At 35.8% G+C, this 87,734-nt stretch carries 76 protein-coding genes, 3 tRNA genes and 1 rRNA gene (1 of these 80 running past the window's edge); 30 read left to right on the forward strand and 50 right to left on the reverse strand.

The window, feature by feature from the left end; all coding sequences use genetic code 11:
- The 7 genes in view from C1T31_RS07740 to C1T31_RS07770 are tightly spaced (at most 40 nt apart) and all read right to left on the reverse strand, a layout consistent with a single transcriptional unit that may run on beyond the window.
- Window positions 1–18, reverse strand: partial view of an ATP-dependent Clp protease adaptor ClpS gene (locus C1T31_RS07740; RefSeq protein ID WP_103051919.1) — the beginning only. 258 nt of this gene lie to the left of the window's left edge; the window shows 18 of its 276 coding nt (coding positions 1–18); it begins with the start codon at window positions 16–18; the stop codon falls past the left edge of the window.
- 13 nt (window positions 19–31) lie between these two features.
- Window positions 32–868, reverse strand: a complete 837-nt coding sequence (gene prmA / locus C1T31_RS07745) for a 50S ribosomal protein L11 methyltransferase (protein WP_103051920.1) — start codon at window positions 866–868, stop codon at window positions 32–34.
- An 11-nt stretch (window positions 869–879) separates the two neighbouring features.
- Window positions 880–1,629, reverse strand: a complete 750-nt coding sequence (gene tpiA, locus C1T31_RS07750; RefSeq protein ID WP_103051921.1) for a triose-phosphate isomerase — start codon at window positions 1,627–1,629, stop codon at window positions 880–882.
- 40 nt (window positions 1,630–1,669) lie between these two features.
- Entirely contained in the window at window positions 1,670–1,984 is a 315-nt protein-coding gene (locus C1T31_RS07755) for a hypothetical protein (RefSeq protein WP_103051922.1), read from the reverse strand.
- Entirely contained in the window at window positions 1,981–3,057 is a 1,077-nt protein-coding gene (locus C1T31_RS07760) for an ABC transporter permease (protein WP_103051923.1), read from the reverse strand. Before C1T31_RS07760 ends, C1T31_RS07755 begins: the two co-directional genes overlap by 4 nt.
- 4 nt (window positions 3,058–3,061) lie before the next feature.
- Complete coding sequence (locus C1T31_RS07765) at window positions 3,062–4,156, reverse strand: BT_3928 family protein (RefSeq protein WP_103051999.1); 1,095 nt, start codon at window positions 4,154–4,156, stop codon at window positions 3,062–3,064.
- A 4-nt stretch (window positions 4,157–4,160) separates the two neighbouring features.
- Entirely contained in the window at window positions 4,161–4,700 is a 540-nt protein-coding gene (locus tag C1T31_RS07770) for a DUF1599 domain-containing protein (RefSeq protein ID WP_103051924.1), read from the reverse strand.
- 106 nt (window positions 4,701–4,806) lie between these two features.
- Here C1T31_RS07770 and folP point away from each other — a divergent pair, with 106 nt between their 5' ends.
- The 4 genes from folP to C1T31_RS07790 are packed head-to-tail and all read left to right on the forward strand — an operon-like array spanning window position 4,807 to window position 7,903.
- Window positions 4,807–5,631: a dihydropteroate synthase gene (gene folP / locus C1T31_RS07775; protein WP_103051925.1), complete on the forward strand. Its 825-nt coding sequence runs from the start codon at window positions 4,807–4,809 to the stop codon at window positions 5,629–5,631.
- A gap of 4 nt (window positions 5,632–5,635) precedes the next feature.
- Window positions 5,636–6,286, forward strand: coding sequence for a hypothetical protein (locus C1T31_RS07780; protein ID WP_103051926.1), 651 nt, complete (start codon window positions 5,636–5,638; stop codon window positions 6,284–6,286).
- 35 nt (window positions 6,287–6,321) lie between these two features.
- On the forward strand, window positions 6,322–7,107 hold the full coding sequence (locus C1T31_RS07785) for a diadenylate cyclase (protein ID WP_103051927.1): 786 nt from the start codon (window positions 6,322–6,324) through the stop codon (window positions 7,105–7,107).
- A gap of 1 nt (window position 7,108) precedes the next feature.
- Window positions 7,109–7,903 carry a DUF3667 domain-containing protein gene (locus C1T31_RS07790; RefSeq protein WP_103051928.1) on the forward strand — a complete coding sequence of 265 codons (795 nt, stop codon included), beginning with the start codon at window positions 7,109–7,111 and terminating at the stop codon, window positions 7,901–7,903.
- On the opposite strand, the gene C1T31_RS07795 is transcribed toward C1T31_RS07790, so the two are convergent.
- Both C1T31_RS07795 and truA read right to left on the reverse strand, forming a co-directional pair.
- Window positions 7,900–9,669 (reverse strand): ABC transporter ATP-binding protein, encoded by a 1,770-nt coding sequence (locus C1T31_RS07795; RefSeq protein ID WP_103051929.1) that lies wholly within the window; start codon window positions 9,667–9,669, stop codon window positions 7,900–7,902. The genes C1T31_RS07790 and C1T31_RS07795 overlap by 4 nt on opposite strands.
- Window positions 9,659–10,408 carry a tRNA pseudouridine(38-40) synthase TruA gene (gene truA / locus C1T31_RS07800; RefSeq protein ID WP_103051930.1) on the reverse strand — a complete coding sequence of 250 codons (750 nt, stop codon included), beginning with the start codon at window positions 10,406–10,408 and terminating at the stop codon, window positions 9,659–9,661. The genes C1T31_RS07795 and truA overlap by 11 nt, the downstream gene beginning before the upstream one ends.
- A gap of 74 nt (window positions 10,409–10,482) precedes the next feature.
- On the opposite strand from truA, the gene C1T31_RS07805 reads away from it, so the two are divergent.
- Window positions 10,483–10,974, forward strand: coding sequence for a metallophosphoesterase family protein (locus tag C1T31_RS07805; protein ID WP_103051931.1), 492 nt, complete (start codon window positions 10,483–10,485; stop codon window positions 10,972–10,974).
- Window positions 10,975–11,030: 56 nt separating this feature from the next.
- Here the strand turns inward: C1T31_RS07805 and C1T31_RS07810 are convergent, their stop codons facing one another.
- Window positions 11,031–11,441, reverse strand: a complete 411-nt coding sequence (locus C1T31_RS07810) for a DUF4293 domain-containing protein (RefSeq protein WP_103051932.1) — start codon at window positions 11,439–11,441, stop codon at window positions 11,031–11,033.
- Between the two features lie 199 nt (window positions 11,442–11,640).
- Between C1T31_RS07810 and rho the strand changes: the two genes are divergently transcribed.
- Window positions 11,641–13,251, forward strand: coding sequence for a transcription termination factor Rho (rho, locus tag C1T31_RS07815; protein ID WP_103051933.1), 1,611 nt, complete (start codon window positions 11,641–11,643; stop codon window positions 13,249–13,251).
- A gap of 132 nt (window positions 13,252–13,383) precedes the next feature.
- Here the strand turns inward: rho and rpsT are convergent, their stop codons facing one another.
- The 3 genes from rpsT to proS all read right to left on the reverse strand — a co-directional run bounded on the left by rpsT (window position 13,384) and on the right by proS (window position 15,358).
- Window positions 13,384–13,635, reverse strand: a complete 252-nt coding sequence (rpsT, locus tag C1T31_RS07820; protein ID WP_103051934.1) for a 30S ribosomal protein S20 — start codon at window positions 13,633–13,635, stop codon at window positions 13,384–13,386.
- Window positions 13,636–13,658: 23 nt separating this feature from the next.
- Window positions 13,659–13,730 (reverse strand) — tRNA-Glu (locus C1T31_RS07825).
- Window positions 13,731–13,879: 149 nt separating this feature from the next.
- Window positions 13,880–15,358 carry a proline--tRNA ligase gene (gene proS, locus C1T31_RS07830; RefSeq protein ID WP_103051935.1) on the reverse strand — a complete coding sequence of 493 codons (1,479 nt, stop codon included), beginning with the start codon at window positions 15,356–15,358 and terminating at the stop codon, window positions 13,880–13,882.
- A gap of 100 nt (window positions 15,359–15,458) precedes the next feature.
- Between proS and C1T31_RS14055 the strand changes: the two genes are divergently transcribed.
- Both C1T31_RS14055 and C1T31_RS07840 read left to right on the forward strand, forming a co-directional pair.
- On the forward strand, window positions 15,459–16,490 hold the full coding sequence (locus C1T31_RS14055; RefSeq protein WP_165780089.1) for a hypothetical protein: 1,032 nt from the start codon (window positions 15,459–15,461) through the stop codon (window positions 16,488–16,490).
- 18 nt (window positions 16,491–16,508) lie between these two features.
- Entirely contained in the window at window positions 16,509–18,032 is a 1,524-nt protein-coding gene (locus C1T31_RS07840; protein ID WP_103051936.1) for an OmpP1/FadL family transporter, read from the forward strand.
- 77 nt (window positions 18,033–18,109) lie between these two features.
- On the opposite strand, the gene C1T31_RS07845 is transcribed toward C1T31_RS07840, so the two are convergent.
- On the reverse strand, window positions 18,110–24,103 hold the full coding sequence (locus C1T31_RS07845) for a T9SS type B sorting domain-containing protein (RefSeq protein WP_103051937.1): 5,994 nt from the start codon (window positions 24,101–24,103) through the stop codon (window positions 18,110–18,112).
- A 205-nt stretch (window positions 24,104–24,308) separates the two neighbouring features.
- On the opposite strand from C1T31_RS07845, the gene folE reads away from it, so the two are divergent.
- The 5 genes from folE (at window position 24,309) to C1T31_RS07870 (ending at window position 28,215) form a co-directional block, all read left to right on the forward strand.
- A complete protein-coding gene (folE, locus tag C1T31_RS07850; RefSeq protein ID WP_103051938.1) occupies window positions 24,309–24,986 on the forward strand; it encodes a GTP cyclohydrolase I FolE in 678 nt (225 codons plus the stop codon).
- Window positions 24,987–25,005: 19 nt separating this feature from the next.
- Window positions 25,006–26,487 carry a cysteine--tRNA ligase gene (gene cysS / locus C1T31_RS07855; RefSeq protein ID WP_103051939.1) on the forward strand — a complete coding sequence of 494 codons (1,482 nt, stop codon included), beginning with the start codon at window positions 25,006–25,008 and terminating at the stop codon, window positions 26,485–26,487.
- Between the two features lie 2 nt (window positions 26,488–26,489).
- Window positions 26,490–26,711, forward strand: coding sequence for a membrane protein insertion efficiency factor YidD (gene yidD / locus C1T31_RS07860; protein ID WP_103051940.1), 222 nt, complete (start codon window positions 26,490–26,492; stop codon window positions 26,709–26,711).
- Window positions 26,712–26,786: 75 nt separating this feature from the next.
- The gene (lgt, locus tag C1T31_RS07865) at window positions 26,787–27,713 is read left to right on the forward strand and encodes a prolipoprotein diacylglyceryl transferase (RefSeq protein ID WP_103051941.1); all 927 of its coding nucleotides are present in this window, start codon (window positions 26,787–26,789) and stop codon (window positions 27,711–27,713) included.
- Between the two features lie 7 nt (window positions 27,714–27,720).
- Window positions 27,721–28,215, forward strand: coding sequence for a DUF192 domain-containing protein (locus C1T31_RS07870; RefSeq protein WP_103051942.1), 495 nt, complete (start codon window positions 27,721–27,723; stop codon window positions 28,213–28,215).
- Between the two features lie 75 nt (window positions 28,216–28,290).
- Here the strand turns inward: C1T31_RS07870 and secDF are convergent, their stop codons facing one another.
- From secDF to C1T31_RS07925, 11 genes are all read right to left on the reverse strand, one after another.
- The gene (gene secDF / locus C1T31_RS07875; protein WP_103051943.1) at window positions 28,291–31,272 is read right to left on the reverse strand and encodes a protein translocase subunit SecDF; all 2,982 of its coding nucleotides are present in this window, start codon (window positions 31,270–31,272) and stop codon (window positions 28,291–28,293) included.
- A gap of 187 nt (window positions 31,273–31,459) precedes the next feature.
- On the reverse strand, window positions 31,460–32,086 hold the full coding sequence (locus tag C1T31_RS07880; protein ID WP_103051944.1) for a hypothetical protein: 627 nt from the start codon (window positions 32,084–32,086) through the stop codon (window positions 31,460–31,462).
- 95 nt (window positions 32,087–32,181) lie between these two features.
- On the reverse strand, window positions 32,182–32,844 hold the full coding sequence (locus tag C1T31_RS07885; protein ID WP_103051945.1) for a hypothetical protein: 663 nt from the start codon (window positions 32,842–32,844) through the stop codon (window positions 32,182–32,184).
- A gap of 78 nt (window positions 32,845–32,922) precedes the next feature.
- Window positions 32,923–33,849, reverse strand: coding sequence for a malate dehydrogenase (gene mdh / locus C1T31_RS07890; protein ID WP_103051946.1), 927 nt, complete (start codon window positions 33,847–33,849; stop codon window positions 32,923–32,925).
- Window positions 33,850–33,925: 76 nt separating this feature from the next.
- Window positions 33,926–34,912, reverse strand: coding sequence for a DUF6588 family protein (locus tag C1T31_RS07895; protein WP_103051947.1), 987 nt, complete (start codon window positions 34,910–34,912; stop codon window positions 33,926–33,928).
- Window positions 34,905–36,842, reverse strand: a complete 1,938-nt coding sequence (gene gyrB / locus C1T31_RS07900) for a DNA topoisomerase (ATP-hydrolyzing) subunit B (RefSeq protein WP_103051948.1) — start codon at window positions 36,840–36,842, stop codon at window positions 34,905–34,907. Before gyrB ends, C1T31_RS07895 begins: the two co-directional genes overlap by 8 nt.
- A 341-nt stretch (window positions 36,843–37,183) precedes the next feature.
- Complete coding sequence (locus C1T31_RS07905) at window positions 37,184–37,897, reverse strand: CPBP family intramembrane glutamic endopeptidase (protein ID WP_103051949.1); 714 nt, start codon at window positions 37,895–37,897, stop codon at window positions 37,184–37,186.
- Window positions 37,898–37,920: 23 nt separating this feature from the next.
- Complete coding sequence (locus C1T31_RS07910) at window positions 37,921–38,490, reverse strand: helix-turn-helix domain-containing protein (RefSeq protein ID WP_103051950.1); 570 nt, start codon at window positions 38,488–38,490, stop codon at window positions 37,921–37,923.
- Between the two features lie 253 nt (window positions 38,491–38,743).
- Window positions 38,744–39,499 carry a DUF6090 family protein gene (locus C1T31_RS07915; RefSeq protein ID WP_103051951.1) on the reverse strand — a complete coding sequence of 252 codons (756 nt, stop codon included), beginning with the start codon at window positions 39,497–39,499 and terminating at the stop codon, window positions 38,744–38,746.
- A gap of 94 nt (window positions 39,500–39,593) precedes the next feature.
- A complete protein-coding gene (gene asnB / locus C1T31_RS07920) occupies window positions 39,594–41,255 on the reverse strand; it encodes an asparagine synthase B (RefSeq protein WP_103051952.1) in 1,662 nt (553 codons plus the stop codon).
- 202 nt (window positions 41,256–41,457) lie between these two features.
- Window positions 41,458–42,090, reverse strand: a complete 633-nt coding sequence (locus tag C1T31_RS07925) for a 7-carboxy-7-deazaguanine synthase QueE (protein WP_103052000.1) — start codon at window positions 42,088–42,090, stop codon at window positions 41,458–41,460.
- A 103-nt stretch (window positions 42,091–42,193) separates the two neighbouring features.
- On the opposite strand from C1T31_RS07925, the gene C1T31_RS07930 reads away from it, so the two are divergent.
- The 7 genes from C1T31_RS07930 to C1T31_RS07960 all read left to right on the forward strand — a co-directional run bounded on the left by C1T31_RS07930 (window position 42,194) and on the right by C1T31_RS07960 (window position 47,891).
- Window positions 42,194–43,726 (forward strand): helicase HerA-like domain-containing protein, encoded by a 1,533-nt coding sequence (locus tag C1T31_RS07930; RefSeq protein WP_103051953.1) that lies wholly within the window; start codon window positions 42,194–42,196, stop codon window positions 43,724–43,726.
- Window positions 43,727–43,747: 21 nt separating this feature from the next.
- Window positions 43,748–44,296: a hypothetical protein gene (locus C1T31_RS07935; RefSeq protein WP_103051954.1), complete on the forward strand. Its 549-nt coding sequence runs from the start codon at window positions 43,748–43,750 to the stop codon at window positions 44,294–44,296.
- 13 nt (window positions 44,297–44,309) lie between these two features.
- Complete coding sequence (locus C1T31_RS07940; RefSeq protein ID WP_103051955.1) at window positions 44,310–45,284, forward strand: YitT family protein; 975 nt, start codon at window positions 44,310–44,312, stop codon at window positions 45,282–45,284.
- Window positions 45,285–45,288: 4 nt separating this feature from the next.
- Entirely contained in the window at window positions 45,289–45,654 is a 366-nt protein-coding gene (locus tag C1T31_RS07945; RefSeq protein WP_103051956.1) for a cupin domain-containing protein, read from the forward strand.
- The gene (locus tag C1T31_RS07950; RefSeq protein WP_103051957.1) at window positions 45,651–46,475 is read left to right on the forward strand and encodes an alpha/beta fold hydrolase; all 825 of its coding nucleotides are present in this window, start codon (window positions 45,651–45,653) and stop codon (window positions 46,473–46,475) included. The genes C1T31_RS07945 and C1T31_RS07950 overlap by 4 nt, the downstream gene beginning before the upstream one ends.
- A gap of 14 nt (window positions 46,476–46,489) precedes the next feature.
- Window positions 46,490–47,251: a 23S rRNA pseudouridine(2604) synthase RluF gene (rluF, locus tag C1T31_RS07955; protein WP_103051958.1), complete on the forward strand. Its 762-nt coding sequence runs from the start codon at window positions 46,490–46,492 to the stop codon at window positions 47,249–47,251.
- A 73-nt stretch (window positions 47,252–47,324) separates the two neighbouring features.
- Window positions 47,325–47,891 (forward strand): hypothetical protein, encoded by a 567-nt coding sequence (locus C1T31_RS07960; RefSeq protein WP_103051959.1) that lies wholly within the window; start codon window positions 47,325–47,327, stop codon window positions 47,889–47,891.
- Window positions 47,892–47,902: 11 nt separating this feature from the next.
- On the opposite strand, the gene C1T31_RS07965 is transcribed toward C1T31_RS07960, so the two are convergent.
- The 4 genes from C1T31_RS07965 to C1T31_RS07980 all read right to left on the reverse strand — a co-directional run bounded on the left by C1T31_RS07965 (window position 47,903) and on the right by C1T31_RS07980 (window position 53,502).
- A complete protein-coding gene (locus C1T31_RS07965; RefSeq protein ID WP_103051960.1) occupies window positions 47,903–48,781 on the reverse strand; it encodes a bifunctional 5,10-methylenetetrahydrofolate dehydrogenase/5,10-methenyltetrahydrofolate cyclohydrolase in 879 nt (292 codons plus the stop codon).
- Window positions 48,782–48,826: 45 nt separating this feature from the next.
- Entirely contained in the window at window positions 48,827–50,155 is a 1,329-nt protein-coding gene (gene ffh, locus C1T31_RS07970; RefSeq protein ID WP_103051961.1) for a signal recognition particle protein, read from the reverse strand.
- A 118-nt stretch (window positions 50,156–50,273) separates the two neighbouring features.
- Entirely contained in the window at window positions 50,274–51,047 is a 774-nt protein-coding gene (locus C1T31_RS07975; RefSeq protein ID WP_243398908.1) for a zinc metalloprotease, read from the reverse strand.
- A 115-nt stretch (window positions 51,048–51,162) separates the two neighbouring features.
- On the reverse strand, window positions 51,163–53,502 hold the full coding sequence (locus C1T31_RS07980; protein WP_103051962.1) for a LamG domain-containing protein: 2,340 nt from the start codon (window positions 53,500–53,502) through the stop codon (window positions 51,163–51,165).
- Window positions 53,503–53,602: 100 nt separating this feature from the next.
- Between C1T31_RS07980 and C1T31_RS07985 the strand changes: the two genes are divergently transcribed.
- From C1T31_RS07985 to C1T31_RS07995, 3 genes are read left to right on the forward strand one after another with little or no spacing between them, the layout of a single operon-like run.
- Window positions 53,603–54,118, forward strand: coding sequence for an RNA polymerase sigma factor (locus C1T31_RS07985; protein WP_103051963.1), 516 nt, complete (start codon window positions 53,603–53,605; stop codon window positions 54,116–54,118).
- A 56-nt stretch (window positions 54,119–54,174) separates the two neighbouring features.
- Window positions 54,175–55,068, forward strand: coding sequence for a FecR family protein (locus C1T31_RS07990; protein ID WP_103051964.1), 894 nt, complete (start codon window positions 54,175–54,177; stop codon window positions 55,066–55,068).
- Window positions 55,061–57,352: a TonB-dependent receptor plug domain-containing protein gene (locus tag C1T31_RS07995; RefSeq protein WP_243398909.1), complete on the forward strand. Its 2,292-nt coding sequence runs from the start codon at window positions 55,061–55,063 to the stop codon at window positions 57,350–57,352. The genes C1T31_RS07990 and C1T31_RS07995 overlap by 8 nt, the downstream gene beginning before the upstream one ends.
- A 4-nt stretch (window positions 57,353–57,356) precedes the next feature.
- Here the strand turns inward: C1T31_RS07995 and C1T31_RS08000 are convergent, their stop codons facing one another.
- On the reverse strand, window positions 57,357–57,854 hold the full coding sequence (locus tag C1T31_RS08000) for a hypothetical protein (RefSeq protein ID WP_103051965.1): 498 nt from the start codon (window positions 57,852–57,854) through the stop codon (window positions 57,357–57,359).
- A 196-nt stretch (window positions 57,855–58,050) separates the two neighbouring features.
- Between C1T31_RS08000 and C1T31_RS08005 the strand changes: the two genes are divergently transcribed.
- On the forward strand, window positions 58,051–58,437 hold the full coding sequence (locus C1T31_RS08005; RefSeq protein WP_103051966.1) for a hypothetical protein: 387 nt from the start codon (window positions 58,051–58,053) through the stop codon (window positions 58,435–58,437).
- Window positions 58,438–58,586: 149 nt separating this feature from the next.
- Here the strand turns inward: C1T31_RS08005 and argS are convergent, their stop codons facing one another.
- On the reverse strand, window positions 58,587–60,365 hold the full coding sequence (gene argS / locus C1T31_RS08010) for an arginine--tRNA ligase (RefSeq protein ID WP_103051967.1): 1,779 nt from the start codon (window positions 60,363–60,365) through the stop codon (window positions 58,587–58,589).
- A gap of 120 nt (window positions 60,366–60,485) precedes the next feature.
- Complete coding sequence (locus tag C1T31_RS08015; RefSeq protein WP_103051968.1) at window positions 60,486–60,686, reverse strand: hypothetical protein; 201 nt, start codon at window positions 60,684–60,686, stop codon at window positions 60,486–60,488.
- Between the two features lie 383 nt (window positions 60,687–61,069).
- Between C1T31_RS08015 and C1T31_RS08020 the strand changes: the two genes are divergently transcribed.
- Window positions 61,070–63,139, forward strand: coding sequence for an ATP-binding protein (locus C1T31_RS08020; RefSeq protein WP_103051969.1), 2,070 nt, complete (start codon window positions 61,070–61,072; stop codon window positions 63,137–63,139).
- On the opposite strand, the gene ctlX is transcribed toward C1T31_RS08020, so the two are convergent.
- The gene (gene ctlX, locus C1T31_RS08025) at window positions 63,140–64,072 is read right to left on the reverse strand and encodes a citrulline utilization hydrolase CtlX (protein WP_103051970.1); all 933 of its coding nucleotides are present in this window, start codon (window positions 64,070–64,072) and stop codon (window positions 63,140–63,142) included. It abuts the gene before it with no gap.
- 93 nt (window positions 64,073–64,165) lie between these two features.
- Between ctlX and C1T31_RS08030 the strand changes: the two genes are divergently transcribed.
- Window positions 64,166–64,675: a DUF3124 domain-containing protein gene (locus C1T31_RS08030; RefSeq protein ID WP_103051971.1), complete on the forward strand. Its 510-nt coding sequence runs from the start codon at window positions 64,166–64,168 to the stop codon at window positions 64,673–64,675.
- Window positions 64,676–64,689: 14 nt separating this feature from the next.
- Window positions 64,690–65,388, forward strand: coding sequence for a class I SAM-dependent methyltransferase (locus C1T31_RS08035; protein ID WP_103051972.1), 699 nt, complete (start codon window positions 64,690–64,692; stop codon window positions 65,386–65,388).
- Window position 65,389: 1 nt separating this feature from the next.
- Here the strand turns inward: C1T31_RS08035 and C1T31_RS08040 are convergent, their stop codons facing one another.
- The 7 genes from C1T31_RS08040 to porU form a co-directional block, all read right to left on the reverse strand.
- Window positions 65,390–66,073, reverse strand: a complete 684-nt coding sequence (locus C1T31_RS08040; RefSeq protein WP_103051973.1) for an SDR family NAD(P)-dependent oxidoreductase — start codon at window positions 66,071–66,073, stop codon at window positions 65,390–65,392.
- The gene (locus tag C1T31_RS08045; RefSeq protein ID WP_103051974.1) at window positions 66,066–67,070 is read right to left on the reverse strand and encodes a M28 family metallopeptidase; all 1,005 of its coding nucleotides are present in this window, start codon (window positions 67,068–67,070) and stop codon (window positions 66,066–66,068) included. Before C1T31_RS08045 ends, C1T31_RS08040 begins: the two co-directional genes overlap by 8 nt.
- A gap of 83 nt (window positions 67,071–67,153) precedes the next feature.
- Window positions 67,154–68,800, reverse strand: coding sequence for a pyruvate dehydrogenase complex dihydrolipoamide acetyltransferase (locus C1T31_RS08050; protein WP_103051975.1), 1,647 nt, complete (start codon window positions 68,798–68,800; stop codon window positions 67,154–67,156).
- A gap of 3 nt (window positions 68,801–68,803) precedes the next feature.
- The gene (pdhA, locus tag C1T31_RS08055; protein ID WP_103051976.1) at window positions 68,804–69,802 is read right to left on the reverse strand and encodes a pyruvate dehydrogenase (acetyl-transferring) E1 component subunit alpha; all 999 of its coding nucleotides are present in this window, start codon (window positions 69,800–69,802) and stop codon (window positions 68,804–68,806) included.
- Window positions 69,803–69,892: 90 nt separating this feature from the next.
- Window positions 69,893–70,375, reverse strand: a complete 483-nt coding sequence (cdd, locus tag C1T31_RS08060) for a cytidine deaminase (RefSeq protein ID WP_103051977.1) — start codon at window positions 70,373–70,375, stop codon at window positions 69,893–69,895.
- A gap of 91 nt (window positions 70,376–70,466) precedes the next feature.
- On the reverse strand, window positions 70,467–71,705 hold the full coding sequence (porV, locus tag C1T31_RS08065; protein WP_103051978.1) for a type IX secretion system outer membrane channel protein PorV: 1,239 nt from the start codon (window positions 71,703–71,705) through the stop codon (window positions 70,467–70,469).
- Between the two features lie 33 nt (window positions 71,706–71,738).
- Window positions 71,739–75,614, reverse strand: coding sequence for a type IX secretion system sortase PorU (gene porU, locus C1T31_RS08070; RefSeq protein WP_103051979.1), 3,876 nt, complete (start codon window positions 75,612–75,614; stop codon window positions 71,739–71,741).
- A gap of 263 nt (window positions 75,615–75,877) precedes the next feature.
- Here porU and gldJ point away from each other — a divergent pair, with 263 nt between their 5' ends.
- Together gldJ and C1T31_RS08080 are read left to right on the forward strand one after the other, a co-directional pair.
- The gene (gene gldJ / locus C1T31_RS08075) at window positions 75,878–77,569 is read left to right on the forward strand and encodes a gliding motility lipoprotein GldJ (RefSeq protein WP_207764268.1); all 1,692 of its coding nucleotides are present in this window, start codon (window positions 75,878–75,880) and stop codon (window positions 77,567–77,569) included.
- 62 nt (window positions 77,570–77,631) lie between these two features.
- A complete protein-coding gene (locus tag C1T31_RS08080; protein WP_103051980.1) occupies window positions 77,632–78,918 on the forward strand; it encodes a UDP-N-acetylmuramoyl-tripeptide--D-alanyl-D-alanine ligase in 1,287 nt (428 codons plus the stop codon).
- A gap of 54 nt (window positions 78,919–78,972) precedes the next feature.
- On the opposite strand, the gene C1T31_RS08085 is transcribed toward C1T31_RS08080, so the two are convergent.
- The 9 genes from C1T31_RS08085 to C1T31_RS08125 form a co-directional block, all read right to left on the reverse strand.
- Window positions 78,973–79,047, reverse strand: a tRNA-Val gene (locus C1T31_RS08085).
- A gap of 36 nt (window positions 79,048–79,083) precedes the next feature.
- A tRNA-Val gene (locus C1T31_RS08090) sits at window positions 79,084–79,158 on the reverse strand.
- A 64-nt stretch (window positions 79,159–79,222) separates the two neighbouring features.
- Entirely contained in the window at window positions 79,223–80,440 is a 1,218-nt protein-coding gene (locus C1T31_RS08095; protein WP_103051981.1) for a bifunctional folylpolyglutamate synthase/dihydrofolate synthase, read from the reverse strand.
- 6 nt (window positions 80,441–80,446) lie between these two features.
- Window positions 80,447–81,328 carry a cell envelope integrity protein TolA gene (locus C1T31_RS08100; RefSeq protein ID WP_103051982.1) on the reverse strand — a complete coding sequence of 294 codons (882 nt, stop codon included), beginning with the start codon at window positions 81,326–81,328 and terminating at the stop codon, window positions 80,447–80,449.
- A gap of 1 nt (window position 81,329) precedes the next feature.
- Window positions 81,330–81,722 carry an ExbD/TolR family protein gene (locus tag C1T31_RS08105; RefSeq protein ID WP_103051983.1) on the reverse strand — a complete coding sequence of 131 codons (393 nt, stop codon included), beginning with the start codon at window positions 81,720–81,722 and terminating at the stop codon, window positions 81,330–81,332.
- Window position 81,723: 1 nt separating this feature from the next.
- Window positions 81,724–82,425 (reverse strand): MotA/TolQ/ExbB proton channel family protein, encoded by a 702-nt coding sequence (locus C1T31_RS08110; RefSeq protein WP_103051984.1) that lies wholly within the window; start codon window positions 82,423–82,425, stop codon window positions 81,724–81,726.
- Window positions 82,426–82,478: 53 nt separating this feature from the next.
- Window positions 82,479–83,870 carry a sodium:proton antiporter NhaD gene (gene nhaD / locus C1T31_RS08115; protein ID WP_103051985.1) on the reverse strand — a complete coding sequence of 464 codons (1,392 nt, stop codon included), beginning with the start codon at window positions 83,868–83,870 and terminating at the stop codon, window positions 82,479–82,481.
- Between the two features lie 17 nt (window positions 83,871–83,887).
- On the reverse strand, window positions 83,888–85,114 hold the full coding sequence (locus C1T31_RS08120; protein WP_103051986.1) for a Glu/Leu/Phe/Val dehydrogenase dimerization domain-containing protein: 1,227 nt from the start codon (window positions 85,112–85,114) through the stop codon (window positions 83,888–83,890).
- A 65-nt stretch (window positions 85,115–85,179) separates the two neighbouring features.
- Entirely contained in the window at window positions 85,180–86,244 is a 1,065-nt protein-coding gene (locus tag C1T31_RS08125) for an anhydro-N-acetylmuramic acid kinase (RefSeq protein WP_103051987.1), read from the reverse strand.
- A gap of 89 nt (window positions 86,245–86,333) precedes the next feature.
- Between C1T31_RS08125 and C1T31_RS08130 the strand changes: the two genes are divergently transcribed.
- A complete protein-coding gene (locus C1T31_RS08130) occupies window positions 86,334–87,473 on the forward strand; it encodes an acyl-CoA dehydrogenase (protein ID WP_103051988.1) in 1,140 nt (379 codons plus the stop codon).
- Between the two features lie 138 nt (window positions 87,474–87,611).
- Here the strand turns inward: C1T31_RS08130 and rrf are convergent.
- Window positions 87,612–87,719 (reverse strand): 5S ribosomal RNA (gene rrf / locus C1T31_RS08135).
- Between the last annotated feature and the right edge of the window lie 15 nt (window positions 87,720–87,734).

An 87,734-nucleotide genomic window follows, 5' to 3' on the forward strand; every position in this document is an offset into this window, starting at 1 on the left:
TTTTTCTTGCGTACTCATGGTAATTTTTAAACTAATTTATGAATTTTAGGGCAACCCAATGATTTTTCTCAATAGTTTCAACGTGAGTTAGACCTAAATTATTACATGTATCTACAATTATTGGAATATCATCTTTGTAAAACCCACTCAAAAACAACATGCCCGACGTATTAAGACAAGGAACATAAACACTCAAATCGTTCAATAAAATATTGCGGTTAATATTTGCAATAATGACATCATAATGTTTACCATCCAAAATATTAGCATCGCCTTCAAATACTGAAATATGTTTGCAATTATTCCGCTCAACATTTTCTAGACTGTTGAGATAACACCAATTATCAATGTCAATGGCATCAATCTTTGCAGCACCTTTCATTTCAGCCAAAATAGCCAACACACCTGTGCCACAACCCATGTCCAATACAGACTTATTTTCAAAATCATTTTTTAAAATATGCTGAATCATCATATGAGTTGTTTCGTGATGACCCGTACCGAAACTCATTTTGGGCTCAATGACGATGTCATACTGGGTCTCCGGTTTTACATGAAATGGTGCACGAACGGTTACTTGATTATCAACTTGAATAGGCGTAAAATTCCGTTCCCACTCCTCATTCCAATTGACCTGTTCTATCTCTTGGAACTCATAGGTGATTTCAAATTCACCTGAATGCAGTATCTGAATCGAATCCAAAATATGTTCATGCCATTCTGGTTTCTGAATATATGCTGTAACGCCTGTTTCTGTTTCCACGAAACTTTCAAAACCAGCAAAACCCAATTCTGCAATAAGTATCTCGACTCCTGGTTGTGAAGGAACTACTTGAAAATCGTACCCGATGTAAATTGTATTAGACATTCAATAACGAACTAAAAAGCGTTTACAATGGCAAAAAAATCTTCGGCGTTCAGAGATGCACCACCAATTAAGCCTCCATCAACATCTGGTTTTGAAAAAATTTCTTTTGCATTATTTGGTTTCACACTACCTCCATAAAGTATGGAGACAGATTCTGCCACATCTTGACCATATTTATTAGCTAATGTCTTTCTGATAAACGCATGCATACTCTGTGCTTGTTCCGGTGTTGCCGTCTCGCCTGTTCCAATAGCCCAAACAGGCTCATATGCCAAAATAATATTATCAAAATCAGCAGCCTCTAAATGAAATAATGCATTGTTAATTTGGCTTGCTACAACATTTTCATGTTTGTCCGATTTTCTATCGGAAAGTTCCTCACCAAAACAAAAAATAACCTGCATTTTATGCTGCAATGCCGTGTCCACTTTTTTCGCAAGGGCTTCGTCGGTTTCATTAAAATAAGCACGACGCTCACTATGTCCTAAAATAACCGTTTTTATACCAATACTGTTCAACATACCAGCGCTTACCTCTCCGGTATAAGCACCATTTTCAGAAAAATGCATATTTTGGGCAGCAACCTCTATTGGGAATTGTCTGGTCGCCTCAAAAGCATGCCATAAATTTGTAAATGCAGGTGCAATCATAACCTCGGCATGTGATGTTTTTTTCTGCTGTTTTAATTCTGAAATTAGTGTCTCCGTTTGAATTAATCCATAATTCATTTTCCAATTACCAGCTACTATTTGTCTTCTCATGATAATAGTTTTGTTTTAGTTCAACGATCTGTTGATTATCTTAAAAAATTTTATACACCTTATAAATTAAATAAACAGCTATTAAAAATAAAACTATATAAGCTAAAACTTTTTCAATAGGTTTTATATGCTGCAATTCTGATTTAGCATTTTCTTTATCAATTAAATCCTTAAGCTGTATTGCCTTAACTTTATCTTTTTCATGAATGTAAAATAATGTTGAACCTATATGACCTTCATAAGAATCTCGTTCAATTTGTTTGAATTCTATATTATTATTCAGAAATTCTCTTTCCAAAAATTTAGCAGGAAACGGATACTCCATTTCAGCAACTAAATAAGTCAATTCACTCATATTAAATTCACTTTAGGATCCAGCCAAGTATAAATGATATCAACAAAAATATTGATAATTATAAATATAATGGCAATGATGAGAACTGCACCCATTATAACGGGTAAATCTAGCATATTGAGCGCATTAACAATTTCTTTACCAAGGCCATTCCACCCAAAAATATATTCAACAAATACAGCGCCTGCCAACATGGAAGCAAACCAACCGGAAATGGCGGTAACCACAGGATTCATAGCATTTTTTATAGCATGCGATTTAATAATTTGGAATTCACTTAAGCCCTTGGCTCTAGCCGTTCGGATATAATCTTGATTCATAACTTCCAACAAGGAATTTCGCATTAATTGTATCACAACTGCTAATGGTCTTATTCCCAAAACTATGGCTGGCAAAATCAAATTCTTCCATTTAATGTGCATCGATTCCCCATAATCGTCTAATTCATAGAGACTTCCAGTCATTTCTAGATTGGTGAATTCATGCAGTAAAAACCCAAACACCCAAGCAAATAATATGGCACTGAAAAAAGACGGTACACTCATACCAACTGTACTGACTATTTGAATGCATTTATCTAACCAGGTATTCTTATAAATGGCTGATATTATCCCGAAAATAATTCCAAGCGTAATCGCAATGAGGATCGCAGATACAGCAAGCACAAACGTATTAGGAAGTGTTTCACCAATGACTTCAGATACTTTTTTTCCTTGCTTGGTAAACGACTCGCGCAAATAAGGAAATTTTAATGCAATGTCCGTTTGACCAATCGTCACTAATTTTGAAGCCGAGTACTTACCTTTTCTCAAATAGGTATAAGATTCCGAATCTGTATTATGAAATGATACAGGTGATAGGTCATTCAAATAATAAAAATATTGCGTGATTTTTGGCTTATCAAAACCGTATTTTTTACGCACAGCTTCAACCTGCTCTGCAGACTGGTTTTGACCCAACATCATTTTTGCTGGATCTCCTGGCAATACATTAAACAACAAAAAAATAACGGTGATTACTCCAAATAATGTGAGTAAAGCATAAAACAGTTTATTTAGGAAATAGCTTATCAAATAACTACAAATCTATATCATCAATATCATTCCAATGGGCTTTTTGCATAACCGTCCCTTTATTGAGTTTCACAATTCCAGGACTGGCTCGAACGACTGTTTTCAAAGCTTTTTCATCGCATAAATAAAAATCGAATGCTAATTTATGATCGGCTTTAAATTGTAATTTCTCATCTGTTCCTGATGCACTCAAACCAATAACTGTATAACCTTTTTTCATTGCTTTTTCAGAAAAAGACTTTAGCTTGGCAACACCATCGGGTTCAGCTGTTGCCAAATTATACATGATAATCATAATCAATTTGTCTTCATTCAAAAACTTATCCGTTAAATCTTCAGTATCCGTTTCTATCGAAAAGTCCTTAACGGGTGGATCATAACCTTCATCAATTATTTTAGTATCCACGCCAATAAATTCACCATCAACTGTTGGATAGGTCCCATCGGTTGTAATCACTTTCTCTTCACCATTTACATTGAATTTCCAATAATACTCAATAACTGGTTTAGGAGCATCTTCGGGAATAATCATACCTTCCTGAATGTTTGCGCCTACTTTATAGGCTCTAAAATCCTTGGCTGGCAAATGCATCAAAACATGATACCCAAACCATAAACTACCAATAAAACTTATCAATGCAATAACCGTGACACCTAACGAGCTAAAAATTGGTTTGATATATTTAATTCCAAAGAATATGATTAAAATTAGTACGAGCAGAATAACGTCTTTGGTGAAACTTTCCCAAGGCGTCAATTTAAGCGCATCGCCAAAGCAACCGCAATCTTTAACTTTATCAAAATATGCCGAATAGAATGTTAAGAATGTAAAAAACACAATCATCCCCAACAAACTCCAAATAGTAAATTTTGGTTTATATCCTATTAACAGAAAAACGCCCAAAACCACTTCAAAAACCACCACAAAAATGGAAATCATTAGTGCATAGGGTTCTAAAAATGGCATATTTAAAACATCGGCACTAAAGTATTCCTGAAGTTTATAAGAAAACCCAAGCGGATCATTTAGTTTGATAAGCCCAGAAATAATGAATAAAACACCAACAAGAATTCTACATATTTGTACGATATACTTCATAATATTATTTTTCATTTAAATGAATCATAGCAAAAACTGCGTAATTTATCATATCCTGATAATTGGCATCAATGCCTTCACTTACTAAAGTTTTGCCTTTATTGTTTTCAATTTGCTTCACACGCAATAACTTTTGCAAGATCAAATCAGTCAGCGAACTCACGCGCATATCACGCCAAGCTTCACCATAATCATGGTTCTTGTCCATCATTAATTGTTTGGTAAGTGATATTTTTTCATCGTAATACTTGATAGCTTCATCTGTAGATAAATCAGGTTGCTCGACGACGCCTAACTCCAACTGAACCAATGCCATGATACAATAGTTAATAATACCAATGAATTCACTCACTTCATCTTCGTCAACTTTTCTCACATCATTTTGTTGTAAGCCTCTAATACGTTGTGCTTTAATAAAGATTTGATCGGTTAAAGATGGTAATCGTAAAATGCGCCATGCACTTCCGTAATCTGACATTTTCTTGATAAATAAATTTCTACAGGTTTCAATTACGGCATCGTATTGTTTTGAGGTTTCTTGCATGAATTACGTTGAATTTTGTGTAAATTTCGCATAAATAAATTTAAAGTTCAAAGTTTCAGGTTTAAAGTTTTCAATAGATAAACAAACAACCATAAATAAGGTATTAATGACCATAAATTGCAAAGGCAAACTAATAGACCTATCAGCGCCCAAAGTCATGGGTATACTCAATATCACACCTGATTCATTTTATGATGGTGGCAAATACAAAAATGATAGCGAATTTTTATCTCAAGTCTATGTGATGTTAAAAGAAGGTGCCACGTTTATTGACATTGGTGCATACAGTTCCAGACCCAATGCTGCTGAAGTGACGGAATCAGAAGAATTAAAAAGAGCGTTACCCATAGTTGAACTTTTGATTAAGGAATTTCCTGAAATCATCATATCCATAGACACATTCAGAAGTGCCGTTGCTAAAGAAGCCATAGAATCTGGCGCTGCCATAGTTAATGATATTTCATCTGGAATATTGGATGATAAAATGATTCCGACAGTTGCACAACTACAAGTGCCTTATATCATGATGCACATGCGCGGAAACCCTCAAACCATGATGCAGCAAACCCAATACAATAATTTAATAGAGGATATCACTTTTTACTTTTCAGAAAGACTGTCTGAAACGAGAAAAGCTGGAATTGTTGATACTATCATTGATCCAGGTTTTGGTTTTGCGAAAACAATGGAGCAAAATTATGAACTACTCAATCATCTCGAACTCTTCACCCATCTTGATAGGCCCATTCTGGTTGGCCTTTCCAGAAAATCTATGATTTATAAGCTTTTAGAATCATCTGCCGATCAAGCGCTAAATGGCACGAGCATTCTAAATACGATTGCTTTACAAAAACAGGCTAATATCCTTCGTGTTCATGATGTTAAGGAAGCTTTTGAATGTATCACTTTACTTCATCAATTAAGTCGTTAAAACTATGAAGCACCTATTCTATGGATTGTTATTGTTAACCATACTCTCATGTGGATCAGACAAAATCGTACAGTTGCCAGAGATTGAGAATGCCACAATTACGGAAATCCATGATGTTTCACCCATTTATATGTTTTACGATAAGGAAACAGACAGCATTGAGTTTAACAGAAAAAATATGATAGGAACAACCAACTGGTTGGTAAATATAGACAAACGTTTAACTTTAAAACAAATTCTCCCCCATTTGCAGTATTTGCAAGAAAAACGTCATGGCGATGGTATGCATAAAAATGAAAATGCAAAAAACTATTTTACTTGCCACGATTTGAGTATTAACAATCTAGGTTTTATTGAGTTTACTGATGTTTATTATATCATGGATGAAAGCGCCGAAGATTTTATTGAAAAATCTGGTAAAGATTATGTCCTAATTGATATTGCCAGAAATGTAAATTCAAATGTTGTAAATGATTTAATCAAAGATTTATTTAATTTAAAAAACACCAATCTAGAATTAAATTCTAAAAAAGTTAATGTCCTGTTGAAGTTTGATAATGGTATTACTTTTCAACAGTATATACTAGTAAAATCAAAATTAGAAGAATTAGACAACTCTAAAATTCTTATTGAAAACAACGAATTCATTTATTAAGCTTATTTTGTTAAATTTACCAAAACCGATAGCCTTTGGAAATTTTTGATGACCTTTTAAAATTTACCGTTGTAGATATCATTGATGTCATTTTGGTGGCACTTCTTCTATACTATGTTTACAAGTTGGTAAAAGGCACGGTAGCAATCAACATATTTATTGGAATAGTTATTATCTATTTTATCTATCTCATTACGGAAACTCTCCAAATGAAAATGTTAAGTAAAATTTTGGGAGGTTTTATGAGTGTTGGCCTGATTGCGTTAATTGTGGTCTTTCAGCAAGAAATCAGAAAGTTTTTATTGATGGTTGGTTCTACTAATTTTAGCAAACGCGGAAAGCTCTTCAAGCAATTGAAGTTTTTAAAAACAGAGGCAGAAACCGAAACCGACATTGCTGCCATTGTAAACGCCTGTACCAAAATGGGAACCTCTAAAACTGGGGCATTGATTGTATTTGAACACAATAATAACCTTGATTTTTTGACAACAACCGGTGACGAAATGAATATAAAAGTCACGCAGCCTATCATCGAAAGTATTTTTTTTAAGAATAGTCCCTTACATGATGGAGCCATTATTATTGAAAATAATATTGTCAAGGCAACCCGTGTTATTTTACCAGTAAATAATGAAAAAACACTTCCGCAACGGTTTGGATTACGGCATCGTGCAGCGGTTGGTATTACTGAAAAAACAGATGCTTTGGCTTTAGTGGTCAGTGAAGAAACAGGACAGATTTCCTATTTTAAGGATGGAGAATTTATCATGTTTAAGGATACTGCTGATCTCATTAATATGATTCAAAAAGACTTGACCTAGTATGCAATGCAAGAATTGTCAAACTGAAATTCAAGAATCAGATGATTTTTGTAGTGCCTGTGGAGGCCGAATAATCCGTAATAGATTAACCTTAAGAAATCTGTTTGAACACTTCAGCGAGCAGTTTTTGAATTACGATAATAAATTTATTCAAACATTTATTGGGCTTTTTACCAAACCAGACGATGTAATTGGTGGCTATATTTCTGGAGTAAGAAAACGCTACGTCAATGTTATCAGTTATTTTGCCATTTCGGTAACATTGGCCGGACTACAGGTGTTTATTTTTAAAAAGTTTTATCCGGAACTGTTCAACTTTGGATCGTATGGTACTCCAGGTGGAGAAGAAATGATGCAATACATCTTAGATTTAACTCAGGAATATCAGGCCATTGCTATGATGGTCAACATACCTATATATGCCATTCTATGTAAACTAACATTCTTCAGAAATAAAACCTATAATTATACCGAGCTGCTAACGATTTTTATGTATATCTATTCACAGACAACCATTGTTAGTGTGATTATTTCTATTACAGGTGCCATTTTGGGTTTAACCTTTGGCTCCATTTCTATGCTCTTATTGCCTTTTATGTTTATCTACACTGCTTACTGTTTAAAAAAACTTTACAAGCTGTCTATGAAAGGAATTTTAATCAAAACACTCATATTTTTGATTATTGTTTCAATACTTTACGTTTTAAGCATTATAGCGGCCGTAGCCATATTATATCTTACAGGAAACATGGATATTTTAAAGCGAATGGCAGAGTCTCAAAATATGGTAAATTAAGCAACCTCTTCTTTTAGAAACTGAACTTCGTATAAATTTTTGTAATACCCCTCCTGTTTTTTGAGTAGCTCATCATGGGAGCCTTCTTCAACAATTTGTCCCGCATCCATGACGACAATTTTATCCGCTTTTTTGATGGTTGCCAATCGATGAGCAATAATGATGGATGTTCTATCTTTGGTTATTTTATCAGTAGCATTTTGAATAAGTTGTTCAGAATGGGAATCAACCGATGACGTTGCTTCATCCAATACCAATATACTTGGATTGGTTACATAAGCTCTTAAAAATGAAATCAACTGTCTTTGACCAGAAGATAGCATCACACCGCGTTCTTTAACATTATAATGATAGCCGTTTGGCAAACTCATGATGAAGTCATGGATGCCAATGGCTTTCGCAGCCTGAATAACTTCAGATTCGCTGATTGATTTATCATTAAGCGTAATATTGTTTAAAATGGTATCGGCAAATAAAAACACATCCTGCAATACAACCGCTATCTGACTGCGTAATGATTTTAAAGTCATGTCCTTGATATTGGTATTATCAATCAAAATAGATCCACTTTGAATATCATAAAATCGATTCAACAAATTGATTATCGTCGATTTACCAGCTCCCGTTGCTCCAACAATGGCTATCGTTTTACCTGGTTCTATTTCCAAATTGATTCCCTTAAGAACCTCCTCATCTGGAACATAGCTAAAATGAACATCCTGAAAGGCAATATGACCCTTAAAATGTGATGCTACCATCGTTCCTGTATCATCAATTTGAGAAGTAGTTTCCAATACTTTAAATACCCTATTGGCAGCCACCATACCCATCTGGAGTGTATTAAACTTATCTGCTATTTGTCTCAATGGTCGAAACAACATCGGAATCATCATGATAAAAGCAGTCAAATCACCTAATGAGGCCGTTTGACCGATAACGGTATTCAACCCACCATACCAAGCAACAAGACCTATAGTTATTGACGATGATAATTCTGCTATAGGAAAGAAAATAGAGTTGTACCACACTGTTTTGAGCCAGCCTTGTTTATGACGCTCATTAATTTCTTTAAACTTTCTGTATTCCGTATTTTCTCTTGTAAAAAGCTGAAGGATTTTCATTCCAGTCACACGCTCTTGTACAAACGAGTTCAAATTGGAAACTTCGGTTCTTACTTCCTCAAAAGCCTTTTTCATATACTTTTGAAACAATCTTGTGGCATATAAAACAAGCGGCAACATGAGAAAAACGATTATACTCAATTCCCAATTCATCCACACCATCACACTTGATACTACCAACATAGTCAACAAATCTCGGAATATCATAAACAGACCCTCTCCAAAAATATCAGCAATACGCTCCATATCGGTTACTGCTCTTGTTATCAATACACCTACCGATGAATTATTAAAATATTTCATTTTAAAACTGAGCATGTGGTCAAAGAGTTTTATACGAATATCCTTAACAACTGTTTGCCCCAACCATCCGGCATAATAAATAAAAAGTAACTGAAAGATTACTTCAGCGAATAACATAGCACCCATTAGTAAAATATAGGGTAAGAAGCCATCTAGTTCTTTTTTAGCTATATTATTATCTATAGCTTGTTGTAAAATATAAGGCCTTGCGGCCCCCAAAAGAGCTAGCAAAATAACGGCTACTAAAACCCACACAAAAACCAATTTATACGGTTTGACGAACTGTATTAACTTTTTAAACAGTTTAGTGTCCAATAATTGATTTTGTTTTTTATCTGTCATGCTTAATACTTTCTGGGTAATCAATATATATCAAATATAAGCCATGTGCTGGAACTGAATAACCTGCTTCACTTCTATCTCTAGATTGAATGATAGCTTGTAAATCATCAATAGTTATTTTTCCAAGGCCGACATTAATTAAAGTTCCAACAATAGCACGAACCATATTCCTTAAAAACCGGTCAGCCTTAATGGTGAAATGCAACTCGTCATCAATTTGTTTCCATTCTGCTTGCATAATGTCACAATAATAAGTTTTGACGTCCGTATTTGTTTTAGAAAAGCATTGAAAATCTTGATGACCCAATAAAACTTTAGCAGCTTCATTCATTAAATGCAATCGCAGTGGTTTTTTCATTAAGTAGGCATAATCAAAATTAAAAGCATTTTTCTTTAAACCCAATCGGTACAAATAGGTTCTACTAGTAGCATCAAATCGTGCATGAGCCTCTGGTTTAACTTCAAAAATATCATGAACGGCAATATCTTGCGGTAAAAATGCATTTAGTTTATAGGTTAAGACTTCAGCATTCAAACTTAAATCTATATCAAAATGAACAAACATCTGTAACGCATGAACACCTGCGTCCGTCCTACCTGCTGCTACAATATCTATTTTTTCACCAAGTAACGTACTCAAAGCTTTTTCTACTACTTCTTGCACAGAAATAGCATTAGGCTGATTTTGCCAGCCATGATATGCTTTACCATGATATGAAAGTTCAATAAAATATCTCAAGAATGTAGTACTTTTGTTTTTGAAACTACAAAGATAATTAGAAATACCAGCTTTTAAATCACAATGTTTTCTTAATGAAAAAAATCCTGCTACTTTCAGACACACATAGTTATATTGATGATAGCATATTGAAGTATGTCAAGCAAGCTGATGAAGTCTGGCATGCTGGCGATATTGGCGACTTAAAAGTAACCGATTCTATTAAAGCTCTCAAACCCTTACGTGCTGTTTATGGAAACATCGATGACAAAAAAGCGCGATTGGAATTTCCATTAAATAATCGGTTTTTTTGTGAGGAAGTTGATGTTTGGATCACTCATATTGGCGGATATCCAAGCAGGTATAACCCTAGAATTAGAGAACAAATTAAAGAGAATCCGCCACAATTGTTCATAACAGGTCATTCACACATTTTAAAGGTCATGCCCGATAAAAAACTAAATTTACTGCATATGAATCCTGGAGCAATTGGCAAACACGGTTTTCATAAAGCCAGAACCATGCTGCGCTTTACCATTGACGGTAGAAAAATTGAAAACCTTGAAGTTATTGAATTCAAGAGATAAAAAAAGCCCAAGATCTTCACCTTGGGCTCACGCACTAATATACTAAGATGATAGGTTTATCGTAATCTATCTACAGATTTTACGAGATCTTCGTCCTTTTTAATGGCTTTATTGGCTAATGCCAAAAACACGATAGAAACAATAGGAAGAAAAATCCCAATACCTTTCTCAGAAACAACCGTTTCTCCAGATAAATTTAGAGATTGATACACAAAAAATCCTAGTAAAATAAAGTTTAATATGATATTCAGTCGTCCCAACATAAATTGTGACTTTCTGTTTTTAAATCTAAAAATGGTTATTAACGATAATACTGCTGACAATAAGAATCCCGCAAAAACATAACTAACATCTTGCGCAAAGACTTTAACACCATCCTGATTCGTCCATAATTCAAAAACAAAAATCAGTCCAGCTGAAACAACTGTAGCCAATAGTAAATAAAGCGTTTGAATTCTTTGAATCATTAAATTTCGTTTTTAACGGGCACAAAAATAATGGTTTCTTTTTTAAAATTAACTTAAAAAATTAAAATAAAGTTGTATAATTGCAGTAATAATTTGCAACTCTCACAGTTGTAAGTTATTAATTCTTCAAAAACATAAGATCAATTTTTCTTCGGAATTATTCAACTTAAATTATTTAACAAAACATTTTATTGTATCAATGTTTGAAATAGCTCAATTAAAAGAAATGAAACTTCCTGAACTACAGGAAATAGCTCAAAAATTAAAGGTATCCAAATACCGTTCATTAAAAAAATTAGATTTAGTTTATCAAATCCTAGACCATCAAGCTGCTAATCCAAAAGCCGTTAAAGAGGTTGTTAGCACTGATGATTCTTCTGATAAGACTAATGAAAAAACAAATACCAAACCTGCTCAAAAACGCCCTAGACAACGCATTCAAAACCAGCAAAATAATCCCAATAAAAAAACTGATTCCAATGAGAAGTCTTCTGATAACACAAATAATCAGAAGCCCAACTCTAATCAGAAAAGAGAATCAGAAAAAAGCAACACTCAAGACGATAAGAAAAAAGATAATAATCGTCAAAAGCGAGACAATAATAAAGGGAATTCGAACAATAATAATAATAATAATAATAATAATAATGGCAACAAGGATAACAGAAACCGCTATCGCGAACCCGATTTTGAGTTTGATGCCATAATAGAAAGTGAAGGCGTCTTGGATATCATGCAAGATGGCTATGGTTTTTTAAGATCATCCGATTACAATTACTTGTCTTCACCTGATGATATTTATGTATCACAATCTCAAATTCGTTTGTTCGGACTGAAAAAAGGTGATACTGTTTTAGGAAATGTAAGACCTCCCAAAGAAGGCGAAAAGTATTTCCCGCTTATAAAGGTTAACAAAATAAATGGCCAAAAGCCTGAAGTCGTTAGAGACCGTGTGGCTTTTGAACACCTAACACCTCTTTTCCCAAAAGAGAAATTTAATATCGCTGAAAAGCAAAGTACCATATCTACTCGGATTATGGATTTGTTTTCGCCGATAGGAAAAGGTCAACGTGGTATGATTGTGTCGCAACCAAAAACTGGTAAAACCATGTTACTTAAGGACGTAGCTAACGCTATTGCCGCCAATCATCCAGAAGTCTATTTAATGATTTTACTCATTGATGAAAGACCTGAAGAGGTTACCGACATGCAACGTAACGTAAGAGGGGAAGTTATTTCTTCAACCTTTGATAAAGAAGCACATGAGCATGTTAAAATTGCAGATATTGTTTTAGAAAAAGCAAAACGACTGGTAGAGTGTGGTCATGATGTGGTTATTCTTTTGGATTCCATAACACGTTTGGCCAGAGCCTATAACACAGTTCAACCCGCTTCCGGTAAAATATTAAGTGGTGGTGTTGACGCTAATGCCCTACACAAACCAAAACGTTTCTTTGGTGCTGCACGTAATATAGAAAATGGTGGTTCTTTAACCATAATTGCTACAGCACTTACTGAAACTGGCTCAAAAATGGATGAAGTTATTTTTGAAGAATTTAAAGGAACTGGTAATATGGAACTTCAATTGGACAGAAAGATATCCAATCGTCGTATTTTCCCTGCTATCGATTTAACATCTTCAAGTACGCGTCGTGATGATTTACTATTGGATGAGAATACGATTCAACGTATGTGGGTTATGAGAAAATATCTGGCCGACATGAATCCTGTGGAAGCCATGGAATTTATAAATGATCGTGTGAAACAAACAAGAAATAACGAAGAGTTCTTGATTTCCATGAATGGTTAAATAAATTTCATTTATCATATAAATATAAATGCCTTGAAAATTTTCAAGGCATTTTTTTTAACCATTTAAATTAATTCCATAAAAAAAGCCCTTCGTCATAGAAGAGCTTTAAACTTTATCTAATTTCACTTTTTACAAAGACGCTACGTGCTTGGCTAAACCAGACTTCAGGTTAGCAGCTTTGTTATTGTGAATAATGTTCTTTTTTGCTAATTTATCAATCATAGAAGATACAGAAACCAATAATTCTTCAGCCTCTTTCTTATCACTCATGTCACGCAATTTTTTGATTGCATTACGAGTTGTTTTGTGCTTATATCTGTTTCTTAAGCGTTTCGCTTCGTTACTTCTAATTCTCTTTAACGCTGACTTATGATTTGCCATTTGTTCTTTTATTATTAAAATTGTAGCCCGTAGGGGAATCGAACCCCTCTTACCAGGATGAAAACCTGGCGTCCTAGCCGATAGACGAACGGGCCATTTGGTTTCAAGTGCGCAAATATAAATTTAAAAACTTACACTTGCAATACTTTTCAAATAACTCTCAATGTTTCCATTGCGGATGCAAAAATACAACTATTTTTAAATGTTGCAATAACTTAATAATCTTTTTTTGAAAAAAAACAATTTAGTACGCTTTTGCAAATAAAACACGCTGTTTTGAAGGGTTACCCGAATAAACGCAAGTACCTTTTTCTTCTTTTGAATCTATTGGAATACATCGAATAGTCGCTTTAGTCAACTCTTTTATCTTCAATTCTGTCTCTTCAGTACCATCCCAATGAGCTGAAATAAAACCACCTTTTGATTCCAAAACTTGCTTAAAAGTATCAAAATCATCAACTTCAGTGATATGATTATCTCTAAATTGAAGTGCTTTTGAGTATAACGAATTTTGAATTTCCTCCATCAACGCAACTACCTTTGATGTTAAATTATCAACAGATATTACCTCTTTGGTCAATGTATCTCTCCTGGCCAATTCAACTGTGCCATTCTCCAAATCTTTTGGCCCAATAGATATCCTTAATGGAACTCCTTGTAATTCATGCTGTGCAAATTTAGCACCAGGACGTAACGTATTACGATCATCATACTTGACAGAAATGCCTTTAGAGCGTAATTCATCCATGATGATATTTACCAATTTAGAAATAGCTTCTAACTGCTCTTCAGATTTATAAATAGGCACAATAACAACTTGGTTAGGTGCTAAACTTGGAGGTAAAACCAACCCGTTATCATCACTATGAGTCATAATCAAAGCACCCATTAATCTCGTAGATACACCCCAAGAAGTTGCCCAAACATAATCCTGCTTACCGTCTTTATTGGCAAACTTGACATCAAAAGCTTTTGCAAAATTCTGTCCTAAAAAATGTGAGGTACCAGCTTGAAGGGCCTTGCCATCTTGCATTAAAGCCTCTATACAATAGGTTTCTACAGCTCCCGCAAAACGTTCACTTTCGGTTTTAATTCCTTTTATAACAGGTATTGCCATAAAGTTCTCTACAAAAGTGGCGTAGACATTATTCATCAGTTCAGCCTCTTTGATCGCTTCAGTTTCTGTAGCATGAGCCGTATGTCCTTCTTGCCATAAAAATTCTGCCGTTCTCAAAAACAACCTTGTTCGCATTTCCCATCGCACCACATTTGCCCATTGGTTTACCAATATTGGTAAGTCGCGGTACGATTGAATCCACCCTTTATAAGTATTCCAAATTATAGCTTCACTGGTTGGCCTCACCACAAGTTCCTCTTCTAATTTCGCTTCAGGATCAACTCGCAATTTCCCCTTATTATCAGGGTCATTTTGAAGTCGATAATGGGTGACAATAGCACATTCTTTAGCAAAACCTTCAGCATTTTTTTCTTCAGCCTCAAACAAACTTTTAGGAACAAAAAGCGGAAAATAAGCATTTTGATGACCAGTTTCTTTAAACATCCTATCTAATTCTGCTTGAATTTTCTCCCAAATCGCAAATCCATAAGGCTTTATAACCATACAACCACGTACAGCCGAATTCTCTGCCATATCAGCCTTAACAACTAATTCGTTGTACCATTTTGAATAATCATCTGCTCTACTAGTAAGTTTTTTGCTCATATACAAGGTTTTGGCATAAATATTGTGACTATGTTAAATATAAAAATAGTTCAGCAAAACTAACTATTTTTGAAATGTCCAACAATTAAAATTGCTAGTTATGCCTATTAAAAATTACTTTTTTTCGAAAACTTCAATACTGATAATAAGTGCGCTACTTGCATTAACATCTTGTGGTACTTATCAGAATGTACCTGACAATGATGGAATATATGGATCAACCCAAGTCCCTGTTGATAATCAAGACGCTGTGGTTGTTTATGACAACCAAAATGCGAGCAATACCTATTACAAGAATTATTTCAAAGAAAAAGCAGACGAATATGATATTTACACGCAAGATGAGGTGTTTACAGATGTAGATGACTATTCAAGTGACTATAGAGAAGAGTCGGATTCTACTCAAGTAGAATACAATCAATATGCTGGCTGGGGGCAAGAAAACACTGATGTTTCCATTAATGTCTATTCAGGAGGTTTTAATTACGGCTGGGGTTGGAACACTGGCTGGGGTTGGAACGCTGGCTGGGGATGGGGATATCCATATTATGGCTGGGGTTGGAACGCTGGCTGGGGCTGGAACGCTGGCTGGGGCTGGAATGCCGGCTGGGGCTGGAATGCTGGCTGGGGTTGGGGTTATCCTGGTTATGGATGGGCCTATTACCCACCTTATTATGGTGCTGGTTTTTATAACCCATATTATTACAGGAATAGTATTTCATATACCAACGGCAGAAGAGGTACTGCATATATGGGTAGATCAAACAGATATGGTTTGAATAGCAATTCATATTTAAGTCGCTACAATACTGGCAGACGAATTAATACTGATTATAGCTCTGGTAGACCAAGATCTAATTACAATTCTGAAGGCAAACCAAGAGTTCGCAATACAACAAGACCACGAACAAATTACAATTCTGAAGGTAAAACAAGAACAAGAACCACTACACAACCTAGAACAAGAAACCGTTCCAATACGACACCTAGAGTTAGAACAAACAGACCAACAACACGAAGTTATAATAACAGTTCTACACCTAGCAGAAGTTATTCCTCACCTTCAAGAGGTAGTTCATCTATGGGCGGCGGAAGAAGTTCAGGTGGCGGCGGAAGAAGAGGTGGTTTTTAAAAAAAAATAAAATTGTATATGAAAAATAAAATTTTGTTGGCCGTATTTACTCTAATGGTAAGTATAGTCAATGCTCAAGACTTGACTGATGCGTTAAGGTATTCAGAAGACAATATTCAAGGAACAGCCAGATTTAGAGGTTTAAGTGGTGCCTTTGGTGCTTTAGGAGGTGATATGAGTGCCGTTGGAATAAATCCAGCAGGATCTGCAGTTTTTAATTCCAGTCACATCTCGTTATCATTATCAAATTTACAAACCAAAAATGAGACACAGTTCTACAATGGATTTGAAAAATCTAAAAACCGTAATATTGATTTAAATCAAACGGGAGCTGCATTTGTATTCAATAATAGAAATACCAATTCTTCCTGGAAAAAATTTGCTTTAAGCGTTGCTTATGACAAAATTCAGGATTACGACAATGACTGGTATGCTATTGGAACCAATACCAATAATTCCATTGACACTTACTTTTTGCATTACGCCAATGGCAGGCGTCTTGATGAAATATCAGCATTACCAGGAGAAACCTACACTCAAGCCTATTCTGAAATTGGTAGTATTTATGGTTATGGTAACCAACAAGCTTTTTTAGGTTATGAATCTTACATCCTTGAACCTGTTGACAATACGGACAACAATACATCCTACACATCAAATATAGCCTCAGGAGACTACTATCAAGATTATAGTTACGCATCAACAGGTTATAATGGTAAATTTACTGTCAATGCAGCTACTCAATTTGGAGATAGAGTTTATTTAGGTTTAAATTTAAATTCTCATTTTATCAATTTTGAAAGATCAACTTTTCTTTATGAAAGCAATAATAATCAAGGTTCACTTGTTAACGAGGTTAGGTTTGAAAACAATTTATTTACTGTAGGTTCTGGCTTTTCTTTTCAGTTAGGCACCATAGTCAAAATTACAGAACAACTACGGGCAGGTTTTACTTTCAATTCGCCAACTTGGTTTAACATTTCTGAAGAATCTTCTCAATACTTAAGAACTATTGTTGATGATAATGGTACCAATGCTTCAGTTACTATAGATCCTCGGGTCATAAATATATATCCAACTTACAGATTGCAAACTCCCGGAAGAGTTACTGGAAGTTTAGCTTATGTGTTTGGAAAATATGGGTTGATTAGTTTCGACTATTCCTTGAAAGATTATAGTAATTCTAAATTTAGACCAACTTCAGATAATTACTTTAGACAACAGAACAACATTATTAGTAATAATCTAACTACTGCCTCTACTTACCGTATAGGTGGTGAAGCCAAAATTAACCAATTTAGCTTAAGAGGTGGTTATCGTTTTGAAGAGAGTCCTTATGAGAATGGCACTACAGTTGGAGACTTATCAGGATATTCTTTTGGTGTTGGTTATAATTTTGGTAATGTCATTAAATTAGATGTTACTTTTGACCAAACCAATCAATCAAACCTAACATCATTATATAATGTTGGTTTAACCGATGTAGCCAACATTGATGCTAAAAATTCTACTTTAACGTTTACGTTAAGCTTTAATATGTAATACTTATATATTTATTTTAGATAAAAAAGGGGAGCAAACGTAAAGTTTGCTCCCCTTTTTTATACTTACCTTTATCTCTATCTCTTCAATGTAAAATGTGCTTGGAATTGTTTAGCAGCATCATTCGATGGCTCTCTATAATCCACTGTAAACCAATAATCACTAGAAGGTAATGGGTAACCATTTAATGTTCCATCCCAACCTGGGCTGGAAGGACTCAACTGTTTTAACAGTTTGCCATATCTGTCAAAGATGTAGATCTTGGCATCCATCTGTGAACTGATTCCTGATATCTGCCAAGTGTCATTATCGCCATCGTTGTTTGGTGTAAAGAACAGTGGGTAGTCCATAACCAAAACCGTATCGCTTCCAATACCACAACCGTAAATATCTCTAACCTGTATGAAGTGTTCCCCTGGAGTAACGTTGGTAAAGGTATAGGTATTGTCGTTTGGCTCGTTGCTCACCCATGGCCCATTATCAATACTAAACTCATAAGATGCCGCTCCATCACCCGAGGCAATCACTTGAATAACATTGTCATCGGCAAAGGCTTCAGTTACAACCGTTGCATCTACAATTGGCGGTGAACTTTCTTCAACGTTAACTGATATAACATTGAAACATTGGGTATCTATATTCGTTATGGTAACAATATGTGCCCCAGCCTGAACAGCTGTATAGCTCGAATCAATACTGACGATAACACCATTCGGGTCTTCCCATTCAAAAGTATAGTCCGTGGCACTCAATCCCGTGTCAATGGTTGGTGATCCAACAACTTCGGTGCCATTGGTATTGACACAAATTGTATATAAATCATCTGGCGTAAACATCGGAATTGGATTAACTATTAAATCAAAAGTTATGATTGTATAACATCCAGTGCCATCATCAGATGCATTGTTTGGATCTCCTGTATTGGTTACACGCACATAAATGGTTTGAGGTGTTGCAATATTGGTGTAAGCTGTTTCGTTTGAAATAGGGTTCTCCCCTGATTCTGCATCGGCCATCGATTCATGGTATGTTACCGTTTCATCAAAATCGTTCAACATTAATCCTTCGTTGAGGGTCAAATCAAACTCTTCCTGTAAATCACCTGGATTGTTGTCATCACAAGTAATCATATCAGGCAATACATCATTGGGCGTCGGCAACGTATTGACCACTAATGTCAAAGTGGTCATGGATGAACAATTTCCGCCACTGGTTGTTTCGGTAACCGTCACAAAGATGGTCTGTGGGTTGTGTGGCAATCCGCCTATCGATGTATTTTGATAGGATTCATAATTGGCTATTGGATTGCTTGGAATATCGGCCATTGTTTCAAAATAATCAACACTCAATGTCACATCACCACCTGTATAAGCATCATTTTGAGATGTTAGATCAAAAATGGCATAACCATCATTATCGTTCGTGTCATCACATACTTCAAAGATGCCATCTTGTGCTTCAGCCGGTATAACTGGCAATGGGTTAACCATTAAATCAAATTGCCCAACTTTTATACATCCGTTTAATCCTTCCAACCTGACATAAATAGTTGTATTTCCAGATACGTAGTCAGATAGTTGCGGTTCCATTATAGGATTCAATCCTGGAGATGCTTCAGCATCTGCTAATGTCTCATGGTAGGTCAATATAAAGTCTGCCGGGTTTTGTGTACCGTAAATGGTAGCGTCCATGATTGTTAAATCAAATGAGGCTGTTCCATCAAAATCATCATCACATATCACATACGGATCAATGGATGTCGGTATTTCTGGTGTCGGCTCTACTATCAACTGCAACTGCACAATGGTCGGGCAATCATCATTATCTCCATAATCAACTCGTACATAGATTATTTGTCCTGCCACATTCGATAAGGTATCTCCCTGTGGATTCACATCATCTTGTGCATTTTGAAGGGTTAAATGGAAAGATACATCTAGTGTCGCATCACTAGCCAGAATTTCATCTCTGGTAGTTGATAGGTCAAAGTCACCCAAATTATCATTGTCGGGATCACAATATGTCAATGGTGTCAATGGATTGACATCGGGTCCATTGGTTACATTTAAAACCAATGTCGTGGTTGTGAAACACCCTGTATTGGAATCTTCAACTCTAATGTATACTACTTCACCATCGGTTCCTATATAGGCATCATCTGAAGGTGAAACTTCTGGAGAACCAGATTCGGCTGCAACCAAGCTGTTGTAGTAGGTAACAACATAATCTGAATTACCAGCAGCTATTTCATCGTTTTTAATGGTTAAATCCAGTTCGGTCATGCCATCACTGACATCATCATCGCAAACTACCAATGGCGTTGGGTCCACTATTGAAGGTATCGGTAACACAGTAACGTCTTGCGTCGAACTACCACTACAAGCTCCTGTAATTTCATATTGAACGGTATAGGTAACACCTGGTGTTCCACCAGTTACTAAACCCGTAGCTGAATCTATCGATACTGGTGCACCTGGATCCGGATTTAAGGTGAATGTTCCACCAACATCACCTGTTATGGTAGCTGTTCCACCATCGCAAGTTGCCGTTATTGTGAAGTCAGTATTCGCTTCAGTAAGAACAGTCACATCTTGAGTAGTACTCGCAGGACAACTACCAGATGTTGTATATTCTATCGTATAAGTGACTCCGCCTGTACCACCAGTCACCTCCCCTGTAGTCGAGTTTATCGATACTGGTGCCCCTGGATCTGGATTCAATGTAAAGGTTCCTCCTGTATCTCCGTTGATGGTAGCCGTACCGCCATCACAAGTCGCCGTCATCGTAAAGCTTGGGTCGTCCTCTGGTAAGACCGTTACCGTCTGGGTATCACTGTCTGGACAGACTCCTGCTGTTGTATATTCTACTGTGTAGGTAACTCCTGGTGTTCCACCGGTTACCACACCCGTAGCTGGGTCTATCGACACTGGTGCACCTGGATCTGGGTTTAACGTAAATGTTCCGCCAGCTGTACCACTGACTGTGGCAGTACCGCCATCACAAGTCGCGGTCATCGTAAAGCTTGGGTCGTCCTCTGGCAAGACCGTTACCGTCTGGGTATCGCTGTCTGGACAGACTCCCGCTGTTGTATATTCTACTGTATAAGTAACTCCTGGTGTACCACCCGTTACCACACCCGTAGCCGGGTCTATCGATACTGGTGCACCTGGGTCTGGGTTTAACGTAAAGGTTCCGCCTGCATCACCATTGATGGTAGCTGTTCCACCATCACAGGTAGCTGTCATCGTAAAGCTTGGGTCGTCCTCTGGTAAGACCGTTACCGTCTGGGTATCACTGTCTGGACAGACTCCTGCTGTTGTATATTCTACTGTATAGGTAACTCCTGGTGTACCACCCGTTACCACACCCGTAGCCGGGTCTATAGATACTGGTGCACCTGGGTCTGGGTTTAACGTAAAGGTTCCGCCTGCATCACCATTGATGGTTGCTATTCCGCCATCACAGGTCGCTGTCATCGTAAAGCTTGGATCGTCCTCTGGCAATACCGTTACAGTCTGGGTATCGCTGTCTGGGCAGACTCCCGCTGTTGTATATTCTACTGTATAAGTAACTCCTGGTGTACCACCCGTTACCACACCCGTAGCTGGGTCTATCGATACTGGTGCGCCTGGATCTGGATTCAATGTAAACGTTCCGCCTGCATCACCGTTGATGGTTGCTGTTCCTCCATCACAGGTCGCTGTCATCGTAAAGCTTGGATTGTCCTCTGGTAAGACTGTTACCGTCTGGGTATCGCTGTCCCCACAAGTTCCTGCTATTGTATATTCTACTGTGTAGGTAACTCCTGGTGTTCCACCGGTTACCACTCCCGTAGCTGGGTCTATCGACACTGGTGCGCCTGGGTCGGGGTTCAATGTAAAGGTTCCGCCTGCATCACCGTTGATGGTTGCTGTTCCGCCATCACAGGTCGCTGTCATGGTAAAACTAGCATCTGCGGCCGTAAGTACTGTAAATGATTGCGTGTCATTTGCAGGACAAGCACCACCAATTGTGTAATCTACCGTATAAGTAACTCCTGGTGTTCCACCGGTTACCACTCCTGTAGCCGGGTCTATCGATACTGGTGCGCCTGGGTCGGGGTTCAATGTAAAGGTTCCGCCGGTATCTCCGTTGATGGTTGCAGTTGCTCCATCACAGGTTGGCGTCATCGTGAAATCAGCATTGCCTTCCGTTAATACAGTAACCGTCTGGGTATCGCTGTCTGGGCAGACTCCCGCTGTTGTATATTCTACTGTATAAGTAACTCCTGGTGTTCCTCCTGTTACCACACCCGTTGCCGGGTCTATAGATACTGGTGCGCCTGGATCTGGGTTCAATGTAAAGGTTCCGCCTGCATCACCCGTTATGGTAGCTGTTCCGCCATCACAGGTCGCTGTCATCGTAAAGCTTGGGTCGTCCTCTGGTAAGACTGTTACCGTCTGGGTATCGCTGTCTGGGCAGACTCCCGCTGTTGTATATTCTACTGTATAAGTAACTCCTGGTGTTCCTCCTGTTACCACACCCGTTGCCGGGTCTATAGATACTGGTGCGCCTGGATCTGGGTTCAATGTAAAGGTTCCGCCTGCATCACCCGTTATGGTAGCTGTTCCGCCATCACAAGTCGCTGTCATCGTAAAGCTTGGATCGTCCTCTGGTAAGACTGTTACCGTCTGGGTATCGCTGTCCCCACAAGTTCCTGCTATTGTATATTCTACTGTGTAGGTAACTCCTGGTGTTCCACCGGTTACCACTCCCGTGGCTGGGTCTATCGACACTGGTGCGCCTGGATCTGGATTCAATGTAAAGGTTCCGCCTGCATCACCGTTGATGGTTGCTGTTCCGCCATCACAGGTCGCTGTCATGGTAAAACTAGCATCTGCGGCCGTAAGTACTGTAAATGATTGCGTGTCATTCGCAGGACAAGCACCACCAATTGTGTAATCTACCGTATAAGTAACTCCTGGTGTTCCACCGGTTACCACACCCGTAGCTGGGTCTATCGATACTGGTGCGCCTGGGTCGGGGTTCAATGTAAAGGTTCCGCCTGTATCTCCGTTGATGGTTGCAATTGCTCCATCACAGGTTGGTGTCATCGTGAAATCAGCATTGCCTCCTCCTGTGCTTACAGATACTGTTACGGTATCTGAATCTGTAAAAGTACTACCGTCACAATTTGTGTATTCTACCTCAACGGTGAATGTTTCATCAGCAGTTGGACAAACGTTAACTGTATCCGAATTTCCAATTGGGCTACCACCCCCATCATACCATGTTATATCATAGTTCGGGGTGCCATTAGGCGTAAATCGCCAAGCTTCAATACTAGCAGACCAATTGCCTGTATTTCTTCCTGGTGGTGTATAAGCTATCGTACCAGCAGGATTTTGAATTCCGATTACCGCATTTCCATTATTCCAAGTTAAACATGTTGGTTTGTCTAAAATATATACTTCAATAGTGTTTGTACCTTCATACAACACTATCTGTTGAAACGTTTTTAAATTATTACATGAAAATTGCGCTACATTAAAATAGCTAACCACAAAGGTTCTACAAGGTGCTGTACCCTTTACCTCCCATCCAATTTCATGAGTTCCATTACTGGCAGCTGGGTCAATATCGTGAACGGCACCAAAGATATTTACATCTGCCAATGTCGCGTTTGTATTATTTGGTATAGTCTGACTGAAAGCCCACCCATTAAAAGTATTGGCATTACTTACATCAAAACTTATACCCCCATTAGCTCCAACAATTAATTGATTATAATTATTATTAAAAAAGCAAAATTCAAAAGGTAAATTAACAACACCACTCCAAATATCATCTATATTCACAAAAAGTGGATTTGCTAATCCATTAAAATTTGAAGGTGGGTTGAACGGGATTGATGACACTGCATAGCTATTTGTTTCACCTGTTTCCAGATAGGTAGCCGTTAAATCTACACAGGCAGCATCGTCACAATCTATAACCTGATTAGGACCTGCCTGAACGTTTGGACAGCCTGGCCCTTGAGCATAGATAGAATGGGCAATAACAATTAAAAATAGCGTAATTAACTTTTTCATTGAAAGAGGGTATTTTAATTTTTTAAAAGATAGACAGGGGTACGAAAACTATAATTTTAGCAATATAGCTATAAGCGACGAAAAATAAGAAAAAAATAGAAAAAAGCCCTTAAAAATTCGGTGAAATTAATTGTTTGTTAATAACATATTTTGAAAAAATGGAAATGCTTATCTTTGCAGATTAAAACCCTTATATTTCTATTACATGAAATTTAATACTGATATAGAAGATTTTGATGCTATGGGCAATGACCATATTGGTACTTCTGCCAACACACCACTACGCAAAGATGCCTTTAAACTGAATCAAGACGAAAAAATTGAAATTATCAAAGATGATGTTAGGCGTATCATGGAAACTTTAGGCCTTGATTTGACAGATGATAGTCTTAAAGGAACCCCTAACAGAGTTGCGAAGATGTTTGTGAAGGAACTTTTTGGCGGCCTGGATCCAGCCAAAAAACCAAGCGCTTCAACCTTTGAAAACAAATACAAGTATGGCGAAATGTTGGTTGAAAAAAATATCACGGTCTATTCAACCTGCGAACACCACTTATTGCCTATTGTTGGAAAAGCACATGTTGCTTATATTTCCAATGGTACCGTTGTTGGTTTATCCAAAATGAATCGTATTGTTGATTATTATGCCAAGCGACCTCAAGTACAGGAACGATTGACCATTCAAATAGTTAAAGAACTGCAAGAAGTTTTGGGAACAGAAGATGTTGCCTGTGTTATTGATGCCAAGCATTTATGCGTTAATTCCAGAGGCATTAGAGATACCGAGAGCAGCACAGTCACATCTGAATTTGGTGGCAAATTCAAAGAAAAGGCTACTCGCAGAGAATTTCTTGACTACATAAAACTTGACACTTCGTTTTAATTAAACCTAACCTAATTTCATGCAATTATTTGACCAACAGCAAATTAAAGTTTACAACACTTTAAGCGGCGAAAAAGAAATATTCAAACCCATTAATGATGGACATGTTGGCATGTATGTCTGTGGACCTACAGTATACAGCAATGTCCATCTAGGCAACGTTAGAACCTTCATGTCTTTTGATATGATATTTCGCTATTTTAAGCATTTAGGTTATAAAGTTCGATATGTCAGAAATATTACGGACGCTGGTCATTTGGAGAATGACGCTGATGTTGGAGAAGATCGTATTGCTAAAAAAGCGCGATTGGAGGAAATTGAACCTATGGAAGTTGTACAACGCTACACTGTTGACTTTCACAATATCTTAAACAAATTCAATTTTTTACCACCAAGCATTGAACCGACAGCTACCGGTCATATTATCGAACAAATAGAAATTATCAGGAAAATTATTGATAATGATTTGGCCTACGTTGTAAATGGCTCTGTTTATTTTGACGTTTTAAAATATAATGAAACCAAACCTTACGGTATTTTGAGCAAGCGTAATGTTGAAGATCTCATTCATAACACTCGGACTTTAGATGGTCAAAGTGACAAAAAAAATCCTCAAGATTTTGCCCTTTGGAAAAAAGCCGAACCACAACACATCATGCGTTGGCCGTCTCCTTGGAGTGATGGTTTTCCAGGATGGCATCTAGAATGTACCGCTATGAGTACAAAATATTTAGGCGAGCATTTTGATATTCACGGCGGTGGAATGGATTTAAAATTTCCGCATCATGAGTGTGAAATTGCCCAAGCTGAAGCAACCAACAACGTTGCTCCTGTTAACTATTGGATGCATGCTAATATGCTGATTATGAACGGTAAAAAAATGGCCAAGTCAACCGGGAATTACATTTTACCTAATGAAATTTTCACAGGAGACAATCCTCATATCACCAAAGCTTATTCTCCTAGTGTTGCGCGTTTTTTCATGCTTCAAGCACACTACAGAAGTGTATTAGATTTCACCAATGATGGTTTATTGGCTAGTGAAAAAGGATTTTTCAGACTAATGGATGCCATCAATTTACTGGACGTTTTAAAAACTAGCGAAAAATCAAGTTTTAATATATCCGAATGGAAACAAAAATGTTATGACGCTATGAATGATGATTTCAATACGCCCATTGTCATAGCAAACTTGTTTGAAGCGGTAAAATATATTAATCAGATTAAAGATGGATCTGCAAGTATAACACATAGTGATCTAGCTGAATTAAAAGACTCTATGCATGCATTTGTATTTGATATTTTAGGCTTGGAAAATGCTACAAAATCTAATACGGATTCTGACAAGCTTTCAGGAGCTGTAGAAATTTTAATTCAATTGAGGCAAGAAGCCCGCGCCAATAAAGATTTCGCATTATCAGATAAAATTCGTGATGAATTGGCTGAAGCTGGTATTCAATTAAACGACAGTAGGGATGGTACCACTTTTTCGACTAATTAGTCATGAAAAAAATACTGATTGCACCTCTACTATTTCTAATAAAAGTCTATCAAATTTTTATATCTCCTCTGACACCTGCTGCTTGTAGATATCAGCCTACTTGTTCCCACTATTCAAAGGAAGCCTTGGAGAAATATGGTTTATGGAAAGGTGGTAAATTAGCCATAAAAAGGATTTTTAGTTGTCATCCTTGGGGTGGTTCAGGTTATGACCCAGTTCCTTAAAATATCATGTCTTTCATTTCATTGCTTTCGTATCCGTTTTCAATTATATATATTTACTACATCAATTAAAAACCTATGTATTTACTGAAATTTGATTGGAATCCTATTACAGGTATAGATATTGTTGGAAATTTTAAATTACATTTCTACAGTATGATGTGGATTGTTGCCTTTCTTTTAGGATGGTATATCATGAAACGCATTTTTACTAAAGAAAAGGTAAATTTAGAATATTTGGATCCGCTTTTCATTTATACTGTTTTAGCAACCATGCTAGGGGCGCGTTTGGGACACGTATTATTTTATCAATCTGAATTGATATCAGAAGATTTCTTCAGTATTTTTCTCCCATTTAGATTTAAAGGCGGGTTTGAATTCACTGGATTTCAAGGACTTGCCAGTCATGGTGCTGCGATTGGCATCATAATCGGTATGTATTTATACAGACGTAAATACAAGTATAAATCCTTGATGTGGATACTAGACCGTGTTGTCATTTCGGTGGCTTCAGGTGCTGTTTTTATAAGAATAGGAAACTTTATTAACTCTGAAATCATTGGTAAGGTTACTGATTCATCTTTTGGAGTACGTTTTATTCAAGAAGAATATACGAAGAACGAGGCCATTCAGCTTACAGGCATTCAAAGTCCGCAAGAAGCTTACAACGCTATTGCAAGCAATCCTCAATTTCAAAATCTTTTGGAGGCCGTACCCTACAGGCATCCTGCACAGTTGTACGAATCATTTTGCTACATTTTTGTTTTTCTAATTTTATGGTACGTTTACAATAAAACTAAAAAATCAGAACAAGCTGGATTTTTGTTTGGTCTGTTCTTAATAATGCTTTGGACCATTCGGTTTTTTGTGGAGTTTGTCAAAGAACCTCAAGGTGACGAATATATTACTATGTTAGGTTTAAACACAGGCCAGATGTTAAGTATTCCGTTTATTTTAATCGGACTTTATTTTATGTTTCTTTTTAAACCAAAATCTGCTCAATAATTGTTTTATGATTCGGCAATATTTTAGAATAGCAATATTATCTAGTTCTATTATTTTAACATCTGTTACTTCATGCAAGGATGAACCTAAAACAGTAAGCCAAAAGAAAGTTACTTTTAAAAAAGAAGGTGAGCTGCAAATACTTAAAGCTTCTAATGATTCCTTAATCAAAATTCTAGATATCGAGATTGCTGATAATGAGTTTGAAACACAGACAGGCTTAATGTATCGGGAATCCATGAATGAAAATCATGGGATGTTATTTGTTTTTGATGATTCCAGGCCACGTTCATTTTATATGAAAAACACACGTTTCCCATTGGATATTATCTATTTAGATGATAAAAAAACCATAGTTAGTTTTCAGGAAAATGCCCAACCCCTGAACGAAAATTCCCTTCCTTCAAATGCACCAGCGAAATATGTGTTGGAAGTCAATGCTGGTTTGGTAAAACAATGGAATTTACAAGTGGGAGATAAAATAACTTATACCAAACAATAATCTAAAAACTGAATTTAACAAAAAAGCCTTTTTGAAGATTCAAAAAGGCTTTTTTGTTTTAATTAGAATTTGGAATTACGCTTTTGCTTCATCCAAATCCTCTTCTTTTACTTTATTTTTTAGAGCTTCTTTAGCATCACCTTTCTTAACTGAATCATACATTAGAGGTGTTGCTATAAATAATGATGAGTAGGTACCTACGATCACACCAACAATCAATGCAAACATGAACCCTCTTATGGAATCACCTCCAAAAATGAAGATGGCTAACAATACCACTAACGTAGTTAAAGACGTATTCAATGTTCTACTTAACGTACTGCTCAAAGATACATTAATAACTTTATTAAATGGCCATGATGTATGCTCATTAAAGAATTCACGAATTCTATCAAATACAACAACCGTATCATTTAACGAGTAACCAATTACCGTTAATATGGCGGCAATAAATGCCTGGTCAATTTCCATACTGAAAGGCATGTACTTGTAAGTCAATGAGAATACCCCTAAAACAATCAAAACATCATGGAAAACAGCGGCAACCGCACCCAGTGAGAATTGCCATCTTTTAAATCTGAATAAGATATATAAGAACACAACAATCAACGACCCTAAAATAGCCCAGAATGATGCCTGTTTGATATCATCAGCAATCGTAGGACTCACCTTATAATACTTCATCAAACCAACTGTTTTATGAGCATCATCTTTAATAAAATCGTCGTAAGAAATACCATTCAAATAAGGCTGAAGTTCATTATATAACATTGTTCTAATTTCTTCATCAACAGCATTATCAGTCTCGTTTACCTTGAACTTCGTTGTGATTTTCAACTGATTGGCACTACCAAATGTTTTAGCCTCTGCACTACCAAAAGCATCCATCAATTCAGATGATATTTCATTGGCACTGACATCTTGGTCAAAACGCACTTGATAGGTACGACCTCCAACAAAGTCAACACCTTGGTCCAATCCATTTGTAAATAACGATCCTAGACTTATTAAGATTAATGCACCTGATATGATATAAGCTGCTTTACGTTTTCTCAAGAAATTAATATCAATATTTCTAAATAGGTTTTTGGTTATTGCTGTGCTAAAGTCAAGGCTTCCACCTCTTTCAGTATACCAATCAACCAATAAACGCGTGATGAAAATAGCCGTAAATAAGGATGTACCAATACCTATTAATAACGTCGTGGCAAAACCTTTGATTGGTCCCGTTCCAAAAATAAACAATATCAATGCGGTTAAACCTGTCGTGATATTGGCATCTAAAATTGAAGACAGTGCATTACTAAAACCATCGGCAATAGATTCCTTCATACCTTTTCCTTTTGCTAATTCCTCTCGAATACGCTCAAAGATCAGTACGTTAGCATCCACCGACATACCTATGGTTAAAACAATACCCGCAATACCTGGCAAGGTTAATACAGCTCCAAGGCCTGACAACACGCCAAAAATTAATACGATGTTAAATAACATGGCAATATCAGCAAATAAACCAGCCTTGCCATAGTAAAGGAACATCCAAACCAATACCAAGCCTAATGCAATTAAAAACGACATTTTACCACTATCAATGGCCTCTTGCCCTAATGATGGACCAACAACTTCACCTTGAATAATATCAGCTGAAGCTGGTAACTTACCAGCACGCAATACGTTGGCTAAATCGGTTGCTTCATTTAAAGTGAAATTTCCAGAAATAGATGAGTTACCACCTGAAATAGGTCCGGTAGTTACACCAGGTGCTGAATACACCACATTATCTAAAGCAATGGCTATTTGTGTTCCTTGAGTATAGGCACGACCTGTCATTTCCTCCCAAATCTTCGCACCTTTAGCATTCATTTGCATAGAAACCGTTGGTTTTCCAACAGCATCATAGTCTTGTCTAGCATCAGTTACCACTGCACCACTTAATGGTGGTACATTATCTCGGTTACCAATTAAAGCATATAAATCGACTACTTCACTATCCTTTGCTGGTTTGCCAAATACAAATTTTACATTACGTTGTTCAGCAGGTAACAAAGCTCTTACTTGCGGCATATTCAAATACTCCGTGACTTTGTCCTTATCCTTAATATTAACAACCGCTAAAACTGCAGGATTAGGTGATTGAAATAATAAATCTCTTAAAGGATTCACTTCAACTGCTGTTGAATCTGGATCTGACCCTAATAAGTCAGCAATAGCATCGTCTTCAGTAGCCTCTTCAGCTTCTTGATCTGTAGCTTCGGTTTCTGAATCAACCTTTGGAGCTTCCATATCCTTTAGCAAGTTGTTGGCTTCAACTAAAAACGGACCAAACAAATCACGCTTGTAAACATCCCAAAACTCCAATTGAGCAGTACTTTGTAATAACTTAATAGCACGTTCTTTGTCTTTAACACCTGGCAATTCAACCAAAATACGTCCTGAACTACCTAAACGTTGGATACTTGGTGATGTGACACCAAACTCATCAATACGCTTACGCAATACTTCGAAAGCCGAAACGATTGACTCATCAATTTTACGTCTGATAATAGGCTTCACATCATCATCAGTCATAGAACCTTCAATTTCACCGTCTAAAGCACGGGTATAGAAAATATTTGGAGATGCTAATTTAGTATCACCCTTAATAGCATCAAAGGCTATGAAAAAGTCTTCAACAAAATCATTTTGGCTGTTCTTCTGAAGTTCTGAAGCATCGTCTAGCGCTTTATTAAAAACTGGATCTTTACTATAGTTAGCAAGACCTTTTAAGATATCCTTTACAGATACTTGAAGAATAACACTAACACCACCTTTTAGGTCAAGACCTAAATTCATGGCATTTTCCTTCACTTCATTATAGGTATAGTTAGCAATACCTAAATTAAATACATCTTCATTTGATAAAGAGTCTAGATACTTGCGCTCTTTAACTTCATCACCGTTAGAAACTGCCACAGCAGTATCTTCAATGCTATTTGCCTTAAATGTGAATGACAATTGGTAGATACTAACCAAACCAAACAACACCGCAAATAGTTTTACTAATCCTTTATTTTGCATTGTATAAATATTTTAGGGTCAAATTTTTTAAAACCGAGCAAATATAGAATTTACTACAAAATCTGACAATTAATTCTTTTAAATAAAATAGTTGTAAAAAGTCTTCATGGTATCTAACGAAGACTAATTAAAATAATCATTTTCACGTCATGATCATTTTTAAGATTTTTTGAAAAGGGAAGATTAATTATGAATTCCCAAAATGAGCGGGTCCTGCTCTAACTTCTGGAAAAACATAAGATGGGTTACTGATTGTATTTTCAACATAACACCATATCCTAAAGGCAACTTTTTGGTTATCACAATCATTATTGAGATGTGTTCCAATGAAAGCAAACCAGGAATTTGGATCAAAATATCGGTCTATTTTAGATTTTTTGACCAGAACACAGTTGTCCAAACCAGAATTGGATTGATGCGTGTTTTGTATTTCATAGATATCTAAATCAAAATCAACCTCGTTGGAATTTGATGAATGATCACTATCAGTTTTATTAGTTTTAAATGCGAAATCAAGACTTAATTTCATTTCATTAAAAACCACCTCTTTTACACTAGCAATATCTGCCTTGCTGTAATAGGTGATTTTTAATTTCTCATCATCTTGATTAGTGATTTTAATATTTTCAACACCTAACTCCTGTAACTTGCTTTTTACAATTTGAATAGTGCTTTGAGCCTCACTCGATGAAGGCCGGACATCATTGAAATGAAAAACAATTTCCTGATTGGCTTTGTGAGTTTGCTGTTGGCTAACAACACCCAAACAAGTCAAAATCAGGATTAAAATACCAATATGTATTTTCTTTCTCATGCGCCAAATATAAAAAAATAAAGACTGTATTGCTACAGTCTTTATATATAATGCATAATTTTACGGGATTAGGTGTAAATATGAGTTACTTCATCTTAAAAACCCATTAACTTATCGGTTTTTTCATAACCTTCTTCAGGAGTCATTTCAAATTTTTCATCAGAAACGGTTTCCTTTTTAATCTCTGTCACTTCGTGGGTAATTTTAATATTCATGCCCATTTGCGACATGGTCATTTCCATATATAGCGGAAAACCTTCCACTTTAGTACCCATTTGAACTGCTTGATTGGAAATGGCTGAAATTTTATCAGTCACAAACATATCCATTTTCACTTCAGCTCCATCTTTAGACACAGTCAAATTGTATTCTTGACATTCATAGCCTAAAACAGTTTTAGTTTCATCTCCCTTTTCAATAGTAACATCTTTCATGTCTTCCTCTCCTGGCTCCATACTTTTTGTCATGTATTTTTTGCCAACCATTTGATTATCCATCATAATCAACATTTCTTTAGTGTCGGCATTCATGATAGTTATGGAATTCCCTGACATTAAATTAAAAGTTTCAGAACGTGTTTTATTATCTTTAAAGTAAGTGGTTGTCAACACTTCACCTATCATTGCTAACTGTGCTTGCATTTGTTCATTGTCACTAGACATGGTTTGCTTTGATTTTGCTATACCTTCAGTTATTGCTTCTTGAGCAAATGATGACAAACTTAATACACATACTAAAACAAAAAGTATTTTTTTCATTTGATTTATTTTTAAAATTTATTGAATAGTTGAAGTTGTTTTAGTGTTAGTATCACAACTTACATTTTTGTTACTTAATTATAGTTCTAAAAGTCCGTTAGTTTTTCTAACACCTTCGGCACTGGTTTGTAAATGCTCTTTTTCAGCATCGCTTAAATCAATTTCAACAACCCTCTCGATACCATTCTTTCCTAAAATTACTGGTGCTCCGATACAAATATCATCTAAACCGTATTCGCCCTCTAACAATGTAGAGCAAGGGAACAATTTCTTTTGGTCACAAGCTATAGCCTGTACCAAGCCACTAACAGCAGCCCCTGGCGCATACCATGCTGATGTTCCCAATAATTTTGTTAAGGTAGCTCCACCAACTTTGGTATCTTCTTTAACTTGATTCAATCTATCTTCAGATAAAAATTCTGACACTAAAACACTATTCCTTGTTGCTAAACGCGTTAAAGGCACCATTCCAACATCACTGTGGCCGCCAATTACCATGCCATCCACATCACTGATTGGTGCACCTAAAGCTTCGGCTAAACGATATTTAAAACGTGCTGAATCTAAAGCTCCACCCATTCCAATGATTCTATGCTTTGGTAAATTGGTTGTTTTATGAACTAAATAAGTCATAGTATCCATAGGGTTACTTACTACAATAATGATTGTATTTGGAGAGTGCTCAATTAAACTTGATGATACTGATTTTACAATTCCAGCATTAATACCGATAAGCTCCTCACGTGTCATACCAGGTTTTCTCGGGATACCAGAAGTAATAACACAAATGTCACTATTAGCAGTTGCTGAATAATCATTTGTAATTCCTGTAATTTTTGTATCAAATCCGTTTAAGGAAGCGGTTTGCATTAAATCCATCGCTTTACCTTCAGCAAAGCCTTCTTTAATGTCCAGTAACACAACTTCACTGGCAAAATTTTTGATGGCAATATATTCTGCACAACTAGCACCAACTGCTCCTGCTCCAACTACTGTAACTTTCATGATAATTTATATGTTTTTTGTTATTTATATTTTTTTGCAAATGTATGAATTTGAATACGATTAAGGGATTGAAACTCTAATTAATATTATAACTAACTCCCATGTTTAAATTAGCATATTGACCTAGAGTCAACATCGTATTTAATGAGAAATCCTTTATTCTGTAATTGACGTTTAAATCAAACTTTACATTGGTTTCAGTTCCCTCCAAAGATCCCAACGAATCATTTAAATAGCCTAAAACATCAATAAAATCCTGTTTATTGGAACCTCCAACTTCATAATTAAACTTTGTTGAAGCCAATCCAATAGCCGTTGAAAAATCAAATTGTTTGACTGATTTAGAAGCTACTAAATTGAAACCAATTGAATTTCCCTTAACCTTTATGGCATTGATAGTTCCCAAAATCAAATCGGCTTCATTAAACTCATCTTCAACATAATAGTTTGTATAAGTCATCAATAACCCGAAGTGATAGCTACTTTCCATCAAAGGTTTTATCCATTGATTTAAATGATGGGCTAATCCAAATCCAAAAGAACTATATTTAGTTTCATTAATCTTTATATTAGGAGCATATCTTACGATTAGATTCGTCTGTTTCCAAAGTCCTACAGTTGCTTGTATTTGACCATGTTTAACCGTTTCTTGTCCTATTCCTTCAGGCGAATCAAACTCAAAAGTTTCTTCACCTATACGACCTTCCAGAACCACAAAATTATCGCCTCCCAATGCTGTTGGAATTTGTGCAGATGTTGCAGTTCCTTGAATTCCTAAATTTTGTAATTCAGACTCATTCACAATAAAGTTTTTCTTACTATTCGGTATAAACAATAAGTTGTATTGCAAAGATATCTCTACATCAAATTTACTTTTAGGGGTAAAATTAGTGTACCAACCACCTGATGCCTGGTATACCGAAGCATCAGCTGCTGGAGAAATATATTTTTCAGTGAGAAAAATTAAATCTTGCGTAACTGCATCCAAGTCATTCTGAAAACCTTCAAACTGCGAATACCCAAAAAATGGACAAAAGCAACATAGCAAAATGACCTTACGCATCGATATTGGCGTAAATAGCATTCTTTTCAATGAATTCTCTACGAGGTGGTACTTCGTCACCCATAAGCATTGAGAAAATTCTATCGGCTTCACTACCGTTATCAATATTCACTTGGCGTAAAGTTCTGAATTCCGGATTCATGGTCGTATCCCATAATTGTTCAGCATTCATTTCCCCAAGACCTTTGTATCGTTGAACACTGACACTTCCTCCAAATTCTTCAGCAATAATATCGCGTTCTTTATCATTCCAAGCATATTGTTTTTTATTTCCTTTTTTAACCAAATATAGTGGTGGTGTTGCAATATAAACATGACCATTTTCAATCAATTCACGCATGTATCTAAAAAAGAAAGTCAAAATTAAGGTCGCAATATGGCTTCCATCAATATCAGCATCACACATAATAACAATCTTATGGTAACGAAGTTTTGAAAGGTTCAAGGCTTTACTATCTTCTTCCGTCCCGATAGTCACGCCAAGTGCGGTAAAAATGTTTTTAATCTCTTCGTTCTCAAACACCTTGTGCGTCATGGCTTTTTCAACATTTAAAATTTTACCACGTAATGGTAAGATAGCTTGAAAAGCACGATCACGTCCTTGTTTGGCTGTACCACCTGCCGAGTCACCCTCAACCAAGAACACCTCGCATTTTGCTGGATCCTGTTCTGAACAATCACTTAATTTACCTGGTAAGCCTCCAATGCTCATAACCGTTTTACGCTGCACCATCTCACGTGCCTTTTGAGCAGCATGACGTGCTTGAGCCGCTAAAATTACTTTTTGAACTATGGTTTTAGCATCATCCGGATGTTCTTCCAAATAATCGGTAAGCATTTCTGAAACCGCCTGACTCACTGAAGCCGACACTTCTCTGTTACCCAGTTTGGTCTTCGTTTGCCCTTCAAATTGTGGTTCTGCCACTTTAACCGAAACAATTGCTGTTAAACCTTCACGGAAGTCGTCACCAGCAATATCGAACTTCAATTTATCCAACATTCCCGATTCATCGGCATATTTTTTAAGTGTATGAGTCAGTCCACGACGAAAACCAGAAAGATGCGTTCCGCCTTCATGTGTATTGATATTATTTACGTATGAATGTAAATTCTCGGCATAAGATGTATTATAAACCATGGCGACCTCAACTGGAACACCATTTTTTTCACCTTCAAATGCAATAACATCTTGCATTAATGGTTCACGGTTACCATCTAAATATTTAACAAATTCTGGCAAACCGTTTTCAGAATGGAATGTTTCCCCTTCGAAAGAACCATCATCCTTTTTATGGCGTCTATCAACCAAATGTATGGTTATACCTTTATTAAGGTAAGCCAATTCACGCATTCTACTAGCCAAGGTATCATAGCTATACTCTAAAGTCTGTGTAAAAATGGTTGGATCTGGCTTAAAGGTTACCGTAGTACCTCTTTTATCAGTATCGCCGATTTGCTTTACAGGATAAAGTGTTTTTCCGCGCTCATATTCCTGCTCCCATACCTTACCATCTCTATAAACAGTTGCTTTTAAATGTTCAGATAGCGCATTAACACAACTAACCCCAACACCATGCAAACCACCTGATACTTTATAGGAGTCCTTATCAAACTTACCACCTGCACCAATTTTGGTCATAACAACTTCTAATGCTGAGACACCTTCTTTTTTATGCAGATCCACAGGAATACCACGACCATCATCTTCAGTAGTTATAGAGTTATCCTCATTTATGGTTACAGTGATATTATCACAATGTCCAGCCAAAGCTTCATCAATGGAGTTGTCTACAACTTCATATACTAAATGGTGTAATCCTCTTACACCAACATCTCCAATGTACATAGACGGACGCATGCGCACATGTTCCATGCCCTCAAGTGCCTGAATACTATCAGCCGAATACTGTTTTTTATTTTCTTCGCTCATGAATTATATCTTTAAATCTTAATTTTTTACAATAAAAAAATGACGCCTGCGCATCATTTTTGGATACTTACAAATATACGAATTAATAAGGCCTATTAAAAGCTTTTTAGCTAGTTTGAGCGATTTTTATTAACATTTGTTAATTACTGAAAAATGTCTTAAAACGCTTAAAAATAGTCTTAAAATTGATTCTGAGGTTTTTTTGGCTATCAAAAAATTTAGAAAACACAAAAATGCATTAGAGGTAATTAAAATCGATTTTGAATTAATGAAATTAGGTTTAAAATCATGATTTGACTTCAAAATTTGCAATGCTTTGGGATACTTCGCAAACAGTCGTTTCATGATTGACTACTTTTGGATTTTAATATAGATTTTGATTTAATTAAATAATTCACAAAGACTAAAGTGAAGATAGATGGCAATAATCCTTTAGATAGATTAAAGATTACCCAATTCCAGTCCTGTAAAGATGTTTTTGACATCTCCACAAAAACTAACTCTCCATAAGGATACGACTCATAAAAGAACGTCATTAAAAAGTTATAACCCAAGTGAATGCCCAAACCTAACATAATTGATTTTGTTTTATAAAACGCATAGGCCCATACATAGCCTGTAAATCCTGTTACCAATATCACATATACGATTGGTATTACTCCCTCACTCATCATACCATAGGAGAATACGTGATAAACACCAAAACACAATGCTGATAGCAGAATAGCCTTTTTTGACCCAATTCTTCGAATCAACACATACAAAATTGCGCCTCGAAAGACTAAATCTTCAGTTAAAGCCGATCTTATATGATAAATGAAAGATTGGAAGATTAAACTGTAATCAATAGTCTCCTTTTGTTTCCACTTTACATTTAAAATATAGGTTTCTGCAGCAACCATTAAGAGACACAGAAACATCATAAATACAAGCCCAATAAAGAATTGAAGGATTCTATTTGGGTAAGGAATGACACCCAAAACATCAATATTTTTTTTCTCAATAAAGCGCAGAACCGCCCATGAGATTACTAGTATTATCAATAATCCTAACATTTTATATAAGTTTTAAATTAAGGTTATACCTCTTTTGGTTTCAAAAAAGGGATTGAAAATGGATACTTAAAAGTTCCTGTTTGAAGTGATCTTGAGATATTATATATAGTTGTGATAATACCAAAAAGCACAATCGTTCCAGAAATGAAAAAATTATAACCTGGAATAATAAAAAAGGACAGTAATGACAAAAAGAAGAATAAGGTAATTGTCCCATGAAAATTTACAACAGCTCTACCATGTGCATCATACACCTTATTGTCTTCAGCTTTATGAATCCAAAGAAAAAGTGGAAACAAAATACTCCCAAATGGAATAATTAACCCTAGAAAAGGAGAACCGTGAAGCATCAACATCCATTTACGTTGTATGACTTCCTCTTTTGGGTCTTCAAGAATTAGTAATTCATCAATCTCTATTTCAAGACCTGCAGCCAACAGTTTTACTGTTTGAAGATGCGGTTGTACATCACCTTTTTCTATACGCTGAATGGTCCTAACCGTAACAGTAGTTTTATCAGAAAGTTGCTCTTGCGTATATCCTTTTAGCTTTCGCTGATAGGTTAAATTTTCGCTTAAAGAATTTTTATTCATTTTGATTATTTTTCTGATACAAATCTACTGTAAGCAGTTGGTTTTTAATACGACATTTAAATGTCACCTAGCTGTCATTTGCAAGTATCATAAGGGTTTAGAAGGCGCAAACATGGTTATTTGTCATTTCTGTCGTTAAAATTGATATCTCTAAAGGTTTTGATAATAGCGCGAATATTTTACCTAATTTATGCTTTAACATTTTTAAGTTTTGTTTTCCATTAGTAGAGATTTGCGAAAATAGTGGAAGAATTTAATCATTTGTTTTCTTTAGCTCAATTTCGTTATTAAACCTATTTAACAGGGCTACAGCCCTATTGAGGTCTGCCTCAAAAACAGCTTTTATACTATTTAAAGCACCTATTCTAAATCGTACAGCATTTCGAAAAAATACATTATCACCATATTCAACAGGTGGTAAACGCTGAATATCCTCATTTAAAAAACTCCCTTTTGGCGCAAAAAAAGAAAGGTCATCAAACTCAAAAAATTTTGGTGCTAAAATCCCTCTATTATAGCTCTGAAATCCCTCAACCCAATTTTGGTTTACATTTTCAAATGTTTTATAATATGCTTGTAAAGAATCTACAAGGGTTCTATTCTTTATTAAACCAAGTTTACCAGTAGACTTTAAATTTTCCCAAGTAGTTGTCTCCAAATTCGTACCAACAACACTCAATAAAGGCCCTGATAATTCAACTGAAAAATTATACAAAGTTTCATCTTTCATTTCCCGCTCAATGACTTTTAAATCATCTAAAAACGATTGAATTCTTGATATGCTGTTTTTTAAGTTTGTGGTATCAGTTTTAAGATTTTCTTGTAATTTTTCTAAAACAAAATATTCCTCTTTAGAGTCTTTATGATTTTGATTCCATGTATTAATTTGCAAAGCAATCAATATTCCAATTACCACAAGAATAATCTCACCAATAGCGTATTTAAAGTATTTAGAAGTTTTGCCTTCATTAAGAAGGTTTTGACGGATTTGTCTGAAGAACTTAATCATTTAATTTAGTTGGTTAATGCCTAAAGATAACTAATTTATATAATAAAAAAAGCCAGCTTTTAAACTGGCTTTCAATTATTTAAAACAATTTAAACTAATAGGCATCTGTATGTACTTTCGCTACTGCTCTTCCACTAGGGTCATTCATGTTTTTAAATGCTTCATCCCACTCCAAAGCAATTTTTGTACTACAAGCTACGCTTGGTTCTTGAGGTACAGATTTTGCAGCAGCATCACTTGGGAAATGTTCTTCAAAAATAGAGCGATAATAAAACTCTTCTTTGTTTTGTGGTGTTTGTATAGGGAATCTAAAATGAGCATTTTTCATTTGCTCATCAGTAATTTCGTTATTTACTAGCTCCTTCAAGGTATCAATCCAACTATAACCTACACCATCACTGAATTGTTCTTTTTGCCTCCAAGCCACGCTTTCTGGTAGCATATCTTCAAAGGCTTTCCTGATGACCCATTTTTCCATACGTTCACCATTTATCATTTTGTCTTCAGGATTAATACGCATGGCCACATCCATAAATTCCTTATCCAAAAAAGGTACGCGACCTTCAATTCCCCAAGCTGCTAGACTTTTATTAGCTCTTAAACAATCGTATTGATGTAGTTTACTTAATTTTCTAACGGTTTCTTCATGAAATTCTTTGGCATTAGGAGCCTTATGGAAATATAAATAACCGCCAAACAATTCATCTGCACCTTCACCAGAAAGCACCATTTTAATACCCATAGATTTTATTACACGAGCCATCAAGTACATTGGTGTACTAGCTCTAACTGTTGTAATATCATACGTTTCCAAATTATAAATAACATCACGAATAGCGTCTAATCCTTCTTGAATGGTAAATTTAATTTCGTGGTGAACCGTTCCAATATGCTCGGCCACCTTTCGTGCCGCAGCCAAATCTGGTGAGCCTTCTAACCCAACAGAAAAAGAATGCAATTGTGGCCACCAAGCAGCTTGTGTATCATCCGATTCGATTCGTTTTTCAGCATACTTTTTGGCAATTGCCGAAGTTACTGACGAGTCTAAACCACCCGATAGTAAAACGCCATAAGGCACATCACTCATCAGTTGTCTGTGAACCGCATCTTCCAAGGCTTTTTTGATATCTTCAATTTTGGTTTTATTTTCTTTTACAGCTTGATATTCCATCCAATCACGTTGATACCATTTTACAAACTCACCGTCCTTACTTGATAAGTAATGGCCTGGCGGAAAGAGCTCAATTTTAGTACATGTCCCTTCTAATGCCTTTAATTCTGATGCTACATAAAAAGTTCCGTTTTGATCCCACCCAATGTATAATGGTATGATTCCCATGTGATCTCGCGCAATAAAATATTCATCTTTTTCAACATCATATAAGGTAAAAGCAAAAATACCATTGAGCTCATCAACAAATTTAGTTCCCTTCTCCTGATATAATGCTAAAATGACTTCACAGTCACTTTGTGTTTGAAAATTATAATCAGGAAACTGTTTGCGCAATGCTCTATGATTATAAATTTCGCCGTTAGCTGCCAATACAAACCGTTTGTCTTCTGAAAACAAAGGTTGCTTTCCAGAAGTCGGATCAACAATTGCCAAACGTTCATGAGCCATCACAGCTTTATCATTATCAAAAATACCACTCCAGTCTGGTCCACGATGACGAATGGTTTTTGCCATCTCCAAAATTTGAGGCCTTAACTCATCAGATTTTTGCTTTAAATCAAAAGCACAAACAATTCCACACATAATTCAATTTTAAAAATTCTAATTCATCACAAAAATGAATGTTAAATTAAAAAATAAAAACTATAATTGTTATTTTAATTACAATTAATAACTAAAATATAGTATTATATTAATTTTTGTAATTAAAAAATAATTGGAATATAAAATTGCTTTGAAAAAGCAATCAAACAAAAAAGCGTCTTGAACCGCAAGACGCTTTTTTTTAAGGTATATTTAAATATTTATGGGTTTGTAAAGAAACTTTCCATTTAGGATTAGCCATAACATAATCCACTATTTCAGGAACCACCTTATCACGTTTACTCCATTCGGGCTGCAAAAATAATTTGCAATGACTATTCACTTTAGCTGCTTGTTCTTCAGCAAACTTAAAATCGCTTTTATTATAAATAATCATTTTAAGTTCATGGGCTTTAGTATAAATTTCTTCTGTGGGTAATTTTAACTTTTTCGGAGACAAACAAATCCAATCCCATGTACCTGTTAACTTGTATGCACCAGAAGTTTCTATATGGGTTTGGACACCTTTTGCCTTTAATTGATTTGTTAATTCAGTCATATCCCAAGTTAAGGGTTCGCCACCAGTCACCACTATCGTGTCGCTGTATTTTACAGCATTCTCGACAATTTTATGTGTTTCAGTTGGTGGGTGTAATTCAGCCAACCAACTTTCTTTCACATCACACCAGTGACAACCTACATCGCAGCCACCGATTCTCACAAAATAAGCAGCCGTACCTTTGTGATAACCTTCACCTTGAATGGTATAAAATTCTTCCATTAAAGGCAATAATAACCCTTTGTCTATCAGCTCTTGTCTTTCGCTTCTTGTCATAGCCCACAAAGATAACTCTCTGATTTTAGTTTCCTGTAAAATTGTTGAAAAGATTTTCAAGGGTATTGCACCAAGATTAGTATTTTTATGAAAATTTTTGAAAATGAGCAGACAGGAAGCATTTTTTAAGCACATAACTGAAGGTAATACGAATAAAGGCGAATATATAACATTAGGCTCTGCCATGTTAGATGGCAAAACCGTTAAAAATGCTTATGTGAATGTTCCGTTAAAAACCATGAACAGACATGGTTTAATAGCTGGTGCAACTGGTACAGGAAAGACAAAAACACTACAAGTGTTGGCAGAAAATTTAAGTGAGAAAGGGGTTCCTGTATTACTTATGGACATTAAGGGTGATTTAAGTGGTTTGGCTAAACCCAGTCCCGGACATCCAAAAATAGATGAACGTCATGAAGCCATTGGCTTACCGTTTGAACCTAAATCATTCCCTGTTGAAATTTTAACCTTATCAGAACAAAATGGTGTGAGATTACGAGCAACCATTAGCGAGTTTGGTCCCGTATTAATATCCAGAATCTTGGATGTCACTGAAACTCAAGCAGGCATTATTTCCGTTATTTTTAAATATTGCGACGATAACAAATTGCCACTTTTAGACCTAAAGGACTTTAAGAAAATATTGCAATATGCAACAAGCGAAGGAAAAGAAGAGTTTGAAGAAGCTTATGGTCGAATTTCAACAGCCTCAACGGGTGCTATCTTGAGAAAAATAGTTGAAATCGAGCAGCAAGGTGGTGAATTGTTTTTTGGTGAAAAATCATTTGAAGTTGATGATTTATTGCGAGTTGATGACAATGGTAGAGGCTACATCAATATTATTCGCTTAACGGATATTCAAGATAAGCCCAAATTGTTTTCGACATTTATGTTGAGTTTGTTGGCCGAAATTTATTCCACCTTTCCAGAACAAGGGGATACTGGCAGACCTGAACTCATCATGTTCATAGATGAAGCCCATTTAATTTTCAATGAAGCTTCCAAAGCACTTTTGAGCCAAATTGAAAGTATCGTCAAGTTAATTCGTAGTAAAGGTGTTGGCCTATATTTTGTGACACAAAACCCTACAGATGTTCCTGAAGCCGTTTTGAGTCAATTGGGTCTCAAAGTACAACATGCACTTCGCGCATTTACAGCCAAAGACCGAAAAGCCATCAAACTAACAGCTCAAAATTATCCAGACACCGAATACTATGATACTGCCGATGTTTTAACATCATTGGGCACTGGAGAAGCTTTGGTTTCTGCCCTCAACGAAAAAGGTAGACCAACGCCTTTAGCAGCAACCATGATGCGTGCACCAATGAGTCGTATGGACATTTTAACCGATACCGAGTTAAGCAATTTGCTATCTGATTCTAAACTCGTAAAAAAATATAATGAAAAAATTGATAGGGAAAGTGCTTATGAAATGCTCAATAAAAAAATAGAACTTGCCGAAAAAGAAGAACAACTTGAAAAAGCGAAACAAGAAAAAGCAGCCCTGGAAAAGGCCAAAAGCAAGAGTTCTTCATCCAGAAAAAGCACACGCATGAACCCAATAGTCAAAGTGCTAACCAGTGCTACTTTTATACGAAGTGTATTTGGTATTTTGACAAAAGTGATGAAAAAATAATTTTTAAAACAAATCGAATTAATGAACAAGCATTTATTTATCTTGATTATTGCTATAGTCTTATCTAGTTGTGCAAAAAAACAAGATCCATTTTTAATCAGTAAAAAAAGCATAGGTCTCTTGACCGATTCAACCCAAGTACAAGAACTAAAAACCATTTACAAAAACGACTCATTGGTTTACGTCAAGGACTCTAATGAGTTTGTTGATGACGGTCGTGATATAGAAATATTTGATACTTCTGGTAAACCTTTATTGGTATTAACACCAAATAAAGCTTCAGACTCAACCGCAACCATAGAAACCGTCAAAATCATGGATTCTCGTTTCAAAACAGCCAAAGGCCTATCAATCTCTAGTAGCTTTGGAGATATTGAAAAAAACTACAAAATTTCAAGTATTCAGAATACTTTTAAAAATATCGTTGTTTTTGTGAATGAAATCGACGCCTTCTTTACTATTGATAAAAAAGAACTCCCTGCTGAATTACAATTTAATTTAGACGCCAAAATTGAGGCCGTTCAAATACCCAACAAAGCTAAAATCAAGTATTTTATGATAGGCTGGTAAAAGTGACCTCAATATGAAATCATCAATAGTATCTAAATTACTTGGCTTTATTGCTAAAAAAAAGCTCGAGGCTAAAACGGCTTCTAAAGAAATCTCCAATAAGCAGATTGTTCCGCTTGTCAGAAATTTACGTGTGGAGTTAGATCATGCAATAAAAGAGTATATCTTTATAATCATAGGTGTTTTTGCTGCTGGTTTTGGTCTGAAAGGATTTTTGCTTCCCAATAGGTTTATTGATGGTGGTGCCACTGGTATTTCCTTACTACTAGAAAATATAACGAACATTGAATTGGGCATTCTATTGATTTTAGTCAATATCCCTTTTCTAATTCTGGGCGCCAGAACCTTTAATCTGAAATTTGCTATCAAGAGTATTGTTGCTATTACTTTTTTGGCGGTGGTTGTTCATTTTGTCGAATATCCAACTATAACCGAAGACAAACTGCTCATTGCTGTATTTGGAGGTTTCTTTCTCGGTTTAGGAATAGGTATGGCTATGCGAGGTGGCAGTGTTATTGATGGCACCGAAGTTTTAGCTATTTATTTAAGTAGAAAGCTATCCATAACCATTGGAGATGTTTTACTACTCATCAATATCCTTATATTTTCATTTGGAGCCTATATTCTATCAATTGAAACCGCACTTTATGCCATTCTTACTTATCTTGCAGCAGCCAAAACAGTGGACTTTGTTGTGGATGGTGTTGAAGAATATGTTGGTGTTACTATCATATCCAATAAACACGAAGAATTACGCGTTATGATTATTGATAAATTGAGACGTGCCTGTACAATTTATGCAGGAAAAGGCGGCTATGGTACTAGTGGAAAAAGTTACGACAAAGACATTATATATACGGTTGTAACACGATTGGAATTAGCCAAATTACATACTGAAATTGATAAAATCGACAAAAAAGCATTTATCATAATGGGGTTGGTAAAAGACCTTCGTGGTGGTATGATTAAAAGAAAACCATTAAAATAAACGAATGAAAAAGTATATCCTTCAAGATAATCCTTTTGTGGTTCCGACTACTGACGGCAAAGTAATTAAAGAACATTTTGGTTTAGCTTCTGCAGGTAATTCAGATATCAGTATTGCTCATATGATAGCTCCTGCTGGTTGGAGCGAACCATTCCAAACTCCGGAGTTTGATGAATACACTTTTATAATTAAAGGCAGAAAGCAATTTAATATTGATGGTGATATTGTTGTTTTAAAGGCAGGCCAATCCATCAAAATAGAAAAAAATGTTCGTGTACAATACTCAAACCCTTTTACAGAAGCTTGCGAATATATAGCCATCTGTAATCCTGCGTTTTCAATGGATTTAGTAAATAGAGAAAATTCATGATTATTATTCAGAAATTTATTGGTCTATTTATTAACCTTATCAGTTTAGTTTCTCGCCAACTTGCTGCCCGATTAGGCTTGTTTTTATTCACTAAACCTTTCAAAGGTCGCATTAATGAAAAACAATCTGATTTTTTAGGTACGTCTTTCCGTGAGGAATTAAAAGTTAATGATATTTCGGTGATGACCTATCGTTGGTTGGGTCAAGGTAAAACGGTTCTATTAGCTCATGGATGGGAAAGCAATGCGGCGAGATGGCAATATTTAATTGAGCCCTTAAAGAAATTACAATATAATATTGTTGCTTTGGATGCACCTGCCCATGGCCGATCGGGAAGTAAACGCTTTAATGCCTTGTTATATGCACAATTCATTCAGCAAGTGGCTAAAAAATTCAATCCTGATATTATTATTGGCCACTCTGTGGGAGGCATGGCAACAGCCTTTTCAGATGTCAATCATGACAATTCCAAACTAAAAAAACTGATTTTAATTGGAGCACCTTCAGAATTCACCGATGTTTTAAATCGCTATTTTAAAATGATGGGATACACCAAACGCACTCAAAATGCCATTGTCGACCTGATAAAAAAGCGTTTTAAAATAGATTCCATTTCATTTTCAACAGCCAAGCAATTGGCACAATTGAATGTTGAGGGTCTAATAATTCATGATGAGAAAGATGCCATCATCCCTTATTCTGATGCCGTATTAATTAATCAAAGTTTCAAAAACAGTAGATTAATAACCACATCCGGTATGGGACATTCCATGGCTCACGAAAGTATCTCACATCATATTTATGAGTTTTTGGAAGGTTAAGCTATCTTTGCCATATGGATCAAAATTTAACGCGACTCAACAAATATTTAAGCGAAGCTGGCTATTGCTCTCGCCGCGAAGCCGATAAACTCATAGATGCTGGTCGGGTAACCATTAATGGCATCGTACCTGAAATGGGAACTAAAGTAGCGCCAGGCGATATTGTTCAGGTTGACGGAAAAAACATTAAGAATTCCAAAGAAGACTTTGTATATCTGGCCTTCAACAAACCTGTTGGTATTGTTTGTACTACTGATACTCGGGTTGAAAAAGATAACATCATTGACTTTATTAATTATCCTAAACGTATTTTCCCAATTGGGCGATTGGACAAACCCAGTGAAGGATTAATATTCCTAACCGATGACGGCGACATTGTCAATAAAATATTGCGAGCTAGTAATAACCATGAAAAGGAATATATAGTCACCGTAAATAAACCTATCTCGCAGACCTTTATAAAACGTATGTCTGATGGCATTCCCATTTTGGACACAGTTACTAAAAAATGCTACGTTGAAAAATTAGATAGTCATACATTTAAAATCATTTTAACCCAGGGTCTTAATAGACAAATCAGACGTATGTGTGAATATCTTGATTATGAGGTCAAAACCTTAAAACGGGTTAGAATTATGAATATCACTTTGGATGTTCCCGTCGGGGAATACCGAGAATTTACTCAAAAAGAAATCACAGAACTTAACAAATTGTTGGAAGATTCTTCTAAAACGTTTATTCCAAAAACACAACGCAGACGCAACAATTCAAATTGAGCAATTGTTAATTTAATACTAATTGGCAATTTTCTTCAAAGTAAGAGTGGTAACTTTAGAAAAAGCTATCACTATGAAAACCATTATTCTTATACTGTTAATTGTTCCTTTTCATACCTTTTCACAATATGAATATGCACCCAATGAAGAATTCCCATATGGCAGACCAAACCCAAACGCACCACAGCAAATAACAGACTTTGATCAACTAATTGGAAGTTGCAATTGTACTTCTACAACAAGAAATCAGGATAATTCTTGGACAGAACCTGAAAACATGATTTGGACCTGGAAATACATTATGAATGGCATGGCTGTTCAGGATGAAACCTTAAAGTCTGATGGGTCGCATTCAGGGAGCATCCGTCAGTTTATAGGAGACAGTAGTCGCTGGTACGTACATTATTATTCATCCAAAACCCGTTCTACTAAATTGCCTACCTGGGAAGGCAACAAAAAGGAGAATGGTAATATCGTATTATATCGCGACCAAGCAGCACCGAATGGCACCGAAGGATTCTTCCGTTTGACCTTTTACGATATTAACAAATCCGGATATAAATGGATCGGCGAATGGGTTGACAGAACAGAAACTGTTGTATTTCCCACATGGAAAATAGACTGCAAGCGAGAGAAATAATCTTCTGGCGACTATTGATTGTGAATGTCTCGAGCCAACAAGGTGTTTTTCAATAACATGGCTATGGTCATTGGTCCCACACCTCCTGGAACAGGTGTAATGTAACTGGCTTTTTTACTAACATTTTCAAAGTCCACATCACCCGTGATTACATACCCTTTTGGAGATGAGTCATCCTGAACACGCGTAATTCCCACGTCAATAATCACGACATCATCTTTCACCATTTCGGCTTTCAGGAATCCAGGAACTCCTAAAGCCGTAATGATAATATCTGCTTGAGAGGTGATTTGTGTAATGTTTTTTGTGTGACTGTGAGTTAGCGTCACTGTTGAATTACCCGGAAATCCTTTTCTTCCCATTAAAATACTCATTGGTCTACCCACAATATGACTTCTACCAATCACAACCGTATGCTTTCCTTTGGTTTCGACATTGTAACGATCCAATAGTTCCAAAATTCCAAACGGAGTTGCAGGAATAAATGTGGACATATCCAATGCCATTTTACCAAAGTTTTCTGGATGAAATCCGTCCACATCTTTAGTCGGGTCTACCGCCATTAACACTTTTTGTGTATTAATTTGAGGCGGTAAAGGCAATTGGATTATGAAGCCATCAATATCTGGATTTTCGTTTAATTCTTCAATTTTATCCAACAATTCAATCTCGCTTGTGGTATTAGACATACGAATCATAGTAGACTCAAAACCCACGCGTTCGCAAGCCCTTACCTTACTTCCAACATAGGTTAAACTAGCACCATCATTTCCCACAATTACCGCAGCTAAATGAGGCACCTTCTCCCCTTTTGCCTTCATTTTTTTTACCTCTTCGGTAATTTCATCCTTGATATCATTGCTGATTTTTTTTCCGTCTAAAATGGTCATCTGTTAAATTGAATTATTGGTTTATTATAAATAAAAAAACATGAGTTACCTCATGTTTTTCATAGCTTGCATCATACGTTTACCGCCACCGCCTTGCATCATTTTCATCATTTTGCTCATCTGGTCAAATTGTTTCAAAAGCTGATTGACCTCTTGCACTGAAGTACCAGAACCTTTCCCGATACGTTTCTTTCTACTGGAATTGATAATTGATGGATTGGCACGTTCTTTCGGCGTCATCGAGTGAATGATTGCCTCAATACCCTTGAAAGCATCATCGTCAATATCAATATTTTTCATCATTTTCCCAGCTCCAGGTATCATGCCAATTAAATCTTTCATGTTACCCATTTTCTTGATTTGCTGAATCTGTTTTAAAAAATCATCAAATCCAAACTGGTTTTTAGCAATTTTCTTTTGAATTTTTCGAGCTTCCTCTTCATCGTACTGTTCTTGTGCTCTTTCAACTAAAGACACCACATCACCCATTCCCAAAATACGATCCGCCATACGCGATGGATAGAATACATCTATGGCTTCCATCTTCTCGCCTGTACCAATAAACTTAATTGGTTTATTGACCACAGATTTAATGGAAATAGCCGCACCACCACGAGTATCACCATCTAACTTGGTTAAGATAACACCATCAAAATTTAATACGTCATTAAACGCTTTTGCGGTATTAACAGCATCCTGACCCGTCATGGAATCCACAACAAACAAGGTTTCTTGAGGCTGAATAGCTTTATGAATGTTAGATATCTCGGACATCATGGCTTCATCAACTGCCAAACGTCCGGCTGTATCTATTATAACCACATTATGACCATTGGCTTTTGCATGAGCAATACCCGCTTGTGCAATGGCAACAGGGTCTTGATTACCTTTATCGCTGAAAACCTCAACATTTATTTGCTCTCCAACAACATGCAACTGATCAATCGCCGCTGGACGATATACGTCACAGGCAACCAATAATGGCTTTTTTGTTTTTTTGTTCTTTAAGTAATTAGCGAGTTTACCAGAAAAAGTAGTTTTACCAGACCCTTGCAAACCAGACATTAAAATAATACTTGGGTTTCCAGATAGGTTTATCCCTTCGGCATCGCCACCCATTAATTCAGTTAATTCATCTTTTACGATTTTAACCATTAACTGACCTGGTTGTAGGGTTGTCAGTACATTTTGACCTAGCGCTTTTTCCTTAACCGTATTGGTAAACTCTTTGGCAATTTTAAAGTTAACATCGGCATCTAAAAGCGCTCTTCTAACCTCCTTAAGCGTCTCGGCTACGTTTACCTCGGTAATACTGCCATGACCTTTTAAGACGTGTAACGCTTTATCTAACTTTTCACTTAAATTATTAAACATAGAATTCTTGAAATTTTAAGAAATGCAAATTTAAGTATTTGTCCTGTATTTATAAAGTTTCCTTTTATTAAAAAGAAAATAAAAAAAGCAACTCGCTTTGAGTTGCCTTTTCTTTTTATTATCTACCGCCATTAGCCTGAAGGTCTGCCAAACAGGCATTATCAAGTTCAGGTACAGTTCCACCAGAGAGCATATTTAAAATGCCTTCACCTGTTTCGGCAGCCCAATACATTAAGCAATTTTCATCATCACAATGTTTTGGGTGCGCTAAATCTTCATGAGGGGATTGTAGTGGCGTACCTAAATTGGTTAATCCTAATAAGTGTCCAAACTCATGCTCTATGACCGTGGATTCTAAAACACTTCGGCTTGGCTCCAAAGCACTATCACTGTAATTATGGATATCTTCTTCAAAAATTACGAATGATGTATTTCTATAGGCCGTACCCAAAACCACCCCTGAAGAACTGCTACTAGAAGAAGGTGCATCAGCAAAAAATATCCAAACTGCTATTTGGTCTCCAAAATTGTATTTTGTTCTGTTTGCGGCTTCGATGCTGGAAATATCATCTATGGAATAAGAACTTAATCCTAGAGAAGGGATTGCGCGAGTTTCTATTGTGATACCATTAGGCTTGAATGTTCTATCTTCTAAAAATGCTAACAAGTGGTTTTTAGCTAATTCTGTTGGTTCATAACCTTCTACATAAGCCATTTCAATAACCATACTTGTAAAGTTATTTGCAGACAACAAATCATTAGATGAGGACCCAGTACTCTGAAAGTTTGCAACATTAACACCATTTGAATAGTTTGAACTTGCATCATCTTTAGAGCATGACATCATTAAAACTAATAGTACTAGAATGCGCGTTATTCTCATTTTCATCATAATCATATCTTTTTGTAGTTATACAATTTATATACGAAAATTTTTACAAGTTGGATTAAAAAAAAGGCCACCATAGCGGTAGCCTCTCTTAATCAACTATTTATTAACCTATTAATTATTCCAAACATTGGAAACAATCCGCTTCTAAATTGTATAAGTCGCCTACTTCATTATCACTTAAGGTACGTTTATACACTCGTAAATCATCTAAATGTCCTTGAAAACCTTCTCCAATGAGATATTCAGAAGTTGGGTCAGATCCAATGGTAAGATTTGAATTTTCTACAACATTTCTCAATGCACCATCTCTGTAAAGTCTCACGGTGTTATTAGAGTCAACAGTTACCGTTAGGTGATGCCAATCTGTATTATCCCAAGTAACATCAACCTCTTGATTCCAGTCATTATCCCATAATGTTGTACCTAAATTATCCCCAAATAATGGTGTATTTAAGTCATAAACACCTAGGTTGAAACCAACAGTTGCATTACCCGGTTTTCTAAAAAATATTTCTAAATCACCAGCTACTGTATTTTGCATTTTAAACCAAACACTTATTGAAAAACTATCGCCTTGTACAATTTGATTTTCGGCTGTGACTGGAATAGAAATATTATCATTTCCTGTGAATCCAATCGCACAAGTAGTGTTTCCGGCTCTGTCAGTTACAAAATCATTGGTGATATTTTGTACAACATCGCCAGTAATTAAATCTTGAGCCTCACCCCCAAATGGTATGTAAATAACCAAATCATTGGTCAATACACCCGGATTGTCACAATTAGAACAATCCTGTTCCATAACCATGGTACTGTTACTGTTTACAGCTTGCATCACCAATCTATCATCACGACAATCCACAATAACCCAGCTACCAGTTATAGCTTGAATATCAGGTCCAGCTACATTGCTAAATTCAACTATGGTACCTGCACCTGTTTGTGAAGTAGACCACATGGATACTATGGTCAATCCATTACCAGTTATAACAACAGTACCATCAGCGTTAAAGTCTAAATCATATACTGCTAAATCATTGCTGTTATCAAAATCAACAACATTCCATATACATTCTACCAAATAAGCATCCACTTCTTGTTCAGGACACGAACTACTGCAATCTTCAACAACAAGTTCTATGGTAAACACTTCAAAATCACCATTGAGTGCTTCAATTCTTAAGTAAACCGTTTGCGGATTTGTCGTATTTACAAAAGCATTTGGTTCCGCTATGGGATTTACATCAGCTTCCGCATTGGTTTGAGATATATGAAAAGACGGTGTGAAGTCAACATCACAAATAACATTACCAAGTACCAGTGTTTCCAATTCAAAAGTTGCAAATCCGTCATTGTCAAAATCACAAGCTGTTACTGTGGTGTTGCCAAAGCAATCGAATGGTGTTTCATTACCTGAACAATCTTGCTCCAATTCTAGTGTAATAGTATTATCTCCTTCTCCTTGGGTAAATACTATTCTATCTCTTTCACAGCCTAATAAAGACCATTCACCATTTAATAGGTTAAACGTTTCTAGCCCAGCAATAGTTAATATATATCCTGAATTTGACTCTGTTAGAACCCATGAAGCTACTTCTGTTACAGCTGGCGTACCATTTACTATAACTTCACCATTTGAATTGAAGTTCAAATAATTTTCATCGATGGCATCTCCCGCAACATTAAATGTATAGCCTACCATATCACACTCTACTAAATGTGCTTCCAATTCAGCAAGATTCATTCCGCAATCCACTATAATATCATCCTCACAATTCTCATTAGCGGCATTAATGGCCTCTTCCAACTCTTGATTACCATTCACTTCAACGGTATCCCCATTTGCATAAACAAGCGTCACTGGAAAATTTAAACTAGCCAATACAGCACCTTGATTATCGGTTTCCAATCCTTCCAAAAAGACATACAATTCATAGTCATTATTAATTTCAACGGTATCAATAATTTGGAAATTCGTATTATAAATTGAGAAAATTATCGGATAAACAAAATCCACACATTCAATTACCTCTTCATTTACTACACAGCTTTCAATAAAAGCATCCAGTTCCTCAAGTGTTTCAATAGTTATTTCGGTATAATCATTTAATATAATCGTAATAGGAAACAAAAACTCAATAGTATCCTCATTAGTATTATTTTCATCAAAAATGGCTTCAATCAAACTAAAATCATCTATCGATTCAATAGTCAATGTAATACCATTAGCTATAATGGTTACTGGCAAATTCACCGAAAAACAATCACTACCATCCATGATATTATCAATCGTTCCATCATTGGCAGCCGTATGTCGCATTAAATTGGCCAAAGTAGAATTTGGTGCGATCGTTTCTTCTTGATTTGGAGGTGTTTCTTCGTTGGCTTCTTCCTGACATGATACGCCAACAAATAAAAGCATAAGCAGCAAGAAAAGTGATAATCTAAATTTCATAACGTGAATTTTATTGGTTATTTACAATATAACAGCTCAATTTAAAAATGTCCTACCCTGAATTTCTTTTTTTATACATTTACGAGCATAAAATTTAAAAATGCCTAAAGATTTAAATGACCATATATGTGATGAAGCCCTGTTTTCAAAGGCATTTAATAGCTATGCAAAAGATTTACATGATTTTTTGTACTATAAATTTGGCAGCCATATAAATCCACAGGATAAAGTACAAGAAGCTTTTGTGAAACTCTGGCAAAAATGTCAAGATGTAGCACCATCTAAAGCCAAATCATTTTTATTTACGGTAGCCAATAATTTAACGCTGAATGATATTGCTCATCAAAAAGTAGTTTTAAAATTTCAGCAAACGAAACCCAAATCTTCAACCAATGAGAACCCGGAATTCATCATGGAAGAACACGAGTATAAAATAAAATTACAAAACGCTATTGCTAATTTGTCTGAAGCGCAACGTGTAGCTTTTTTGATGAATCGGATTGAAGGTAAAAAACTCAAGGAAATCGCAGACATTTTAAACATCTCTCAAAAAGCAGTAGAAAAGCGAATTTATGGTGCATTAAAACAATTGCGTCAAGAAATTGATGGCATTTAAAATTTTGAGGTAGGAAAAATGAGGATGAACCTGTTATATAATTAAGTGACCCATTTATGGATAGAGAATATTTAATAAAAAAATGGTTAGACCACGACTTAAACGCCGAGGAACTTCAGGCTTTTCAGGCTTTGGATGACTATCGTGAACTAACAAAACTATCAAATTCCCTGGAAGGTTTTAAGGCTCCGGATTTTGACAGTGAATCTGCATATTTAAATATTCAGGATAAAATTTCATTAGAAAAATCTAAAATATCTTGGTTTAAACCATTTTTGCGCATAGCCTCCATTATTGCTGTGCTACTGGCTGTTTATTTCTACACGACCACATTAGACACAACAACCACTACATATTTTGCTGAAAAAACGGAGATTTACCTACCTGACCAAAGCAAGGTTAGTTTGAATGCGCAATCGCAATTGACCTATAATAAACACGATTGGCAATCGAAACGTGATGTCAATTTGAATGGCGAAGCCTACTTTGATGTGGAAAAGGGTTCGGAATTCAATGTGATTACTGATAATGGTACCGTAACCGTGTTGGGAACAGAATTCAATGTTAAAAATAGACCAGGCTTTTTTGAAACCGTTTGCTATGAAGGTTCCGTCAAAGTCATTTCCAATAACCAAACTAAAATATTAAAACCTGGAGATCAGTTTTTAATTATTGATGGGAATTATATTGCTCAAGAAAAAGAAAAAAACAATCAACCTAGTTGGTTACAAAATGAAAGTTATTTTAAGAGTATTCCTTACAAGTATGTGCTACGCGAGTTTGAAAGACAATATCATGTGACTTTCAATACAGAATCTATTGATACGGACAAGCTGTATACTGGTAGTTTTGTACATAACGATCAGGAATTGGCCTTGAAAGCCATTACATTACCTCTAAATATTAACTTTACAATTAAAAATAGTGTGATTGTACTAAACCGTGAGTAGCATAAAAATCAAAATTTTTAGCTGTTTGTTACTGCTATTTACTATTTCTGTTGGTGCCCAAAACTTAAGTAACGGCAAACAACCCCTATCCGATGCTCTTGAATTACTATCCGAGCAGTATCAGATACGCTTTTCATATGCTGATGAGCATATTGCCGACAAGGTGATTACTTTACCCAAAGGCGAACAATCACTCAATACGATATTGACTTTCATACAACGGGAAACCAATCTTGTATTCCAAGAAATTAGCCCCAATAATTATGTGATCATAAACGGTAATGCGCCTACCCAGTTTTTAGACGAAGTTCTCATAACCAAATACCTTACCGAAGGTATCTCATTACAAACAGATGGTACTTCAAAAATTAATCTAGATGAATTTGGCATCTTACCTGGACTAATCGAACCCGATGTTTTGCAAACCATACAGGCCTTACCAGGCATCATTAGTGTTGATGAACGCGTATCCAACCTTAATATTCGTGGTGGCACCAATGACCAAAATTTAATTCTCTGGGATGGTATCAAAATGTATCAATCAGGTCATTTTTTTGGATTGATTTCACCATTTAACCCAACATTGATTCATGATATTTCAATATCCAAAAATGGCAGTAGTGCGGAATATGGTGATGGCGTTTCAGGGATAATCAATATGCATACATCAGATAGTAATGCTAACAAAATAATTGGTGGATTGGGAAGCAACCTGATTGCTTATGATGGTTTCGCCAAAATACCTGTTACTGATAAAATTGGCATTCAGGTATCTGCCAGACGATCTCTCACCGATGTATTTAACACACCTACTTATGACCAATATTTTGATCGAATTTTTCAAGATTCGGACCTAACACAACAGAATAATAATCAGGTCACTCAAGATGAGCGCTTTTATTTTTATGATGTGTCGTCAAAACTCACTTTTAAACTTTCAAAAAAAGACCTCATCACCGTTAGCGGATTAAAGATTTTTAATTCCTTAGACTATAGAGAAACAGCCACCGGAATAGCGAACAAACAATCCTCAACGAGCAAGCTTATTCAGGAGAGTACAGCTTTAGGAATTGACTACAAGCGGCAATGGCATTCGAAGTTGCAAACCAGTTTTAAGATTTCACTTTCTAATTACGATTTAAACTCAAGAAACAATGATATTGATAATAACCAACGGCTTATTCAGGAAAATGATGTTCGTGATAACCGGTTTGAATTGCAAGCCAATTATCAGATAAATCAAAACTTGAATTATTTGGGTGGTTACCAATATGCAGAAATTGGCATGAGTAATCTGGAAGATGTGAACAATCCGGAATACAGACGTTACATAAAGGATGTTTTAAGGTCGCATGGTCTTTTTAATGAAGTAAGTTTTAAATCCAATTCAGGAAAAACACATGCCAGATTAGGTATTAGAGCCAATTATTTTGAGAAGTTTTCTGATTTCTTTTTAGAACCACGCTTGGTGATCAATCAAAAAATAGCCAATGACTTCCGATTAGAGCTATTGGCTGAGCTAAAAAGCCAAACAGCTTCTCAAATCATTGATTTACAAGATGACTTTTTAGGTGTCGAAAAAAGACGCTGGATACTGGCAAACAATGATGATATCCCCATCATTCAAAGTCAGCAGGTATCATTAGGAACCCATTACCAAAAGAAGAAACTCCTTATTAGTTTGGAAGGCTACATCAAACACGTGGATGGCATTACAACCCGAAGCCAAGGATTCCAAAATCAGTACCAATATACCAATGCCATTGGTTCTTATAGTGTAACGGGTTTAGATTTTTTAATCAATCAGCAATTTGACAATTGGAGCACTTGGTTAAGCTATTCATTGAGTAAAAACAATTACACCTTTGATGATTTAAACAATGGAAATCAATTTCCAAACAATATAAACATTAGACATCAGGTGACTTTTGCTGGAACATACAGTATCAACAATTTAAAACTGGCACTGGGTTTCAATTGGCGTTCTGGCAGACCCACGACTTATTATAATGTTTCCAATCCTGTTTCGGGAAATGACATCAATTATTTAGAACCTAACAGCAACAATCTATCGTCTTACTTTAGAGCAGATTGCTCGGCTACCTATAAAATTAATATTGCCAAAAACTGGCATGCCCACATTGGTGCTTCCCTTTGGAATATCTTCAACACCAAAAACACCATTAATCGCTACTACCGATTAACAGATTCAAACACCATTTCCGAAATCAATACAGAATCTTTGGGCATGACACCCAACGTGACGTTTAGGGTGAGTTTTTAAAAGATTATATTTTTTCGAATATCAGTTCGTCTGTACCACCATTACCACCACTCACACTTTTCAATTCGATTCGTGTATCGTTGTAGGCTTCCACATCCCAATCATCAGAAAGTTCTTCATAATTTGGAGGCGATGCAAAATTGAGATTAAAATTCACACCATCATTATCACTATTGTTGTTCACTAACCATGTTCCGTTGTGGGTGTCAATACCATCTGTTGCCGCTACACTGCCCTGCGAATTAAACATAAAGGCAAAACCCGTATAATTATTAGTTTCCTCATGGTCTGTATCAAAATAAAAAACGACACGCCAGGAACCTTGCTGCATTAAAGCATTAACCTGTTGTACCTGCAAAGACACATTATTACCACCACCATTGCCACCTCCATTTCCACCTCCAACAGTGGTATTGCTATTATCGTTTGAACTGGAACAAGCCCCTAAAACAAATAACAGAGACAATGCTAAAACTTTTGTACTAGAGATTAACGTTTTCATAATTTTAATTTTTTATAAAATTATACAAATTTTCGAGACTCAAATGACCATATAAAATTAATTGACCAAAAATTACATGTAAGTATGTATTGAATTTGTTAAATTAAAAACCTAATTTAGTCTAATGGTGGATAACAATCTTAAAACGGCTTCAATTCCTTAACATTGTAAATCTTTTGAAAAGTAAATTACTAAAATGAATTTCAGTAGATTAATTATATTATTAATTCTCCTTAAATCCTTTAATCTTTCTGCTCAAAAAAAGTTAGAAATTGGACAGCATGTCTACAAGGACAAACTAACCTACATCTCCTTAAGTTCAAATAATGAATTTGAGTATCTGAAGTATTACAATTGGTCACCTTTGACCATTGAGGAAAAACAAATAGAAGAAAAAGACAAAAACGAAACATGTGGAACTATTGGTTATGTTTCAGGAGCAAAAGGAAAGGGAAAATATGAAATAAAAAATGGAAAACTGATTTTAAGATTTTCAGAATTTGATAGGTATATGGATAATAAAACTGACTACAACGAGGAAACTAAAACAATGGAATTTGTCGTTTCTGAATTTATAAGATAAAAAACATTCTACATGAACGATCTGAAACCATTACTTACTGAATGTTGAGCCAAAAACTATTCCCTTTAGTTTGACTCGATTTCTACTCTGAAAGCTCAATTAGTTTCTCCAAAATTGAGTCATACATAATCCAATAAGCTAAACATAACCTACATCCTATCCGGGACCTGAATACCTAATAGCGCAAAAGCTTGCTTAATGGTTCTTCCAACAACTTGAGACAATTGAACTCTAAATACTTTATCAGTGTCATTGTCTGCTCCTAAAATCGATACGTTTTGGTAAAACGAGTTGAACTCTTTAACCAGGTCATAGGTATAATTAGCAATCAAAGCCGGACTATAATTAGCTGCTGCTTGTTGCACAATTTCTGGGAATAACTGCACCTGCTTAATAAGTTCACGTTCTTTATCATGCAAATTTTCAGGAGTTACTTGACTGCTGTAATCAAAATTGGCTTTTCTTAAAATCGCCTGAATTCGTGCATAGGTATATTGAATAAATGGCCCTGTATTACCTTGAAAATCGACAGACTCTTTAGGATCAAACAAAATACGCTTTCGTGGGTCAACCTTTAAAATATAGTATTTCAATGCACCCAAACCAATGGTATGATACAAGTCTTGTTTATCAGCATCAGAATATCCATCCAGTTTACCTAACTCCTTGGAAATATCTTCGGCAGTTTGTTCCATTTCCACCATTAAGTCATCAGCATCAACAACGGTTCCTTCACGGCTTTTCATTTTTCCGCTAGGTAAATCAACCATACCATAACTCAAATGATACAGGTTTTCAGCCCATTCAAAGCCTAATTTTTTGATAATTAAAAACAAGACTTTAAAATGATATTCCTGCTCATTACCCACTGTATAAACCATGCCACCAACATCTGGATAATCTTTAACTCGCTGAATAGCTGTTCCAATATCTTGAGTCATGTAAACCGCCGTGCCATCAGCACGTTGCACGATCTTTTCATCCAGACCGTCTTCAGTCAAATCACACCAAACTGAACCGTCATCTTTTTTATAAAAAACACCCGATTTCAGTCCTTCTGCTACAAACTCCTTACCCAACAAATAGGTTTCGCTTTCGTAGTACAGTTTATCAAAGTCAACACCCAGATTATTATACGTTATATTAAACCCATCATAAACCCAACCGTTCATGGTTTCCCAAAGTTTCACAACCTCGGCATCACCAGCCTCCCATTGACGAAGCATATCTTGGGCTTCCAATAAAATAGTTGCTTCTTTTTTAGCTTCTTCTTCAGTTTTACCTTGAGCAATTAAATCCGTTATCTCTTTTTTATATTCTTGGTCAAACTTCACATAGTAGTTCCCAACCAACTTATCGCCTTTTAAACCTGTGCTTTCGGGTGTTTCACCATTCCCAAAGCGTTGCCATGCCAACATACTCTTGCAAATATGAATGCCTCGGTCATTGATAATTTGAGTTTTATAAACCTTTTTACCTGAAGCCTTTAAAATTTCGGACACACTATAACCCAACAGATTATTACGTATATGTCCTAAATGCAATGGCTTGTTGGTATTGGGTGATGAATACTCCACCATAATTGCCTTATCATTAGGATTTGGCTTCACAATACCAAATTCAGAATCTTTAAATATATCATGGAAACTATCCAAGAAATAACCGTCCTGAATCTCAATATTCAAAAATCCTTTGACCACGTTGAAGCCTTTAACCAAATCAACATGTTCGGTTAGATGTTCACCTATTTTTTCACCTATTTGAACAGGATTACCTTTAACCTCACGCAGCATTGAAAATACAACAACAGTAATGTCACCTGGAAACTCCCTACGTGTTGCCTGAAATTCAACCGTAGACAATTCTACATTATAGATATCTTTTACTGCTTGTTTTACTGACTCTAAAAGCGTTTCCTGAAGATTCATTTTTGTTTTTTTAAGACTGCAAAGATAAGACTTTTCCTAAAGAGAAACCTGTAATTAAGGAACATAAAAAAGTCTGTCGAAATAACCGACAGACTCATAAATTACATATAATTGAATTCACTATTTTTTTCTTCCCAAAAAGCTCAAGGCTATGGATGCCAATCCCAAAGCTATGGTCACATAAGAGTTATCATTGTCTTGAGCTTCGATACTTAAGTCGCCAATACCTATAGAGGCCTCCGGTGCTACTAGCGTGTAAATTCCGTATCCAACTATTATGATTCCAACTATCAGCAAGATTTTTTTAATTGTATTGTTCATATTTTATAAGTTTTATTTTACTGAAGATACGCAAAATCTCTAATAAAATTATAGTGCTCAAAATCAATTAATTACAGATTCAGAATTTAGAATTTTTAAAACGTGCATTTCATCGACAAAAGTGTTGTTTTTCCGAGTTATTTGCCGTTAATCGAGTAGTCCTTTTTTTACAAAAATTTGGCACGCCATTTCAACTAATTTTTTGGTATTAAAACCCAAAAATTAGCTTTTTGTGAGGGTTTTGTTAATTTTTGTTATGTAATGCTATTAATCCCCAAATTAATGGACTTTCTTAAACTAACTAACATATCACAAGCTTGTAGGATATGCATGTTTTCACTTCGATGGAAGACAGGTGTTGATGACTGCTGTGTTTTTACTGTATGAAGAATTTAATTACTATAATTATTTTCCTATCTGTTTTTACTGGTTTTTCTCAAACCATGGAACAGGACAGTCTTACTATTCAGTTAGCTTTTCAAAAATCTGATACCTCTAAAGTCAAAACATCCTTACGACTTGTCAAGGTGCTTTATAATCAAGGTGATTATAGCAAAGCATTGCAATATATTGCACAAAGTGAGAAGTTATCCAATGATTTAAATTACGAAAAAGGTATAGCCGAAATAACCTATTACAAGGCCTTGATTTACGCCAAAAAGAATGACTACATCAATGCCATTGCCAATTATGCCAAATCCAAAGAGTTATTCTTGGCACAACAAGACACCCTCAACGTTGCTAAAGTCAATAACAGTATTGGTTTAATAGAAATTGAACGCGGTAATTATGCTAAAGGTTTAGAGTATTCCCTTTCTGCTATTGAAGAATTAGAAAAGCGTAATCTCAAAAGAGAACTCTGTTCAGCATATAAAAATTTAGCTACGGCTTACAATAAAACAAATGATCGTACCAAATCAATTGAATTCAATTTAAAAAGACTTGAAGTTGAAAAAGATTTGAATAACGAAGCCGGTATCATCAATACGCATAAAGCATTAGCGGAATTGTATTCTCAAGAAAAGGAAAACCGCAAAGCCATAGAATATTACGAAAAAGTTCTGGATGCCATTGGTACTGAAAACGATTCTTTAAGAGGTGAAATTTTACCGCGTTTAGGTGGTGAATATTTATATTTTAAAGATTTTGAACAAGCTTCAGCCTACCTAATAGAAGGCTTACAACTTAATAGAAAAACCAACAATCAATTGGGTCTTTTAATTTCGTTAAACAATTTAGGAAAACTGAACATTCAGGAAAGACGTGTAAAACTGGCCGATATTCGATTGAATGAAGCCGGAAATATCGCCGAATCAATTGATAACAAACCTGAATTACTGAAAAATTTAGCATTAAGAAGGCAATTAGATTCTACCAACAGAAACTTTGAACGGGCTTTTAAATGGCAACGTGATTATTACGAGTTGAAAAAAGAGCTTGATGATGAAAAAATCATAAAACCTTCGTATGCGTCTATTGATGAAGACGCCTTAAAAAGTCTCACTCAATCTAACACGAATACCAATTTAGCACTTGTTGAGGAACACAAAAAAGAGAATCTGGCCAATGAGAAAAAACTTAAAGATCTCAAATTATTAGTTTATGCTCTGGTTGCATTGACTGCAATTGTTATTGTATTTTTTATTTTAACCTATGTCAAACGAAACAGCAATCTGCAATACACTCGTGAACTGGAAGACAAAAATAAAAAAATTGAATTACAGAACGAGGCTATTTTAGAACAAACCAAGCATTTGGAGGACATTAATAAGGTTAAAGACAAATTATTTTCTATTGTATCCCATGACTTAAAAGATTCCTTATCGTCCATTAAAGGGTTTATCGATTTATTAAAAGATGATCAATTATCACAAAGTGAATTCAACAGCTTGATTCCAGAATTAAGTGAAAATGCCAACAACGCATCCATGTTGTTATTCAACTTATTAAACTGGTCAAAATCTCAAATGCAATCTTTAGAGTCTAATCCATCATTATTTGATATTCAAGAAGTTTTTGAAGAAAAAGTTCAGTTGTTGGAGCAAAAAATGGACAAGAAAGGCATCCTATTAAGAAATAAAACCCTTCGCGATTTTGTTTATGCGGACAGAAGCATGATTGAAATTGTTATTCAAAACCTATTGACCAACGCTATTAAGTTTAGCAAAGAAGGTGATACCATTACTATTTCAAATCATATTAGCAGTGGTAAATCAATCATTAGTATTTCAGATACAGGAGTTGGTATTTCACCAGAAAATCAGAAAAAATTATTCAAAAGCAGCACGTTTACCACTATCGGTACTGGAAACGAAAAAGGTACCGGTCTTGGTTTGAGTATCTGTAAAGAGCTTGTGGATTTAAATCACGGAAAAATTTGGGTAGAAAGTGACCTAAACAAGGGCAGTACTTTCTATGTCGAGCTTCCTAAATCAAATCCTCAAAATACCTAATCAGGCTTTAGGCAAAAACACTTCTGCCATCATACATCGGGCACTGCCGCCACCACAGGTTTCAATGGTTTCAAGAGAGCTGTAAACAATTGGGCAGAATTTTTCTATTTCAGCTATTTGAGATTTCGTTAAACTATTATATGCCGATTCACTCATTACTAAATAACGCTGATTCAAATGCCCTTGCACCTGTAACATATTACCTGCAAATTGATGCATTTGCGATTCAGTAATGGCAATAATGGCTTTGCCATCTTCCTTTAGGCTTTTAACAACTTGTTTTCGTTCTTTTTTATCATCAATACTATCCAAACATATGACCGCAAACTTTTCAGCCAAACACATCATGACATTAGTATGATATATTGGTAGCCGCTTACCATCTACCGTTTGATTGGCAGTAAACACAATGGGTGAATATTCAAAATCCTCACAAAATTCAATGAATAAATCTTCATCTGCTCTTGGTGACAATGCGCAGTAAGCCTTATGGTTTATTCTGTCCAACAGCAAACTTCCAGTTCCCTCCAAAAAAATCCCCTCGTCTTCAGCACTGGTATAATCAATGATATTTTCAATTTTAAATCCTTCTTGCTCCAATCTAATAAACACCTCATCCCGTCTCTCTTTTCGTCTATTTTCAGCAAACATAGGGTATAGCGCTACGTCACCATTTTCATGAAAACTCACCCAATTATTAGGGAAAATGGAATCAGGTGTATCCATTAATTTATCATCATTTTCAACAATCACATGAACTCCCACAGCAAGCAATTTATCAACAAAGGCATCAAATTCTTCTTGGGCCTTTTTATTAATTTCAGCATTTTTGATATTTAAATCTTCCTGAAAATAATTATTAACGGCAGTTTGTTCATTCATCCTGAAGTTAACTGGACGAATCATTAAAATGGTATTTGTTGTTTGATGCATAGTTGTCTAAAATTATGCAAAATTACTTTTTTTTAAAATGAAAATCACTGGTACAAAACAATAAAATTGCTAAATTGAGATAAATTACTTTTGATGAAACATCTATTCATTATCATACTAATTCCTATATGTTTCTGGTCTTGTGAAAAAGACAAGGAAATTAGTTCCATAAACCCTGTAAACTGGGAGAAACGACGTGTTACAGCACCTATTAATGATAGTTTAAAAAATGGACAAAGCTATTTGCCCGTTTATTCAGAAATCTATAGTGAATCCGAACATCTAACTGTTAATCTTACTGCTACTGTAAGCTTAAGAAACATCAATCCACACGAATCCATTTATCTTAAAAAGGCTTCATATTACGATACCAAAGGAAACCTCATCCGTACATATTTTGACTTTCCCATTGACATCAAACCATTAGAAACCATAGAAATTGTAATTGATGAAAGAGATACAACGGGTGGCCCTGGTGCTAATTTTGTGTTTGATTGGGCCACTAAAGCAGACTTACATGAACCGTTTTTTGAAGCTGTCATGATTTCAACCATCGGCCAATTGGGTATTTCATTCACAACTCAAGGTATTGCCATAAACTAATCTTTTATCCAATAATGAAAAAAGAACAAATTAATGATATTATTGGTTGGGATATTGTGAACTGGTCCAAAAGCTTTGATTTTTGGAATAAACATTTAGATGTTAAGGACAAAGGCTATAAATGCCTTGAATTAGGTGCCAGACAAGGAGGTCTATCGCTTTGGTTGGCTTTAAATAATAACCAAGTCATTTGTTCTGATGTGAGTTACACCGACCAGCAACATGAATTGGATAAAACAATTGCGCTACATCAAAAACACGGATGTGATCAACATATTCGCTACGAAGCCATAGACGCTTCTAACATACCGTATGAAAATCATTTTGATTTGGTCGTATTTAAATCGGTTTTAGGTGGTGTTAGCATAGACACAGGCAAACGTTTGGAACAACAAACAATCGATTCAATCTATAAAAGCTTAAAACCAGGTGGACGTGTTGTTTTTATTGAAAACCTTGAAGGTTCATTTTTACATATGTATGCTCGCAAAAAATTTGTGGGCTGGGGAAGCAAATGGTATTATATGAAGTTAAAGGCCTTGGTCAACTTATTTGATTCATATAAAAGTCTAAAATACCATACGGTCGGATTCTTTGGGGCTTTTGGAAAATCTGAAAAACAACGTCAAATTCTTGGTCATTTCGACACCCTAATTGAAAGGATGGTACCAAAAGACAATCGCTACATCATGATTGGCATAGCAGAAAAATGAATTAAGGTGTCGAATTGGAAACCTGAAGTGTTTTGCCATTGAAGAATTTATGCCCATTCAATACAAAATCTGATATATAGTTCGCCATTTCTAAAGCAGTTGTCGGTGCTTGATAACCTGGAAAGGCCTCTTCCAACATTTCCGTTTGAACAGCACCCAAAGCTAACGCATTAAATGATATCCCTGAATCTTTATATTCCTCGGCCAATAATTCTGTTAATGTAATGACAGCGCCTTTACTGGAACTGTAAGCCGCTAATCCAGGAAACTTGACACTGCCCTGAATGCCACCCATAGAACTTATGGTTACAACATGACCTCTATCCTTCATAAATGGTAAAACCGTCCGAATCATTTCTGAAACACCAAAAACATTAGTACGATATACCATTTCAAAATCCGTTATAGAGGTTTCTAAAAAAGGTTTGTTGAGTAATAATCCCGCATTGTTGACCAATGCATCCACATGTCCCCATTCATGGCTTATAAATTCCGAAACCTTTTGATAATCATTTTGATTACATAAATCAAAAGCTATGGATGTGATGTTCTCAAAATGCAAGTTGTTGACTGGCTGTGCATTTCTTGAAAGTGCTAAAACATGATATCCCTGCTTGGCAAATAAGTGTACCAACTCAAATCCAATTCCTCTGCTTGTACCAGTTACAATTATATTTTTACTCATCTTTTAAAACAACTTCTTTAGTTTCTGCATTCATCATGCCTTCTATTGCTGGTAACATTTTAGCAACAAATGATGCCATGTGATCATAATCCATTTTATCTGGTTCATCATCAACGTGATGGTAATAGTCAAAATTAGTGAAATCGAAAGTAGAAATGGCATGGGCCGGAATGTGTAAGGATTGATAAAATGGAAAATTATCGGACCTCATGAATAAATTGAATTCTTTAGCTTGCTGAAAAAAACCAACAACTTCCTCTCCAGCATAACGGTTTAATGTTTCAGCAAAGTTAGACCGTTCGTAGCCACTCATATAGGACATAGACATATCAGAAGATCTGGGCACACCTATCATTTCAAAATTAATCATGGTATAGGCATTAAAACCTTCATTTTTTAGGCGTTCGGCGAGGTGCGCTGAACCTTTCAACCCCATTTCTTCGGCAGCATACAAGGTTACCAAAATACTACGCTTGTTTGTTTTACTTTCTGCAAAATATCTAGCAAACTCCATTGCAGCAATAGTTCCAGAAGCGTCATCATTGGCACCGTTAGCTATGTTATCACCGTTGACTTCTTTACCCAATCCAATATGATCATAATGCCCACCTAAAATGATAAACTCGTTTTTAAGTTTAGGGTCATTCCCTTCAACCACACCAACAATATTGTAACCAATAATATCTTTTAATTTAAAGGTGTCACGATAACTTTCAAAGTAGGGCTGGATGTGATTCTTCCTTAAAAAATTTTCAATATAAACAGCTGCCAGCTCAATTCCTTCAGAGCCAGTTGCCCTTCCTCCCAACTCATCCGAAGCCAAATACTCCATGCTTTCTTGAATCGATTGTTTAATTTCAGCCTTGTTGGGCTCTACAACTTTTTTGCTTATAGTTTCTTGAACGGTATCTGTTTGCTGAATCTCTGGGTTTGTTGACTTGGTGGATTTACAACCAAATGCTAAAACCATGGCAAGGAGAATGATTATTTTTTTCATCTATATTTTTTTAAAGTTTAAAGATAAAAAATCCCACTTGAAATAATTCAAGTGGGATTCGTATAATTTTCGGATAACTTCACTTAAACCAACATGGTAATAGGGTTCTCGATATAACCTTTCAAGGTCAATAAGAATTCAGCTCCTGTAGCCCCATCAACGGTTCTATGATCACATGCCATAGTAAGTTTCATGGTATGACCGACAACAATCTCACCATTCTTAACAACCGGTTTTTCGACAATAGCTCCAACAGACAAAATCGCTGAATTTGGCTGATTAATAATGGATGTAAAGCTCTCAATACCAAACATACCTAAATTGGAAATAGTAAAGGTACTTCCTTCCATTTCTTGAGGTGTCAGTTTTTTATTTCTGGCTTTTACGGCGTAATCCTTGACAGCAGCTCCAATTTGTGGTAAACTCTGCTCATTTGCAAAACGCACAACAGGTACCACTAACCCATCTGGTACAGCAACAGCAACCCCAATGTGAACATGGTTATTTAATTGCATACGATCATCAAACCATTGCGAATTAACCTGTGGATGCTTCTTAAGAGCTAAAGCACAAGCTTTTATAACAATATCGTTGAATGATATTTTGGTATCTGGAATCGAATTGTATTGTTGACGGAACGCCATGGCATTTTCCATATCAAACTCCACATTCAAATAATAATGAGGTGCTGTGAATTTTGATTCGGCCAAACGTTTCGCAATGACCTTACGCATTTGTGAATGTTTCACTTTATCAAAATCCTCTTGACCCGTTGGTACAAATTTACCAACTGAAGCTGCAGATGAGGCAGCTGGGTTAAAGTTCTCTATATCTCGCTTGACTATACGACCATTTTCACCAGATCCGGCAACTTGTGATAAATTAATCCCGCGTTCTTCGGCCATTTTTTTAGCCAAAGGCGAAACAAACACTCTTCCATTAGTTACTGTTGGTTGCTTTTCTTCAGGCGCGTCAACTTTAGCTGGTGTTGATGTCGTTTCTTGTTTAGGCTCAACCTTTTTTGGTGCCTCCTCTTTTTTAGGTTCTGAAGATGTTCCTGCAGCTTTAAAGTTTTTAGCTACGTCAGAGACATCTGTTCCTGCAGGACCAATTATAGCCAAAAGGGCATCAACTTTAGCCGATTCTCCTTCCTGTAATCCAACATGTAAAAGCGTACCAGATTGAAATGATTCAAACTCCATTGTCGCTTTGTCCGTTTCTATTTCAGCCAAAATATCACCTTCTTCAACAGTATCACCTACTTTTTTCAACCAGGTAGCAACAGTTCCTTCTTCCATGGTATCACTCAAGCGTGGCATGGTTACAACCGTAACACCTTCTGGTAAATCAACTGATTCACTACTTTGTGATTCTTTTGCGGAGTCCTCATCAGTACTCGAAGTTTCTTCTTTGTTTTCTACTTTTTTCGATTCTTTGTCTTCAGTTTTTTTCTCGGAGATTTGTCCGTTTAGCAAATCGGATATATCCTCTCCTTCATCACCAATAATAGCTAACAATTCATCTACTTTAGTCGTTTCCCCTTCCTGAACACCAATATGCAATAAAGTGCCTTCATGGAAAGATTCAAACTCCATGGTGGCCTTATCGGTTTCTATTTCAGCCAGGATATCGCCTTCTTCAACCTTGTCACCCACTTTTTTCAACCAAGTAGCAACCGTTCCCTCTTCCATGGTATCACTCAAACGAGGCATGTTTATAATCTCTGCCATAGCTTATAATTTATGTTGTAAAAATGGATAATCTTCCTGCTCATAAACAGTATCGTACATAACATTCTTTTCTGGCCAAGGTGATTCTTCAGCAAACTTTTCACATTCACTAACCAAATCTTTCACACGTTTATCAATTTTCTTAATATCGGCTTCAGTGGCATATTTCTTTTCAAGAATGATGTCTTTCACTTGCTCGATAGGATCTATTTTTTTGTACTCCTCTACTTCATCTTTAGTTCGGTAGTGTTGTGCATCACTCATAGAGTGACCACGATAACGATATGTTTTCATTTCCAAGAATGTTGGTCCATCACCTCTACGTGCTCTATCAATCGCTTCGTGCATGGCTTCCGCAACTTTTACCGGATTCATCCCATCAACAGGCCCACATGGCATTTCGTAACCTAAACCTAGCTTCCAAATATCTGTATGATTGGCCGTTCTTTCCACAGAAGTACCCATGGCATAACCATTATTTTCACAGATAAATACAACCGGTAATTTCCAGTTCATTGCCATGTTAAAGGTTTCATGTAAAGATCCTTGTCTTACAGCACCATCGCCCATATAACATAAAGTTACAGCTCCTGTTTCGTTGTATTTATCTCCAAATGCCATACCTGCTCCCAAAGGAATTTGTCCACCAACAATACCGTGACCTCCATAGAAACCATGTTCCTTCGAGAATATGTGCATAGAACCACCTAATCCTTGAGATGTACCAGTAGCTTTACCATAAAGTTCTGCCATAACACGTTTTGGATCAACACCCATACCAATGGGTTGTACGTGATTTCTATATGCCGTGATCATTTTGTCTTTGGACAGGTCCATAGCGTGTAGCGCACCAGCCAAAACAGCTTCCTGACCATTATACAAGTGAAGAAAACCTCTCACTTTTTGTTGAATGTATACTGCAGCTAGTTTATCTTCAAACTTTCTCCAGAATAGCATGTCCTCATACCATTTCAGGTAAACTTCTTTCGTTATTTTTTGCATTGATTACGTTAATTAAGTAAACGATTAACAAAAGTAACACTTTAGTTAGTAATGAAAAAACTGAAATTTGTAAAATTTGTTTCGAAAACGTTATAGAAAAGATTTATCAAAAACCAATGGTAATAAATTGGCCAAAGAATCAGACTTTACAACTTTTCCTGTTTCACCCATAAAGTAAATTTCAATAGGAGCTTCTTGTTTAACCTCGTATTCAGCAATAGCTTGCCTGCAGGCTCCGCAAGGAGGAATTGGCGCAACAGTCTGCTTTTTTCTAGAGCCAGCAGTTAACGCCATGCGCATGATTTTGACATCTGGAAATTGAGATCCCGCATAATATATAGCGGTACGTTCGGCACAAAGACCTGACGGATAGGAGGCATTTTCCTGATTGTTCCCGGTAACAACCTCATCATTTTCCAGAAGCACTGCCGCACCCACGCTAAAATTAGAATAAGGTGCATAGGCCCTTTCCCTGGCCTTCATGGCCTCTTGCATTAAGGATTTCACATGTTCTGGAAGTTCATCAAAACTCTCATAGACCTGTAAAAATGACTCTATTTTGACTTCTTTCATAGAAAAGTATAATGACTAATTTAAGAAACAATTTTAGACAAAAAAACTATTGCGAGTGCAATAGTTTTTGAGTTTTGTGTTTATATCATATTTAGTATTCCTGATAAGCGCCTCTATCTATATTAAATGACAAGGAGAAACGCAAGGTATTTTCCAATGGGTTTTGGACTTTGGAAGCCGAAAACAAATAGGATAAATCAACACCAATGATATTATACTTAAATCCTGCTCCAATAGCAAAAAACTGTCTCGCTCCCTTTTCTTCAGCTTCATTAAAATAGCCAGCGCGAACGGCAAATGCATCTTGATAGGAGTACTCCACACCCAATGCCCAAGTCCATTCCTTCATTTCTTCACTAAATCCGCCTGGTGCATCACCAAATGACTGGAACATTCCTTGAAAGAACCCTACGTCAGGATCTTTACCTTCTATTATTACCGTTGGATTCACAACAGCTCCCAATTCATCCTCATCTGGGTCATATTGACCATTACCATTGGTATCTGTATATTCATATTCAGTTCCATAAACTGGAGGTGTAGGCACCAATAATTTGGTTACTTCACCTGTAACGGAGATTTTATTAAAATCGTCTAATATAAAATCAAAACCACCACCTAATCGTAAGGTTGTTGGCTGGAAGTTTTCTTGACCACCTTCATCATATTTAAATTTAGGCCCAATATTTTGGATTGCAAATCCCAAACGCGTTCTACCATTAAAGCTACTGTAAGCTTGTTCCTCACTTTGATAATAACCTGAAATATCTACGCCAAACGTGTTTGCTGCTATGGCTTCTGGGTCAACTGCATCAATTTTTAAATCGGATCTTACATAACGCATGGTTACACCCATTGCAAATTGTTCGCTCAATTTAAGCGAATATGACGCATCCAATGCCATTTCATTTGGTTTTACTATAAGTGGTGTTGAATTTTCGTCTTGAACCAATTCTATTTCACCAAGTCCAAAGTACTTAAAACTAGCAGCAAAGGCACTTCGCTCATTGATCCTGTTAAAATATGAAAGATAACCAAGAGAAATATCCTTAACTATCTTTGTGAGGTAGGGTGTATAACTAACACCAACACCTTGCTTGGTTTCCGAAAACGCGTATTTTGAGGCATTCCATTGTTGCGAAAACACATCAACTGATGTGGCAACACCCATGTCACCCATAGAGGCTCCTCTGGCTTCCGGAGCTACCAATAAAAATGGTACACCAGTTGTTACAACTCGTGAATCAAAGTTATCAGGAATTACCACCGTTTGGGCATTCATATATGTTACAGTGAATAAGGCAATAAGTATTAAAATTCGGTTTTTCATGTATTCAATTTATTTAACAAATATAATTTATTATTATAGTATTACAAGTTTCTCTATTTTTTCAACAGTTTTGTTCATTAATGGGGATCTCACAGTTAATTTATAAATATAGACCCCCTTACCTATTTTATCTCCAAAATCATCACGACCATCCCAAACAATATCTCGAGATAAGGCAGAACCACCTTGACCACAGCATTCCGTGGTATTGGTTTGTCCATTAAGTGTTCTAACCAATTTACCTGAAACGGTAAATATCTGTACAGAAACGTCTAAAGGGTCCGAACTATTGTGATTAAACCAAAATTCTGTATAATTCACAAAAGGATTTGGATAATTTAACACATTATTTATAACCAATCCTTGATTTTCATCATACACCACAAACTGGATTTCAGAAGTTGATGAATTATTATAAACATCCCAAGCTTTGAGTGTTAAGGTATGAAGACCTGGTTCTAAATCGCGAAGCGGATAGTTAGCAGAACCTCTTTGGTAATTATCCAATTCTGTTTCATAATAATCATTAAGAACATATTGATTGGTTTCATCACCATCAATGATAGCTACAATGTCGTGACCAATACCGTTTGCTGTATTAATACCGTTTTCATCTTCTAGTTTAACCAATAAGCTGGGTGATTCATTGGTGATGCCTCCTGACACAAAACTTTCATCATTCATATATAAATTAATAACTGGACCCACATTATCCTCTGGGGCATCTGCGTTTAAACCACCTATAATAACATCTGTTATATTGGCTCCAGCTTGATCTTCCAATGCATTGTCTCTTTTGGCATAAAAACTCACTTTACCATTTCCTTCAGGAATTTCAATATCCCTTGGTACAATAAATTCGAATTCAAATTGGCCGTTAGTAATTGTTGCCTGACCTCTAAATATGGCAGCTCCTAAAGTTTCAAAGTCCATAATAATACGCCCTCCAGCATCCGACGTATTATCATTTCCTAAAGTTTGCCGTTCAATATTTTTATCATAAACAACTACAGACAAAACACCATTATAATCAATGACAATTTCTCCTTGTAAATTGGTTACTTCACCGGACAACTTTGCCCGACTTAAAGCCTTTAAAACTTCATTGGACTGGTTAATAGGAACGTCGTTTATTTTAGTCAATCTGATGTTAGGTTTGGCAAAAGCCAATTTCATTGCAGGATCGCCAATAAAAAACACCAATCGCTTTTGCCCTGCTGTTGTCACTAACGGATCAATTTTAGTAAGCCTTAAAGCTTCCGCCATTGTAGGATATTCGTAATCTTCATAGTCATCATTGTCACTATAAGAAAACAAGTATTCGCTTAAGGTTTCATTGAAGTTTCGACCAACATTTACAAAAATTTGCCTAGTAGTAGTAATCAAACCAATTGCACCGCCATCACTATTCCAATAGGTATATTCGCCAGCTGTTGGCCTCATTGGATTATCAAATCGTGTAAATTCACAGGTTACCGTAACAAACAAATTTAACTTGCAAACATTATTAAGTTCTTGAGCATCAATTTTTTCAAATATACGTTCAGTTGCCAGGCCATCTTCTCCACCATGTCCAAAATAGTTTAATATCAGTGAGCCTTTTTCTATGGCATTATTAATAGCTGTGTTTACTCTGGGGTATCTATCTCCACCTGCAGAAGTCTCCTGCAAAAAAGCATCGCTATGAATCTTGATTGAATTTATGAATGGTTTTTCACTTGATACTTCATCAGCTATTCTATCTGTCGTTAATTGCAAATCTCGTTCCCAATCTTCATCTACATCATCTGAAACAACGACAAAATTATTACGCCAATTACCGTATGAAGCTTCTATGTAATAAGATTCAATCTTATCTACCATTTGCTTGGCCCTTTGAGGCGTTTCAGCTAGAATCCTACCAACAGCAATATCCAGTTTATTAAAGGTTTCCATACCTCCTTCATTTTCATCCATCATTCCGTAAAAATCATCAGAAACAAATGAACCGGTTAACGTAAAACTATCATATGCATGCCATGAAGGCATATTATTGGTATTGACAGGTAGTCTGTTTTTATAATCATAGGATCCATCACCAAACAAACATAAATATTTCAACCTTCTTTCGGGGCTACTGGCATTATCATAAATGTATTTAACTAAATTCCTTATAGCTCCAATATCTTGGTTGCCTGTGCTAAACTCATTATAAATTTGGTTTAAGCCAACCACCTTAACATTAAGTCCATACTGATTTCTATTGATTTGGGCTAAGCGCTCTGCTTGACTAAAAAAATTAGCAGGTGTCACGATTAAATAATCAATATCTTCAAAAACACCTTGTGCATTATTAAATATTGTTCCTTTTAAATTTTGGTTAAAAACAAATGGATTAGAAGTGGGTAATGGTTGATAATAATTTCCTGAACCAACAACTGCATATTTTTTTAATGTACCTAAAGGTGATGTAAAGCTGATGGTTGCATCAGAATTAGAATTCACATAATTTCTAACATTATAAATATCGGTCACGTCCCATATTTCTGAAACTTGAGAGGTATTGGAAACATTGTATTGAGCGATTCCCGATGCTGAAGCCACATCTAGATTATAAAAAGTGAATTGCTGCCCCGAATAAGTTAATGCTCTTGTGGCTTCTAAAGAAATATAATCTATAAAAGCCTCTGCAGATGGGTTGCCATTATTATCAAACGCCAAATCAACTCTTATATTTTCTGAACCTACATTGATATCCCCTTCATAGTCAGCCCCACTACCTAGCGTATTTTCATTTATGGCAGGAATGGTTATGTTACTAATAGCATTACCATTAACGTTTATTTGCATGCTTGTTGGAATTTCAGAAATTCCAGCAACGAAAGCTTTAAATTTTACTGGCTCAGTTGTAATAATGTTAGGAAAATTGAATTCAAATGATTTATTGGTTTCCACATCAAATTTATCTCCAAACCAGCGTCTTCCAACACTTGCTACGTTATATTCATCCAACTCGTGAAATTGGTAATTCTGGAAGGAATCTATTACCATGTCAATATTACCAGAGGGCTGAATAAACGGTTGAATACGTTTTCCATTCCCTGGACTTATATTAATATAGTAATTCGTTAAGTCCGTGTAACAATTAATATTAGTATTTCTTGAGACATCATAACCTTTAGGACCTTCTGCATAGAACAAAATATAATCCTGATCATTAAAAAACCCATCCGTTTCACCAATTATACGAATCGCATTTTCCTGAATATCATAAGGATAGTTTTCTGAATTTTCATAAGGAATCATTCTTCCACCATTACCATAAAGTTTGATACTTCTGGGGTCAACCGTGTTAAGATTAATTCCCAGTTGCTCCAAAAATGATTTAGACAATTTAAAAACACCTGTTTTGTCAACCTGAAATCGGTACCAACTACCAGAACTTAAAACCGAGTTAGTTATAGTTCTTATATTAGAGCTTCTTTGGCCCAAACCAGAATTTCTGTAAGAAACCGTAAATGAGGTTATTTTTTTATAAACACCATTCTCTCTAATGATTGGGGAAACCTTTAAAAAAGCTGATTTTTTATCACGAGCAATTGAATTATGTAATTCAAATTTTACCTGATTTGGAATAGTTGCCCGATTTAAGCCTGCCAAATCAGTATTTGAAATTGGAGCAGACGCTACGTTAGACAGGCTAATAGAAGTTTCATCAACCAATTCTTGTATATCCCATTGAGCCACAAACCAAAGGCCTTCCGATGGATTGTAATAATAGTTTTCAGCACTAAAGCTAGGCATTGATGTGACAAAAGACTCTGTACCGAATACCTTGGCATCTTCTCCCCAATTAATATTAAATGTTTTTTGCTGCGAAAAGGCAGCAAGCGTAGTAAAAATGGTAAGCAGTACTAATTTCTTTTTCATTACACAAATAACGCTATTTACATAGTCTTATTATGAAAAAAAACACTTTTTTGAAAAACGAACCAAATTTACAATAATAAAATAGAAAATCAGACGTTATATGACACTAAAACGACGATGAAATACACAAAAAACATCGTTGTAATGCATCATAAATAGGACGAAATGCACTTTTTTTTACTTAAAAATCAAAAATTTGCTTGTATTCTTAGGTATAATTCTTATATTGCGTCACCAAAAATATTAATGGCTTACTTAAAAGTATGGATATGAAAAAAGTAATAACAGTCAAGATACTTCTTGTTTTAGCGGTATCGGTCACAATGGTTGGTTGTAAAAGATCATCCAGCTCTAACAGCTCCAGAGCTACTGGTTGGGACATAAATTCCAGAGACGGCGGTTTTCAATACAATACAAGTTATAAGGGACAGGAAGCTGCTCCTGGTCTTGTAATGGTTGAAGGCGGAACGTTTACAATGGGTAAAGTTCAAGATGATGTTATGCATGATTGGAACAATACACCTAACCAACAACACGTTCAATCATTCTATATGGATGAAACGGAAGTTACCAATCTTATGTATTTGGAATATTTAGATTGGATTAAGCGTGTTTATCCACCATCTGAAGATAATTTTAAAAAGATTTATGATGGTGCCCTTCCAGATACATTAGTTTGGAGGAATCGATTAGGTTATAATGAAGTTATGACTGAAAACTACTTGCGTCATCCAGGTTATCAAGAATACCCTGTTGTTGGTGTTAGTTGGATTCAGGCAGTTGAATTTGCAAACTGGCGTTCTGACCGTGTTAACGAAATGTATTTAGAAGATGCTGGGTATATTGCTAGAGATGCGAAATTAAATTCAGTTTCTTCTGATGCTACTTTCAGTACTGATACCTATATCAATGCTCCTTCAAAGGTTTATGGAGGTAATGATAGTATCACGAATCCTGCTAACACAAGAAGACGTGTTCAAACAACGGCTTCAGGTGATACCATTAATGTTCATGCTACCAGAGAAACTGGTATTATTTCACCTAAATATAGACTCCCAACAGAAGCTGAATGGGAATATGCTGCATTGGGCTTGACATCTATCAGAAACTACAACATCTACAGAGGTCGTAAAAAATATCCATGGGACGGTCAATACACACGTTCTGGAAAACGTAAAGTTCGTGGCGACCAATTGGCTAACTTTAAACAAGGAAAAGGTGACTACGGTGGAATTGCTGGATGGTCTGACGATGGTGCTGATATTACCAATGCCGTAAAATCTTATGAGCCTAATGATTATGGTTTATATGATATGGCAGGAAACGTAGCTGAATGGGTTGCCGATGTGTATAGACCTATCGTTGATGATGAGTTTAACGATTTTAATTACTATCGTGGAAACGTTTATACTAAAAATGAGTTAAACGAAGATGGTACTGTTAAGGTTGTCATGCCAGGAGAAATTGTCTTTGATACACTTTCTAATGGTAAAATAGTTGCAAGAGACCTACCTGGTGAAATTGCTACGGTACCTGTTGATGAAGATGAGACTTATTTAAGAACCCAATTCGACAGAAGTGATAATAGAAACTTTAGAGATGGTGATCAAAGTTCATCTAGATATTATCGTGAAAATTTTGACGAGGAAGAAGGTGCTGAAGGTGGTGAAATGAAAGCGACACGTAAAATGTACAATTCACCTCAACATAGTATCGAAACGGATTCTTCTGGACAAATGATTAAAGAATATGACAAGTCAGATAAACGTACCTCATTAATCAATGATGAAGTACGGGTCTATAAAGGAGGCTCTTGGAGAGATCGTGAATATTGGTTAGATCCTGCTCAAAGACGTTACTTCCCACAAGATATGGCAACTGACTATATTGGATTTAGATGTGCTATGTCTCGTGTAGGTTCTAAATCAGAAAGTAAGAATAAAACTAAAAACTAATTAGTTTTCAAATAAATTAAAAGTCCTGACAAGAGTCAGGACTTTTTTTATACATTTATTTTATGAATATAAACCAAATCCACAACTGCTTTTTAGAATGTGATTTCGTAACAACTGACACAAGGAAAATTTCTGAAAATGCCATGTTTTTTGCCTTAAAAGGTGATAATTTTAATGGAAACAAATTTGCTCAAGAGGCATTAGAAAAAGGTGCCAAATACGCAGTTGTAGACGAACCCGAATTCATTGACCAACCAAATACGATTTTTGTTCAAAACGTATTGAAAACACTTCAGAGCCTAGCAACATTTCACAGAGATTATTTAGGTTTAAAAATTTTAGCATTAACCGGTAGTAATGGCAAGACAACTACCAAAGAACTTATTAATGCCGTTCTCTCAAAAAAATATAACACAACAGCAACAATAGGGAATTTAAATAATCATATTGGCGTGCCACTAACGCTGTTATCAATGACCAAACATACAGAAATTGGAATCGTCGAAATGGGTGCTAATCATCAAAAAGAAATTGAATTCCTATGCAGTATAGCAAAACCCGACTTTGGCTACATTACCAATTTTGGTAAGGCCCATTTAGAGGGATTTGGTGGTGTTGAAGGCGTTATAAAAGGAAAAACTGAAATGTATCGACATTTGATTAATCATAACAAACATATTTTTATAAACACCGATGATCCTATTCAGGTGGAAAAGACTATTAACGCAAAAACTATTGCTTTTGGCTCTCAAAAAAATTCCAACGAAACAACCATAGATTTCCTTGATGCCGATCCTTTCGTTTCCATTGAATTTAAAAACACTGTCATACACAGTAATTTGATAGGCAACTACAATTTTGGAAATATTTCAGCAGCTATTGCTATAGGTAATTACTTCGGTGTACCTATTAATGATATCAAATCTGCCATTGAAGCATACATACCGGCCAATAATCGCTCACAGATAATTACCAAAGGAAATGTAAAAATTATACTTGATGCTTATAATGCCAACCCAACTAGCATGTCAGCAGCATTACATAATTTCAACAATCAAAATCATCAAAATAAAGTTGTTATACTTGGTGATATGTTTGAATTGGGAAATGAAGCTCCTGCTGAACATGAAGCCATAAAAAATCTTGTAGAATCCATGTCGTTTCACAAAATGATTCTAATTGGAGAAAATTTTTATGAAACCAAAAACAACAACAGCACAATTGATTTTTATAAATCCTTTTCGGATTTTAAAGAAGCTGCGGATACATCTAATTTTAAAAATTCCTTGATACTAATAAAAGGGTCCCGAGGCATGGCACTTGAGCGTGTACTTGATTTATGGGACTAGTTGGTATTTACCTTAAACAAAAAATCCTAATGCGCAAACATTAGGATTTTTTTGTGGGTCATACTGGATTCGAACCAGTGACTTCTACCCTGTCAAGGTAACACTCTGAACCAACTGAGTTAATGACCCGAAAATAAAAAAGTCCGCTTTATGACGGACTTTTTGTGGGCGATGAGGGATTCGAACCCCCGACCCCCTCGGTGTAAACGAGGTGCTCTGAACCAACTGAGCTAATCGCCCTCTGTAATTGGATTGCAAATATAAATTAGTTTTTCTTACCGCAAAAACTTTTTTACTAAAAAAATCAAATAATTTCCGCAACTACAAAGGTACTTCCGCCTACGTAAATTAAATCTTCAGATGTGGCTTTTATTTTTGCATTTTCCAAGGCATCTGAAACACTAAAACAAGCTTCTCCTTGAAAACTAAAATCATCAAACTTATTTTTTAATGTATCAACTTTCATACCTCTTGGTACATTCGGTTTGCAATATAAATAGTAGGCATCTTTTGGTAATAAGTGAATGATAGAATCAATGTCCTTATCATTGACCACCCCAAAAACCATGAACAAGTTATGGTAACTTTCAGCTTTTAATTGCTCCATAACCAATTCTAAACCTTCTTTGTTATGTGCTGTATCACAAATAATTTTTGGATTGGTTCCCAAAATCTGCCATCTCCCTTGTAATCCTGTGTTTTTCACAACATGCGACAATCCTTTTTTAATAGCCTCGTCGTTTATTTTATACCCTATCCTTTTTAAAGCCTCTATAGTTTCAAGTACGGTCTTTATATTATGTAGCTGATAGTGTCCTTTTAAGTCTGTTTGATAACTACCGTGGTTATCCTTATCAGCAAAAGAAATAGGTGCATTTTTTTCTTTGGCGATGTGCCTAAAAACATCTTCCGTTTTATTATGACTCTCACCAATTACAATTGGTATATTTTCTTTTATGATGCCAGCCTTTTCGAAAGCAATTTTCTCCAAAGTATCCCCTAAAAACTGGGTATGGTCAAAACCAATATTGGTTATTACTGAAACTTGAGGCGTTATGATATTTGTGGAATCCAATCTGCCACCCAATCCAACTTCTATAACAGCAATATCGACTTGATGTTTTTCAAAATAATCAAATGCCATACCCGAAGTCATCTCAAAAAAAGACAAGTGATTATCATTCAAAAACGTTTGATTACGTTTGATAAAACCCATGACAAACTGTTTACTAACCATCTGCCCATTGATCTTGATACGCTCTCTAAAATCCTTTAAATGCGGCGAAGTAAACAAGCCGACTTTTAACCCTGATTCTTGTAATATGGATGCTAACATGTGGCTAGTTGAACCTTTACCGTTAGTTCCAGCTACATGAATAAATTTTAATCTGCTTTGAGGATTATTAAGATGGGCTGCAAGATTAATGGAATTTTTTAAATCTGCTTTATAAGCCGATTTTCCTTGCCTTTGATACATTGGAAGTTTCGAAAACATCCAATTTAAAGTATCTTGATATGTCATGTAATATTAGTATTCAAAGTTAATACTAACAAAACCTATTTGTTTAGTAGGTGCATTATTATCAGCTGGCCACTGAAACGACAAAGCAATCTTTTTAGCAGGTTCTAATAAACATGATGCAGTATTGGTGGTTCCTTGTACTCCAGGTTCAGCTTTGGTAACATTGCCATTTTTATCTACTTCTATTCTTACTACAACTAAACCATATTCATTGCAATTTTGCTTATATGTTTTATTGGATGGTCTTCCTCTTCCATTGAGCCCATAGCCGACACCTCCTTTTCCTGACCCAGAACTCCCAAAATAACTAGGTGCATAAGGATCGCCATCTAATTGCCCTTTATCTCCAGATGCCTTGTCATCACCTTCTCCACCAGTTTCTGTACCCTCTGATTTACTAACACCGCCTATTAAGGCGTCCAACTTTTTCTTTTTAGCTTCCTGTTCAGCCTTTTCTTTAGCAATCCGTTCTGCTTCAGCCTTTGCTCCGGCGTCAGCCTCTGCTTTGGCTTTTCTTTCTGCTTCTAATTTTGCGTTACGTTCAGCCTCCTTTTGTTTTTTTATGGCGATGGCTTCTTGATTCTCTTGATTTAAAACATCTTCGGTTTTAACTTTTTCAGATGAAGCTGGTGCTGAAGTTTCTAGTTTGGATTCAGATACTTCCTCCACCGGTTTCTGTACCTCTTGAGGTTCGGACTTAACAGGTTTTTTAGGCTGAACATTACCCTCTCCAACAGGACTATTGCCAAAATTGACAGCAACACCATATTCTATGGGAGGATCCATATAAGGTGGGCCAACCACAAACAATAGCAACAATAAAATAACCACAATCAATGTTGTTATTTTTGCTGAATTTCGTTCATGTTTGGTCTCTAAATACTTCACTTTAATTTGGTTTTACAGCCAATATCACTTTAATTTTATTTCTGTTGGCAATATCCATAACCTTGACAACATTATCTACAGGAACTGTTTTTTCTGCTCGCAAAACCAATGTTGGTTGCTCTTGGTTGGACAGCGCGTTTAAAACTTCTGTTTCTAAAACACTTTCACCAACCAACTTTTCGTCTACATAATACCGTAAATCCTTTGTAATACTCACTGCAACCGATTTTTTATTTTCAGTTTTACCACTGGCATTAGGCAATATAATATCAATAGCACTAGTCGTTACTAATGTAGATGCTATCATAAAAAATATCAGTAACAGGAACACAATATCAGTCATGGATGACATATTGAATTCCGGTGTTACCTTATTTCTCCCTCTAATATCCATATTAAATAGGTTCGTTTAAGTGATCTAGAAACTCCAAAGAATTGGCCTCCATCTGATAAACTACCTTATTGGTTTTAACAACCAAATGGTTGTAAGCAATATAAGCTACAATACCAACAATCAAACCTGCTACAGTTGTTGTCATGGCTGTATATAATCCACTTGCCAACACATCCATTTGAATGGTTCCGCCAGCATTAGCCAATTCAAATATTGCCAAAATCATACCAATTACGGTACCAAGGAATCCAATCATAGGAGCGGCACCTGAAATTGTTGCCAGCATACTGACATTTTTTTCAAGACCATAAATTTCTAAACGTCCAGCATTTTCTATGGCGGTATTGATATCTTCCAATGGTTTTCCGATACGCGTAATACCTTTACTAATGAGGCGAGATACTGGCGAGTTAACCTGTGCACACAGCATTTGAGCTGAATCAATCTTACCATTACTAACATGGTCTTTAATTTGATTCATAAAGTTGTTATCTATTTTAGAAGCCGCCTTTATGGCAAAAAGTCTTTCAAAGTATATATATGTAGCCATAATCAACAAAACAAACAAAAGCAATATAATTAGCATTCCTGCTGTTCCGCCACTGGTAATCAACTCAATAATGGATAGGGTTTTTTCCACTGATTCTCCATCAGTTAAAACTTCTGAACCTTCCTGAACTTCTTGGATAAAAGAATTTATCATATTTTAATTAGTCTATTTTAAACTTATAACGTGCGATTTGTCACTAAATTATATCAAAAAATGGTTCTTGTAAACATGAATGCCACTGCACCTACTAAAAATCCAACTAAAGCCAGCCATGAAATCTTTTTCAAATACCAGAAAAAATCAATTTTTTCCATACCCATTGCAACAACTCCGGCAGCCGACCCTATTATAAGCATACTACCGCCTGTTCCTGCCGAGTAGGCTATAAAATGCCATAATTCGTTATCCATTGGTACTGAAAACATTCCTAAACTGGCAGCTACTAATGGGACATTATCAATTACAGCAGAACCAACACCTAATAATAGCACCACTAAGTCAGAAACCCCTTCATGGTGTAATTCAGTACCTAGCATCGGCATATTCTCTTGCAAAGATGTTGCAAAACCAAACAAAATACCCAAAGACTCTAGTGCGGCAACCGCCATTAATATTCCTAAAAAGAACAAAATACTGGGCATTTCAATTTTTGAAAGCGAATGGTGAACAGGACTATGTGCTCCATGGGCATCGTCATGTTCTGAATCTAAACCAGATAAACTAAATTTTGAAGAGCTATAAATTTCAGCAAAAACTGCCACAACACCTAAAGCCAGCATCATACCTACATAAGGTGGCAAATGGGTCACGGTTTTAAAAATTGGAACAGATACAATACCACCCAAACCTAAATACAACATCGTGGAACTGAAACGACTTTTCGGTTTATCATCCTGATCATCATACTCCAAATCACCTTTGAATGCAGGCAAAAAGCTTGCAATAAAGAAAGGTACCAACATACATAATAACGATGGCACAAACAAATACACAAATAAATGTCCAGTAGAAACCTTTTTACCAATCCAAAGCATGGTTGTAGTAACATCTCCAATTGGCGACCATGCTCCTCCTGCGTTTGCTGCAATGATAATTAATCCTGCATACCAGATTCTAACGTTTCTATCCGGAACTATTTTTTGCAGAATGGATATTAAAACTATGGTTGCGGTTAAATTATCTATTATCGCTGATAAGAAAAACGCCAAAAACCCGAATATCCATAAGATACGTTTTTTGCTCTTAGTTTTTATGAACGTTTTAATGGTAGAAAATCCATCAAAATAGTCGATTATTTCAACAATAGTCATGGCACCTAATAAAAATACTAATATCTCTGCTGTCTTACCAAGATGATGCAATAGTGTTTCTTCCATGAGATGCATTTTCTCCTCATGATCTAGCAACCCAAAGTTTTCCATCAAATTATGTTTGGCTGAATCAAACCATTGCGGAAAATGTTCTAGTCCTAATGCTATGAGAGCCCAGCACAAGGACATCATAACTAAAGCTGGAATGAGTTTATCTATTTTTAAATTGTGTTCAAGTGTAATAGCCAAATAACCTACTACAAAAACTATGATAATTAATGACTCCATAAATTTTCTTTATCTTTTTAAATTAATTGTCCTAATGCAATTTCAAATGCTGTTTTACTTAATTCTGTTTTTGATTGGCTTTGGTTATAAACATTTTGCAATGCTTTTTTTATAGTATTGGATGTATCGTTAAAAATAGCTTCATCTGTCATTTGAACCCGTCGTTCCATAAAATAGGCAAATACTCTGGCCATTCCACAATTTGAAATAAAATCAGGTATTAAACTCACCTTACCATCTGTATACTCCATTATAGGTCCAAAGAAAATTTCCTTATCTGCAAAAGGCACATTAGCACCACATGAAATGACCTCTAATCCACTTTTGATCATTTCATCAATTTGATTTTTGGTTATCAATCTTGATGCTGCGCATGGCATAAATACTTCTGTTTCCAAAGACCAAATCCTACGATTCATTTCTTCAAATGAAATCAGATTATCAGCAAATAGTGTATTACCATTTTTATTTAAAAACAAATCGGTTATTTCCTCAAACGAAAATCCATTTTCATTAATTAAGCCGCCAGCTATATCAATAATCCCAACAACTTTAGCTCCCATTTTCGATATATAAAACGCCGCTGCAGACCCTACATTACCAAACCCCTGAACAACCACTCGTTTCCCTTTAATACTACCTCCATAAATATCGTAATAATGTTTGACGGCTTCGGCAACTCCAAAACCAGTAATCATATCGGCTACTGTATATTTTCGGGATACACTTGGAGAATAGTTTGGATTTTCAATTACCTTAATAACTCCTTGACGTAACTGCCCTATTCTGTTGATTTTATCTGCTTGAGAAGGCTTAAAATGCCCTTCAAAAACACCTTCTTGAGGATGCCAAACACCACTTTCTTCAGTAATTGGAATAACTTCATGAATCTCGTCAACATTCAGGTCTCCTCCAGTACCATAATAGCTTTTCAATAATGGAGAAACTGCTTTATACCAACGCTCTAAAACACCTTTTTTTCTGGGATCTTTGGGATCAAAATTGATTCCGGATTTTGCACCGCCAATAGCGGGTCCAGACACTGTAAATTTAACCTCCATAGTCTTTGCAAGCGACAGCACTTCATTCATATCCAGCCCTTTACGCATTCTTGTGCCGCCTCCAGCAGCGCCACCCCTCAATGAGTTAATAACGGTCCAGCCTTCGGCTTCTGTTTCAGGGTCTTTCCAATTAAAAATTATTTCGGGAGCTTTGTCTTCGTACTTTTGAAGTAAATTTTTCATGTAGTTAGTTATTGTCAACAAATATAAAAAACTAAAAATCGGTATATATTAATTTTATAATAATTTTAGGGCTCGAATATTTTACCAGAGCTGTGATCTTTTGATGCTCCCGTTACACTCGCTAAACAATTTACTTCATTGCGTATTTTTAGAACGCCCAATAAACCAAATATCAACGCTTCTTTATATTCAATCAACATTTTCTCCGGTAACACAAGTGTGCTTTTCGTCATTGTTTTTATTTCAGAAATCAAAAAGTCATTATAGGTTCCTCCACCTGTAATAAGCACTTTCGCATGATCTTTTTTGTTTATCTCTTTTGAAATTTGATAAGCGCAATGAGCTATAAATGTTCTCAAAATGTCATTCAGGTCTAACTTATATGAAGCTATCAAAGGAAAAATATGCTCCTTAACCCACTCATAACCTAATGATTTTGGATAATCGGAATGATAGAAATGTAATGCATTTAATTTATCAAGAAGAGGCTCATAAATTTCTCCAGTTGCAGCTAATTGACCTTTATCATCGAAATCCTTTCCTATTTGACTCATATAGTAGTTTAGTACAATATTTACTGGGCAAATATCATATGCTATACGTTCATTATTTATATCAGTTGAAATATTTGCAAAACCACCTAAATTCAAACAGTAGTCATAATCTGAAAACAATAACTGATCACCTATGGGCACTAATGGTGCGCCTTGACCACCAAGTTCAACATCTTGAATTCTAAAATCACAAACAACTTTTCTTTTTAAAATATCTGCCAAATCTGGAATATTGCCAATTTGGTACGTTAGTTTATTTTCAGGTTGATGTAACGCTGTATGCCCATGGGAAGCAACAAAATCAATATCTTCAATTCCGTTAACATCAATAAAAACCTTAATTTTTTCTGCTAACAAAGCCGTAAAATCTTTATCAATCTCTTGTAGGAAAGTCATCGATTCATTTGGCAAATCGCTTAAAATTTTTTTCCAACGTTCTGAATAGGGAAAAGTCACAGCTTTATGAATCTCAAATTTCCATCTTTCATCAAAATTATAAGTTGCATAAACAATGTCTATACCATCTAGTGAAGTTCCAGACATGACACCAATTACATTATACTTGTCTATAATCATATTCGTAAAAATAACTATAACGATTGAAATACTTCTAATAATGCTTTATCTTTGCAATCAATTTTTCAAATAAACAAGCAAACTAGATTATGGATTTCAGCTTAACAGAAGAGCATATTATGATTCGCGATGCTGCTCGCGACTTTGCACAAACCGAATTACTTCCAGGTGTTATTGAACGTGACAACACACAAACATTTCCTAACGAATTGGTTCGTAAAATGGGCGAACTTGGTTTCCTTGGGATTATGGTTGACCCGAAATATGGAGGAAGTGGTATGGATGCGATTTCGTATGTTTTAATTATGGAAGAATTATCTAAAATTGATGCATCTGCCTCGGTTATGGTTTCCGTAAATAATTCTTTGGTTTGTTATGGGTTAGAAGCCTATGGGACTGAAGAGCAAAAACAAAAATATCTTACAAAATTAGCTACTGGAGAGTATTTAGGAGCTTTTTGTTTAAGTGAGCCCGAAGCTGGTAGTGACGCAACATCGCAAGCAACTACAGCAATAGATATGGGTGATCATTATGTTATTAATGGAACAAAAAACTGGATAACCAATGGTGGTCGTTCCGACGTATATTTAGTAATAGCCCAAACCGATCGAGATAAAGGACATCGTGGCATCAACGCCTTTATTGTTGAAAAAGGAATGGAAGGTTTTGATATTGGTCCAAAAGAAGATAAGTTAGGAATTCGTGGAAGCGATACACATACACTGCAATTTAACGATGTAAAAGTTCCAAAGGAAAATAGAATTGGTGAAGATGGTTTTGGGTTTAAGTTCGCCATGAAAACGCTTTCAGGCGGACGCATTGGAATTGCTGCTCAAGCTTTAGGAATAGCTTCAGGCGCCTATGAATTGGCATTAAAATATTCTAAAGAACGTAAGGCTTTTGGAACCGAGATTTGTAATCACCAGGCAATTGCATTTAAATTAGCTGATATGCATACCGAAATAGAAGCTGCACGCATGTTAGTCATGAAGGCCGCTTGGGATAAAGACCAAGGCAATAATTACGATATGTCCAGTGCAATGGCTAAACTATATGCCAGTAAAGTTGCTATGGAACAAACTGTTGAAGCCGTTCAAATTCATGGTGGCAATGGTTTTGTAAAAGAATATCATGTAGAACGATTAATGCGTGATGCAAAAATCACTCAAATATATGAAGGTACTTCAGAAATTCAGAAAATAGTGATTTCGAGAGGTATTACTAGATAATTGAATAAAAATATAATACTTTTTTTAAGTAGAAAAAGCTTGGTATATACCAAGCTTTTTTATTTTTCTTATTTCAATTAAAAAAAAGTCTCTTACAAAACAAAAAACCCTTTCATTGGATAATGAAAGGGTTTTCAAAAAAGGCGGCGACCTACTCTCCCACGAGTGCAGTACCATCGGCGCTAACGGGCTTAACTACTCTGTTCGGAATGGTAAGAGGTGAGCCCCGTCGCTATAACCACCTTAAGTCTTTCGGACACT

It is taken from the genome of Hanstruepera neustonica, assembly GCF_002895005.1.
Taxonomy (GTDB): domain Bacteria; phylum Bacteroidota; class Bacteroidia; order Flavobacteriales; family Flavobacteriaceae; genus Hanstruepera; species Hanstruepera neustonica.

Bases quoted from the DNA above. Each gene is read 5' to 3' on its own strand.
- prmA (WP_103051920.1), bottom strand. From the start codon at position 868: ATGTCTAATACAATTTACATCGGGTACGATTTTCAAGTAGTTCCTTCA.
- tpiA (WP_103051921.1), bottom strand. From the start codon at position 1,629: ATGAGAAGACAAATAGTAGCTGGTAATTGGAAAATGAATTATGGATTA.
- C1T31_RS07755 (WP_103051922.1), bottom strand. From the start codon at position 1,984: ATGAGTGAATTGACTTATTTAGTTGCTGAAATGGAGTATCCGTTTCCT.
- C1T31_RS07765 (WP_103051999.1), bottom strand. From the start codon at position 4,156: ATGAAGTATATCGTACAAATATGTAGAATTCTTGTTGGTGTTTTATTC.
- C1T31_RS07770 (WP_103051924.1), bottom strand. From the start codon at position 4,700: ATGCAAGAAACCTCAAAACAATACGATGCCGTAATTGAAACCTGTAGA.
- folP (WP_103051925.1), top strand. From the start codon at position 4,807: ATGACCATAAATTGCAAAGGCAAACTAATAGACCTATCAGCGCCCAAA.
- C1T31_RS07780 (WP_103051926.1), top strand. From the start codon at position 5,636: ATGAAGCACCTATTCTATGGATTGTTATTGTTAACCATACTCTCATGT.
- C1T31_RS07790 (WP_103051928.1), top strand. From the start codon at position 7,109: ATGCAATGCAAGAATTGTCAAACTGAAATTCAAGAATCAGATGATTTT.
- C1T31_RS07795 (WP_103051929.1), bottom strand. From the start codon at position 9,669: ATGACAGATAAAAAACAAAATCAATTATTGGACACTAAACTGTTTAAA.
- C1T31_RS07805 (WP_103051931.1), top strand. From the start codon at position 10,483: ATGAAAAAAATCCTGCTACTTTCAGACACACATAGTTATATTGATGAT.
- C1T31_RS07810 (WP_103051932.1), bottom strand. From the start codon at position 11,441: ATGATTCAAAGAATTCAAACGCTTTATTTACTATTGGCTACAGTTGTT.
- rho (WP_103051933.1), top strand. From the start codon at position 11,641: ATGTTTGAAATAGCTCAATTAAAAGAAATGAAACTTCCTGAACTACAG.
- rpsT (WP_103051934.1), bottom strand. From the start codon at position 13,635: ATGGCAAATCATAAGTCAGCGTTAAAGAGAATTAGAAGTAACGAAGCG.
- proS (WP_103051935.1), bottom strand. From the start codon at position 15,358: ATGAGCAAAAAACTTACTAGTAGAGCAGATGATTATTCAAAATGGTAC.
- C1T31_RS14055 (WP_165780089.1), top strand. From the start codon at position 15,459: ATGCCTATTAAAAATTACTTTTTTTCGAAAACTTCAATACTGATAATA.
- C1T31_RS07840 (WP_103051936.1), top strand. From the start codon at position 16,509: ATGAAAAATAAAATTTTGTTGGCCGTATTTACTCTAATGGTAAGTATA.
- C1T31_RS07845 (WP_103051937.1), bottom strand. From the start codon at position 24,103: ATGAAAAAGTTAATTACGCTATTTTTAATTGTTATTGCCCATTCTATC.
- folE (WP_103051938.1), top strand. From the start codon at position 24,309: ATGAAATTTAATACTGATATAGAAGATTTTGATGCTATGGGCAATGAC.
- cysS (WP_103051939.1), top strand. From the start codon at position 25,006: ATGCAATTATTTGACCAACAGCAAATTAAAGTTTACAACACTTTAAGC.
- yidD (WP_103051940.1), top strand. From the start codon at position 26,490: ATGAAAAAAATACTGATTGCACCTCTACTATTTCTAATAAAAGTCTAT.
- lgt (WP_103051941.1), top strand. From the start codon at position 26,787: ATGTATTTACTGAAATTTGATTGGAATCCTATTACAGGTATAGATATT.
- C1T31_RS07870 (WP_103051942.1), top strand. From the start codon at position 27,721: ATGATTCGGCAATATTTTAGAATAGCAATATTATCTAGTTCTATTATT.
- secDF (WP_103051943.1), bottom strand. From the start codon at position 31,272: ATGCAAAATAAAGGATTAGTAAAACTATTTGCGGTGTTGTTTGGTTTG.
- C1T31_RS07880 (WP_103051944.1), bottom strand. From the start codon at position 32,086: ATGAGAAAGAAAATACATATTGGTATTTTAATCCTGATTTTGACTTGT.
- C1T31_RS07885 (WP_103051945.1), bottom strand. From the start codon at position 32,844: ATGAAAAAAATACTTTTTGTTTTAGTATGTGTATTAAGTTTGTCATCA.
- mdh (WP_103051946.1), bottom strand. From the start codon at position 33,849: ATGAAAGTTACAGTAGTTGGAGCAGGAGCAGTTGGTGCTAGTTGTGCA.
- C1T31_RS07895 (WP_103051947.1), bottom strand. From the start codon at position 34,912: ATGCGTAAGGTCATTTTGCTATGTTGCTTTTGTCCATTTTTTGGGTAT.
- gyrB (WP_103051948.1), bottom strand. From the start codon at position 36,842: ATGAGCGAAGAAAATAAAAAACAGTATTCGGCTGATAGTATTCAGGCA.
- C1T31_RS07905 (WP_103051949.1), bottom strand. From the start codon at position 37,897: ATGTTAGGATTATTGATAATACTAGTAATCTCATGGGCGGTTCTGCGC.
- C1T31_RS07910 (WP_103051950.1), bottom strand. From the start codon at position 38,490: ATGAATAAAAATTCTTTAAGCGAAAATTTAACCTATCAGCGAAAGCTA.
- C1T31_RS07915 (WP_103051951.1), bottom strand. From the start codon at position 39,499: ATGATTAAGTTCTTCAGACAAATCCGTCAAAACCTTCTTAATGAAGGC.
- asnB (WP_103051952.1), bottom strand. From the start codon at position 41,255: ATGTGTGGAATTGTTTGTGCTTTTGATTTAAAGCAAAAATCTGATGAG.
- C1T31_RS07925 (WP_103052000.1), bottom strand. From the start codon at position 42,090: ATGACAAGAAGCGAAAGACAAGAGCTGATAGACAAAGGGTTATTATTG.
- C1T31_RS07930 (WP_103051953.1), top strand. From the start codon at position 42,194: ATGAGCAGACAGGAAGCATTTTTTAAGCACATAACTGAAGGTAATACG.
- C1T31_RS07935 (WP_103051954.1), top strand. From the start codon at position 43,748: ATGAACAAGCATTTATTTATCTTGATTATTGCTATAGTCTTATCTAGT.
- C1T31_RS07940 (WP_103051955.1), top strand. From the start codon at position 44,310: ATGAAATCATCAATAGTATCTAAATTACTTGGCTTTATTGCTAAAAAA.
- C1T31_RS07945 (WP_103051956.1), top strand. From the start codon at position 45,289: ATGAAAAAGTATATCCTTCAAGATAATCCTTTTGTGGTTCCGACTACT.
- C1T31_RS07950 (WP_103051957.1), top strand. From the start codon at position 45,651: ATGATTATTATTCAGAAATTTATTGGTCTATTTATTAACCTTATCAGT.
- rluF (WP_103051958.1), top strand. From the start codon at position 46,490: ATGGATCAAAATTTAACGCGACTCAACAAATATTTAAGCGAAGCTGGC.
- C1T31_RS07960 (WP_103051959.1), top strand. From the start codon at position 47,325: ATGAAAACCATTATTCTTATACTGTTAATTGTTCCTTTTCATACCTTT.
- C1T31_RS07965 (WP_103051960.1), bottom strand. From the start codon at position 48,781: ATGACCATTTTAGACGGAAAAAAAATCAGCAATGATATCAAGGATGAA.
- ffh (WP_103051961.1), bottom strand. From the start codon at position 50,155: ATGTTTAATAATTTAAGTGAAAAGTTAGATAAAGCGTTACACGTCTTA.
- C1T31_RS07975 (WP_243398908.1), bottom strand. From the start codon at position 51,047: ATGATGAAAATGAGAATAACGCGCATTCTAGTACTATTAGTTTTAATG.
- C1T31_RS07980 (WP_103051962.1), bottom strand. From the start codon at position 53,502: ATGAAATTTAGATTATCACTTTTCTTGCTGCTTATGCTTTTATTTGTT.
- C1T31_RS07985 (WP_103051963.1), top strand. From the start codon at position 53,603: ATGCCTAAAGATTTAAATGACCATATATGTGATGAAGCCCTGTTTTCA.
- C1T31_RS07990 (WP_103051964.1), top strand. From the start codon at position 54,175: ATGGATAGAGAATATTTAATAAAAAAATGGTTAGACCACGACTTAAAC.
- C1T31_RS08000 (WP_103051965.1), bottom strand. From the start codon at position 57,854: ATGAAAACGTTAATCTCTAGTACAAAAGTTTTAGCATTGTCTCTGTTA.
- C1T31_RS08005 (WP_103051966.1), top strand. From the start codon at position 58,051: ATGAATTTCAGTAGATTAATTATATTATTAATTCTCCTTAAATCCTTT.
- argS (WP_103051967.1), bottom strand. From the start codon at position 60,365: ATGAATCTTCAGGAAACGCTTTTAGAGTCAGTAAAACAAGCAGTAAAA.
- C1T31_RS08015 (WP_103051968.1), bottom strand. From the start codon at position 60,686: ATGAACAATACAATTAAAAAAATCTTGCTGATAGTTGGAATCATAATA.
- C1T31_RS08020 (WP_103051969.1), top strand. From the start codon at position 61,070: ATGAAGAATTTAATTACTATAATTATTTTCCTATCTGTTTTTACTGGT.
- ctlX (WP_103051970.1), bottom strand. From the start codon at position 64,072: ATGCATCAAACAACAAATACCATTTTAATGATTCGTCCAGTTAACTTC.
- C1T31_RS08030 (WP_103051971.1), top strand. From the start codon at position 64,166: ATGAAACATCTATTCATTATCATACTAATTCCTATATGTTTCTGGTCT.
- C1T31_RS08035 (WP_103051972.1), top strand. From the start codon at position 64,690: ATGAAAAAAGAACAAATTAATGATATTATTGGTTGGGATATTGTGAAC.
- C1T31_RS08040 (WP_103051973.1), bottom strand. From the start codon at position 66,073: ATGAGTAAAAATATAATTGTAACTGGTACAAGCAGAGGAATTGGATTT.
- C1T31_RS08045 (WP_103051974.1), bottom strand. From the start codon at position 67,070: ATGAAAAAAATAATCATTCTCCTTGCCATGGTTTTAGCATTTGGTTGT.
- C1T31_RS08050 (WP_103051975.1), bottom strand. From the start codon at position 68,800: ATGGCAGAGATTATAAACATGCCTCGTTTGAGTGATACCATGGAAGAG.
- pdhA (WP_103051976.1), bottom strand. From the start codon at position 69,802: ATGCAAAAAATAACGAAAGAAGTTTACCTGAAATGGTATGAGGACATG.
- cdd (WP_103051977.1), bottom strand. From the start codon at position 70,375: ATGAAAGAAGTCAAAATAGAGTCATTTTTACAGGTCTATGAGAGTTTT.
- porV (WP_103051978.1), bottom strand. From the start codon at position 71,705: ATGAAAAACCGAATTTTAATACTTATTGCCTTATTCACTGTAACATAT.
- porU (WP_103051979.1), bottom strand. From the start codon at position 75,614: ATGAAAAAGAAATTAGTACTGCTTACCATTTTTACTACGCTTGCTGCC.
- gldJ (WP_207764268.1), top strand. From the start codon at position 75,878: ATGGATATGAAAAAAGTAATAACAGTCAAGATACTTCTTGTTTTAGCG.
- C1T31_RS08080 (WP_103051980.1), top strand. From the start codon at position 77,632: ATGAATATAAACCAAATCCACAACTGCTTTTTAGAATGTGATTTCGTA.
- C1T31_RS08095 (WP_103051981.1), bottom strand. From the start codon at position 80,440: ATGACATATCAAGATACTTTAAATTGGATGTTTTCGAAACTTCCAATG.
- C1T31_RS08105 (WP_103051983.1), bottom strand. From the start codon at position 81,722: ATGGATATTAGAGGGAGAAATAAGGTAACACCGGAATTCAATATGTCA.
- C1T31_RS08110 (WP_103051984.1), bottom strand. From the start codon at position 82,425: ATGATAAATTCTTTTATCCAAGAAGTTCAGGAAGGTTCAGAAGTTTTA.
- nhaD (WP_103051985.1), bottom strand. From the start codon at position 83,870: ATGGAGTCATTAATTATCATAGTTTTTGTAGTAGGTTATTTGGCTATT.
- C1T31_RS08120 (WP_103051986.1), bottom strand. From the start codon at position 85,114: ATGAAAAATTTACTTCAAAAGTACGAAGACAAAGCTCCCGAAATAATT.
- C1T31_RS08125 (WP_103051987.1), bottom strand. From the start codon at position 86,244: ATGATTATAGACAAGTATAATGTAATTGGTGTCATGTCTGGAACTTCA.
- C1T31_RS08130 (WP_103051988.1), top strand. From the start codon at position 86,334: ATGGATTTCAGCTTAACAGAAGAGCATATTATGATTCGCGATGCTGCT.